A 98,398-nucleotide genomic window follows, 5' to 3' on the forward strand; every position below is an offset into this window, starting at 1 on the left:
CAGCTAAAAACTCAAGTTTTCTCAACTTGTTACCACCAAGCGCCAGCGGCGTGACATCGTCACGTTTAATGTAAATATCGCGCCCTACAAAGTCTGAAAGACGATTTAATCGTTCCAGCGGTGTGCTGTTTCCTACCAAATCAATACGGGAAAAGCTTTCTAATTGATGTTTCAAGACGGCAAGTGAAGATGAGTTAGGCAAAGATGAAGGCACGGTGATCCCCCGAAGCTAAGTTTTAGGCTGATGCATTTCAAAGAAAAAGTATTGTTCTATTATATCAGTTTGCGACACAAAAAAAGCAGGCATCAAAGATACCTGCTTGGTTTAGGAATAACTTTATCTGTAAATCTTACAGGCAATCAAGCCTGTTCGGTATAAATACCGTCTGAAGGCATTTCACTTTGCCAGGCAAGGAACTGGTCATATTTCCTTAAGGCAATCCGGTAGTTATCGGTAACGGCTAAAGGAACATCTTCAACAATTCGCTGGTGTATATTTTTGTCAGCAATTTTATCCTGAGGATAATCACTGGCGGTCAAAATTTCATCCAGCCTGCGCAGGCGAACGACATATTCACGCACCGTGCTGTGGTTCATGTCTGTCTGTTCGAAAAGATACTGCTTAAAGGCGACAATTTCGAAATAGTGATAAGTGCTATTAAAGGAAATCTCACTACAAAAGCGGCACAAGGCCAATAAATCCTTAGAAAGATCGCCCCATAGCTCATCGTCGATAGGTTGATCCATTTTGGAAATCGCGTTTTTGTTAATAATCTGACCACGAAAAACCAAAGCCATTCTGTCCAGCTCTTTTCCACATTGGGAACAGTTCGTCTGGGTATGCTTGTAATCTTTAAGATATCGGCTTAAAGGCCGTTTTTTAGATCCCGCTGGCATAATTCACTTCCAAAAATAGTGAAAACTTCGGATGGCCTCTTTGTGCCTTTTGTTCAAAGATTTTCAATCTTTACACCACAGCTTAAACCAGTAGGTAAGTATCGGACAAGCGATGTTTATGCCTAGGCAAACGTTTACGCTGCCAAACTTCCCAAAAAGTTGTGCTTATATTGAAATTTTAACTAAAGTAATCCCGAAACTTATTATTAACATTTTAGTTACTTTGTAAATTTGTGAACATAATCACTTACCAATTGATTGCAAAATGTTAACCGCATAGAATGACCCGCATTCGTTGAGGTTTATTAAAATTAGGGGTTATCGTGCATTTGTGGTGGGAAGCAATTAAAACTATTTACTGGGGTGGATTAGCAATCGGCGCAATTTTCACCTTGCTGGTGAGCCGTGACACAATCAAAATTCGTTTGCTAACCTCAGGAATTATCGGGTTAACCTGGCCAATGAGCCTGCCGGTAGTGATGTTGTTCTCTCTGTTCTAAATGCAGGTCACAGGCTAGTGGGTTATTTTTTAGCGGCTATTCTGATGCGCATAGAGCCGCTAATTATTACGAATAAGTAAGGTCAACACTTCATAGTGGGCAGTATGTGGAAACATATCGAACAACTGTACACGTTCAATACGATAGTTTTTTAGCTCGGCTAAATCCTTGGCCATTGTCTGAGCATTGCAACTTGAGTACAGCAATCTTGGCGGTGCCATCTCATCGAGATAGCGGCACAATTCACTGCCAATTCCCCTGCGCGGTGGATTAACCAGCACCAACTCCGGCACGGCGTCATGCCCAGTGGCAAAACCGGTAGAGTCCAGCGCTTTAAACTCAACTTGCTTTAAACCCAGACGCTCGGCCGAAATTTTGGCACACACAATCGCCTCGGCGCTGATTTCAATGCCCGTGAGCCTGGTTTCAGGTTTGGCGCAGTGTAATCCAAAGCCACCAACGCCACAGAACAGATCCCACATGCTGGCAATCTCCCTTTCCGCCACCCAATCTCTTGCAGTAGCGTACAGCGCAGCAGCAACCTGTGGATTAGTCTGGAAAAAACTTTGCGGACGGATAAACAACGGCACCTGATTGAAGTGTTCTTCCAGCGCCTGCTGACTGGTGAGAGGGATTTCACGATCCCCCTCCAGAATCGCCATGTGTATCGGCTGAATATTTGCCGATATTACCTGCAACGCGGGCACCTGCTCCATCAACCACGGCAGCGCCGCGCGCAGTTGGGCCAGCTTGGTTTCAGAACGGAGTACGAAGCGCAGCATCAGCCCGCCGTTGTACTGGCTTTCGGTCAGCAGCAGGTGTTTGAGTTCGCCACGTTTGCGCGCTACGTTGTAAGGCGTTAATCCTGCACGGGCGATAAAGGTTTTAAGATGCTGAAATACGTCACTGAAGCTCGAGGGATATAACGGGCAATCGCATAAATCTACCGGCGTGCCATCACGATGCAGCATGCCCAGCAGTGGACGCTCTACGCTGCCGCTCACCACCATTTTGGCTTTGTTACGAAATGCCTGCTGCTTGCCTGCGACCGGCTCGCGCCATTCGCCCACAGTAAAATCGGCAAGCAGATCGGCAAGATTTTGCTGTTTTTCACTGAGCTGGGTGGCATAGGGTTTTTCCAGCCACTGGCAGGACCGGCAGGTTCCGGCGGTGTATTGCGCGCAATGCATAAATAAGGACCGTTATCGCGATAGCTTGATCGGGCAGTTAAAAAGTTGGCGCGGATTGTAACACCGCGCGCAATCAAAGGCTCATTTATCGCATGGGAAATCTTAAGCGGGAATATTTAATGCCGCGCGGCACGCTGTAAGTCTTTAACCCGCTGCTTTTCGGCGCGATGCATAAACCACCAGGCAATCACGCCGATAATCCCCACCACCAGCAGAATCAGGGTAGCCAGCGCGTTTATTTCCGGATTAGTGCCCAAACGCACGCTGGCGAAAACCAGCATCGGCAAGGTGGTCGAACCCGGCCCGGCAACAAAGCTGGCAATAACCAAATCATCCAGCGACAGGGTGAATGCCAGCAGCCAGCCGGATACCAACGCCGGAGCGATCATCGGGATGGTGATGATAAAAAACACTTTTAGCGGCGTCGCGCCGAGGTCCAGTGCCGCCTCTTCGATTGAACGGTCCAGTTCGCGCAATCGCGCCGAGACCACCACTGCGACGTAGGCACTGCAAAAGGTGACGTGCGCCAGCCAGATGGTGAACATCCCGCGCTCGCTCGGCCAGCCTAACGTGTGGCCCATGGCCACAAACAGCAGTAACAGGGCCAGCCCGGTTATCACATCAGGCATCACCAATGGCGCAGTGAGCATAAATGCAAAGCCGGTAGAGCCTTTGAAACGGCCATAGCGCACCATCACCACGGCCGCCAACGTCCCCACTACCACCGCCATGCTGGCTGCCGCGGTGGCAATGGTCAGGCTCATGCTCACCGCGCCAATCATCGCGGAATCGTGAAACAATGCGCTATACCACTGCGTTGACCAACCCGCCCAGACAGTCACCAGTTTTGAGCTGTTAAAAGAGTAGATCACCAGAATTAGCATCGGGGCATACAGGAAGGCAAAACCCAGCACCAAAATAAGGATTCGCCACGGTGAGCGCACCACGGGTAACGGATTCATGGTTTATCCCCCAGTTCTTTATTCTGATATTTGTGGAACCAAAGGATCGGCATAATCAGCAGCAATAACATCACCACGGCCACCGCCGAAGCCACAGGCCAGTCGCGATTGTTAAAGAACTCCTGCCACAAAATGCGGCCAATCATGATGCTGTCCGGGCCGCCAAGCAGTTCTGGGATCACGTACTCGCCCACCGCCGGAATAAATACCAGCATTGATCCGGCAATGATCCCGCTCTTGGTCAACGGCACAATCACCTTGATAAAGGTTTTAAAGGGTTTCGCACCGAGATCCAGAGAAGCTTCAACCAGCGAGTAATCCAGGCGGGTTAAGGCGGTGTAAATTGGCAGCACCATAAACGGCAAATATGAATAAACGATGCCGATATAAACCGCCAGATTGGTATGCAAGATAACCAGCGGCTGATCGATAACGCCCAGCCACATCAGAAAATTATTCAACACGCCGTTGTCTTTGAGAATCGCCATCCAGGCATAAACGCGGATCAAAAAGGAAGTCCACGAAGGCAAAATCACTAGCAGCAACAGGATGTTACGCGTCGCCGGTGAGCTGTGCGCCACCGCCCACGCCAGCGGATAACCAATCAGCAGACACAGCAGCGTCGAGATAGCGGCCACTTCCAGCGATTGCAGATACGACTCGATATACAGCGCGTCACTGCCGAGTTGAATATAATTGCCAAAATTCAACGCAATATCCAACACGCCATCGGTCCAGGTCATCAGGTCGGTATAAGGCGGAATGGCCCGCGCCATATCGGCAAAACTGATTTTTAGCACAATCAGAAACGGCAAGACGAAGAGCAGAATAAACCACACCAGCGGCAGCATGATCACCAGTTTTCTGCCGTGTGACTGGCGCATTTTTCTCAAAAACAGGTGAATTTTGCCGGGAGGTTTAGCCTCGGGGGTTTGTGTTACCAGGGTCATCGTTATCTCCTCGACTTAAATGGTCAACACCACGCAGCTGTCGGCTTCCCAACACAGGCTGACTTCATCTCCCCACGTCGGCATGCCTTTGCGAAAGCGATGGCCGTTTTGCAATTGAGCGGTGATTAACTGGCCGCTGAGCAGTTTAACGTGGTAAATCGACAGGTCACCCAGGTAGGCAATGTTTACTACCTCTCCCACCGCAAAGTTGCAGCCGTCGGCTGGAACCTCATCACAAAGCATGATTTTTTCAGGGCGCAGCGCCACAAACGCAGGCACGCCGTCGATCACCGAGGCGTCAGAAGAAACTTTTAACGGATGCACCAACCCTGGACTGCGGATCAGCAGTGCATCGTCCTGACGGGATTCAAGCAGTCCTTCAAATACGTTCATCGAACCAATAAACTCGGCGCTAAAACGGCTGTTCGGATGCTCATAAATTTCTTCCGGCTCGCCGATCTGCACAAATTTCCCTCGATTCATAATCGCAATACGACCCGCCATGGTCATCGCCTCTTCCTGATCGTGGGTCACCATGACGCAGGTCGCACCCACGCGCTCGAGGATATCCACCACCTCAAGCTGCATGCGGTCACGGAGCTTTTTATCCAACGCCCCCATCGGTTCGTCAAGCAGCAACAGTTTTGGTCGCTTGGCCAGGCTGCGTGCCAACGCCACGCGCTGACGCTGCCCGCCAGAGAGCTGGTGCGGTTTGCGCCTGGCATACTCTTGCATGTGTACCAGAGTGAGCATTTCAGCGACCCGCGCTTTAATTTCGGCAGAAGGCAGTTTGTCCTGCTTGAGTCCGAAGGCAATATTTTGCTCAACCGTCATGTGCGGAAAGAGCGCATAGGACTGAAACATCATATTGATTGGTCGCTGATAAGGCGGCACCTGCGACAAATCCTGTCCGTCGAGGACGATTTGCCCTTTCGTGGGCTGCTCAAAACCGGCCAGCATGCGCAACAGGGTCGATTTCCCGCATCCTGACGCGCCAAGCAACGCAAATATCTCGCCTTTATAGATGGTTAGATTGACATCATCAACGGCAAGCTGGCCGTCGAATGACTTGGACAAATTGCGAATTTCCAACAGAGGGGAAAAAGCTTTTTGCACTTTTTCACCTTTAAACTGCGGCTGAGGTTGTGGAATTACATCATTCACTCAGAAATATCTCCGTCAGAAGCGGGTTAAAAAAATCAAGAAAAAGCCAGGCGGCCCCGTGAACCCACTGGAGCCGCCTATTCGTGCTGTCGGCTAAAAGATACATTTGCCTTAATGAACATTTTTCTTAATAAACAACAGCGTCTTTAGATTAAGTGTTATTTACCACTTTGTACCTTGGTCCATGAACGGGTGATCAGGCGGTCAATTTTCGGGTCCTGCACTTTCAGGCCGAACAGTTTGGCGCGAACCTCGGCGGAAGGATAAATACCTGGATTATTGCGAATCTCAGGTTTTACCAGCGGAGTCGCGGCCGCATTACCGCTGGCATAAAACACCGCGTTGCTTATCCCCGCCATCACTTCCGGCCTCATCAGATAATTAAGGAACTGGTAGGCTTCATCGGTGTTTTTGGCATCAGCAGGCATTGCAAACACGTCGAAGAAGGCCAAAGCCCCTTCTTTCGGAATGCTATAGGCAATATTGACTCCATTTTTTGCTTCTTTGGCGCGGTTGGATGCCTGGATAACATCGCCCGCCCAGCCTACGGCCACGCAGATATCCCCGTTGGCAAGATCGTTGATGTACTGCGAAGAATGGAAATAACGAATGCTTGGGCGCAGTTTTAACAACAGATCAGTGGCGGCGGTATAATCCTCGGGTTTGGTGCTGTTCGGGTCAAGATGCAGGTAATTCAACACTGTGGCATAAATTTCAGCCGGTGCATCGAGGAAGGAAACGCCGCAGCCCTTGAGTTTGGCGAGGTTATCGGGATTAAGCACCAGATCCCAGCTGTTAACCGGCGCATCTTTACCCAGCGCGGCCTTCACTTTGTCGACGTTATAGCCGATACCGGTAGTCGCCCAGAGATAGGGAATGGCATATTTGTTGCCCGGATCGTGCTGGGCAACCATTTTCAACAGCTCGGGATCGAGATTTTTGTAATTGGGCAGCTTGCTCTTGTCCAGCGGTTTGAACACGCCGGCGGAGATTTGGCGTTCGAGGAAACTGGCCGAAGGAACCACCAGATCAAAACCGGTGCTGCCTGCCATCAGTTTGCCCTCCAGCACCTCGTTGGAGTCAAACACGTCATACACTACTTTGATGCCCGTTTCTTTCTGGAAATTGGCCACCGTGTCAGGTGCAATGTAATCAGACCAGTTATAAATATGCAGTGTTTTATCATCTGCAGATGCAGCAACTGACGCGGCCATAGCCACACCGGCGATAACGCCCGACAACCACTTTTTACGCAGGGTAAACATCCGTTATTACCTCCAACAGGGGATAAAATTAAACTTGCCTCTGGTCACCGCGCTATAAACCCACTTTGTAAGCAAGCAGGTCTAAAGACCAGTAAGTAATTAGATTAGTAAACATATTACTAATCTGGATAAATTTCTTGCCAACCCTGGCATCGGAGGGAACTGCATAAAAATGCATTCTGCAAACTACGCCACCGTTGAAATAACCATTTGGTTTTTCACAACATCCTTTACTCTTTGCAGAAGAGTCAGCATAACTCTGTGCGCTAAATCACACCATAGCTGGGATGAAAAAACACCATTCATCGAATATTTATGCATTTTTGTCTATAGACTGCGCCATTCACGCTCATGCAAAGTGAAATAAATGGCAACAATGACTCATGTTCAGAATAAAATTTTTTGAAAAACAACAAAAACAGCGCAGCCATCGGAATGGCAACGCTGTCTAAAGTCATGCTAGAGGGAACAGCTGCGCAAGGCGCGAGGGAAAATTAGTGCAGTAGCGGGATGTTCAGGCTTACCGGTGGCGCGCTTTCGTCTTCATCGCCAAGAAATAGCAGATCATTGGCGTGCGCTTCAAGAATAATCATCGACATTTGCTCTTCTCCCTGTTGCAGGAAATGGGCAAATTGCTCAACAGTAATGCCGACTGCAACACTTATCGACTGGCAAACAATCAGCTTTGGCAGATTGTCATCCTGAATATCCACAAAAGCTTTAACAGTCAGCGAGCTGGCGTTAATCTGGCTGAGATCGGCAACCAATGGGATAAGCGCGGTGGGTTTCACTTCGGCCAGCGCCGAAAACAAAATCACGCCATCAACCAGATCGACCTTCGCGTCAAATACGCCGTCGAAATTCTGCATGTGCGGCAAGTGAAGAGCCTGACAAGAATCACACTCGAAAAAAGAAATGCCCAGCTGATCCAGCCAGCGTCTTAGCAACGCCAAATCAGGGACGGTGAGTGAATCCATATAATCAGCCTCAGTGAGTCAATAAAGCACGATGACGAATCGTAATAATGTCGGAACTTGAAAATCAGTTTACGCAGGATTTTTACGTAATCGGTCATTTTAAGTGAATGTTCAAGGGCGACAGCTTACGGAAAATTACCTGCCAGCGCCACGATCAATCCTGACATTAACAGTTATTCGCTCAAATTATGGGTACAACTGCCACAAAAAAACCGATCTGCCGAATTATTCGGCACATCGGTACTAAATATGTTGTGCCAGTGAATTACCCGCCAGATTTCAGCCTGAAGCCGGGTTTGGCGCGTTGCTCGATATAATCAATCATCATGCCGGCAATATCCATTCCGGTGGTGGTTTCAATGCCCTCCAATCCCGGGGATGCATTGACCTCCATGACCAGCGGCCCACGATTGGCTCGAAGGATATCCACCCCGGCAACGTCAAGGCCCAGCGTCATGGCTGCCTTGATGGCAATATCTTTTTCTTGCGCGGTGATTTTGACATTACGCGCCGTGCCACCGCGATGCAGATTGGAACGAAATTCGCCAGGTTTGGCCTGACGTTCAATTGCCGCCACCACCTTTTTACCCACGACCAGACAGCGAATATCGCGGCCTTCGGCTTCGCGAATATACTCCTGCACCAGAATATGGGCGTTAAGACCGCGAAAGGCATCGATCACGCTTTCTGCGGCCTGTCGCGTTTCGGCGAGCACCACGCCAATACCCTGCGTTCCTTCAACCAATTTCACCACCAGCGGCGCACCGCCGACCAGGGCAATCAGGTCAGAAGTGTCATCCGGCGAATGGGCAAAGCCGGTGATCGGAAGATCAATACCTTCACGAGCCAAAATCTGCATCGAACGCAGTTTGTCACGCGCCCGGGTGATGGCTACCGATTCGTTAAGCGGAAAACTGCCCAGCATCTCAAACTGCCGCAGAACGGCGGTGCCATAAAAGGTAATGGCTGGCCCAATCCTTGGGATAACCGCCTGATACTTTTCCAGCTGACGGCCGCGATAATGCACACTCGGCGCGGCACAGTTGATGTTCATATAGCAAGAAAGAGGGTCGATCACCTCGATTTCGTGACCGCGCGCCTCCCCGGCTTCCTTGAGGCGTTTACACGAATAAAGGCTTCCATCGCGGGAAAGTACGGCAATTTTCATCAGACACTCCGTTGTCTATTAACGCGTTGCCCAACCTTGTTTATGCAAGGCTTCGAGCATAAACGGACGTTGCTCTTTTTTCAGCGTGCGCATAATCAGGTCACTCCAGTTATCCTTGCGGGCGTTGCTGTCGCGTTGAGAAAAATAGAATTCAAGTTCGGCATCATATTCTGCGAGCTGAGTTTTATCTAACGGCTGATAGCTGTTTTCATGCACCAGCATACTCTGTGGCATACGCGGCTTGAAGGCATTGGTCTGCGCCGGATAGCCAACACAAAAGCCAAACAGCGGCATCACAAATTTTGGCAGATTAAGCAATGCGACAACGTCTTCGATACGGTTGCGGATCCCGCCGATAAATACGCCGCCCAGACCCAATGATTCAGCGGCAGCCATCGCGTTTTGCGCCATCAGTGCGGTGTCAACGCAGCCAAGCAGCAATTGCTCGGCCAGCCCCAACTCAGCTTCACGATTAATTTGCTGATTACGATTAAAATCAGCGCAAAACACCCAGAACTCCGCAGCGGTAGCGACATATTTTTGGCCGCCAGTATACTCAACCAGCTTCTCGCGCAGTGCCGGGTCAGTGATGCGGATAATGGATGAACACTGAAGAAAACTTGACGTGGACGCAGCCTGAGCCGCGCCAATAATTGCCTCTCTTTGCTCATCGCCGAGCGCCTGATCGGTAAAAGAGCGTACCGAGCTGTGGGCTCGAAGGAGGTCAATAGTTGGCGTCATAATGTGGATCCTTGGTTTTGAACGAATGATAAATAATTGAAAATCAACACGGGCAAACGTGCCCTTAAGGCAGCAATGATTCATGTTCGTCAGGCCCATTGCAAGCGCCGCCGCACTAAATGACTGCCCTCTTTTGCTTGAATGACGGGTTTACATTCATTGTCGTATTTTTTCTAAACATAATGGCGCAGATAGGCACAGCACATCAAAGCGACAGGTAATTCCTACTTTTTTTTCTCTGCCGAGACAGGCATAGTAACTTCATGTTGTGAGAGCACTGCGCTAAATTATAAATAATTTCTGCGATTTACATCTCAAATTTGTCAAGTCCTGACTTTCAGGCATTTAAAAATCTAAGGAGTCTCCATGTTTGCAGTAATTTTCGGGCGTCCTGGCTGTCCTTATTGTGTACGTGCAAAAGAGTTGGCGGAAAAACTGACTGAAGAACGTGACGATTTCAATTTCCGTTATGTTGATATTCACGCGGAAGGCATTTCTAAAGCAGATCTGGAAAAGACTGTGGGCAAGCCGGTAGAAACTGTTCCACAGATTTTCCTCGACCAGAAACACATTGGCGGCTGCACCGATTTTGAAGCTTACGCCAAAGAGCATCTGGCGCTGTTTCAGCAATAATCCCATTGCGGGCCAATTGCGGTTCAGAATTAAAAAGCACTCTGAAAAGAGTGCTTTTTTTGTGTTTGCCAAGTCATATCCGCCGCTTTTGCCTGCGCGACTGCTTGCCCCAGACTTGATACAACAGCACAAACATTACGCCCAGCATCGACCAGAATACGGCGCTAATCAGGTAGGCAATCTCTTGCCAGTTGCTGCGAATTTCCAACAGGAAATAATGGCGAATTAATAAACACAAGGGAACGCTAATAATCGCGCCCAACAATAGAGCAATAAAATTCTCACCACGGCTTAATAAACAGGCAATCATTCCAGGCAGCAAATAAAGCAGCATGCATAAATCACTCTGTGGAATAATTCTATTAACAGTTACGACATGACCTTTTAACGAAATAAAAACAATTATAAATAAAATAGCATTTATAGTGCCGTATAAAAGGGGTAAATACCGTTTCATGTCTTCTCTCCATAGTTAATGAACACCTGCACCTTCGGGCCTTGAGTTACAGCAGATAGCAAAAACGTAGACATACAGCCACTGTCCATTTGGCTATACAGTTGTTTTTGTTCTTAAACACTTGCTAACACTGGCTGTAATCCGCAGCAAGGACTAGAATACCGCCCGTCATTTCTGATAAACAGTATCGGATAAACAGTTTCAGCAATTGAGTGCGATCCATTAGCTGCGTGGTTTTCATCAGTAGCATGAATGAATTTATCTCTTGCTGTTATATATTTCAATAAATTGCTGGTAACCAATAAGTAATACTCTGTGAATATAAATGTCGCTAGTTTGTTAAATGGTAACTACATCCTTTTACTTTTTGTGGTACTGGCGCTCGGCCTGTGTCTGGGGAAAGTACGACTAGGATCGGTACAATTAGGTAATTCCATTGGAGTTTTAGTCGTTTCCCTGCTGCTCGGGCAACAGCATTTCAGCATCAATACCGAGGCACTCAATCTCGGCTTTATGCTGTTTATTTTTTGTGTGGGTGTCGAAGCCGGGCCTAACTTTTTTTCAATTTTCTTCCGCGATGGCAAAAATTATCTGATGCTGGCGCTGGTCATGGTGGGTACCGCCATGCTGCTGGCCTTTGGGCTGGGGCGGCTTTTTGGCTGGGATATCGGGCTAACCGCCGGTATGCTGGCAGGCTCGATGACCTCAACACCGGTGCTGGTCGGCGCGGGGGATACGCTGCGTAATACTCTGGGCAGCACCAAGATTCTTGGGCCGGAGCTCGATAACCTCAGCCTGGGTTATGCCCTAACCTATCTTATTGGTCTGGTAAGTCTCATTTTCGGCGCGCGTTATCTGCCGAAACTACAGCATCAGGATCTGTCCACCAGTGCCCAGCAAATTGCCCGCGAGCGCGGCCTCGACACTGACAGTCAGCGTAAAGTTTATTTGCCGGTGATCCGCGCCTACCGCGTAGGTCAAGAGCTGGTTGCCTGGGCCGACGGTAAAAACTTGCGCGAATTGGGGATTTATCGCCAAACTGGCTGTTATATCGAGCGTATTCGCCGTAACGGCATTCTCGCCACGCCAGACGGCGATGCGGTGCTGCAATACGGTGACGAAATCGCGTTGGTGGGATATCCCGATGCTCATTCACGTCTTGATCCGAGCTTCCGAAATGGCAAGGAAGTGTTCGATCGCGATCTTCTCGACATGCGCATAGTCACTGAAGAAGTGGTGGTAAAAAATAATAACACGGTCGGTAAACGGTTAAGCCAAATCAATCTGACTGACTATGGATGCTTCCTCAACCGCGTTATCCGCAGCCAAATCGAAATGCCGATTGACGATAGCATCGTGCTTAACAAAGGTGATGTGTTGCAGATTAGCGGCGACGCGCGACGCGTTAAAAGCCTGGCTGAACGCATCGGCTTTATCTCAATCCACAGCCAGGTGACAGATTTGCTGGCCTTTTGCGCCTTCTTTATTGTCGGGTTGATGATTGGTTTAATCACCTTCCAGTTTAAAACCATCACGTTTGGTATTGGTAACGCGGCAGGATTGCTGTTTGCCGGCATCATGCTCGGCTTCCTGCGAGCCAACCACCCTACTTTCGGCTATATCCCGCAGGGTGCGTTAAATATGGTGAAAGAATTTGGCCTGATGGTGTTTATGGCCGGAGTTGGGCTAAGTGCCGGAGCCGGTATTAATCACGGTCTTGGTGCAGTAGGTGGCCAGATGCTGCTTTCCGGTCTGATAGTCAGCCTGGTGCCGGTTATTATCTGCTTTATCTTTGGTGCTTATGTACTGCGCATGAACCGCGCGTTGCTTTTTGGTGCCATCATGGGAGCACGCACCTGTGCTCCTGCAATGGAAATCATCAGCGACACCGCACGCAGCAATATTCCAGCACTGGGTTACGCGGGGACTTACGCTATCGCTAACGTGTTACTAACCTTAGCAGGGACCTTTATCGTCATCATCTGGCCGGGCAGTTAATGTAACCCATTGACTCGTTTGATAGATTTAGAAAATCAACAAATAATTGTGTTTTTTTTGAACTATCGCGAACTTTCTATCAGAGAAGCAGTCTTAACTATTGCCACTGCTTTTCTTAGAAGTCCCCATATTGGAGAGCCCGTTAACCCCGCCTCTATTAGGTTCAAGGTTACCGGGTTTTTTCTTGCCTGAAATAAAAGAAAGTCATTGAGCAGTAGAATGGTTTATAACGAGCAATAAAAAACCCACATCTCTGTGGGCTGATTAAAAAATGTCGCTCTTTTTTCTCGATTAACGAGGTATCTGCCATTTGTGACCTTCAATCGGCGGATTGTCAGGATCATTTACGTAGCTCGCTTTAAGCTCATCGATGTAACTTAAAAGTCGTGCCTTAACTTCTTCATCTTCCTCGGCATTAACCTTTTTGGTGACGTTGGTCAGAACTTTCCCTGCGGCAATCACACCAAGACGGTTAAGGATTTCTGATAAAAACAAAACTGTTATTTGGTCGCGGCAAGACTGTTCGAAATCTTTAGTGGTAGTCATGTTATATCCCTTTATAAAAGGTTTTAACCTAAAATATTGATTTTTCTGCTGTGTTTAGCGCCTAGACAGGCAGTAAATTTCAAAATCAAAGGATCCCTACATTTGCTCAATCCAGGTCTCCATTTTTTAATGGTAATCATACTTAATTAAAACTTACCAATACTTAGCATACTAAGGTAAAAACATATTCGATTACAAGGGGTTGGCAAACTATCTTAATCCAGCGTAAATCTTGAAAGTTGGCTCGCAGTGCACAGGAAAGTTAAAAGAGTTCGCCACATAGCAAAGTTCATGCGCTTTATGATGCAAATCCGTTGCCAATTCGATATTCGTCTCTGGCTTTACGGTCACTTCCGGCTTCAACACAATGCGAGTAAATCTACCCTTTTCTCCTTCTACCATGGTTCCCTCTGCGTGATCAACATAAGCCTCAACAATAATTCCAGCTTCGGCACACAGGTGCAAATACCACAATTTATGGCATGCTGATGCCGACGCCACCAGCAAATCTTCAGGATTCCAACGCGTTGCATCCCCGAGGAAGGCGGGATCGGACGATCCTTGGATATCGCTTTTTGAATCCGCACTGATCACATAATCTCGTGCATAAGCTTTGTAAGAAGAGGTGCCAGTGCCTTTATTGCCAATCCACTCGATTGAAACCTGATAATGATGTTCACGCGCTTTCATTTTTTAAACCTCAGAAATAAGGGGCAACAATATTTTCGTCATTAAACGCACGTATCACGGCAGGCCGGGAGACAACCAGATTAAGAAGCTTATTTAAACAGGGTCTGACTCGCGCAGGATAGGCCAAGTCGCTGGTCCAGCGAGAAAGCATCAAGAGCATTAAATCGACAGCGCTGCAATGTTTATCCAAAAAATAAGGACCTGTCGCAAAAGATTGGTTTTCTACCAACTGATTTTCAATTAAATCTAGCATGCCGGAGATATTTTCATAGGCACGCATTTTGACCCCAGCCTTGTCACTTTCGCTGTAATGCTGCGGGTTGAAATAAATCATCAGCTCAGCTTGTAGATTACTTGTCAGGAAAAATAACCATTTATAGAAGAGGCCGCGCTCTGTGGTTCCCAATGCAGGAGCGAAGTTTTTTTCTGGGTGTTTATCTGAGAGATAAAGGCAGATTGCAGCAGTTTCAGTGATTTTTACATCCAAATCTATCAATAGCGGGATTTGGCCCATAGGATTTAGCGCCAGATATTGCGCAGTTTTATGTTGATTATTTTTTACATCGATAGGGACTAACTGATAGGGGACATCGAGTTCTTCCAAAAGCATATGCGGGGTCAGGCTAGCTTTACCTCGGCAATAATAGAGCTGATACATTCAGACTATATTCTCCCATGCTTGCGAACTTAGCCAAACAACTCTGTGAACTGCGGTTATTGATTTCAGCATAACCTGCCCTTGCGAGCAAGCTAGAAGCTATTTATAGGACACCTTTGTGCGTTCCGCAAAAGTTCGAAAGTCGGAATGTGCTAACGAGCCCCAATCACTACAACTCGAATAGCGATTGCCATCCGCCGCAGGTAATTTGAGTCGTCCCCTTTAGTGAATAAAGATTTAATACCGGCTGAGGTATCAAGGAGATGCAACGCCAAATCCTGAGCGCTGATCCCATGCTGCTGCCAATGAGTGTCTATGCCAGCCCGAGTAAGCGCATTCGCCAATATTTCCTGCACTTTGGCCTGAAAACGAGTGATCAGATGCCGCTCTTTAGAATGCGCGACAGCCATTAATTCGGCGATATTAGCCGCCGATGAAACAGCGCCTTGCTTTCCACAGAGAACATCAAAAATCTCGGATAAAATATCCTCGATTGCACCGTTTTGATTATCAGCAACATTCTGTATCGCAATCAACAAATCGTGGGTCATAATTTCTAAGGCCGCACGAAAAAGCTGTTCTTTATTACGAAAATAAAGATGAAGCGTCTGCCTTGATACTTTGGCCGCTGTTGCGATGTCCTCCATCGAGCATTTTTTATAGCCAAATTGGTAAAAGACTTTAATGGCTTCGGTGAGAATAGCTTTCGAAAGCGGTTGAAAGTAGGGTTCATTAGCTTGGTACATGAGTTAGTTCTTATTGGCGTAGCCAAGCAGATAAAACGACTGGCGCTCAACGTTAGAGGACCACGAAGCTTTAGAAGGAAAGGTATTTTACTTTACAGTCTCGATTACCTTTGTCAATTTTGTTTATTTTATATTCAAGCCATCAGGGCAGAGCGTTGTACACTGCCCTGATTAACTTGGTTATTCGCGTATTTCGGCGTTTACTTCTGTGTCGGCTGAATTGGATTTATTGCTGGAGTAGATAAAGAATAGCGCAATCCCCAAACAAATTACCGCACCTAAACGCGTCAGCGAGAAGTGAATAGTCTCATTGCCTAACCAGCCAAAATTATCAATCAGCATACTCATCGCCAACTGACCGAAAATTACTGCTACGGTGGCTACCGCCGCACCAATGCGCTGTACCGCCAGCACCATAATGACAATATAAGGCACGCCGCAAAACGCCCCCAATAGCTGCCATTTGGGCACATCCAGCAGGGTCAGATCATGCTTCGGTTCAAAGAAGAAAATTAGCAATGCCGTAACCAAGGCTCCTGTTGAAAAAGTCAAAAAAGCGCTGCCAAAGACGCCAACCTTGCTGCCCAGCTGGCCATTGATTGCTGCCTGAATACTTAAAAATGCACCACCGACCACGGCGAGAAGGATCATTAAAACAGTCATGGATTCACCTTAACCTTTGGCCACAAGAACAAGCGCAGCAACAATAAATACCAACGCGATAATGCGTTTATTATCAATTTTTCGGTGAGCAGTACCAAAAAGCCCATAGTGATCAATTACCAGACTTTTAAACACCTGACCGGCGAGAATACCAATCATGGTCATGGCAATACCGATGGCAGGAACGGCGACTGTCAAAATAACCACATACACCGGGCCGAGAATTCCTCCTATTAGTTGCCAGGCTGGCTGGGCGAAAAACGATGGACTATTGCGTGGACTGAAAAATAGCATCAGCAAAAAGGTCAGTGCTGCCCCAATACCAAAGATGCTGAAAGTCGCCCACAGATCCCCGACTTCACTCCCCAGTGGTCCTAATAATCCGGCTTCAACGGATAACCCCATCCCGCCTGCCACGACGAGTAATATAAATAAAAGCTGCATTAAACAGTCTCCAATAATGTAAGTGGAGAATGATAAAGGAATAGAGGTTAGTGAAAAACAGCATAATATAGGAAACACTTGTGCAGAAATTGAGATAGTAGTGAAATTTGTTGGGGATTTTGATAAGCGATAAATTTTTTCTTAGCCGAGTAAGTCAAACTGACAGCGTTAACTTCAATTTTTGCGCGCCACAATCCTGCGAATAATTTTCCCGGATGACTGACTCACCACTTTCTCATCCATTAGCAGCTGCGCCCCTACCAAACCATTGATTACGATACGTTCGTCAAAAGCAGCATACAGTCTTCCCTGTTCGTCACGGCGATCTTCTTCCTCCGTCACCCGCCAGCTAAGGTATAAAATACCCTGACTTTTTAACAGATTAAGCAGTTTGTGCACTGAAGGCTCAATAAGGTCTATTGGCAGATGCATGATGACTGTTTCACAAAGCACATTTTCAAAACTTTCTTCCACCACGCCGGTTAATTCCGGCAGTGCTGAATAAAAAAGTGTTAATTCAGGATGGTGTCTATGGGCTTCAAGTAATAGTCCTTTGGAAGCATCGACGCCAACTGTCGGATAACCGTTGGCGTTTAGCCAGGCAGCATCACGCCCACTGCCGCACCCAGCGTCAATAGTGGGGCCTTGAGTAAAGAATGTCTTAATGGTCTCATGCAAATCATTGCCGATGGCTGTGATTCCCATTCTTCCGCGTAATCAGCAGTTTGCTTATTGTAAGTGGCAAGCGTTCTGCTATCCATTTGATACTCGCTCTTTTTAAAAGGTACGGGTTTATCTGCACTCTGCGGGATAATTCACACCGCGTTTCTCAATTGCTTCAGTTTGACTCGCTGGCTAAAAAAATACTCCACTGCGCGTCAACTAAACAGTTTTCACCCAAGCAGAATGTTAACGAATTGTTTCATTCAGTGGTTTTCGTTAAGCCAAGGAAGGAATTAATTTATTGACGGCATAATGTCTGGCTGACATATTGATTACATGAATATTTTTAGCGCACTGACTTACACAACCATCACAACGACTACCTTTTACGGTGGGTCGCAGGTTGTTGTGCGCTGGTAAACAACAACCTCAACCCCGCCAACCATGGCAGGGGTTAAGTTAGCTCCTGACATTTGCGGCTCAATCAGGAGAACACCATGCAACCTCACTCTCAAGTAAAAAAAGCCCTGCTAGTTATCGATATGCAGCTGGGCCAATGTTCAGTAGAACCGCTGCCATACCTGCGCGATAATCTGCTGAACAATATCAATCAACTTATTAGCCATTTTCACCAGATTGACCAGCCGGTGTTTTTTATCCGCCATGCGGGTCCAGCCGGATCACCTTTTGCCGCAGGTGAAGCCATTTGGAATGTCATTCCCGAATTGAATATCGACCCGTCACGAGATATTTATATCGATAAGTCGCGCGCCAGCTGTTTTGACGGTACTTCCTTGGCAAATCAGCTCGAGAAAAAAGATGTCCAGGAAGTCGTCATTGTTGGTCTTAAAACTCAATATTGTGTTGATACTGCCTGTCGCTCAGCTCTGGCCTTAGGCTTTAAGCCGATTCTTATCTCTGATGCACACAGCTGCGTTAATACCCAACAACTTGCCGCAGCGGATATCATTGCTCATCACAATGCCTGCCTTAATGGTCCAATCGCACGCGTAATGCCGACTGTGGAATTCTGTCAGCTTTCGATTTAAGAATTAAAATTGAATAATTAAAATGTTAATAAATGGACAAGCTTAAACTTGTCCATGTTTAGCCCTTTGATTTTTCACCAACTGATTGTTTATAATTAAGAATATTCCTGAATATTGGCGATATTAGCAGCAACATTCTACTCCCTTAAGTTTTTCTTAATTTTTATCCTGTATTTTCAAGGGTGTTGGCTAACTATATGAAGGTTAAATAAGGCGCAATTTAAGAGTTTTATACACTTTACTGATGCCCTCGGAAGTCTTAACGTTGAACTGAGTTAATTTTTAACGGTCAGCTTTTTAGTAAGCTTGTAGTTAATCTTTTAGTTAATAATTTCCGGCGCCTATTTTGCCGACAATAAGATGAGGATATATATGGAGCAGCTCAATCACCAGCTGTTTACCTGGATTAATGCGACGCCCAACTCGCCAAAATGGCTGTTGGATATCGCCTTGTTCCTGGCAAAAGATATGATTTTAATCGTGCCCGCGTTAATCGTGGGACTTTACCTGTGGGGGCAACACCACAACATCAACCCCCAACGCACTCTGGTGACCAAAATCGGCATTGCATTAGTGTTTGCCATGGCTTTTGCAAGAGCAATATCGGAGCTATTTCCTCATGCTCGTCCGTTTATGGAAGGCTATGGTTATACCTTTATGCATCATTCGTCCGATAGTTCCTTCCCGAGCGATCACGGCACAGCAATCTTTACCTTTGCCCTCGCCTTCCTGTTCTGGCATCGCGTCTGGTCGGGAACTGTGCTGCTGGTGATCGGTTTGGGTATTGCCTGGTCTCGCGTTTACGTAGGTGTTCACTGGCCGATGGATATGCTCGGCGGCTTCCTGGTTGGCATTCTGGGCTGCCTGTTTTCACAGCTGGTCTGGAACCTGTTCGGTACACAAATCAGCAGCTTGCTGGATAAGTTGTACCGCTTTAGTTTTGCACTGCCGATTCGTAAAGGCTGGGTTCGCGGATAAGCAGGCCTGATAGAAAGTAAAAAGGCGAGGATATGGTCCTCGCCTTTTTTGCATTCTGCGTTTTAATAAACGTTATGAAGCTGACTTACCAAACACGCTGGCAATTAAACCGCTGACTTTCATCATCACAAAGTCCCAAATGCGGCTAATGAAACCGCCCTCGGGAACATCTGCCTTGGCCACCAGCGGACGCTGCTCGATAACTTTGCCATCAAGTGAGAAGTTGATGGTACCTACAACCTGATTCTTGGTGATAGGGGCTTCAAGCTGAGGGCTGTTCAAGGTGAAGCTGGCTTTGAGATTTTTAAGCTGCCCTTTCGGGAAGGTCAATGAGGCATCTTCAGCTACGCCCAGAGGTACCGTTTTCTCTGCGCCAAACCAGGCCCGTTGAGTAGTAAATGCATCCGCGGCTTTGATTGGAGTAATAGTTTCATAGAAACGGAAACCCCAGGTCAGCAATGATTCGCTTTCGCTAAAACGCACGCGATCGCTAGGGGCTCCCATAACAACCGCGATCAAGCGCATGCCGGTTGAATCCACGGCGGAAGAAACCAGATTATAGCCTGCACCCGAGGTGTAACCGGTTTTGATGCCGTCGACGTTTAAGTTCGTGCTCCACAGCAGGCGATTACGGTTAACCTGACGAATGCGGTTAAAGGTGAACTCTTTTTCCTTGTTCATCGCGTATTCTTCAGGCGTATCGTGGATAAGCGCCTTGGATAACAACGCCATGTCTCTCGCCGAGGTGTACTGGCCGTCAGAGTCCAAACCGTGAACCGTTTTAAACTGAGTATTGGTCAGGTTCAACTGCTGTGAATAACGGTTCATCAGGCCGACAAAGGCATCCTGACTGCCGGCAACGTAATCGGCCAGCGCAATGCTGGCATCGTTGCCCGATTGAATCACCACTCCCTGATTCAGTTCGGATACCGGAACCTGATCCCCTGGTTTGAGGAACATCAAAGAAGAGCCGCGCAGCACCGGATTGCCGGTCGCCCAGGCATCTTTACCAATGGTGACCACGTCTGTGGAGTGAATTTTGCCTGATTTAAGCGCCTGCCCTACCACGTAGCTAACCATGATTTTACTCAGGCTGGCGGGGTCCAATCGTGCATCTGGCTGCGACTCGGCAATGATCTTGCCGCTGCCATAATCCATCAGCACCCATGATTTTGCGTTAATTTGAGGGCCAACTGGTGCGGCCGAAGTTGTTGTGGAAGGGGCCGCGATTTCGACAGATTTTGCCGGAGCAGTGTCGGCATGCGCAGCAGGAAACGTCAGCAACAAAGCCGTGCCGCTGAACGTACAAAGAAGGTTCCGTTTGGATAAGAAAGAGATTGTCATAGGTTATTAGCGCTTTTGTCCGGGTAACTGAATTTTGTTTATCTTTCAATCAGGTCATGAACTCTACCGGTATAAAAATTACCGTTTTATTCGCAGATAAGAAACTCCCCCAATGTAAAGTTTCTTTGAATAGTAGTCATAATTGCACTTTTGTCTGCTCCTGAAAGCGTAATTATGCGAATTCGGTCGAAAAATCTCGTCTGCACTACAATGAAGAGCGTTAGCTTAGCGAGAGAGTAGCCCATAAATCTAAATAATTTATCAACATATTAGCGAAATCATATAAATATCAGGGTTGGCAGAATTTCACTCCCTTGAAAATGTCGATAAAAATTTTCTTAATTTGCCTTACCCTTCACAAAATTTTCCGCTAACCTAAAATGACATCGTCCTCTATCGCGGGAAGTGGGTTATGGATTTAGCGCTGTTCGATCTCGATAAAACGCTGATTAGTGATGACAGCGCCAGCCTGTGGCTACATTGGCTGGTTTCTCAGGGCTATACCCCGACGGCCAGTTTGCAGTATCACCAACAGCAAATGCACCCTGTCACCCACTATTCTGATACCCCTCCCGACCCCGACATCATTGCCTCTTATTTAAAACTGACTCTGGCACCGATGAGTGGCTACCACTGCCACACCGTGGCCGGTTGGGTCGAGCGATTTGTGCATCGGGATATCATGCCGCGAATCTATCCTCAAGCCCGTCAGCAGATGGCCTGGCATCGGGAAAGAGGCGATGTGATTGCTCTGGTTTCTGCCTCGGGCGATCATCTGGTGGCTCCCATTGCCAGAAGACTTGGCTTCGAGCAGGTATTTGCCTTGCAGGCCGAGATAAATAGTCATCCACGCTGCTTTACCGGCAAAACCACTGGCGATCTCACTTTTCATGAGGGCAGCGTTCGACGCCTTGAAGCCTGGTTATCTCAGAGCGGAACGCCGGCATTTAAAAAAACCTACGCCTATAGTGACTCGATATTTGACCTACCACTGTTGGAGTTTGTTGATAAACCCACCGTGGTCAATGGCTGTAAGGCGTTGCGTGAACACGCCGAAATCAACGGTTGGCCTGACCTCAGCTGGCTGCGTCACCCCGTGCGGCAGACCGCCACCTCATAGTTCATCGTCACTCAATCTACTGATTTACAAACCAAAATCTCGCTCAAAGGCCGCAGCTTCTCTGGCCAGTAGTTCACAGCTGAAATCGATAAATTGGCTGAGTGCGGCCGAACGATGACGCCCAGCCTGAGTCTGTAGCTGTAAGGTGCGATGGCTAAGTTGCTCAATATTAATGGATTTCATTACCAGCCCGTCAGCGCGAGCATTGAACATCACCGAAAAATGGCTGCATGCCACAATCGCCCCCGGCGTATTGAGCATGAAATCATACAGCGTACTAAAACGATTACAGCTCAGTGCTGGCTCAAGGAAAATGCCATTCATACGACACGAGAGGTCAAACAGCTGCCCGATGGTGCTGCTCGGCTCATTCAACGCCAGCGGATAAGCGCGCAAATCATCTAAGCTAACCTCCTGAATAGCAAGCGGATGATGGCTAAGCATCGCCAGTCTGACCGTCGCCGGATGCGAGGCCAGCACTTCAACACCGCGCTCCGGCGTCAGGCTAAACTGCAAGGCCAGATCACAATCGCCGCTGCGGATCATCTCCGAAACCTGCAACGCCGTGCCGACATTGAGATAAAACATCACCCCAGGATTGATTGCCCTGAAACGCGCAAACATTTGCGGCAACAGGCTATACGCAGGACCGTCTGTACAGGCCATGCGGATCACCGTCCGGCGCACCGCTTTTAGTCCCTGAATTTCTGCAATCGCAAAATCCATGTCCATCATGCTTTTACGTACATGATTTTCAAGAATTTGTCCGGCATCGTTCAGCACCATTCCCCGCGCGTGCCGCTCAAACAGCGTGGCGCCAATCCGGGTTTCGAGTTGTTGTATTTGCCGACTGATAGCAGAAACGGCAACAAACAGCTGTTTGCTGGCGGCGCTCAGCGATCCGGTATTGGCGACCGCCAGGAAATAGCGAATTTCGTTACTGTGCATTTTTGCCCCTGAATCGTGCATGCCCCTATTTTGTGCATGTCAGCGTTATAATTAAAGCAACGCTTTATTGCAATTATTATTATTGTGGCAACGCTGTGTTTTCTATTAGATAGAACGAGTAGTCAAACAACATAAAAATAATTAACACAACCTCGAGACATTTTATGACAGTGGAAAAAGCAGTTAAACAAGCCATGAGCTGGTTCGATAGCGGCGAATTCAAAGCCGTTTTGGCACGACGCGTCGCGCTGGCGACAGAAAGCCAGTCTACCGAACGCGATGAAGCTATCCAGCGTTACTATCAACAAGAAATCAACCCGGCGCTGCTGGCAATGGGCTTTGAACTGCAATTCATTGATAATCCTCATGCAGTTAATCGCCCTTTCCTTATTGCCACCCGTATTGAAGACCCGGCTTTGCCTACGGTGTTGAGTTATGGCCACGGCGACGTGGTATTTGGCGATGACGAAAACTGGAGCGAGGGGCTGGACCCATGGGTGCTGTTTGAAGACGGCGACCGCTGGTATGGCCGTGGCAGCGCCGACAATAAAGGGCAACACAGCGTCAACCTGGCCGCCATTGAGCAGGTTTTTGCGGCTCGCGGCGGCAGTCTGGGTTTCAACTGCAAACTGTTGTATGAGATGGGTGAAGAAATTAGCTCACCAGGATTGGCCGAGATTTGCCAGACCTATCAGCAGGCCCTGAGCGCCGATGTGTTTCTCGCCTCCGATGGCCCACGCCTGAGCGCCGAACGCCCTACGCTATTCCTCGGCTCGCGCGGCGCGGTGAATTTCCGCCTGTCGGTCAATGCCCGCGACAAAGACTATCACTCCGGTAACTGGGGCGGCCTGTTGCCTAATCCGGGCACTTTGTTAGCTAACGCGATCGCCTGTCTGGTCAATCAACAGGGTCAATTACAGGTCGCAGCGCTCAAGCCACCTGCTGTAAGTGCAGCCATTCGCCAGATTCTCAGCGATATTGAGGTTGGCACTACGCCTGGCGATCCGCAAATCGATGTTGACTGGGGCGAGGCCGGTCTCACCCCTGCCGAGCGACTGTTCGCCTGGAACCAGATGGAAGTGCTGTCGTTCCTGACGGGTAACCCTGCACGCCCGATGAATGCTATCCCGGGCAAAGCCACAGCAGTGTGTCAGCTGCGACACGTGGTAGGAACTGACTGGCAAAACCTGCAACAGCACGTGCGCCAACATCTTGATCAGCATGGATTCCACCGTGTTGAGGTCGAGTTTTTGCGCGGTTCTCCGGCTACCCGTTTTGATCCCACCGACCCATTGGTGAGCTGGGCGCTGGAGGTAATGCAACACAGCAGCGGTAAAAAACCGGCGCTGTTGCCTAATCTTGGTGGCTCGCTGCCCAACGAAGTATTTGCCGATATTCTGGGACTGCCAACGCTGTGGGTGCCGCATTCCTATCCTGCCTGCGGTCAGCACGCCGTCGATGAACACATGCTGATTTCCATTGCCCGCGAAGGTCTGCAAATCATGACTCGCCTGTTCTGGGATTTGGGCGAGCGCGGCAACTCGCTGCTTAAAGCTCATCATGAGCACGCGGCTAAAACAGGCGGTGAAGCATGAGCCAGCTCTCCTCTGCAACCACGTCCAGCGGAGCCGCCAGCGCAGTCAAGCCGAGCCTGACCAAAACGCTGTTTGTAACCTGTATCGGCAACGCGCTGGAATGGTTCGATATCGCCGTTTATGGTTTTTTTGCCGCCTACATTGCTCGCGCCTATTTCCCGACGACTGACCAGACCGTTTCACTGCTGCTGGCGTTTGGCAGCTTCGGCGTTTCGTTTCTTATCCGCCCGCTGGGCGCTATCGTACTCGGCGCTTTTGCCGACAGGGCAGGTCGCAAGGCCTCGCTGCTGGCCTCTATCAGCCTGATGATGGTGGGCAGTTTGCTGATTGTTATCACGCCCTCCTACGCCACCATCGGTCTGGCCGCTCCACTGCTTATTTTGCTGGCACGCCTGATTCAGGGCTTCTCGGCGGGCGGTGAGTTCGGCAGCTCCACCGCGTTTTTGGTGGAACATTTCCCGGAGCGCAAAGCCTATATTGCCAGCTGGCAGTTTGCCACCCAAGGTGCCAGTACCCTGCTAGCCTCGGCGTTTGGCCTCGGGCTGTCGCAGTGGCTGTCAGAGTCACAGATTCAGGATTGGGGATGGCGCATTCCTTTCGCCTTCGGCCTGTTGATTGGTCCGGTGGGTTTGTATATTCGTCGCAACATTGAAGAAGCCGAGAGCTTTGTCAAAGCAGACAAAACGGCCAAGCCGTTAAATACTCTGTTTGGCCAGCAAAAAACGCTGCTGTGCATGGCAATTGGCCTGATGGTGGTCTCCACAGCGGTCAATTATATGCTGAACTATGTTCCGACTTACGCCACTAAAACGCTGCATTTTTCAGGTCAAGTGGCTTTCACCGCCACGCTGCTGGCTGGGGTCATCCTCACCGTCGCAACGCCGCTGATGGGGCTGTGGGCTGAAAAAGTGGGTCGATTGCCGCTGATGTGGGGAGCGCTCATCCTGCTGCTGGTGACCATTTATCCGGGTTTTTGGCTGATGATTCACTACAACACCGCCTTCGCACTGGTGGCTTTGGTGTGCTGGATGGCATTACTGAAGTCGGTATATTTCTCGGCGGTACCCTCGATGATGGCGGACCTGTTCCCGGTTACCACCCGCGCCAGCGGCATGGCGATCGGTTATAACATCGCAGTAACGGTGTTTGGCGGCTTCGCGCCGTTTGTCTGTACCCTGCTGATTACCGCTACCGGCAGTAAGCTGGCACCGAGCTATTACCTGATGATGGTAGCTTTGCTTAGTCTGTGGGCGCTTATCAAGTCACAGCAATCCCGCCGTTAATATCACGCCCTCGCCGATGACAACCGGCGAGGGGTTTTATGCTTACTTCGGCGATATCTTTAACAGCTTGCCGTTGCTTTCATCAGTCAATACATACAGATAGCCATCCGGCCCAACCTGTACCTCACGGATACGCAGCCCCAAACCTTCGAGCATCCTGTTCTCTCCCATGACTTTTTTGTCTTTCACATCCAGCTGGATAAGCGTGGTTTCTTTCAATGCGCCAACAAACAGCGAGTTCTGCCACTGTGGGAATTTGCTGCTGTTATAGAAGGCCATGCCGCTGACCGCAGGCGAGATACGCCAGTAGTAAACAGGATCTTCCATGCCTGGCAAATGTGAGCCTTTGGCTTCCGGGATTGGCATGCCGGAATAGTCGATGCCGAAAGTTGCGACCGGCCAGCCGTAGTTTTTGCCCGCTGCCAGGATATTAACCTCATCACCCCCACGCGGACCGTGCTCGGTTTCCCACAGATCTTTGGTCCAGGGATTGTAGGCTAAAGCCTGTGGATTTCGGTTGCCGTAAGTAAAGATCTCGGGGCGCGCGCCCTTTAATTTCACGAAAGGATTATCGGCAGGAATGCCGCCCTCTGGCGTCAGGCGAATCACCTTGCCGCGCAGCGAGTCGAGCTGCTGCGCTTGAATGCGCTGATTATTATCGCCGAGTGACATTAGAATATTGCCATTCGGATCAAACACTAACCGCCCGCCGAGGTTGACACCGCTTTCCAGCGCCGGTTGTTCAACGAAAATCGTTTTAAAATTTTCAAGATGCAGCCCGTCAGCGGAAAGCGTGCCATAACCTAGTTCGGCGTGCGGCTCTCCCTTGTCATCCTTGGCTGCAAAGCTTAAATAAACGCGCCGACTTTTCGCAAAATCCGGTGCCAGCCGCACATCCCACAACCCGGCCTGCGCTTCTAACCACACTGCGGGTACGCCGGTAATCGCCGCAGACAACGGTTTGCCCGGCTGCCAAAGGCGCAGATTACCGCTGCGCTCGGTGATTAGCGCGCCCTGATTATCAGGCAGAAAGGCCAGCGACCACGGATGATTGAGCCCGGTTAGCTCAGTATGAACATTTACTGCAACTTTTGGCACTGGCTTACTGGCAGGCTGAGCAATAGCCAGCGTGGGTATTGCCAGCGCGCCCGCCAGCAGCAGGAGTTGCCAGGGACTTTTGGATTGCTTGAGCGATGACGGCATAAGTGGAGGTCCTTTTCTGTCCAATAAAGTCTCATTTTAGACCAGTACTTTCCGCTAAATGTATAGGTTCTGTAAAGGTGCCAATCCCTAACTGCCTGAAAATTGAAGGCTCGCGAATAGATTGCGGACGTTTTTAGTCTGCCCGCTCATCTTCACGATACGTGGGCTTTTATATTAGAGCCCCTTAGCGTCCGGCAAAAGAGACTAAAGCTTCACCGTCAAGGCGGTAGCGCACCCACTCATCCATTGGCTTGGCCCCTATGCCGAGATAAAAATCAATCGCCGGTTTATTCCAGTCGAGCACGCTCCACTCGAGGCGAGCACAGCGGCGTTCAACCGCCAGTTGTGCAATTTTCTGTATCATCGCCTTGCCCGCCCCCAGCCCACGAGAATCCGGCGAGACGTACAAGTCTTCCAAATAGATACCGTTGCGGCCCATCCAGGTGGAATAGCTGGTAAAGAACACCGCGTAACCCACTGCTTTACCTGCGACTTCACAAATCAGCGCTTCCGTCACACTGCCTTCGCCAAACAGCGTTTCGAGGATCTCCCGAGGGTTGGTTTTAACTTCTACCAACGCTTTTTCATATACGGCAAGTTCAACAATCATGTCGAAGATGGCCTGTGCATCATCGGCCACGGCGGAGCGGATTTTAAAACTCGTCATTGTTTCTGTCCCTGTTTCTGTTTACTTGAATGCCAATAGCATAAACTCTGTTCACTGTTGAAATAAGTGCAATATCATCAATGGAAGTTGAATATTATGCATTCTACCCTGCGCCGACTCGATCTTAATTTGCTGCTGGCATTCGATGCTGTTTACCGCCATCAGTCCGTTACTCTTGCCGCGGATGAATTGGCGATGAGCACCTCGGCGCTGTGCCACGCCCTGACCCGCTTACGAGGCGCGTTAAACGATCCGCTATTTTTCCGTGAGGGGAATCAAATGCGGCCCAGTGTTTATGCCAGTCAACTTGCACAACCCGTGGCAGAATCACTGCGGCAGCTAAACGATCACCTGAAACCTAAACCTCTGTTTGACCCCCTGCAGAGCAAAGTTTGCTTTAAGGTGGCCATTACCGATTACACAGCATTCTGTATTTTCCCGATTCTGATGGCGCATTTGCAGCACAGCGCGCCCGGCGTACAGTTTGAATTACAATATTCAGCACAAAAACTGGCCATCAATGAATTACTCGCCGGTCATCTTGATTTTGCTCTTGGGTTCAGCGATCCCGACGAGAAAGGGCCTGATGAAATTCATGAAATTAGCTGGCTGGAAGACAACTATATTGCCTTGAGTGGCAAAAATACTGAAACACTGTCAATGCAGGACTATCTCGCCGCACGGCATTTAGTGGTCACGCCCTGGAATGAAACTATGGGGGTCATTGACTATCAACTGCAGAAAATGGGGCTTGCGCGGCACATCGCCATGAAAACTCCGTCTATGCTCAGTGCTCCGTTTATCATTGCACAAAGCGATTTATTGATGACTATTCCCCGTTTCGCAGCACAAAAGTTTACTGACTTGCTTGAGGTAAGAATTCATCCGATTCCTTTTTATGTGCCGACATACCGGGTAAAAATATACAGTCATCGTTTTAGCGGTAAGCGTGAAGCCAATCAGTGGCTACAAAATGTTTTGACGCTGCTCTCTCCCTCGTTGACCCGGCCGTGATAAATTTTTAGAAACTCTCAATGTGATGCAGATCACACTAGCGACAAAGAAAATTTAATTGTATGATGAATGAATATTTAGACTAGGGTAAAGGCCATGAGAACTGCACTATCACTACCGATTCAATATATACGGGCATTTGTGCTGATATATGCCTGCTTATATGCTGGGAACGCGATTTCCGCCCTGCTACCACTGACCATTCCTGGCAGCATTATCGGCATGCTTATCCTGTTCACCCTGCTTTCAACGCAAATCCTGCCTTATCAATGGATCAAGCCAGGCTGTAGCGTGTTAATCCGCTACATGGCTCTGCTGTTTGTGCCTATTGGCGTTGGAGTGATGAACTATTACGATCAGCTGCGCACCCAGTTTGGTCCATTGCTGGTTTCATGTGTAGTCAGCACGTTGATTGTTTTAGTGGTGGTGGCATTTTCTTCTCACCTCATTCACGGCGAGCGACCGGTAGCGGGTAAAGCGGAGGATGAACAATGAGTCAGATCTGGTGGTCCCTGCCGTTAACCCTGCTGGTTTACTTCGCCACCCGTAGGCTGGCAATCAAGCTACGTATGCCGCTGCTTAACCCTTTGCTGATGTCGATGGTAATCATTATTCCTTTACTGCTGGTCACTCACATTCCGTATGCGCGCTATTTTGCCGGCAGTAAGATTCTGAATGACCTGTTACAACCGGCGGTGGTTGCACTGGCTTTTCCACTGTACGAACAGCTGCACCAGATCCGCGCGCGCTGGAAATCCATCATCAGCATCTGCTTTATCGGCAGTGTGGTAGCGATGACCACAGGCACGGCGATCGCTTTATGGATGGGCGCAACGCCGCAAATTGCCGCCTCGGTCCTGCCTAAATCAGTGACAACGCCCATTGCCATGGCCGCCGCGCAGTCGATTAACGGGATTCCGGCGATAAGCGCGGTATGTGTGATTTTCGTTGGTATTCTCGGTGCGGTGTTTGGCCATAGCATTCTGAATTTACTAAAGATAACCACCAAAGCCTCACGAGGGTTGGCAATGGGCAACGCCTCGCACGCTTTGGGAACCGCTCGCTGTGCCGAGGTCGATTATCAGGAAGGCGCGTACAGCTCTCTGGCGCTGGTGATTTGCGGCATTATTACTTCGCTGCTGGCCCCGTTCCTGTTTCCTATCCTGTTAAAACTGTTTGGTTAATCCTTTATTTACTGCGGCAGGGATTGCCGCACCATTTTCAGTCATTGGGACCCGCCGACACCCGCCCTGATGGATCATTTTAGTTCAACGCTTTAACCTCGCCCATTCTCACGCCGCGCTCCACCAGCCAACCGCTCCCTGTTTTCATAAATTTTAATATTGATAAAATTTTGGCCTCTTTATTGCTTGGTAGATTGCCCTGTATATACAAGCTACTTTCTCCAGCCAATAAGGATTATTGCCATGCAGCCTACCTCCTCGCCAGAATCTCAAGATTCAGTTGATGCTTTGCTCAAGCAAACTTGGGCACTGATCGATGAAAAGAAAGGCATCTTCTGGGACCTCAGCGATCGTATCTGGGAAACGCCTGAGGTTAACTATACCGAATTCAAATCTTCAAAAGCGCATTTGGAACTGTTGAAACAGCAGGGATTTCGCGTCACCGAAGGCGTGGCAGACTTACCCACGGCGATGATGGGGGAAGCAGGCGCAGGCGGTCCGATAATTGCCATTCTGGGGGAATATGATGCCTTGCCGGGGCTGAGCCAGCAGGCCGATGTTGCTGAACCTTTGCCTCTGCAAGACGGCGCCAACGGTCACGGCTGCGGCCACAATATGCTGGGTTCTTCTGCGCTGCTGGCAGCGACCGCAGTAAAAGATTATCTCGAAGCCAGCGGGCTACCGGGCCGAGTCCGTTATTACGGCTGCCCGGCGGAGGAAGGCGGCTCCGCCAAAGGATTTATGGTGCGCGCCGGGTTGTTTGACGACGTTGATGTCGCCATCTGCTGGCACCCTGGCGCGTTTAACGGCGTGATGGATGCCAACTCGCTGGCCTGTAACGAGCTTAATTATCACTTTTCTGGCCGTGCTGCCCACGCAGCGGCGACACCGCATCTCGGTCGCAGCGCGCTGGATGCCGTGGAGCTGATGAACGTCGGCATCAACTATTTACGCGAACATATGCCGACCAGCGCGCGCATTCACTATGCGATTACCGACAGCGGCGGTTTCTCGCCCAACGTGGTGCAAGCCAAAGCCACGGTGCGTTATCTGGTGCGCACCCGCACCCTGCCTGAGCTGACCGAACTGCTTAAACGCGTCGATAAAGTCGCTCAGGGCGCTGCGCTGATGACCGAAACGACCATGAAGAGCAACGTCCTCTCCGGTGATGCCAATCTGATCGGCAACCGCGTGCTGGAAGAGCTGATGCAGTCTCATCTTGAACAGCTGGGTGGACCGGGTTTCGACGATGCCGATCGCGCTTACGCCGCGCGTTTTCAGCAGACTATGTCGCAAGAGGAAATCAGCAGCGCCTTCCAGCGCATGGGGCAAGAATATAAGCCGGGTGAGTTGCTGTGCGACTACGTCGTGCCGCTGGATCGTCCTGAAAGCTCGATGATTGGCTCTACAGACGTCGGTTCTGTCAGCTGGGTCGTGCCGACCGTGCAATGTCGCAGCGCAACCTACACCATTGGCACGCCGGGCCACTCGTGGCAGCTGGTAGCCCAGGGTAAATCCTCACTGGCGCACAAAGGACTGACCCACTCTGCCAAACTGATGGCCAGCACTGCCCTGAATCTGTTTACCCGGCCGGATCTGATTATCGCTGCGAAAGCCGAGCACGATCGCCGACTGGCCGGCACGCCGTTTGTAAATCCTATTCCTGATGATGTACAGCCGCCGTTCCCCGGTAGCCATTGATTGCGCCCCGACTGACAAGGAATAAGAAATGGGTAATCTGGGATTTTTTGAGACGCTGAGCTTTGGCCCCGGAGGTTGGGGGCCGATGCTGTTATCCGGTGCGCTAATGACCGTTGCCCTTTCGCTGTCCGGCTTTTTACTGGCTGCGGTGATTGGCGGAGTATTTTCGTGGGCAAAAATCAGTGGCAATCGGCCAGTGCGTTATTTCGCCGATGCCTACACCACGGTAGTTCGCGGCATCCCCGACCTGCTGATTATCTATCTGCTGTACTTTGGCGGCAGTCAGATCCTGACCAGCCTCGGCAAGCTGTTTGGTGAAGGGCAGTTTATTAGCTTCCCCGGTTTTCTGGCCGGTATGTTAGCCGTGGGAATTGCCGCCGGAGCGCAGCAGACGGAAGTATTTCGCGGCGCTTTCTATGCCATCGCGCCCGGGGAGCTCGAAGCTGCCAAAGCCTTTGGCATGAGTCCGTGGGTGCGCATTCACCGCATCATTATTCCCCTGCTGCTGCGTCACGCGCTGCCAGGCATGGGCAATGTCTGGCAGTTGGTGCTAAAAGCCGCAGCGCTGGTGTCGGTGACCGGTCTGGCCGAACTGATGAACAAAGCGCAAACCGGCGCCGGGTCTACCGGTAAGCCGTTTGACTTTTACTGTGCCGCCGCGCTGCTGTATCTGGTGATCTCGGCCTTTTCCGGCTGGTCGCTGCGTCGAGCGGAAGTACATTATTCTCGCGGGGTTAAACGCTGATGGATTTTCCATTCCTGTGGGACACCTTGCTACAACTGCTGCCCGGTATTCCCCTGACGCTGCAACTGACTTTTTACTCGATAGTGATGGGCTTTTGTCTGGCACTGCTACTGGCTTTTGCCCGCCTCTCGCCCTATCGCTGGCTCAGCGAGCCCGCGCGCTGCTACGTGTTCTGTTTTCGCGGCACGCCATTGCTGGTACAGCTATTTTTGATTTACTACGGGCTGGGTCAATTCGAAAGCGTTCGCCACAGTTTTTTATGGCCAATACTGCGTGAGCCCTACGGCTGCGCGCTGCTATCACTGTCTTTGTGTACTGCGGCCTACGGCAGCGAAATTCTGCGCGGCGGCCTGCTTGCTGTTCCGCACGGAGCCATCGAAGCGGCCCGGGCCTGTGGTATGTCGCGCCTGTTAATGGTGAGGCGAATTATTTTTCCCATTGCCATCCGTCAAGCGTTACCGGCCTACGGCAACGAGCTGATTTCTATGGTTCAGTCCACGTCGCTGTGCTCAATCATCACCCTGATGGATATCACCGGCATTGCCGCGCAGATAATTTCCGACACCTATCGCGCGCTGGAAGTGTTTTTGGTGACTGGCCTGATTTATCTGCTGATCAATTTGGTGATAAGCCGCCTGGTGATGCTGGTCGAGTACCGCCTCACTCCCCATTTACGCGCTCCGGTGACCCGCACGGTAAAAAAGCCGTTGGGTGAGGTGCATTAATCAATCCATTTTTTCGTGCCCAATGGCACAACATCCAGCGGTTATTTAATCAATGCTATAAAAAGAGGTTATAAAACATGAAATTGGCAAGACTGGTCAGTGCATTGTGTTTAGCGGCAACGCTGTCTGTGAGTTTTAGCAGCCACGCGGAAGAAGGAAAAAAATGGACCGTAGTAAAAATTGCCACCGAGGGGGCTTTCCGCCCGTTTAACTTCACTAAACCTGACGGCACACTGGACGGCTTCGAAATCGATTTATACAAGGTTTTGTGCCAGAAAATGAACGTCAAATGTGAAATTGTGGTGCAGCCGTTTGCCGGGATCATTCCAGCCCTCAACGCCGGTAAGTTTGACGCCATTATTGACGGCCTATCAGCCACTGACGCCCGTAAAAAAATCATCGATTTCTCGATCCCCTACAGCAATGCAGGACAGACTTTTGCGGTGCTGAAAGACAGCCCGCTGGCCAAAATGCCAGACCTCGGCAAGCGTTTCTCATTGACCACCGATGAAGCCGGAGCCGAAGCCGAAGTGGCAAAAATCGCACCGCTGCTGAAAGGGAAAATTGTCGGTGTGCAAGGCTCGTCAATTGGCGAACAGTTCCTGCAAAAATATATGAAAGGTATAGTGACGATCCGCCAGTATAAAACCACTGAGGAGCACGATCTGGACCTTAAATCAGGCCGCGTAGATATGGTCTTTGCCTCGGCAACCTATTTGACCGGCGCGAAAGCCAAGCCCGGGAACGAGGATATCCAGCTGGCTGGACCGCAGTTTATTGGCGGGCTGCTCGGCTCGGGTTCCGCAGTGGGTATCCGCAAGAGCGATCCTGAGTTGAAGAAGATGTTTGACGACGCCATCATGCAAACCAAGCAAGACGGCACGCTGAAAAAGCTGGCTCTGAAATGGTTCGGTACAGATACCGTTCCACATTAACCTGCCTTAAACCCTCTCCCCATGGCGAGGGTTTACCTTTGTTCCTGGACCTTTATTCGGCCTGCATGAGAAGTCGCGAGTCGTGGAGCTAGCATCCCGGTGCCGAAACTGTTCCAATCGACTTTCTAGAAATAAACTCTGCGCCAAAGGCCGGCATCGGGCCAGGCTCTTCGCCACGCAATTCACAGATCATTCTACGCGCCGCTTCTCTACCCATCTCGTAAACGGGCTGATCAATCACTGACAGCGGCGGCGTAACAATCTCGGTCCACGGGAAATTATCAAACATCACAAATGAAACATCCTGCGGCACCCGCAGCCCGCGATGACCCAACTCGCGTAACAGACTCATGGCGATCACACTGTCCGAGGCGATAATTGCGCTCGGCGGAACTGTTTCATTAAACAACTGCTCGATAATCCCCGCTATCGCCCGTTCGCTGCTGGCAGAACCGCGAATTAGCTCAGGAATAAACGGTAACGCCTGCTCGGCAAAAGCCAGCTCCATGCCCGCAACCCGCTGTGCTACCGGCGTCAGGCCCAGCTCGTCGGAACAGGCAAAAGGCTTGCTGAAGGTCATGCTGGTAAGATAGGCAATACGGCGATGCCCTGCCGCCAGCAGCGCCAGCGTGGCCTGTTTCGCCGAGGCGGTAAAATCAATGACGATGGCCTCAACGTCAAGATCAGGCACCGAACGGTCAAACAGTTTTAACACTCTGCCGTCGGCAACGATCTGCGCCAGATGCTGATTGTCATTGGGAAGCGAGGAGCAAGGCGCAATGATCACACCATCGACCTGCTTATCGAGCATGACTCGCACCGCATCCTGCTCGACCGCCAGCGTTTCGTCGCTGTTGCTCAGCAGCAGGTGAAACCCCGCCTGCCTTGCCACGTCGGAGATGCCGCGCAGCGCCAGCCCAAAGTGCGGATTTTCGATATCACCGACAATCACCCCCAGCGTATTGGACTTGCCAGTATTCATGCTGCGCGCCAGCTCGTTGGGCCGATAAGCCAGCTTTTCTGCCGCAGCCATCACTCGAGTCAATACTTCTTCACTGACCGAACCGTATCCCCCCAGCGCCCTTGCCGCCTGGGCTTTGGAGACCTGAGCTTCGCGGGCGACGTCCGCCACTGTCGGCGCTTTACTGCGCAAGTTGCCTGTTGTCATAAGTTATTCGTATCACACCTTTGGTTAAGGGCAATTGACTGTCGGATAAAGCCGTTGCTAGTATCATCATAACTGATTTGAGACCGGTCTCACAATGATTGAACTCACTAATCAGCACCTGCATTGAGACCGGTATCTAAAAAAATATAAAGAACCGGGAATCAATAGTCGTTGATGTTAAATACAACAAAAACGGACTCACCATGAAATCGCAAAAGACCCTGATTAAGCTGGCTACTGCACTGATCGTTTCAGTTTCACTCTTTTCTCTTTCGGCCCCGTTCGCCTTGGCAGCGGGCAAGCAGGACAACCCTTACGGGCTTATCGAACCCGGCGAACTGCGAGTGGCCAGCCTGGGTGACGCCAAGCCTTACACCTTCACCGACGCCTCGGGCAATTTCACCGGTTTTGATGTCGAATTTTTTACCGATGTTGCTCACCGAATCGGCATTAACAAGGTCAGTTTTATCGGGCAGGATTTCGCTGGCATTTTACCCTCGGTGGCAAACGGTCGCTATGACGCGGGAGTCGCGGCGATTGGTATCACTCCGGCGCGTTCAAAAGTGGTCGATTTCTCCGACGGCTATCTGGCAGGTTATCTCACCGTGCTGACCCGCAAAGATTCCGGCGTGACTGATGTGAAAACGCTGGCGAAACATCGTCTGGCGGTGGTTCAGGGCACATTGCAGGAAAATTACGCGGTGGAGCATTTTACTCAAACCGATCTGGTCCGCTTCCCTGATAACAACGCGGCGATATCAGCGCTGAATAACGGCACGGTTGACGCCGACTTTCTGGATTACGAGGCGGCAAAAGACTACGCCGCGCGTTATGGTTTAGTACACGCAGCCGATATTCCTTCTTTTGATGCACCGGCAGGTTTCGCTATTGCCAAAGGTAATCCGGTATTCAAGGCCGCATTGGACAAGGCGATTAAGGCCTCGATGCAGGACGGCACCTGGAAAAAGCTTTACCAGAAATGGTTCCCTGGCTCACCGATGCCAAAACAATACCTGCCGCATGAGGGTTAATCCCCCCTGTTTCCCGCAGTCTCTTTTCATCCGCTGGTGAGGGCAACCTCACCCCGTTAAAGAGCGAGTCTCTGTATGAGCCTGTTCGAAATGCTTCACCGGACGTTCTTCGATTTCAGCTCGATGGCCGAAGTGCTTCCTCAGCTGTTAAAAGTCGGGCTGATGAATACGCTGATTATCTCGGTGGCGGCGACGCTGCTGGGGACGAGCATCGGGCTGATTCTGGCGCTGATGGGGATCTCCCCCTCACGCTGGTTGCGAGTTCCTTCGCGCATTTATACCGATCTGTTTCGCGGCCTGCCATCGATCCTGACTATCTTACTGATTGGTCAGGGACTGGCTCGTTACAGCTATGAGCTGTTTGGCCCTTCGCCCTACCCGCTGGGGATTTTTGCCCTCAGCCTGATTGCCAGTGCTTACATGGGGGAAATTTTCCGCGCCGGGATCCAAAGCGTGGAGAAAGGCCAGCTTGAAGCCTGTCGCGCGCTGGGCATGAGCTATGGTCGCGCTATGCGGCTGGTGATTGTGCCGCAGGGTATTCGCCGGGTGCTACCGGCGCTGGTGAACCAGTTTATTGCGATTATCAAGGACTCGTCGCTGGTTTATCTGCTCGGCCTGATGGTCAACGAACGCGAGCTTTTTCGCGTCGGCCAGGACGCCGCCGTGCTTACCGGTAATCTGTCGCCGCTGATGCTGGCGGGCCTGTTCTACCTGATGATCACTGTGCCGATGACTCATCTGGTCAACTACGTCGATGAGCGTTTTCGCACCGGTCGGCGCAAAATGACGCGCCCGGTCAGCAGTCTGAAAGAGGTCGATGAGCTGCAACAACTGAATTCACGCACCGCTGCCAGTAATAGCAGCACGCCTTTAACCAGCGAACGGGGGCAATAGTCATGACCTTAGCCACTCCCTCGACTGAAGCAGTGCCGACCTTTCACGGTGCCAGTGTGGAAATAAGCAATCTGACGCTGGCCTTTGGCGATATTCAGGTGCTGCGTAATGTTTCACTTAAGGTTGCGCCCGGCACCACCACCTGCATCATCGGGCCTTCTGGTTCCGGCAAGTCAACCCTGCTACGCGGCATTAATCGCCTGCACGAACCGCAGTCCGGCGACGTAATTGTCTCTGGCCGTTCGGTGTTGAAAGACTCGCCCGACGCTCTGCGGCTGCGAATCGGCATGGTGTTCCAGCATTTTAATCTGTTCCCGGATCATACCGCGCTGGAAAACGTTGCGATGGCGCCGTGGAAAATCAAGAAACTGCCCAAGGCACAAGCCTACCGGTTAGCGGCAGAACGGCTGAAAGAAGTCGGACTGGAGCAGCGTGCAGATCATCGCCCCCGCTATCTTTCCGGCGGGCAGCAACAGCGCGTGGCCATTGCCCGTGCGCTGGCGATGGACCCGGAGGTGATGCTGTTCGATGAGGCAACCTCGGCGCTGGACCCTGAACTGGTGAAAGGCGTGCTGAACCTGATGGCCGACCTGTGCCGCCGTGGCATGACAATGATTGTCGTCACGCACGAAATGGGGTTTGCCCGCAAGGTGGCCGATCAGGTGATTTTTATGGATGAAGGCGAAATTGTCGAATCCGGTACTCCGGAGCAAATTTTTGATAACCCGCAGTCTGCGCGGTTGCAGCGCTTCTTATCCGAAGTGCTATGAATTTTAATCACGCCGCTGAAACCGTGTGAGTCATTAAATCAGTTATTAAACAGAAGGTTAATAAATTATGTCATTGGACAACGAGAAAAAAGGCACCGTGGTGCTGGGTGGCGGAATTATTGGTATTTCCACTGCTGTGCATTTGCTTCGCCGTGGGCAACAGGTGACGCTGATTACCGAGGCCGAGCTGGTTTCAGGCGCATCGGGACGATCCCTTTCCTGGCTCAACTCCGCGGCCGATCGCACGCTGGAGTATCACGCGCTGCGCATGGCCGGAATCGACCGCTATCGTACTCTTTTTGCCCAGGACCCTTCCCGCGACTGGCTGCGTTTTGACGGCGGCCTCTTTTGGGGTGAAAACAAGCAGCAAGAGACGCTGGCTCGCTACAATTACGAGACCGCGCACGGTTATGATTCACATCTGACCGGAAAAAATTCGGTTGAAAAAATCGACCCGCAGGTCGCGGCTTCTGCCGTTGCTGAAACCGCGCTATTTAATCCGGGTGAAGGATGGGTCAGTCTGCCGCATCTGGCTAATTTCCTGATGCAGGAGTTTTATCGTCTCGATGGCCAACTGATTGAACATGCAGGAAAATCTTCTGTAGTCACTGATGCCGGCGGCAAAGCGATTGGCATTAAAACCAACAACGGCGAGACCTTTAGCGGCGAAACTGTGCTGGTCGCCTGTGGCCCGCAAACCCCTGACGTCGTTGCTCCGCTGGGTGTCACCATTCCCAACGATTCCCCGCTGTCGATGCTGGTACTGACCAGGCCGCTGGAGAAAACCATTAAAGTGGTGATGAACACTCCCCGCGTGGCCATCCGGCCTAATCCGGGTAAAACTCTGGCGCTGGACCATGACTGGTACGAATCTTCAATTACCCGCGACGCCAACGGCGAATATTCCATTCCTGAAACCGTGGTCAATCAACTGGTCGCCGAAGCGGTCAACGTGTTGAATGGCGCAGAGCAATTGCAGGCGGCAAGCTGGAAGATTGGCCTGAAACCTATTCCTGGCGATGGTGAACCAGTGCTCGGCGAACTGGCCGGCGTGCCGGGCTGCTTTGTCGCTTTCACCCACTCTGGGGCCACGCTGGCGCTTATCATTGGCGAACTGCTGGCCAGCGAAATCGCCACCGGCCAAAAACACCCACTGCTCTCGACTTTCCGCCCAGAAAGGTTTGATGCCTGATTGGGATACAGCGGGCATAGCCAATCAATTGGCCCGTTTGTCGGCGGGCCAATGTTTATTCAACATGTTTTTATCAGATAAGTCGTTGTTATGCTGGTTGTAAATGGCTGGAAATAAATTGCTGAAAACGCGGGGATCCGTTATCGCCAAACAGTTCTTGAGGAGTGCCTTTACAGTCAATTTCGCCCTGATGCAGAAACACGACCTGATTAGACACGCTGCGGGCAAAGCTCATTTCGTGAGTCACCACCAGCATAGTGCGCCCTTCCTCGGCCAGACTGCGCATCACCTTTAACACCTCGCCAACCAGCTCAGGGTCCAGCGCCGAAGTCGGTTCGTCGAACAGCATAACGTCTGGGTCCATCGCCAACGCGCGCGCAATCGCCACGCGCTGTTTCTGGCCGCCGGAAAGCTGTGACGGATAAAAGTCTTTGCGCTCAAATAACCCAACGCGTGCCAATAAAGCTTCAGCTTTCTCGATGCACTCTTTGCGACTTTTCTTCTGCACGTAGCGCGGGCCTTCCATCACGTTATCCAGTACCGTCATGTGCGACCACAAATTAAAATCCTGAAAAACCATCCCCAGCCGCGAGCGGATCTGTTCGACCTGTTTATGGCTGGCGGCCAGCTGATTGCCTTTACTGTCGCGCTTCATCACGATGGTTTCACCGCCGACCGCAACGGTGCCCGAATCCGGAGTTTCCAATAAATTAATACAGCGCAAAAAGGTACTTTTACCGGAGCCGCTGGCACCTAAAATGGAAATCACATCGCCCTGACGTGCATCCAGCGAAATACCTTTCAGCACCTCGTACTCGCCAAAAGATTTGCGGATGTCGATCATCGAAAGCGTGATAGGTGGGATCATGGGCGCGTTGCTCCTGTTAAACACTCCATTAAGTCACAGAAACAAGCAATAACGGGGCCAATATCCTCGCGCTTTGTAATTAAACGCGAGGAGTTTTAAACGTTCACTTTAATTAAGCGGCATGCGGATTGGATCAGGGTAAATATATTCGAACCCGAGCTCTTTCACGATGCGGCTGCCGTCCACCAGTTTGCCCCTTGAATCTTCAGGTTCAGTGGCAAAAGTCGGTTCTGGAAGGCCCAACTGGCGGGCCAGCAGCGGGTAAAATTGCTGTTTTGCCGGATGTGCGGGGGCACAAAGATTAAAGGTATGGCCGCCGCGCGGCAGATTCAGCAGCAGCTGGATGGCCGCCACGACATCATCCTGATGCACCAGATTGACGCCGTGATTTGCCCCTTTAACGCCCGTTTTACCGGCCAGGAATCGCCCTGGATGACGATCGGCGCCGACCAGTCCTGCCAGTCGCAACACATCAACCGAGGTATTGGGCAAATTGTGGAACCACTCTTCCAGCTCTTTAAGCACGACCCCTGCCGAAGTCACAGGTTCCAGCGGTGAGTTTTCACGCACGGTTCCTTTGCCTTCGCCATATACCGAAGTCGAGCTGGTAAACACGATGCGCGCAATATTGTGCGCCAACGCGCTGTCCACCAGCATTTGTACTGACTGGAAATAGAGCTCGCTGCCCTCGGGCGTGCGCCTGGCGGGGAGAGTGATAATTAGCGCATCGACATTTAACAACACTTCCAGATCGTCGGGATCGCACTCCAGAGTCACGCCCGGCGCGAAGTTGAGCTGATAGCATTCGATGCCGCTCATTCGCGCAGCTTCAACGCCGTCGAGAGTCGTTTTACTGCCGACCACTTTATATCCTTTGGCGCTTAGAGCAACTGCCAGCGGCATACCTAGCCAGCCTAAACCAATTATCGATACCTTCTTCATGCTGCTCTCCAATGTGTTTCTCTGTTTACCACTGACTAAAAACCAACCGCAGCGGTAACCCTGACTGTATTTTATCAGGCTTTGCCAATCAGTTTAGCAGGCTACCGCGGCCTTCTGCCTTAAACAACGGCCTAATATGTAATGATTTTTAAGCGATTACTGTCATTCGCCCAAAAGGTCCTTACCGGTCTTCTATACAATTCATTCGCAAAGCTCATTATATACTGAAAGATATTAGATTTATTTATCAGGATAAAAAAAGGTTGCGCAGCTGGGCACGGTGGTTTAGGTTAATTGGCAACTGATTTAGAAACCTATGGCTGAAAGCAGCGGTAGGAATAAAAACCATTACAGAGAAACATAAAATGCTGAACATTCTGATTAACCACCATCATCACCATCATCCTGACTAGTCTTTCAGGCAGATTGGTGCTGGGAGACTTTTAAGATCTTCCAGTGGCGCAGAATGCAGCAGTGAGCCCTCGGAAGATTTCTTCCGGGGGCTTTTTTTTACCCTTAAGATTTTAAAAACGAATTAAATCAAAACTTTAAAGACAGAGGTCATCATGTTAGACAAGAACCGTTTACGTATCGCCATGCAAAAATCCGGTCGCCTTAGCGACGACTCCCGAGAGCTGCTGGCGCGCTGCGGAATTAAAATCAACCTGCAAGAGCAGCGCCTGATTGCCTTTGCCGAGAATATGGAAATCGATATTCTGCGCGTTCGCGATGACGATATCCCGGGTCTGGTGATGGACGGCGTGGTCGACCTCGGTATCATCGGTGAAAACGTGCTGGAAGAAGAGCTGCTGGCCCGTCGCGCTCAGGGTGAAGATCCGCGTTATTTCACGCTGCGCCGTCTGGATTTCGGCGGCTGTCGCCTGTCGCTGGCCACCCCGCTGGACTTCGATTATCAAGGCCCGCAGAGCCTCGGCAACAAACGTATCGCCACTTCTTATCCGCACATCCTCAAGCAGTATTTCGACAACAAGAAACTCGACTTCAAGTCTTGCCTGCTGAACGGTTCAGTCGAAGTGGCACCGCGTGCCGGTCTGGCCGATGCGATTTGCGACCTGGTGTCTACCGGCGCAACGTTAGAAGCCAACGGCCTGAAAGAAGATGAAGTCATTTATCGTTCCAAGGCGTGCCTGATTCAGCGCGACGGCGAAATGCCGCAGTCCAAACAGCTGTTGATCGACAAACTGATGACCCGTATCCAGGGTGTGATTCAGGCTCGCGAATCCAAATACATCATGCTACATGCACCAAGCGCACAGCTGGACGAGATAATCGCCCTGCTGCCTGGAGCCGAGCGCCCTACCATTTTGCCACTGGCCAACGACAAGCAGCGCGTTGCCATGCACATGGTGAGCAGCGAAACCCTGTTCTGGGAAACCATGGAAAAACTGAAAGCGCTGGGTGCCAGTTCAATTCTGGTGCTGCCAATTGAAAAGATGATGGAGTAACAAGATGCAAGCCAACGGTTTCTCTACCCCCATTGACTGGCAACAGTGCGACGAACAGCAGCGCCGCGAGTTACTGACTCGCCCTGCTATCGCCGCATCGGGCAGCATCACCGAGACAGTGACTGAGATTCTGACTCGCGTGCGTAATGAAGGTGATACTGCGCTGCGCGAATACTGTGCGCGTTTCGACAAGACCGATGTCAGCGATATTCGCGTGACCGCCGAGCAAATTGAGCAGGCTTCAGCGCGTTTGGGCGACAACGTCAAGCAGGCAATGGCCGTGGCGGTGCGTAATATCGAGACTTTCCACGTCGCGCAGAAACTGCCGATTGTCGATATTGAAACCCAGCCGGGTGTGCGCTGCCAGCAGATTACTCGCCCTATTGCGTCGGTTGGCCTGTATATTCCAGGCGGTTCAGCTCCGCTGCCGTCAACCGTATTGATGCTGGCGACCCCTGCACGCATCGCGGGCTGTAATAAAGTGATTCTGTGCTCGCCGCCGCCGATTGCCGACGAGATCCTCTATGCGGCAAAACTGTGCGGTGTGACCGAGGTTTACCAGCTCGGCGGCGCGCAGGCGATTGCCGCCATGGCGTTTGGTACCGAAAGTGTACCCAAAGTGGCTAAAATCTTTGGACCGGGCAACGCCTTTGTGACCGAGGCCAAGCGTCAGGTCAGTCAAAACCTGAACGGTGCGGCGATTGATATGCCAGCTGGCCCGTCCGAGGTGTTGGTGATTGCCGATTCCGGCGCGACGCCAGATTTCGTGGCTTCTGATCTGCTTTCTCAGGCAGAACACGGCCCGGATTCGCAGGTTGTGTTACTGACGCCCGATATTGAAATCGCCAAAGCGGTGGCCGTCGCGGTAGAAAACCAGCTAAAAACACTGTCACGTAGCGAGATTGCCCGTAAAGCGCTGGAAAGCAGCCGCCTGATCGTCGCTAAAGATTTGGCGCAGTGTATCGAAATCAGCAACGCCTACGGCCCCGAGCACTTGATTTTGCAAACCCGTGAGCCAGAAGCGCTGGTCGACAGCATCACCAGCGCCGGTTCGGTGTTCCTGGGTGACTGGTCGCCGGAATCTGCCGGTGATTATGCCTCGGGGACCAATCACGTGTTACCGACCTATGGCTATACCGCGACCTGTTCCAGCCTGGGTCTGGCGGATTTCCAGAAACGTATGACCGTTCAGCAATTGACCCCTGCCGGCCTGCTGGCCTTGGCACCGACTATTGAAACTCTGGCCCAGGCCGAGCAGCTGACCGCGCACAAAAATGCGGTTACCCTGCGCGTTGCCGCCCTGATGGAGCGTAAGTAATGAGTGAGACTTCGAACAAAAGCGTTTCTGTGGTCGCGCTGGCACGTGAAAACGTCCAGCAGCTGACGCCTTATCAGTCGGCTCGTCGTCTTGGCGGCAAAGGTGACGTGTGGCTTAACGCCAACGAGTATGCGCTGGCCCCTGATTTTCAACTCACCGCGCAAACGTTCAACCGCTATCCTGAATGCCAGCCGGTAGAAGTGATCCGTCGCTATGCCGCCTATGCTGGCGTGCAGCCCGAACAGGTTCTGGTGTGTCGCGGAGCCGATGAAAGCATCGAACTGCTGATCCGCGCTTTCTGCGAGCCGGGCAAAGACGCCATCCTTTATTGCCCGCCGACTTATGGCATGTACAGCGTCAGCGCCGAAACTTTTGGCGTGGAAGGCCGTACCGTGATGGCCAAAGAGGACTGGCAGCTGGATTTACCGGCTATCGAACAGGCACTGGACGGCGTTAAGCTGGTGTATGTTTGCAGCCCGAACAATCCGACCGGCAATTTAATCAATCCGCAAGACATCCGTTCGCTGCTGGAAACGACTCGCGGCAAAGCCATTGTTGCGGTTGACGAAGCCTATATCGAGTTTTGCCCGCAGGCGACCGTGGCAGGCTGGTTAAAAGATTATCCGCATCTGGCTATTTTGCGCACGCTGTCAAAAGCCTTTGCGCTGGCCGGTTTGCGCTGTGGCTTTACCCTTGCCAATCCAGAGCTGATTGAAGTGCTGATGAAAGTCATTGCGCCCTACCCGCTGTCAACGCCGGTGGCAGATATCGCCGCGCAGGCGTTGAGTGAGCAAGGTCTCGCCGCGATGCGCCAGCGCGTTGGTGAAGTGACCAGTATTCGTCAGTGGTTAACGCAGGAGCTGGATGCCTGTGACTGTGTCGAGCAGGTATTTACCAGCGAGAGCAACTATTTACTGGTGCGCTTTACCGCGTCGAGCAGCGTGTTTAAAACGTTGTGGGATCAGGGTATTATCCTGCGTGATCAGAACAAGCAACCGAGCCTTTCCGGCTGCTTGCGTATTACCATTGGCACCCGTCAGGAATGCCAGCGCGTCATTGACGCATTACGTCCATTACCGGGCGCCACTTCATCTGTTCTTCAAAACAGCAGCGCCAGCAAGGAGCCTATGTGAGCCAGACCCCTGTAAGTCAAAAAATCCTTTTTATCGATCGTGATGGCACGCTGATTTCTGAGCCGCCGGAAGACTTTCAGGTCGACAGGCTGGATAAACTCGCGTTTGAGCCAGCAGTGATCCCTGCTCTGCTTGCTCTGCAGACCGCCGGTTTTAAATTGGTGATGATAACTAATCAAGACGGTCTGGGCACTTCAAGTTTCCCGCAGGAAACCTTTGACCCGCCGCACAACCTGATGATGCAAGTGCTGACCTCTCAGGGCGTGGTGTTTGACGATGTGCTGATCTGCCCGCACTTGCCTGCCGACAACTGCGACTGCCGCAAGCCGAAAACTCGGCTGGTGCAAAACTATCTTGACAGTGGCGTGCTTGATGTCACTAACAGCTACGTGATTGGCGATCGCGATACCGACATTCAGCTGGCGCAGAACATGGGTATTGCCGGTCTGCGTTATCAGCGCGACACGCTGGGCTGGGCGAAGATTGCCGAGCAGCTGACCAGGCGCGACCGTCATGCCAAAGTAAACCGCGTGACCCGCGAGACGGCTATCGACGTTGACGTTTGGCTCGACCGCGAAGGCGGCAGTAAAATCAAGACCGGCGTCGGCTTCTTCGATCACATGCTGGATCAAATTGCCACTCATGGCGGTTTTCGCATGAACATCGAAGTTAAAGGTGATTTGTATATCGACGATCATCACACGGTAGAAGACACCGGCCTGGCTCTGGGTGAAGCGCTGAACAATGCGTTGGGTGACAAGCGCGGCATCGGACGTTTCGGTTTCGTATTGCCAATGGACGAATGTCTGGCACGCTGCGCGCTGGATATCTCCGGCCGCCCGCATCTGGAATATAAAGCAGAGTTCAGCTATCAACGCGTGGGCGACCTAAGCACCGAAATGGTTGAGCACTTCTTCAGCTCGCTGTCTTACGCCATGGGTTGCACGCTGCATTTGAAAACCAAAGGCAAAAACGATCACCACCGCGTCGAGAGCCTGTTCAAAGCCTTTGGCCGCACTCTGCGTCAGGCCATCCGCGTTGATGGCAACACCCTGCCGAGCTCGAAGGGAGTGCTCTAATGGACGTCGTTATTCTTGATACCGGCTGCGCCAACCTGTTTTCGGTCAAGGCAGCGGTCAAGCGTTTAGGCTATGAACCGGTAGTAAGCCGCGATTCTGACCTGGTGCTCAAAGCCGATAAATTGTTTCTGCCGGGCGTCGGCACGGCGCAGGCGGCAATGGATAAAATCACCGAACGCGACTTGGTTGAATTGATCAAGGCCTGCACTCAGCCGGTGCTGGGTATTTGCCTCGGCATGCAGCTGCTGGCCTCATCCAGTGAGGAAAGCGGCGGTATCAATATGTTGGATATTATTGAGACGCCCGTCGCCAAAATGGCCGATCGCGGACTGCCATTACCGCACATGGGCTGGAATCAGGTCGCGGCCAAAGCCGGTCATCATCTATTTCGTGGCATCGACGAAAACGCCTATTTCTATTTTGTACACAGCTACGCTATGCCGGTATGTGAAAACACTATCGCACAGACGCTTTACGGCGACTCGTTCAGCGCGGCGGTACAGAAAGATAACTTCTTCGGCGTGCAGTTCCACCCTGAGCGTTCAGGTGCCGCAGGCGCACAGTTGTTGAAAAACTTTTTGGAGATGTAAGCAGCATGATTATCCCCGCTTTGGATTTAATCGAGGGCAGCGTGGTGCGTTTGCATCAGGGCGACTACGGACAGCAGCGTGATTACGGCAATTCGCCTTTGCCACGTTTGCAAGATTATCAGGCGCAGGGTGCCGAAGTGCTGCACCTTGTTGATTTGACCGGAGCCAAAGATCCGGCTGCGCGCCAGATCCCTCTGCTTAAACAGCTGGTTGCGGGTGTTAGCGTGCCGGTGCAGGTGGGTGGCGGCATTCGTACCGAGCAGGACGTAGAAGCATTGTTGGACGCGGGCGTTTCCCGTGTCGTGGTCGGTTCTACGGCCATCAAAAACCCGGAATTGGTGCAGCAATGGTTTACCCGCTTTGGTGCCGATGCGCTGGTTCTGGCCCTGGACGTACGCATCGACGACGCCGGCAACAAGCACGTGGCGGTCAGCGGCTGGCAGGAAAATTCAGATTCCACGCTGGAACAGGTTGTTGAACAGTTTCTGCCGTTTGGCCTGAAACACGTACTGTGCACCGACATTTCCCGCGATGGCACTTTAGCGGGTTCCAACGTCGAACTTTATCGCGAAGTTTGCCAACGTTTCCCACAGGTCGCGTTTCAGGCTTCCGGCGGTATCGGCAGTCTGGATGATATTGCCGCCCTGCGCGGCAGCGGCGTAAAAGGGGTGATCGTCGGTCGTGCGCTGCTCGACGGCAAATTTAACGTATCGGAGGCAATCTCATGCTGGCAAAACGGATAATCCCCTGCCTTGACGTCAAAAACGGTCAGGTAGTCAAAGGCGTGCAGTTCCGTAACCACGAAATCATTGGTGATATCGTGCCGCTGGCCAAGCGTTACGCCGAAGAAGGCGCCGACGAGCTGGTGTTCTACGATATCACTGCCTCGTCCGATGGTCGCGTGGTCGATAAAAGTTGGATCTCACGCGTTGCCGAAGTCATTGATATTCCATTTTGCGTGGCGGGCGGAATTAAAAGCATTGAAGACGCGGGCCGGATTTTAGAGTTCGGCGCGGACAAGATTTCCATCAACTCCCCTGCGCTGGCCGACCCGACGCTGATTAGCCGTCTTGCCGATCGCTACGGCGTACAGTGTATTGTGGTGGGTATCGATACCTGGCACGACGCCGAAACCGGCAGCTATCACGTTCATCAGTTTACCGGCGACGAAGCACGCACCAAAGTGACGACCTGGCAGACAGTTGATTGGGTTAAAGAAGTGCAACAACGCGGCGCGGGTGAAATCGTGTTGAACATGATGAATCAGGACGGCGTGCGCAACGGATACGATCTGCGACAGCTAAATCTGGTCCGCGAAGTGTGCAACGTTCCGCTAATCGCCTCGGGCGGTGCCGGAACTCGCGAGCACTTTTTAGATGCCTTTAAATTGGCAGGAGTAGACGGCGCGCTGGCAGCTTCCGTATTCCATAAACAAATTATTAATATCGGTGAGCTGAAACGCTACCTTGCCGAACAAGGCGTGGAGATCCGCTTGTGAGCATTCCAGAATTTGATGAAGTAAAAACGCTGAAAGAACCTTTGATGCTGACGGCCGAACAGCTGGCTCAGCTTGACTGGGAAAAGACCGATAACATGATGCCGGCCATTGTGCAGCATGCCGTTTCAGGCGAAGTGTTGATGATGGGATACATGAATCAGCAGGCGCTTGATGTGACGCAAAGCAGCGGCAAGGTGACATTTTTCTCTCGCACCAAGCAGCGCCTGTGGACCAAGGGTGAAAGCTCCGGCAACTTCCTGAACGTGGTGAGTATTACACCGGACTGTGACAACGATTCGCTGCTGATTCTGGTTAATCCAATCGGCCCGACTTGCCATAAAGGCAATAATAGCTGCTTCCACCCTGCGAGCAGCGACTGGGGTTTCCTGTATCAGCTCGAGCAGTTGCTGGCTTCGCGCAAAAGCGCCAGCCCGGACAGCTCTTACACTGCCAGCCTGTATGCCAGCGGCACCAAGCGTATCGCGCAGAAAGTTGGGGAAGAAGGCGTTGAAACCGCGCTGGCCGCCACGGTCAATGACCGTTTCGAACTGAAAAACGAAGCTTCGGACCTGGTCTATCACCTGCTGGTGTTGCTACAGGATCAAGATTTAGATTTCAGTACGGTGATCCAGAATCTGCGTCAAAGACATACGAAATAACGTAGTGTGGAAGTGAAAAAATGCCGAGCATCAAGCTCGGTATTCCAATTGAGTCTTCATCGAAAATGGCGAGGCATCTTCAAGCTCAACCAACGTCATCGGGTTGTTATTTTTTTATGATGTACCTTGGTCTGCCCTTGGTTTCAATATAGATCCTGCCAATATACTCCCCAAGAACGCCAATGCCGATCAGTTGAATGCCTCCGAGGAAAAGTATGGAGGCCATGATCGAAGCGTAGCCTTTAACAGGGTTACCGAATGCCAAAGTGTACAAAATTAGCCAGCCGCCATAGACAAACGAAAACGCAGCGACAAACATTCCGAGACAAGTCCACACCCGCAAAGGGAATGTAGAAAAGCTTGTTATCCCCTCTAGAGCAAGGTTCCACAACTTCCATCCATTGAATTTTGAAGTTCCAGCGACTCTCACCGCTCGACTATATTCAATAATTTCAGTGCGGCCGCCGACCCAACTGAGAATCCCTTTCATAAAAAGATTACGCTCAGGCAACTGCTTGATATTCTCAACCAACTCACGAGAAAGTAAGCGGAAATCACCGACATTTTCTTCAATTTTAGGGTTGCTGATTTTATTGTGTAACTTATAAAACATCAGAGCAGAGTTTCTTTTAAGATGACCATCGCTGGTACGATCTGCCCTTTTTGCCAGAACCATATCGGCACCGGCTTGCCACTTTTCAATCATCCGAGGAATAACTTCAATCGGGTCTTGCAGATCGACATCAATGGGGATATCTGCATCGCCAGTTGCATGTTCAAGCCCGGCCAGCAAGGCAGGCTCCTTGCCAAAGTTTCTGCTGAAACTGATAGCCTGAACATTTTTATCAGCAAGCGCGAGGGTGTTGATCATCGCTTCGGTCGCATCTTTGCTACCATCATTGATAAAAACAATCTCTACTTCATGCTCCTTCAGTTCCTCGGATTCACGTACTGCTTGATAGAAAATTTGGATCGTCGCTTCTTCGTTGAAAACAGGCACTACAAGAGAAATTTTCATTTTGCTTTAGCCCTGAAGACTACAAAGTTTGAATAGAGGAAACCAATGACTAAGCTGGTGATTGTGAAACCTACCAGCGTGATGTATGGATTAAACTGCATTTCATCCGCGATGAATCCAAAAGCCAGGGCTACACATCCCATGAATCCAACATAAATAAAATAGCGAAAAGTTGTATGCTCGGCATTGAAAGTCCATTTAGCGTTAACAAAAAAGCTAAAAGTGACTGCGATGCAAAATCCAGCAAGGTTACTAATTGCCTGTGAGGCATGCAAATAGTTGTACACAATGGCAAAAGTTAACCAATGCAACAATGTGTTAAACCCTCCCACCACACAATATTTGAATAGTAGTTTTAGCATATGAAGCAATCCATCTTTAATAAAAATAAATAATTCTTAACAAGGTTGATTATTTTCACCTTGAGTAAAGAAAGCCACTTGGGAGCGAACTCCCTCTGTTGCTGATTACTCAATTTCGATTTTCTTTATGCCAAATGCTAATTTTCTGGCATCGCCATCAGAATAGACATCCGAAGCTTTAATTGCATCTGGGAATTCGAATTCAAGTAGTACACTTTTACTTGTACTGTCTGACATGGTCGGTAATACGAAAGACATATTACTTTCCGTAGGCTGAGAGTTTGTAACATTGGCAAGTATGACGCCATTTACTTTTATAATGACACGTTGCACAGGAGTTTTAGGTGATATGAATGGGTTATATGTTATTTTTATTTTTTGATTACCACCCTGTATAGGCAGAAGAAGGGAAGCTTTATTGCTCGCATTCCATACCCCCCAGCCTTCTTGAATTGACCAGCCGTTAGTTAATAAATTAAAACCCTTACCAAGTGATGTAAAATCAAATATCTTAGATTTTTTTATACTAGAAGGATTATAAATCTTCTCACAGGCTAAGCAATTTTTAGCATTGGGTACTAGAACATAAACCCCATCGACTTTTGCATAAACATCACCTTCACGGACGCTAATCATATCGAGCAGATTCTGATCCATCACATATATTGTGTCCGCGGGATAATTTCCATCTAACAATCCTCTCATTACATCCTGATTCATTGACTCGGATTTAAGCACATCAAATCTTGCCATGTAAACATCATTAGTTTTTTTATGTGCATTTAAAGTAATAAAGGATAAATCCTTCCAATCTTTAGAAGAATTATTAAAAGGCACCCACCTTATTTTGTCATACATTTTAGCATTTACTGCCCAAAAATCACTTTTTAGGTTAGGCGTCCAGCTTGATTTTTTAATATCTGAAAATTGATTTTTAATTGCACTCCAGCCGTTATGAGTATCATAAATTTGTAGCGCAGTACAAAGTAGCAAGATAATAACAGCGTTATTTTTGCTGAAATTTCTCACTGTCAAACTAATAATAAAAATCACAAACAGATAAGTTACAGGCCAGAAGAAGCGACCGGATGCACGGAAAACCGAAGCGATTTTAAGAATAAACGATGGGAGCGGATAATGAATAACATAAGGCCCCAATGCTACTTTATTACTAAATGAAAATAATATAAAAAACACAACTGGCAATATTAAAAATAATTTATTTTTAAGTTTTCCTGAGGAAAAATAACGCGTTATATTTATCACATTCAATGATGCAAGTAAAATAAGTCCCACACCAAGATAGTTGAAACCCTCTCTTTCACCATCAGAGAAATTATGCGTGCTAAGATACACAGACCAACCATTTGCCAGAAATGGTGTTAAGACATTAGCGCGCCAATCTCCGAACCCTGCCCCCTCAGCACCATTGGCAACGGTAAAATACCCACTCATTATGCGAACAATAGCAATAGCGATAAAAATAGGTAATACCTTAAATGTTATTATTCTCCAAAAATTTTCTTTTTTATCTGAAGCTATTTTTATTATTGCACCTATCCAGAACACGCATACCATCAAGGTTAAATATAAATGCACAAGCATTGAACAACATATTAGCAGTCCCCAAAGGAAAGTTTTGTCTCTCTTTTTTTCATCTAAGGTCACTAGTATGGCTGCAAGGATGAAAAAATGAGCCATCAGATTTAAATGTCCCACTCGATTTATCCATGCAGGGATAAACATCAAGAGTAAAGTCCCAGCCAATTTTATTAATGTATTTCCCGAATACCTTGCTACTATTTTCCAGGAAAAAACAGCTTGTAGTATCGAGCAAATAAGAATCCAGATCCCAAAGTATTGAAACTCTACTGGTAACCATCTAGAAATAGATTTAAAAATAATAGCTAAAAGTGGATTTGAGTCGGTATAAACTATTGCGTTACTTACCTCCAATCCAAAATTTGGGGATAAACCAACAATCGGGAAATTCCAAGGGGCTTCTCTAAAAAACTCCCACCCTAAATAACTTTGAGCCCAATCACCTCGTCCTAACCAATTAATATGGATCGGATTTAGCATCTCATTACCAAAAACAATAAAATAAAATGCTATCCCAATTAATAACGAAATAATAAAACCGAAGCATGCATCCTTATCGTTGATTTTTTTCAAAATATTACCGCCCTTGAAATTTATAATAATAATTTATAGGTTTGTAACAAACAATACATAGATTTACCAATGGTGTCCAAAGGTAAATGTCAATAAGACAATTATTATTTAATTTAGGGAGGAAATTAGTAAAAAAAAACCAGGCTAAAATCAGCCTGGTTTTTATACTAAGTGGAAATATCTATCCACTAAAGCCTATAAATAAATTTATTCCATCCACTCGGTATGGAACACGCCTTCTTTATCGATGCGTTTGTAAGTATGTGCACCGAAGTAGTCACGCTGTGCCTGGATCAGGTTAGCTGGCAGGAACTCACTGCGATAGCTATCGTAGTAGTTGATTGCAGCAGAGAACGTTGGCGTCGGGATACCGTTCTGAACGGCATAAGACACCACGTCACGCAGCGCTTGCTGGTATTCGTCAGCGATATTTTTGAAGTAAGGAGCCAGCAGCAGGTTAGCAATTGACGCGTTTTCTTCATAAGCATCGGTGATTTTCTGCAGGAACTGAGCACGGATGATGCAGCCCGCACGGAAGATCTTGGCGATTTCGCCGTAATGCAGATCCCAGTTGTTCTCGTCAGATGCCGCTTTCAGCTGTGAGAAGCCTTGAGCGTAAGAAACGATTTTACCCAGGTACAGAGCACGACGTACTTTCTCGATGAAGTCTGCTTTCTCGCCTTCATAGGCCTTCACTTTAGGACCAGTCAGCACTTTAGAAGCGGCAACACGCTGATCTTTCAGAGAAGAAAGGTAACGAGCAAATACGGACTCGGTGATCAGAGACAGTGGCTCGCCGAGGTCCAGAGAACTCTGGCTGGTCCACTTACCGGTGCCTTTGTTGGCAGCTTCGTCAAGGATCACATCAACCAGGTATTTGCCGTCTTCGTCTTTCTTGGTGAAGATGTCTTTGGTGATGTCGATCAGGTAGCTGCTCAGCTCGCCCTTGTTCCATTCAACGAAGGTGCTGGCCAGCTCTTCATTGCTCAGGTTCAGGGACTGTTTCAGCAGAGAATAAGCTTCAGCGATCAGCTGCATGTCGCCGTATTCGATACCGTTGTGAACCATTTTAACGTAGTGGCCAGCACCGTCAGCACCGATGTAAGCTACGCAAGCGTCGCCGTCGTCAGCGCGAGCAGCGATCTGCTCAAGGATTGGTGCAACCAGTTCATACGCTTCTTTCTGACCGCCAGGCATGATTGAAGGGCCTTTCAGTGCGCCTTCTTCGCCACCGGAAACACCGGTACCGATAAAGTTGAAGCCTTGGTCAGACAGTTCTTTGTTACGACGAATGGTGTCTTTGTAGAAGGTGTTGCCGCCATCAATGAGGATGTCACCTTTATCAAGGTGTGGTGTGAGGGAGGCGATAGTTTTATCTGTCGCTTCACCTGCTTTCACCATCAGCAGAATACGGCGTGGTTTTTCCAGTGACTCAACAAACGCTTCGACGGTGTGGTGTGGAACGAGATTTTTACCCGGATTCTCAGCGATAACTTCATCAGTCTTGTCGCTTGAACGGTTAAAAATAGCAACGGAATAACCACGGCTTTCAATGTTAAGCGCCAGGTTACGACCCATTACCGCCATACCAACGACGCCGATCTGTTGTTTGGACATTAGCAACTCCTGTCAGAAATAGTTGATAGCCCGGTGAGGCTCAAACCCCTGTTCTTAGTAGGTTTATTTTCACCGCGCCATACAAATGAACCCAAGCATTGTACATCAGAATGACTGAGGGTGTACCTATCGCAGCCATAACTATCGCAACCAAATATTTTGTAGGTGCAATACAGCGTAGTACAGCCTCAATCACTATGCCGAGCACTCATTACTTTACCGGTAACACGAGAAAATTGCAGGTCAAAAAGAGCGATGAAACGATTAAACAACAATTTATTAACCTAATTAATCATCCTCTAATATCGCATTCAGTAGATTCAAAACTTCCAGGAAGTACTGAAAAGTCAATAACTTCACCTAAACAGGCGGCATCATGCTTTAGAAATTAACTTTTCATAAATCTTAGTATATTGCTCCACCATTTTCTCTGCGGTGAATAATTGTTCAAACCGCTCATTGGCTGCAATACCAAATTGACACGACTGCTCGGGATTCGACCATATTCTGTCCATTGCACGCCTCAAGGCGAGCGGGTCCTCAGGCGGTACAACCAATCCGGTGACTTCGTTGATGTTAATATAAGTCGTTCCAGTGCCAATTTCGCAAGAGATTGCAGGCTTGGAATACAGCGAAGCCTCGATAAGCGAAATACCGAAAGCCTCAGAACGCAGGTGTGACGGAAATACCAGACAGGTTGAAAGCTCAAGCAGTGCGGTTTTATCTTCATCCTGTAATGCGCCCAGGAAATGAATATTATCCACACCATATTTTTTGGCCTGGTCTTTTAATTCACTCTCGATTGGTCCGCTGCCGATAAGGACGATGGGATAATCTGAATTCTTTGCCGCTTCGATGAGCGTATGTAGCCCTTTATAATAGCGGAAAGTTCCAACAAACAGGAAAAATCCGTTTGGGAACCTTTGACGCCACTTTTCTTTTATTTCGGCAGATGCGTTATTATAAAATTTCTTATCCAAACCGTAAGGAATAACATAAACTTTATCTTTAAACTTTTGCAGCACGCTGCTGCTTTCAACATAATTAGGTGAAGCTGCAACAATACAGTCAGCATCCCCTAAGAATTTATTCATTAATGGAATATAAAGATTTAACAAAAACTTCTGTTTGACAATATCAGAGTGATAACTTACTACAGTAGGCTTATTGATCCCTGCGCCATAATGCAACAAATCCATAAACGGATAAGGGAAATGGTAGTGAATAATATCTGCATCTGCAGCAAGCTTTTTAAACTCACCAAAAGCTTTGAGGGAGAATGGAGTTGAAGCCACTTCGATTTGGGTTTTAACCCGATAGCTAGAATGATTTTCAATGGATGTCGGATTAATTCCAATCTCATTACTGGTAAGAGTAAATACTGTTGAAATAGTTCCGCGTTGAGCTCCCCCTTCAGAAAGCTGGTAGATAACCTGTTCAATGCCACCAAAAGAATCTGGGTAATAGGTTTTGTAGCAATGTAGAACTTTAATCATAAATTTCTGATACCTGAGTGTAGGCTTGAATGGTTTTTTCGGCACAGTGTTCCCATGAGAATGCTTTAGCCCGTTCAATACCTGCTGATATCATGCGTTGCTCAACATTGAAGTCTTGAATAATGAGATTAATAGATTCAGCGTAGCCCTGAACATCATAGGGTTCGTGCATTAAAGCCGCTTGACCAACGACTTCAGGTAACGAACTTGCATTGGAACAAATAACGGGAATACCTGAGGCCATTGCTTCAAGCACCGGCAATCCAAACCCTTCATAAATTGATGGGAACAAAAAGCCTTTGGCAGCAGAATAGAGCAGAGGTAAATCTTCAGAGGCCGTGTAGCCAAGATATTTTAACCATCCCTCGTCGTTGCCCTTCTTGAAAAGCCTGAAAAGCTCTTCGTTCTCCCAGCCTTTATAACCGCTAATCACCAAAGGAAAATTAGTTTTTGTTATCAGGTCGAGGCGATCATAAGCCTGCAATAAAGTCAGAATGTTTTTACGCGGCTCAATAGTACCGGTATATAAAAAGAATTGTTTATAACTAAGTTGGTATTTAGATAATACCGGTTGTACTTCGGACTCGAGTCTTGGAGCGAAAAACCCACTACTGGCCAAAGGAGCAACAACCACGTTATTTAAATCGGTATCAAAGTATTCAATTAATTCTTTTTTAGTATATTCGGAATCAGTAACTAATACTTTGGCACGAGCTACAGTTTTCTTCAATTCTTTCTGCATTAAATGCACACGACCAGCAGGATGAAATTCTGGCCAGTGAAATACAGAAAGATCGTGAAACGTTGCTACACTCTTACCGATATTGGGTGGAATATAATAATTGGGACTGTGGAAAATATGCTCTTCCTGTTTACTTAATACATATGATTTTGCGTAAGGATAAGTGATACGATAAATCTCACTGACAATACGACTTTTCTGCAAATGCCTTTTCAATCCTTGCCCTGTGTTACCTGTCTCGCTGGCAATCGGTAACGTTTTGGTGATAGATAAGCCGTGAAGATATGATAAGTCCACACTCTGGCTGTTTTCAAGCTGTTTTGCCAGCTCGAACGCATAGCGCCCGATGCCGGTTAAAGGGAACTTTACGCAGTCAGTGGAAAGGATTATTTTAAGCATTAGTTATTAAGCATCCAGAGCAGTGTATCTTTCAATTCGATTTTTTCAGGCAAGACTTTACATGTCGACTGTAAATGATGAGTATCACCACATAGTTCTTTAATTTCATTCTTTCTGACGAATAGCGGATTAACCTGCACTTCAATCTTGTGCCCGGTGATCTCTTCGCACAAAGAAATGATAGCCCGCAGCGAATACATTTCACCAGAAGCAACGTTAAATGTTCCACCAAATGCCTGAGACTTTATCAGGGCATGATAAACAGCAGTAACGTAACGAACATCTGAGAAATCACGCCATACGTCGATATTACCTAACTCAATAGTCGGTGAACGTCTTTTAAAATGATCCACTATTTTAGGGATCAGGAAATTAGTCGCCTGCCCTTCACCGGTATAATTGAAAGGTCGAGTAATAATAATCGGCAGCTTGTCAGAATACATTTTCGCAACGTATTCCATAGCAATTTTACTGACCGCATAATCATTGGCCGGGTTAAGCTCGGTGTCTTCACGTAAACGCCCTTCTGCCGCATTGCCGTATACGTTGGCACTGCTGGCGATAAGCACCGCTTCTGGATGATGGGAACATTCAACCAGTGCCTGAAGCAGGTTTCGCGTTCCACAGACATTAACATTATAAAACGCATTAATATCGGCATGGCCTACAAACGCTATTGCAGCCAGGTGCACAACAACATCAGGTTTGATTTTTTCAATGGTGGACTTAGTCGCTTCAGAATTGGTCAGATCTACCGTTTCATAATTGACTAATGATTGGGATGGCTGCGTACCAAGTCCGAAGACCTGATATCCGGCAGCCGATAGCTCGGCTGCCATGAAATGGCCTGTAAATCCCTTAATCCCAGTGATTAAAGCTATTTTGCCATTTGTAGTCATTAGAAGGAGAAACCTTGTTTATTACGACGCAGATCTTCTTCAACCATCATCTTGCACAGCTGTTCAAGAGTAGTTTTCGGTTCCCAACCCAGAACTTCTTTAGCTTTAGCTGGGTCGCCAATCAGCAGCTCAACTTCTGCAGGGCGATAGAACTTAGGATTAACTTTAACCAGCGTTTTATCGGTCGCAGTATCGATACCCACTTCGTTTTCGTCTTTACCTTCAAAGCGCAGATCAATACCCACTGCTTTAAATGCCATTGAGACGAAGTCGCGAACGGTTTCAGTACGGTTGGTAGCCAGCACGAAAGTATCAGGCGCATCGGCTTGCAGCATACGCCACATGCCTTCAACATATTCTTTAGCGAAGCCCCAGTCGCGCTTGGCATCCATGTTACCTAATTCCAGCACGTCTAGTTTGCCAAGATGGATTTTTGCTACTGAGTCAGTAATTTTACGAGTTACAAACTCTTGACCGCGCAGTGGTGATTCATGGTTGAACAGAATGCCGCTGGAAGCAAAAATGTTGTAGCTTTCGCGATAGTTGATGGTCATCCAGTGAGCGTAAAGCTTAGCCACACCATACGGGCTGCGAGGATAGAAAGGAGTATCTTCTTTCTGAGGAATTGCCTGCACTTGACCAAACATCTCAGAAGTAGAAGCCTGATAGAAACGCACTTTCGGATTAACGATGCGAATAGCTTCCAACAGGTTTACCGCGCCAAGGCCGGTGATTTCGGCAGTGGTGATTGGTTGTTCAAATGACACACCTACAAAGCTCTGCGCTGCAAGGTTATACACCTCGGTAGCACCGGTATTTTGCAGCAAACGAATGCTGGCCGATAAATCGGTCAGGTCATATTCGGTCAAATGCAGATTAGGATTACCTTTAATTCCCAACTCTTCAATACGCCAGAAGTTTACAGAGCTGGTACGACGGTAAGTACCGTAAACGGTATAGCCTTTTTCAAGCAGAAGTTCAGCCAAATACGCGCCATCTTGTCCGGTAACACCAGTAATAATCGCTACTTTATTAGTCATCTTGAAATCCATCTAGTTTACAAATGTTATAGTTTATTGATTGTCAATCAAAAGTACATTAATAATGTTATTGCGTTTTTCCGTTTTACTCTATTAAGAATAAATTCTCTATAGGCCAAACGATAATTTTCAACAGGCGCAGTGGCTTAAAAAAATTTTATATATCAGTAAAGTTTTGTTATCACAGTAGACTCTTAATTAATAAATAATCGAACTGCAGATATTTAAATCACTGAGATATTATGGTAGCCACCGAACCATAGGGCTGGAATACCCAAATTGGCTGACCAAGTCAGGGCGAAAAACTGTGACATCTCACGCCCCAGGAAAGTGTTTTACAACTATAAAGGCAGCTGCTTCAACAGTTGCTCAGTACTCTCTCGCCAGCTCAACCAGCTGATAGCTGAAGATTTCGGGACGTTACCCTGTTTAGAATCCTCAATCCAGGTAATGAGCACATCGCTTAACACTTTAGCCTCTGTCCCCTTGAAGTAGGTTGCGTGCTCGGCAGCAATTTCCTTAAATACGGGAATATCACGAATAATGAGTGGCAAATCTTTCTGTGCCGCCTCAATCAAAGGCAGGCCAAAACCTTCAGCAAAAGAAGGAACCAACAGTGCACTCGACTGGTCATACAGCATTTCAAGGAATTCGTCACTGATACCGTTTAGCCAGAACAGCTGCTTGTTTAGCTGTGGGTGCTTACGTATCTTTTCGGCTAATTCCTCCACCGCCCAGCCCTGCTTGCCTACGATGACCAGATTGCACTTAACTCCTTTAGCCCACAGCAGCTCACAGGCCTCTAAAGCTTGCTGATGACCTTTGCGAGGCTCAATAGTGCTCACAATCAGAAAACTTTCACGCTGTTGTATAGCCGACAGAACCTGCGCTGCATTTTCGGGCATGCCCTTGCTCGGCATGCTGGCGTCAAGATCGGCCCCCAAATGGAAGCTTTTCACTGTTAAATAAGGATTTATAGCGATGATTTCACGCTGCTTGTCGAGCCATTCGCGAACTTCATCAGCCACGCTTTCTGAAATACAGACCAGACCATCGGCGTGCTGAGCCAAAGAGGCAAGCCACGCAGGAAAGACCCGCTGAATGCTCTCTGCTGCCCACTTAGGCTGTGAGATCGGAATAATATCGTAGACCACAAAGTGAACTTGGGCACCGGTGCGGCGAATTTTATCCAACTGCGAATTTAAATAAGGGAAAAGATGCGCGGTTAGGTCAAGCACCAGCATCACATCGCCCTTAGTAAATAGCACGGCCTCATCTTCGCCGCGTGTCGAACCAAATTTTGAATTCTGATAGGCGTTAGCGTAATGATAGTTGTTGCCCATTTTGCAATAAACGGGGCGGACTTCGTATCCCGGTAAGCTCATCCTCAACAGGCAGGATAATACGCTTCTGACAACCCGCTGAATGCCTGTAGCCGCATCGTGCTCAACCAACACGGAAACGTCAACCAGTAGTTTCTTTTTATGACCGACAAAGCTATTTTGTGCCAAGGCCCAGGCCGTGCCTAAACGGTCTTCATCATCGAGAGCGTCAATAGCCCGAAAAGCGTGAATGGACTGCGCAAGCAAGGCATCATTGTCTACCGACGGCTTTTCAACATTGTCCGCCAAGGCTTTTTCAAACGCTGCCAAAGACAATTCGGCACTGCGTTGCCAAGAGAATTTTGTTGCCTGAATAGCCGCGTGGGCGACTAACTCACTATGGAAAGACTCATCCGTTAGCCCACGCTCCATCAGGGCAGCCATTTCGCCTGTGTTTCTGGGGTTAAACATCGCCCCTTCCCAACCTATTACCTCGGGTAAACTGGTTAAGTTAGAGGAAATAGTTGCGGCTCCGCAACTCATGGCCTCAAGCGGTGGTAATCCAAATCCCTCATGTATAGACGGGAATACAAACAGGCGACAAATATTATACAGGCCGATCAAGTCTTCATCTGAAAGGTAGCCGGTAAAGACAATCTGTCCAGTGGGTACGCTGTGTTTTTTTGCCACATCAAGCAGATAGCTTCGATTATGCGGCTTGATTTGACAGGCTAATACCAGGCTGTATTGTTCACGAACGGCACGAGGAAGTTTACCGTAGGCCTCAATCAGTGCATCGATGTTTTTACGTGGTTCAACCACGCCGATGGTCATCAGAAACTCACCCGGAATATGATATTTCTGGCGCAGGGATTGGCGTTCGGCGTCGCTTAAGTCCAAAACACAAAATTCATCATCAACCGCAGAAGAAATTGCCTGAATTTTCTCAGGTGCAACCTGAGTATACTTTTCCAACTCGTTGACCACGGAATTAGAAATAGACAGCACGCCGTAAGAGTTTTCAAACTCTTTTACTTTATCCATGTAAAACTCATGGAAGAGTTTATCACTAAGGTAGACCGCCGGATTCATTAGCGGGATCAGATCATAGCAAATAGAGAAGGTTTTCCAGCCACGATCTGTTTCAGATATTGACACAACGAAATTATCGCTAAAGCCTTCAAAGAAGGTAGTAACTAATACGATATCAGGATTGATATTTGCAATAGCATGATCGCGATTAATCTTTGCAGACTTCAAACGCTCATGGTTAGACTTGTCACTAAAATGCGTCGGCATATGCGCTGAAAACACATACATATCTGCAGGATCAATCAAATTACTGTATAAATTTTTAACGTCATTGATATTATTAATATCATACATGCCATTAATTAAAATAGAAACTTTATGCTCTTTCGAAATACGTATAATAGCTTTAGTTAAAGAAACACTGTAGCGCCCTATTCCACGAAAACGACTTTCAGATTGACAGCCTTGAAGGTCAATTAAAATATGCAAAGTATCTTACCTCAAGTTCTATTTATTTTAGCTTGGAAAATATGTCTTTGACTGCCGGAGGGATTAGCTCAGGATGTTGTAGTTGATGCTTTAAATCCTGATGAATCAGCACTTCATCTACCACGCTGGTGTGGGTGGTGTGCTGCGCTTTTAAATAAATTCGCCTGGCGACTTTTTCAAGTCCGGCCTTTCTAGTGACTGAAATAAGCTTCGTTCTGAACCCTGGATAGCGAGCAAGTCGATAATTTAATGCTACAAGAACGCGTTTAACAATTTGCTTAAATCTATTTACCGGACCGTGCTGCAAAACATATTTAACCTGCCGGCCCACAAATCTGTAAGGCTTGGTAATTTTCCAGGATCGGCTTAACACCATATGATGATGTGCAGTGCCAACATGGTGATAGTTGTTGGTCATTTGTTCTAATGCTGCCTGCAACTGCTCAATATCTTGTTTAAGCTTGGCATTTTCATACTCAAGATGAACTTTTGTGTTTAATACTTCATAATTTCGAGACTCTTTTATTTCCCATCTCTCATAATTTCGAGCTTCTTTTTCTGACCAGATCTCGTGATGCAATCTTTCACTTTCTAATGCTTCAGTGCTAATAGTCGTCTCTATATCAACAACCTGAGTTTTGAGAGTTGAGATCTCTTCTTGTAATACTTTTAGCTGAGAGTGAAAAGCCTGCTCGTTTTCGTCATAGGCTTTCGCTAGTTCGATTAGTGAAACGCCATAATCGACATCGAAGGCTGTATGGAACTGGCTTACAATCGATTCATCAGCACCCTTTTGCGCCACCACGCTGTAATCAGGGCTGACAGAGAGTAAAACGTCCGAAAGCGATACGTTCAGATGTTGTTGGCTAATATGCTTAGGCTCTTGCAGGCGCATAACCTTTGTGCGACTAAAACCGGCATACTCTGCTAAAAATTCTAATAGCTGATACGGAATTGGCTTATCGTGGGTTGGGTCTAAATGGAATGTATTAGTCCCCACCTGAATATTCTCGGCATTGGGCGTCTCTAAAATTAGCAGACCTCCTGGTTTTAGCACTCTTAACGCTTCATCAACCAGAATACGCACATTGTCAAAACCAATATGTTCAATTAGATGGAAGGACGAAATCAGCGCGATAGAATTATCTGGCAAGGCTTTAAGGCTAGATATTGCTTCAGCTTTTTCAGCCTTGAGGTTAAGCTCTATACAATAAGAAAGCATTCCTTCGTCAAGATCTACCCCACTAGCGTCAAAGCCTAAATGCGTGGCCATTTCTAGCCATTCACCCCGACCGCAGCCAAGGTCGAGTGCATTAGCCCCAGGATACACCTTTAAAAGGGGAGAAATTATTGGAATATAGGCTTCAAGTCGCTTTCCAATTAGCTCGCGAGACCCACGATATTTTTTTTCAAATGCGCTATAAAAACTATCTTTCATATGAACACTCTAACTCCGTTTCCAGCCACGACACCCCAATGAATGACAGCCTATCGATGTTGATCACATTGAATACCAGAGCCAGGTCTCGCCACTCATAGTTGTTATTAATATGCGTGTCTCGGTCATGCAATGCCGTGGCAATTGAGAAGTTACCTTCACCAAGGTTCATCGGGAATTTATAATTAAAGGTAACTTTCTGTCCTGCGAGCAGGTCATGAACCGTTTCTTTCATATGGTAGGAATTAGTGCCAAACACTATTTGCCCCAGACGATCCTTAATTTGAAAACCTAAAACCAACTCTTTTACTGGCCGATGAATTTCCACCTCGATTTGCAAGGTCACGAGATCGCCAACGCCAATATTTTCTGAAACTTTCCCTTTGCTGTTAATCAAAGAGATAGAACCAACCGTGGCATCCCCATTCCCGGAAATAGTCTGCACCTGACCATCTTCGGTTTTTTCCTGTCGGATAGTAACCGGCGATCCTGACTTCTCGGCCAACATTGCATTGTAGTAATCCATAATTTCTTCTGGATTACCCTGTTTCTCAATACGCCCCTTATTTAAGAGTATTGCGCGGTCGCAAATTGACTGAATCGCAGCTTTGTCATGGGAGACCAACAGCAAAGTCGTTCCCTGTTCGCGAAACTCGCGAATTCGCGCAAAGCTTTTATGCTGAAAATAGGCATCACCGACCGAAAGTGCTTCATCGATAATCAACACGTCTGGGCGAATAGCAGTAGCAATACTAAAAGCGAGACGCACCTGCATACCGCTTGAATAAACGCGCGCCGGCTGATCGATATAATCGCCGATTTCTGCAAACTCTTCGATCTCAGGCATCAGGTCACTGACCTGCTGTGCGGTCATTCCCAGCAACTGCCCAGACATATAGGCATTCTGCCTTCCGGTAAAATCAGGATGAAAACCCATACCAAGTTCGAGCATTGCGGCAACACGGCCTTCAATACGGATCTCACCGGTAGTGGGCTTAGCTGTACCGGTTATCAGTTTCAGCAGGGTACTCTTGCCTGCCCCATTGATACCAATTATACCCACGGCCTCGCCTGGTTTAACAACAAACGATATATCGTTGAGGATCCATTTGAGGTCGTGTTGTAGTTTTTTCGACAGCGAGAGCCACTCAATTAATCGCGCAGACTTTGAGGGATATTGCTTGTAGGCCTTACCGACTTTATCAACAGAAATAAAGCTCATTATAATTCATCCACCATATCAGCAGAATGCTTTCTAAATAGCCGCATTCCGAGCGCGCAAAATACAATCCCTAACAGCAGCACTGGCCATAGCGAGTACCAATCAGGCATTCTGTGATAGGTAAAAATTGACTGATAACCGGCCATAAGACGAGCTAATGGGTTATACATCAATACGTTATGCGCCCAATCAGGTAGTGAATTCAAAACATAAACAACCGGAGTAAACCAAAACCAAAACTGAAGGAGAACGGTGACAAACTGCCCGACGTCACGGAAAAATACGTTCATCACCCCGAAAATCATGCCTAATCCTACAGAGAAAAGTAGCTGAAGACACAACAATGGGATAAATGCTAGAAACAACATATTAGGGAAATTCCCAGTCAGTAGCAGGAAAATAATAAATAAGCTGAAAATAATTAAGAAATTAGCCACCGCCGATAAAACGACAATAATTGGGAGGCAAATTTTTGGAAAACTTAGTTTCTTAATCAGGTTAGCGTTAGCAATAAAAACGTTCTGGCTTTTGTCGACAATCTCAGTAAATAAAGTCCAGGTCAATACGCCGGAACATAGATAAATACTGTAGGTGAAGGGACCTGCCTCACCGGGCATTCTTGCGCGCATTACCTGTGAGAAGACCAGCGTATAAACCAGGATCATCGCTAAAGGCTGTAAAACCAGCCACAGAGCACCTAACATGCTTGTCTGATAGCGAGACTGAAAGTCTCGCTTAACGCTGCTAGTGATAAAACCACGATAGCGATAAATTGCTAGTAGTAAATCTTTCACAAAGAATCCCCACCTAATAGCTGGATGATCTCTGCTGTTTTCTGATTCATCAGCTCAGTGTTCCCTTTTGATTCAACGTTCAATCGGATAACAGGCTCGGTATTGGAGCTTCTCAGGTTGAAGCGCCAATCAGCAAACTCGAGGCTGAGGCCATCGGTGAAATCGACATTCAGTGCGTCGGATTCGTAAGTATCGCGAATTCTTTGGATAACCAGCTTGGCATCTTCTACCTTGCGGTTGATTTCGCCAGATGCAGGGAATGCCGCCATGCGATCTTTCACCATGCTGCTCAGCGAGTTACCTTTTACCGAAACCAGTTCGGCCACCAGCAACCACGGGATCATGCCACTGTCGCAGTAGGCGAAATCACGGAAATAGTGGTGGGCGCTCATCTCGCCGCCATACACGGCGTCTTCACTGCGCATGCGTTCTTTGATAAACGCGTGGCCCGTTTTCGACATAATCGCCACGCCGCCAGACTGGCTCACAATATCCTGCGTATTCCAGGTCAGGCGCGGGTCGTGAATTATTTTTTGTCCAGGATTCTTTTCGAGGAAAGCCTGTCCCAATAAGCCGACAATATAATACCCTTCAATGAACTCACCAGCCGCGTCAAAGAAGAAGCAGCGGTCAAAGTCGCCGTCGAAAGCAATACCCATATCAGCATTATGTGCTTTTACTGCGTCAGCGGTATCGGCGCGACATTCTGGCAGCAGTGGATTAGGAATACCGTTAGGGAAATTACCATCGGGCTGATTATGAACTTTGATAAATGTCACTGGGACATTATCTTTTTTGAAGCGGCGTTCAATCTCATCGATAACATGTCCTGCTGCGCCATTTCCTGAGTTGATCACCAACTTCAGAGGTTTAAGCGCTGAAGGATTAATATAACCCAGCAGGTGATCAACATATTGCTCAAGAATATCGATTTTCTGATAAGTACCGCGTTTGGAGGAATCTACTGCAGCAAATTCGTTTTGCTCGGCCAATCGCTTAATATCAAGCAGCCCGGTATCACCGCTGATAGGCTGGGAATTCTTACGCACCAGTTTCATGCCGTTATAATCCATTGGATTATGACTTGCAGTAACTTCAATACCGCCGTCCATATCTAAATGGAAGGTGGAAAAATAAACTTCTTCAGTACCACTGACACCGATATCATAAACGTCGGTTCCGGCATCCATAAGGCCATTGCCGAGCGCTAATTTCAGCTCTTCGCTGGTTAAGCGGACATCACCACCTAAAACAACTTTTTTCGGCTTGAGGTATTCACCAAATGCACGACCAATACGGTAAGCGATATCTGTATTTAACTCTTCGCCCAGTTTTCCACGGATATCATAAGCTTTGAAACAAGTTAACGTAGTCATGTAAACCTCAAGAATTAATTACGACCGTAGTGATCTTTAATGCGAATAACGTCATCGTTGCCAAGGTAAGAACCAGAGCGAACTTCAAGAATTTCCAATGGGATTTTGCCTGGGTTTTCCAGAGTATGAACTGACCCAATCGGAATAAACGTTGACTGATTTTCCGTCAACAGGAAAGTATTGTCACTGATAGTGACCTGTGCGGTACCGGCCAGAATAATCCAGTGTTCTGCGCGGTGATGATGCATCTGAGTGGATAATTTACCGCCAGGATTAACCGTTACGCGATTTACATTGAAACGATTCTCGGCAACCACTAAATCGCTTTTACCCCAAGGGCGGTAAATATCGCGATGATGCTTATATTCGCTTCTCAGATTAGTTTTAAGATATTCCACAACTTTCTTAACATCTTGAACTTTTGACTTATCAACAACCAGAAGCGCATCTTTAGTATTTACAATTACCAGATTTTGCACACCAACGGCCGCAACCATTTTCTCATCGGTATTAATATAACAATCATGGGTGTTGTGCAGGAATACGTCGCCCGTGAGCGCATTGTTTTGCTCATCTTTTTCGTTGACTTCCCACAAGGCTGACCAGGAACCAACATCACTCCAGCCTGCATCCAATGGCACAACCATCGCGTTACGTGTTTTTTCCATCACGGCATAGTCGACTGAATCATCAGGACAAAGTGAAAAGGCTTCTTTATCTACGGTGATGAAGTCCATCCCGTCTGGCAGATCATGCAGTGATTTTTTGCAGGCTTCATAGATATCTGGACGGAATTTCTCTAACTCTTCGAGGTATTTCTTGGCGCGGAACATAAACATGCCGCTGTTCCAGTAATATTCACCGGAAGCGATATAGGTTTCAGCAGTAGCGCTGTCAGGCTTTTCAACAAAGCATTTAACCTGATAGCCTTCATCAAGTTCTCCAATGCTTTCGCCACGTTGAATATAACCGTATCCGGTTTCAGGGCCGGTAGGCACAATACCAAAGGTTACCAGACTGTTTTTACTGGCAAATGGAATCGCCTTTTCAACAACTTCGTGAAACTTTTCAACATTATTAATGACGTGATCGGCAGCCAGTACCAGCATGACCGGGTCATCACCATCTTTTATCGCGTTCAGCGCCGCGAGAGCTATAGCAGGAGCAGTATTGCGTCCAACAGGTTCAAGAATAATGTTATTAGACAGTTTTTTGATCTGTCTTAATTGTTCTGCTACCAGAAAACGATGCTCGTCATTGCAGATCACAACTGGCTCGCGTACTTCAAGATCGTCCAAACGAAGTACAGTCTCTTGCAGCATAGAATTTTTGCTGTGCAACCTTAAAAACTGCTTAGGATAAAGCTCTCTGGACATTGGCCAAAGACGACTGCCGGTACCACCTGCCATGATCACTGGGAGTAACATTTTCTTTCCTTAAGATATCTTACTTTGCAACAGTTTTTTTAATTAGAACAATTAGTTAGCATTGAGTCACTTGACCTTGATGAATGCTACCGCCCTTGGCTTGTAGCAACCAAAGTACTGTTCGTTTTAAGGGTCATTAAGCTTTATTTGAGGGTTGCGTGTCCTGCAGTATTAATCAGGAGCTATTTGCCGCCCAGTATAGCTATTGTTAGTAAAAAGTTCTAATCGAGTGCGCAAAATGCTGGCATGAACAAAAATATATTTCTTCCAGATTATTCTCGTAAGTTGATATTGCCAATATTTTCAACTTTGAATGAATAATAATTAAGCTATTTCATAAAATAAACATCAGAAAAATAATTCCAATGATCTCTATTGATAACTTAAGGTTGTTAAAAACACAAAAAACACCGATCAACGGTGCTTTTTTTTTAATCAATTTTTAAAAGTAAAAATCAATCAATCTTAAGTGTTTTCAGCCATTCTTTAAATTGAGCGCCTGAAGCATTATGACGCAGGCTATATTCTACGAAAGCTTTCATATAACCCAATTTGTCGCCGCAGTCGTGCGAACGGCCGGTCATGGTAAAGGCTTCAACGGTTTCTTTCTTCATCAGCAATGCAATTGCATCAGTCAGCTGAATTTCGTTACCCGCACCATAAGGGGTTACTGCCAGCAGAGGCCAGATGTCTTCGTTAAACACATAACGGCCAACAACCGCCAAATTTGATGGCGCGTCTTTGCGGTCCGGCTTTTCGACAATAGCTTTCATTGGAATGCTTTTGCCAGGTTCACCTTCAACACCGTTGCAGTCAACCACGCCATATTTAGAAACGTCTTCTTCTGGTACTTCTTCAACCATTACCTGGCTGTTACCCGTTTCTTCAAAACGCTTAACCATCGCAGCGAGGTTGTCTCTGCGCAGGTCGCAAGAAACTTCGTCCATCAGAACGTCTGGCAAAATAACGGCAAAAGGCGCATCGCCAATCAGCGGACGCGCGCAAAGCACTGCATGCCCGAGGCCTTTAGACTGGCCCTGACGCACGTTCATGATGGTTACGCCTTTCGGGCAGATAGACTGGATCTCTTCCAGCAGCTGGCGCTTGACGCGCGACTCAAGCATGCTTTCAAGCTCGAAAGAGGTGTCAAAATGGTTTTCAATTGCATTTTTGGACGAGTGAGTGACCAGAATGATTTCTTTGATGCCAGCGGCAGCGCATTCATTAACGATGTACTGAATCAGAGGCTTATCAACAATTGGCAGCATTTCTTTCGGAATGGCCTTTGTCGCAGGCAACATACGTGTGCCTAAACCGGCAACAGGGATAACAGCTTTTAACATTGTAAGAGATACTCCTCAACACCATAAGATTAAAATTCAGCCAGCGGTTTTACAGAATTTATCTACCGCTCTACCCACTGAAGATACTTAAGCAATAGCTATTAGCTTTAAAAATCACTTAAGCAAAGTATAGACTCTCGCCATGCTTTTGCAGGCTCAATCAACAATCCCAAATCTGTATAAGATGTTGTCTTTATACCGTGAATCTTTCAGTAGCTTACGTCTAAGCCGTGCAAACGGAAACCACACATCACGAGTTTAGTATGACCTTAAGTCAATCATAAAAAAATAAGATTGTTACCCGTAAATTGACTTTTTTTAATATAAAACAATAAAAAACGTATTGCCGGGCCACACGGGTTCTGGGTATGTCGAGCAAATCAACGAATTGTCGAAAAAGTCAACAACAGAGATTTTTGTCAGCCACAAAGCGTAAATGAATTCGTATCAAGCCGGATTTAGAGCACTTTTCTGAAAATTCAGGCAATCAGCGTGAATTACCTAGCTCTCTGATTTTAAATTTGAAATTTCCCGCCCCAACAACCATTATTCATGGTGCGGACTCCTCCGCTTGCACAAAGGTATGAAAGCAATATGGAATGGATCGCCGATCCGTCGATTTGGGCCGGGCTGGCTACCCTGGTGGTTCTCGAGATTGTACTGGGTATCGATAATCTGATTTTTATCGCTATTCTTGCCGACAAGCTTCCCCGGCATCAGCGTGACCGCGCCCGTGTTACTGGATTGCTTTTTGCGCTGGTGATGCGCCTCCTGCTGCTGGCCGCAATTTCATGGTTTTCCTCCCTCACGCGGCCATTAATCACTCTCTTCGGCCATTCTTTCAGCGCACGCGACATTATCATGTTGGCGGGTGGGATATTTTTGCTGTTCAAGGCAACAACCGAGCTTAATGAACGATTAGAAGGTAAAGACGAGGAAAATAGCCAACAGGGAAGCCGCGCACGCTTCTGGCCGGTGGTTGCACAGATAGTGGTGTTAGATGCGGTATTCTCGCTCGACTCGGTGATTACTGCAGTCGGCATGGTCGATCACCTGCCAGTGATGATGGCCGCCGTGTGTATTGCCATCGGCCTGATGCTGCTTGCCAGCCGCCCACTCACGCGATTTGTTAACGACCACCCTACCATTGTTATTCTGTGTTTAAGTTTCTTGCTGATGATTGGCTTCAGTCTGGTGGCAGACGGCTTTGGATATATCATCCCTAAAGGTTATCTGTATGCCGCTATCGGTTTCTCGGTGATGATAGAAATGCTGAATCAGCTGGCACAGTTTAACCGTCGGCGCTTTCTCTCATCTCGCCGTTCACTGCGCGAGCGAACTGCCGAAACTGTGTTGCGAGTGCTGCGCGGCAAGCATGACGACGCCGAACTGGATGCTCACTCTTCAAATATGGTTGCCGATATCAATCCAGAAGAAGACGCGATTTTCAACCAGCAGGAACGCCATATGATTGAACGGGTGCTGGGATTGGCGCAGCGCTCGGTGAGCAGCGTAATGACCTCGCGCCATGACGTGGATAATGTCGAACTTAACGACCCACCCGAGGCGCTGTTACAACAGATTGCTCACAACCAGCACACGCGGATGCTGGTCACCGAGGACAGTTCGACTGATGCGCCGCTTGGCGTCGTTCACGTTGTCGATTTGCTCAAACAACAGCTATTGCACAACTCGATGGATATAAAAGCCGTTATCAAACAGCCGCTTATTTTCCCTGAACAACTTTCCCTGCTGGCCGCACTCGAGCAGTTCAAGCAGGCAAAAACGCACTTTGCGTTTGTGGTTGATGAGTTTGGTTCAGTGGAGGGCATCGTCACATTGACTGACGTGATGGAAACGATCGCCGGAAGCATGCCTGAGTCTTCGGCCACTCTCGATGCTCGTCATGACATTGTTCAATTAGAAGACGGCAGCTGGATTGCCAATGGTTATATGCCGCTTGACGATCTAGTGATGTATCTGCCTCTGCCAGTCGATGATAAGCGTGAATATCATACGATCGCTGGTTTATTGATGGAGTACGCGCAGAATATTCCCCAGGAAGGCACTCAGCTACATATCGACAATTACCTGTTTGAACCCCTCGAGGTGAACAGTCATCGTATTTTGAAAGTGAAAATCACCCCAATTAAAGAAGTCGAGCAGGATTACGAAGTGTGACGAGGTTGGATATTTGCAGCCACTGCGCGACAGGTTTGTGAGCATTGAGCGAGTTCCGGCGAGTCGCCGAGAGGGTAAACTTGCTGACCGGATACAGCATTGCTCCGGTCAGCGTCTACAGTACGAATATTAAATCAGTTTTGAAGTGCTACTTTTCATTGGTTCGTTTGTCGATCCAACTCTGAATCGCACTACGCGCACTTTGCTGCAGCTGCTGGCGCAGGACCTGATCCGCATTCAGCTCATAGTTAAGCTGTTTCCATGGCCCAAATACGCGCAGCGGTATGTCTGTTTTCTGCAACGTTGCAATCAGCGGATTATCGCCCTTCCAACCGCCAGTGACGCGAACCAGCAAATTCATATCCGCCTGCTGAGCCGCAAAGCTGACTTTGCCGTCACCCTTGACCGTCATCATCGGCGATTCAGCACTGAGACCCTCGAGGCTGAGCTCACCATTACGTAGCCTGCCCTGTGCCTGCAGTTTCTGAATCTGGCTGTACATCTCATAGCGCTCCATACCCTGCACGCGATTACTGCTTCGCGCCACGGCCTGTTGCACTAACTGTTGAATATTCAAGCCGTTGAGATGTGCATCGTCCATCGACATGTCCGCCTGACCCTGCCAGTTGCTGTTAAAATCCTCCAGCGTCAGGCCTTTGCCACTCAGCTTGCCGTGCATCGAGAAGCTGCCGGTCAATGCCTGAGGAAGATTATAGGCGCGCAACAAATCACCGAGCTGAATATTGGTAAGCTCTGGTGAGAGGCTTACCTGCAGCTGCTGTCGGGTCGAGTCAAGGCTGCCTGGAATCGAGAACGAGCCCTGCCCCATGTTGCCGGTCAAGGCAGAAAGTTGCACATCGCCCTGACGATCGGTCGCCTGCAAATCGAGATTTTGAATAGCTAATCCGCGATAAGTCACGGCTACGGCTTTCAGCGCAAGCTGGGCATTAAAGCCATTGAGTACGCTGAGGCTATTGGGCTGTTGCGCGACATCGCGGGCAATAACCGGTGCAGACATCACCGCCTGTGCCTGCTGCTGCGTGCTGTTGGTGACCTGAGGTTGCCAGCCGGAAATCTCGTCGAGATTCATTTTATCGGCCTGCAAATTGAGTTGATAGTCCGGCACGTCGCCAAGCACGGCCCGACCACTGCCAGTAAGCTGATTATCATTGGCCGATAACGACAGGTTATTCAGCGTCATGGTTTGGGTATTTTGCTGATATTCGGCCTGTAAACTGGCCTGGCCACTGACGCCCTTCGCCGGAATATCCGCACCGCTAATCTGATAGGTCAGCTTGCTGATATTGGCCGAATACTGACGAGGATAATTTTGCATATCCAGAGTGGCGGCAACGTTTAATGTTAGATCGCGCTGATCGCGATTGATGCGACTCGAAAGCTGAATGGTCGCCTGTCGATGATTGCTCTGGTCCATCTCAAGATTGATGTCGCGCACATTGATCTGATCGCTTTTCGCTCGCTGCCAGATAAGCAGACTGTCTGCGACGCTGAGATGGCCGATATCAAATTTCCAGCCGTTGTCCGCCTCATTGACACTCTGGTTGTCTGAACCGGCAGGCGCAATCGGCGCGTCAGGCTGGTTGGCCTCACTGTCAGGAGTCAGGCGGATCACCGCGCTTTTGAGCATGACTTGTTTAATAGAAAGCTGATGCGACAGCAAAGGCCAAAGATGGACATCAAGACGCATGTTCTCGGCACTCACCACCGGTTCTTTCGCTCCCGGCGCGGTAAGTGAAGTTTGCCCAGCCAAAATACTCAGCTGAGGCCAGACATGCCAGCGTAGGCTGCCGTCGATTGCCAGCTTGTAACCGCTTCTTTGCTCAACACGATTGACCATATAGTTGCGAAAATCATTCGGGTTTATCAAAAAAACCAGCGAGGTCATGCCGGCAATGACTACCACCAGCAAAATAACCAACGTTGTCACTAATCTTCTCATGCCATCCTCTTATATGTTGCCTGCCCCCGCATCCTGCCAGGACCTGTCAGTCTTTATCTATACGGCTGGCAACCGCACTCTGCTGGTCTCGATATTTGGCGTCCAGACGACTATTGTACGGGCGTGCTGCCGGACCTGACAGCGGCTCGAAGCTCAGTGCGCCAATCAGCATTCCAGGGCGCAGCGCCAGAGGCAGTTTACCTGAATTATAGAATTCAAGCACAATGCGCCCCTGCCAACCCGGATCTATACGATGCGCAGTAACGTGAACCATTAACCCTAGTCGCGCCAGCGAAGAACGTCCATCCAGCCAGCCTACCAGATTGTCTGGTAATGTAACGGTCTCAAGCGTAACCGCCAGGGCAAGTTCGCCCGGATGTAAAAAGAAAGCTTCACCTTCAGGCAATACAATCTCGTCGCTCATCACGCGATCCAAAGCCGCACCGACTTCGTGCTTGGGGCCGCTTAAATCGATAAAACCGGCGTTGTGCCCGAGAAATACGCGAAACCCGTTTCCTAGTCGCACATCTACTGTCGCGCCGCTGATTCTTTCTACCGGTGGGCGCGGCACAATGCTTAATCGGCCGTCATCCAACCAGGCCTCGATGTCACGATCGCAAAGTCTCATCTTATTTATTCCTTTCACCCGGCGTTATTGAAGTTGTCTCTGAATCGGCTGCAATTCATAACCCAAATCGCTGACCCGTGTCAGCTCATCGGAACGAACGCTTTTGCCGCCCTGATTCAGCTTCAATCACGCAGGTAACGACTCATTAGTGAATTAAAATTATTCAAAGAACTGGCTGATTTTCGCCTTGAGAATATCAATCGCAATGCGATTTTTACCGCCGCGTGGCACGATAATATCTGCGTATTGCTTAGAAGGTTCAATGAATTGCAGGAACATTGGGCGTACCGTTTTTTGGTACTGTGCCATCACCGAATCCATGGAACGTCCGCGCTCATTGACGTCGCGCTTCATGCGACGCATCAGGCAGATATCCAGCGGTGTATCGACGAAGATAGAAAAATTCAGTTCCTGACGCAGACGCACGTCAGTCAGAAGAAGGATCCCTTCAAGGATAATGACTTTTTTAGGTGCTAAGGTCACGGTCTCGTTAAGGCGTGTATGCTCGATGAAGCTATAGCTCGGCAGTTCGATGGCTTTCCCTGCTTTCATCGACTGCAAGTGCTCGAGCAGCAGATTATGGTCCATCGCATTCGGATGGTCATAGTTGGTCTTGACACGCTCTTCCATGGTCAGATGACTCTGATCCCGATAATAGCAATCTTCCGGTATAACACCGATATGTTCGTCACCGACCTGATCGCGCAACTCACGATACAAAGTGCTGGCAATAAGGCTTTTTCCAGAGGCAGATGCGCCAGCGATACCCACGATGACACACTGATGGAACTTGTCAGACATAAAATTAACGACCTGATTTGGAGTTTGAAGGGCAAGCAGCCTGAAGCCGCTTTGATCGCGCCAATTATAGGTACAACCTGTTGACGAAGCCAGCCTTAAAGCCACTAAGCGGCTGGCTTGATTAAATTAATCGACCAGAAGGTGATAATTACACCGCTCGGAAGGCGATTTCGGTCGGGATGGCGTCTCCTTTCCAATAAAGCTGTGCCGCAACCTTAGAGGCCAACTGGCGGTAGAGGGCAGTAAACTCGCTTTGCGGGTTGGCAATCACCGTTGGCTTACCGCCGTCGAGATCCTCACGCAGGGAAATATGCAGCGGTATCTGCGCCAACAGCTCACAGCGGTATTTCTCTGCCAGTTTCTGCGCGCCGCCAGTGCCGAAGATCGCTTCGTGATGACCACACTGGCTGCAAATATGCATGCTCATATTTTCGACAATACCCAGCACCGGGACGTTAACCTTCTCAAACATCACGATACCTTTCATCGCGTCAAGCAGGGCGATATCCTGTGGCGTCGTCACCACCAGCGCACCGGTCACCGGCACGCTTTGCGCCAGCGTCAGCTGAATATCACCGGTACCCGGCGGCATATCGAGAATGAGATAATCCAGATCCGGCCACAGAGTGTCCTGCAACATTTGCAGCAGCGCCTTGCTGGCCATCGGGCCGCGCCATACCATGGCATTTTCATCGGTGACAAGGTAACCGATCGAATTGGTAGCCAGACCGTGAGCCATGATAGGCGCCATGTGCTGACCGTCGGGAGAGGTCGGGCGCTCATCTTCAGTGCCCAGCATATTGGGCACCGAAGGCCCGTAGATATCGGCATCAAGCAGGCCGACCTTCGCACCCTCCGCGGCCAGCGCCAGCGCCAGATTAACCGCCGTGGTCGACTTGCCTACCCCGCCCTTGCCGGAACTGATAGCCAGAATATTGCGCACACCTTTAATACCAGGCCTGTCGTTGGCGCGGCGTAAAGTGGCAATGTCATGGGCAAGCTTCCAGTCCACCGAACGGGCGCCGGTGACGCGCAGCAGCTCCGAGGTAGTCAGAAGCTTTAACTGCTCGAAGCCTGACTTCCAGGCGAAAGGCAGAATCAGCTCGATATGCAGGACGTTATCCAGCAGCACGCACTGGTGCAAGGCCTTAATGGCGGTCAGACTTTGTTGTAATGTAGGGTGGGTAAAGGTCGCCAACACCACATTAACTGCAGCGTGAAGCTCGGCGGGAGTAACGTTCTCAGGGGATTGTGATTTCATCCCGGCTCCTTGAAATACTTATTTATTATGGAATTGGGTCGCGGAATCATGTTGTATAAACTCCGCTATCTGACTGTTATAAAACTAGCATACCAGAATCTCGATTCCTTTAGGTGATTGAGCCAACACCTTGCAAGAGAACTGTCAGCGCATATTGACTTAAGTTACTGTGCGCAAACGTAGGAGCTATCTTACCTGCCGGTTGTAGGATGGCGGGTATTTCGGTTACCATCGATCCCCCAATCTCAATAAAAGAAAGCAAGCTCTTACTATGGCTCAAGTCGCGAAAAAAATTTTGGTAACCTGTGCACTTCCTTATGCTAACGGTTCTATTCACCTCGGACACATGCTCGAGCACATCCAGGCAGATATCTGGGTCCGTTACCAGCGAATGCGCGGCAACCAAACTCATTTCATCTGCGCCGACGATGCGCACGGCACCCCAATCATGCTGAAAGCTCAGCAGATGGGCATTGCGCCGGAGCAAATGATTGAGGAGATGAGCCAGGAGCATCAGAAAGATTTCGCCGGTTTTGGTATCAGCTACGACAACTATCACTCAACGCACAGCGATGAAAACCGTGAATTGTCTACCCTGATTTATGGCCGTCTTAAAGAAAATGGCTTTATCAAAAATCGCACTATTTCTCAGCTTTACGATCCTGAGAAAGGCATGTTCCTGCCCGACCGTTTCGTGAAAGGCACGTGTCCGAAATGTAAATCACCGGACCAATACGGCGATAACTGTGAAGTTTGCGGCGCAACCTACAGCCCGACCGAGCTGATTGACCCAAAATCTGCAGTCTCCGGTGCGACGCCGGTAATGCGTGATTCCGAGCATTACTTTTTCGACCTGCCAGAGTTCAGCGCCATGCTGCAAGCGTGGACCCGTTCCGGTGCGCTGCAGGAGCAGGTGGCCAACAAAATGCAGGAGTGGTTCGAGTCTGGCCTGCAACAGTGGGACATCAGCCGCGATGCGCCCTATTTCGGTTTCGAAATTCCTGATGCGCCGGGCAAATATTTCTATGTCTGGCTGGACGCGCCAATCGGCTATATGGGTTCGTTTAAAAACCTGTGCGATCGTCGCCCGGATTTAGACTTTGACGAATTCTGGAAAAAAGATTCCACCACCGAGCTGTATCACTTTATCGGCAAGGATATCGTTTACTTCCATAGCCTGTTCTGGCCAGCAATGCTGGAAGGCAGCAACTTCCGCAAGCCGACCAATCTGTTTGTTCACGGTTACGTGACGGTCAACGGTGCCAAGATGTCAAAATCTCGCGGCACCTTTATCAAGGCCAGCACTTATCTGAACCACCTTGATGCTGACTGCCTGCGTTATTATTACGCGGCCAAACTGTCTTCGCGCATTGATGATATCGACCTCAATCTCGAAGATTTCGTGCAGCGGGTTAATGCCGATATCGTTAACAAAGTGGTTAACCTGGCGTCACGTAATGCAGGTTTCCTCAGCAAGCGCTTTGACGGCATGCTGTCAGACCAACTGGCGGACGTTGCCCTGTTCAAAACCTTCACCGATGCGGCTACCAGCATTGCAGAGGCCTACAGCAGCCGCGAGTCAGGCCGTGCAATTCGTGAAATCATGGCACTGGCAGACCTGGCCAACCGTTATGTTGACGAGCAGGCGCCTTGGGTTGTGGCTAAAACAGAAGGTCGTGAAGCCGATTTGCAGGCTATTTGTTCAATGGGTATCAACCTGTTCCGCGTATTAATGACTTACCTCAAACCGGTTCTGCCTTCGCTGGCCGAGCGCACCGAGGCATTCCTTAATTGCGAACTGAGCTGGGACTCTATCGCACAGCCGCTGCTCGGCCACAAAGTGAACCCGTTCAAGGCCCTGTTTAACCGAATTGAAATGGATAAAGTGACCGCCATGGTTGACGCTTCCAAAGAAGATATTGCCGCAGCTAAACCAGCGGTAACCGGTCCATTGGCTGAAGACCCGATTCAGGACACCATCACCTTTGACGATTTTGCCAAAGTTGACATGCGCATTGCGCTGATCGAAAGCGCTGACTTTGTTGAAGGCTCTGACAAACTGCTGCGCCTGCAGCTGGATTTGGGCGGAGAGAAGCGCCAAATTTTCTCTGGCATTCGCTCCGCCTACCCGGATCCGAAACTGCTGGAAGGCCGTTTGACTATCATGGTCGCCAATCTTGCGCCGCGTAAGATGCGTTTCGGCGTATCCGAAGGCATGGTAATGGCTGCGGGCCCTGGTGGAAAAGACATCTTCCTGCTTAGCCCAGACAGCGGCGCACAGCCGGGTATGCAGGTTAAATAAGCCTCGCGCCAATTAACTCATACTATTCACCTCGAAAGGATGCTCCGGCATCCTTTTTTAATGCCGATTTTTACACACCGCATAATCCGTAACATCCTTGATACAGATAAGCAGTTTGTGCGGCCTCGGCTTTTAAACAGCGCGAAACCTTACATTTCACTGCGTTATCATGGTAATCATTAGCCATAATCCTTCGAAAAAATCTCCAGACTGCTGAATTACATTAGGGGTAATCCATGTTTAATTTCGACTTTTACAACCCGACTCGCGTACTGTTTGGAGTCGACCGCATCGCCGACATTGGTAAACATATTCCTGAAAATGCCCGTGTGTTAATCACTTACGGTGGCGGCAGTGCCAAAAAATACGGCACGCTGGACGAAGTGCAGGCGGCATTAGGTGACCGTGTCACATTTGAGTTTGGCGGCATTGAAGTGAATCCACATTTCGATACTTTAATGAAAGCCGTCGATATTATTAAAGAAAATAAAATCGATTTTCTGCTGGCGGTTGGCGGTGGTTCAGTGGTGGACGGCACCAAGTTTATTGCCGCCGCAGCGCTGTATGAAGGCGATATTTGGCCATTATGGTCGCAGCGCCAACCATTGGCTGACGCCCTTCCCCTCGGCTGTGTGATGACTTTGCCCGCCACCGGCTCTGAAACCAATCATGTTGCGGTAGTGACTCATACCGCATTAGGTCAGAAATCCGGTTACAGCGATCCGCTGCTGTTTCCGCAATTTGCCGTCCTCGACCCGACTAAAACCTACACATTGCCAGTCACACAGGTTGCCAACGGCGTCGTCGATGCATTCATCCACGTTATCGAACAGTATCTGACGTATCCGGTTTACGGTAAGGTGCAGGACCGTTTTGCCGAGGGTTTGTTACTGACGCTGATTGAAGAAGGCCCTAAAGCGCTGACCGATCCTGAAAATTATGACGTCCGTTCCGCCATTACCTGGTCGGCCACGCTGGCGTTAAACGGCCTGATTGCCGTGGGGGTTCCGCAAGACTGGGCAACGCACCGCATCGGCCACCAGCTGACCGCACTTTACGGCATCGACCACGCCCAGACACTGGCAATCCTGCTGCCAAGCCTGCTACAGGTGCAGCGCGAGAGTAAAAAGGACAAGCTGCTGCAATACGCAGAGCGCGTGTGGAATATTATTGCAGGCAGTGACGATAGCCGAATTGATGCTGCGATTGATAAAACCCGTGAATTTTTCGAATTGATGGGGCTGAAAACTCAGCTCAGCGCCTATGGGCAGCCAAAAAGTGCCATTGACGAAATTCTGTCAAATCTGCAACGCTTTAACATGCTGCCAATGGGCGAGCGTTCAGATATCGATTTGGAAAGGGCTAAAGAGATTCTGATGCTAAGTTACTAACGTCCAGCGGCGGTCCTGAATAATCACTTCGGCAAGTTTAAAGTATTTTCCAACGATACTTGCTTGCCATCATTTAAAGACAAATATATCTGCACTCTGTCACCCTGCTGGAGATTAAAGCTTATTCGCGTCAACGCGACATCCGTGTTGGCCGCTATAGTGACCGCAGATTGCTGAACGCTGGTGCTGGTTCCAGAAATCCCGGTTTTAAGCATTTTCAGTCGATAGTCGCACTGACACTCGTTTTGCAGATGCACCATGGGGGTAATCACATAAAGCTGACCATTATGTTGATTATCAAACCATAATGGTTGAGAAATCGCCGCGGCAAGAAGTATTGAAATCATAATGGCCTCCATAAAAAAACAGGGCATCGCCCTGTTTTTTATTTCGTTAAAAACGATTACTGCTGTGAGGCATAAGCCCGGTTAGCCGTACCAACCTGAACTATATTAGCTAAACTGCCACTGGCACTCTGAGTAGCATTTGCATAGTTGGCTGTACCACTTTGGCTAATCAGCAGTTTGCTCTTATCGCCACTCTGAAGAGCATCGGCACGGTTAAAATTACCTGCCTGATGGATATCTAACAGACTTCTATCGCCCACCTGGTTGGAGCTTGCCACGTTAGCATTGCCGTGTTGATTAACAGTTGTCAGGGAATTTTGCGCCGACGTTTGTGTCGCATTCGCCAGGTTCAAAGAACCTTCCTGATAAATTTGCAATTCCTCATGCCAGTTAGTGGTTTGGAATACCGGCGTACTTGGCCCACCGCCGTAACCAAAACCTGATGCCATCGAACTTCCGCTGAATACCAGTGCTGATACTGCCATTATTTTCCACAGTTTCATGATGCTACCCCATAGATTTGAGATCGGATGGTTAATGTAAAGACCTGACTATTCATTAATGCTGCGTCACTTTTATTGCCATTCCGGACGCATTTTGTACGACTGCCGCTGAGCGGTCCGTACCACTTTGGCTTATTTGCGCCACGTTTCTCCGCCCTTTTTGCGCGATTAACGCGGTGTTGCCAAAACCTTGTTGCTCAATGGAAGCTGAACTTCCACTAGAATCTTGTGAGATAGAAGCGTTATTTCCATTGCCATATTGGTTGATATCAGCATTATTAGCGCTTCCGCGCTGACTTATTACAGCCGTATTTTCATTACCGTGCTGATTTATAAAGGCTCTGTTATTGCTGCCAGCGGCAAGCTGATCAAATGAAAGATTACTCATTTCAGTTTGATTCACAAACGACTCTGAATATGCCATATCATTTTGTTGCCCGACAGCATGGATAGATACAAAGCCTGCTAATAAAATTAGGCAAAATGAAGTAATACGTGCCGATTTAAAATAAATACTGTTCATTTACTCCCCCAGACCTAAGTGATTTCGGGTTAGTGATTACAGTATGCACGGTGGCAAGAATAATAAACTCATCGGTTAGTTGTATTTTTAATACCTCTTCATTTCAAAGTATGAGGAACGGCCTAATCCGAAGTTATTTTTTTAAGATAAAACCCTGCTTTTAAAAGAGTAAATTTAAGAAAAATACCATGCCTACACAAGACAATTAAAACACCAGCTCCGTGTCATTATTTTTATTTAAAACGCCTTGTGATCCTCATCATAAATACTTACTTAGGAATAATCCGACAGCATTAATTTAATTAAAGTCGCTATTAAACCTCCGAGAGCCCTTCTTACTAAACCCCTGGTTTCCATAGCTTCACCAAACAGATTAAAATTCAATAATTTCAGACATAAAGCACTGGTCACACTGTTCCATAAACTTGTATCAATTTTCGTAAAAATTAAAATAAACACTTGCCCCACTAAAAATACTTGTCTTTTTCTTATAAATACCCAGGAATCCACCCCTTGATTTCATTGCTGCACCCGCTAAATTAATTAGACGGTAAGTAATGAAACAGCCGTGGCCAGACAATAAAATCACGCGTCACACCAGGGAATTAAATTCTTTTAATGCGTGCTTTGTTATGACCCGCCGCGGGTCGTCAAGCAGTCCGCTTTCAAGGCAGAGTTAATTATGATTACAGAAAACACAGATGCTAATACCGTCATGCTGCTGGTTACAAAACCCTGTTTACAAGCCACGGCACTCCTGCATCACTTGAACCATAAACTGACTATCAATACCAAACTACATAATATTAATCGACCTTTCGATGCTCCGCTTAACGATCAGGCACTTATAATATTTGATATATTACAGGCCGATAAAAAACTGATTACCCGTTGGCAAACTGCGGCGGGTCGTTATCGCAATAATCTTAAAATTTTATTGCTCAATGCCCCTGAAGATTATCCTTTTCACGAAATTGAAAACTGGCCAAAAATAAGTGCCGTGTTTCATCCCTCGACAACTCAAGAGCAGTTAATCGATGGCATTGAAAGCGTTATTCGCGGCGAGTGCTATTTCGCGCAGCGATTTGCCAGCTACCTGATAAACCAATCAGGACAATATCGCTATATCAATCATGAGCATTCGGGGATAACGCAGAGAGAAAGCGAAATCCTGAATAAATTACGAATGGGTGCATCGAATGTTGAAATCGCAAAGCTATTATTTATCAGCGAAAACACCGTCAAAACCCACTTATATAATTTATTTAGAAAAATAGCCGTTAAAAACCGCACTCAGGCGGTGTCCTGGGCTAATGATAATCTTAAGCGTTAGCATCATGAAAACGTTAATCCGAGTTGTATTTTTATTTTTTATTATTAGTAGCTTCAGTTTACAGGCAGCAGAAAGTCCAATAGGTAAAGATATCAAGGACCCTGGGCTAATCACCGACCACACCGTCAGTTCTGTAGGACATGACTTCTATCGCATGTTTGCTGACCGGTGGGAAAGAAACTATCCCGAGACGATAACCATCAGCGAGAGGCCAAGCGCGCGATGGGGTAGCTGGATCACCATAAAAGTCGGGCAAGACCTGCTGTACCAGACCTTGCTGTTCCCGACCCGACGTAACTTTGGCAAAGAGGTCGACACCGCTCTGCAAGGAGTTGGTGAAGCCCTTTCCCGGCGACAAATAGATAAAAAACTTCTGGGCACCGGTGATTTATCTGGTGATGAATTCTAAGGAGAATATCGTGAAAACTCTTTTAATTATTTTATCAGCAATGCTGTTTTCGCCTCTGTCATGGGGCGGAAATATGGTTTTCCAGTTTATTAATCCTAACTTTGGCGGCAATCCCAATAACGGTTCTTTTTTACTTAATGAGGCCAACGCACAAAACTCCTATAAAGATCCCGATGCCTACGATTTTAACTCCTCAACACCCAGCGCTCTCGATAACTTTAGCGCGGCGATTCAATCGCAGTTGCTCAGCAGCCTGATGGGCAATATTGCTCAGGGTAAACCTGGGCGGCTTGTCACGCAGGACTTTATCGTCGATGTGCAGAATACAGATGGCCAATTGAATTTGAACGTTACCGATCGCTCTACCGGTAAGGTGTCAACGATTCAGGTCCAGGGGCTGAGTGCGTCCAATTGACGCCATTGAGGGGTAATCAGACTATGCGTACTTCACTTCTTTTAATTGCCGTTTTAATGCTCAGTGGTTGTTTAACCGCACCGCCAAAACAGGCGGCAAAACCGACTCTGCTCCCACGTGCCGAAAGTTATAAAGACTTAACACATCTGCCACCGGCCAAAGGGCGGATTTTTGTTTCGGTTTATAACATTCAGGATGAGACCGGCCAGTTTAAGCCTTATCCCGTCAGTAACTTCTCAACCGCGGTTCCGCAAAGCGCCACTGCCATGCTGGTAACCGCCCTTAAGGACTCGAAGTGGTTTATTCCACTGGAGCGTCAGGGACTGCAAAATCTGTTGAATGAGCGGAAGATTATTCGAGCCGCGCAGGAAAACGGCAGTGTCGCAGTTAATAATGCCCGGCCACTTTCTTCACTGGTGGCGGCAAATATCCTGATTGAAGGTTCAATTATCGGCTACGAAAGTAACGTGAAATCAGGCGGTGCCGGGGCCAGATATTTTGGTATTGGTGCCAGCACGCAATATGAACTCGATCAAATCGCGGTGAACCTGCGTGCGGTGGATATTAATACCGGCGAGGTGTTGTCATCGGTAAATACCAGTAAAACCATCTTGTCCTATGAATTCCAGGCAGGGGTATTCCGTTTTATCGATTATCAAAGACTGCTTGAGGGGGAAGTTGGCTACACCACTAATGAACCCGTGATGCTGTGCCTGATGTCCGCGATAGAAACCGGCGTCATTTATATGATTAACGACGGTATCGACAGAAATCTGTGGCAGCTGCAGAACCCTTCAGATATTAACTCACCAATACTAGAGCACTATAAAAATATGGAAGTTCCAATGTCTTGATCCCTGCTTGCCTCCAGACTTGTGTGCCGAGAAGTCTGGAGGCCTTGTTAATGACGCAACGTCATATATCGAAATCACGACATGATTAATCCGCCATCGATATTAATGGTTTGCCCGGTTAAATAACGCGCATCATCAGAGGCAAGAAACGCCACCAGGCCAGCAACATCATCAGGTTGCCCTGCGCGTTTAAGCGGAATTCCTTTAACCCATTCGGCCATCAGCTCACCTTTGCCATAACGCTTTTCATCGGTACTCAGTATTTCCCCCCATACCCGATCGTTATAATCCCACATTTCACTTTCAATAATGCCCGGACAGAAAGCATTGACCGTGATGTTATGAGGAGCCAGCTCCAGCGCCAGACTTTGCGTAATGCCGATAACGCCCATCTTGCTTGCCGCGTAGTGCGGGGTATAAATAAAGCCCTTACGACCCTGCCCCGATGAAGTATTAATCAGGCTACCCGACTTTTGTTTGACCATGATTTTTGCCGCCTCGCGACAACACAACCAAACGCCGGTGGTATTGACTGCCAATACCTTTTCAAAATCCGCTTTCGGCATACTGTCGAAACTATCGATAGTAATCACCCCGGCATTCTGAATTGACACATCTACCGAGCCGAATTTTTCCAGCGCCTGCTTATAAAGGCTCTGCACCTGAGTTTCATCCGTAATATCTATTTGCAACGGTAAAATCTCAGTGCCGTATTTATTGTGCAACGTTGCCGCCGTCTCAAATATGCGTTCTGCATTGGAAACCATCACCAGATTAGCCCCGTCACGAGCAAAACGCTCGGCAATACCGGCACCAATACCGCGACACGCGCCAGTGATCACCACCGTTTTACCACTGAAATTTCTATTCATTATCAGATCTCCCTAGTCAATCGTTTTCGATTGCGACAACGTGCTGGCAACGGCGGCTTTCCAGCCCAGCCATTGTTGTTGCAGCGCCAAGTGCCGCTCAGTGTCTGGTGAAAAAACATCATGCTGCGGCAGCAATGCCCACAGCTGACTATGGTCAAGATTATCGAGGGCCTTTCGTGCCAAAAGCCCTGCGCCAAGAGCAGAAAGCTCCGGCGTATTGCTGCGCAGCACCTTGCAGCCCAACAAGTCGGCCTGAAACTGCATCAGCCACGGATTGCGCGTCGGGCCGCCGTCAACCATTAACGAACTCAAATGAAAATCAGGATGCTGACGCATGGCGTCTATCACATCAGCAATCTGGTAGGCGATAGACTCCAACGCGGCGCGAATCAAATGCGCACGGTCAACGCCGCGACTCAATCCGCTAATCACACCGCGCGCCTTATCGTCCCACCATGGCGCACCGGCACCGGTGAGCGCAGGCACAAAATACACGCCCAACGTTGACTCCACGCTGGCGGGCAACTCAGTCAGCGCGCGGGCCAGCGTTTCGCCTTTACCATCGGTTAAGCCAGTAATTTGCGCCATCCACGCCACGGCGTCACCGGTATGCGGAATATTGCCCTCAAGCCCGTAAATCAGCCGTTGACCGTCATGCCAGGCCACTGTAGTCGCTAGCTGGACAATGCTGCTTTCTGGCTGCGGTATCGGAGCCATCACTGACGAACCGGTGCCGTAAGTGGCTTTCACCGCGCCGGCCTCACCCAGTCCGTGGCCATATAGGGCGGCATGGGAATCACCAATCATCGCCAGAATCGGCAAACCATCCGGCACTCCCGCCACGCCCTTTGTTTCGCCAAACCACCCACTCGACGGGCAAATTTCCGGCAATGCCTGACGCGGGATGCCAAACAGTCTGAGCATCTCGTCATCCCAATCGCCACTGTGCAGATTCAAAAGCTGAGTACGTGCCGCATTTGAGGTATCACAACGAAAAGCAGATCCGGCAGTGAGGTGCCAAAGCAGCCAGGCATCGACGGTGCCAAGACAGACCTCCCCCGCCGCCGCCCTTGCGAATCCATTGGGGATACTGTCGAGTAACCAGCGCATTTTCGATCCCGAAAACAGCGGTGCGATGGGTAAACCCGTAACGTCACGAATGATAGATTCCTGATGGTCGCGTCGCAGCTGTTCGCAAAAAGCCGCACTGCGTGAACATTGCCAGGTAATTGCTGGCCCAATAGGCTCGCCGTCTGCGCGGACCCATCCCATTGCAGTTTCGCGCTGATTACTTATCGCCAGCGCCGCGATTCGCCCAACCCCAACGTTTTCAATCACCTCACGCAGCACGGTTAAGGTGGCGTCAATCAATACTTCCCCACGCTGCTCTACCCAACCGGCCTGCGGCGTTTGCACCTGCAGTGGCCGCGAAGACTGGGCAATCACCCTTCCCTGCGCGTCAATTGCCACCGCCTTGGCGTTGCTGGTCCCTTCATCGAGGGCAATAATCAGGTCTTTGCCTGCTGATTGCGCCTCAGCCATGGCTCACCTCAGAGAGCGGTTGCGCCGCCTGCTGCTTTTTTTCGTGGCGACGCATCAGAGTGACTTTGCTTTGCAAACGTTGCTGGAACTGATCGATAACCACGGCGTTGACGATAACTAGCCCCTTGATTACCATTTGCCAGAACTCACTGACACCGAGCATCACTAATCCATCGGCGAGGAAGACAATCACAAAAGCACCAATGATCGAACCAAACACCCGTCCACGCCCGCCCGCCAAGGCTGTACCGCCGAGAACAGTTGCACCGATTGCGTCCATCTCGAACATATTGCCGGTCATTGGATGCGCAGTTTGCAGCTGCGAAGCCACTACCAGCCCCACCAGAGCGGCGCAAAAACCCGAGAAAGCGTAAACGAAAATTTTGACTTTCGAGATCGGTACACCGGCCAAACGCGCAGCAGACTCGTTACCGCCGATAGCATAGATATAGCGGCCCAGCGGAGTTTTCTTGGTGATATAAATACCCAGCAATACCACCAGCACCATCAACCAGATAGGATTATAAATACCTAAAAAGGTGCCTGACCCCAGCAACGCAAAACCGGTATTACCCAGCGCCTCAACGCCGTTAAGATTAGGGAAGGTTTTGCCGTCGGTGGTCAGCAGCGCTGCGCCACGGGCTACGTACATCATGCCCAGAGTACAGATAAACGGTGCTACGCCAAGCTTGGTAATCACCAACCCATTGATAGTGCCTATCAGCACCCCGGCAATGGCTACTACAATCATCACTTCGAAAACGTTCAGAAATAGCAGGTTGTCGCCCCACAGCGGAATACCGAATGAAAGCAGTGCGCCACCGATCATTCCGCAAATTCCCGCCACCGCGCCTACTGACAGGTCGATACCGCCGGTCAAGATTACCAGTGTCATTCCTACCGCCAGCAGGCCGGTAATGGCAACGTGTTGAGTCATAATCAGCAGATTAGAGGGAGTAATAAAGTTAGGCACCATTGCAGAGAAGAATGCGACCACAATCAACAGAGCGATAAAAGTTCTCGCTTTGAGTAAGTACATGTAAACAAGATATTTTTGACTTTGCATAGCCTATCCTCAACCTTAATCGTGGGGAGTCGATGCGCGGATCAGCTTTTCGCGATCCACATCGGCACGCCGCAGGTCGGCAGTAATTTTGCCGTCCGCCATGACAATCACCCGGTCCGCCAGCTGCATCACTTCATCGAGTTCCGATGAGGAAAACATCACGGCCAGGCCCTGCTGCGCCATCGCGCCAATCAAATGATAAACATCGGTTTTCGCTCCGACATCGATACCCCGTGTCGGCTCGTCAAGAAAGACCACCTGCGGGCTGGTCATCAGCGCTTTGGCAATCACCACCTTCTGCTGATTGCCACCGCTCATTGAGGTCACCGGCAAGTCTGCGTCGCTGACCTTGATCGACAGTTTGCCAATCATCTGTACAACAGCTTCATTTTCAGGAATCTCACGAATCGGCAGCAGGGTTTTCAGAAAGCTTTTGCTGCACAGGCGGGACAAGGTCATATTGATTTTTATTGAAAGAAGTTGAATCAGTCCCTCGGCCTGACGGTCTTCCGGCACGAGTGCCATACCGTGTTCGAGCCGATAGGCAAAAGGCTTGTGCTCCATGCGTTTGCCCTTGAGAACAATTTCGCCGGAGTCCTGTTTCATCAGGCCAATCAGCGTCTTAAACAGTTCAGTACGGCCAGCTCCCAGCAGTCCATAGACACCGACCACCTCGCCCTTATGCAGTGTCAGGCTGACGTCGTTAAGAGAATAACCCCCGTTCTGGTGCAGCATGGTCAGCCCATTGACCTGTAAAACTGCCTCCCCTTTTTCCGCGCACTGGTAGTCAAAATGTTTCTCTTTTTCGCCAACCATGCTCGAAATAATCCACGGGATACTCACTTTGCCGACCTCTTGCTCGGCCACAAACTTGCCGTCACGAAATACCGTGATGTGGTCACCGATCGCCATGAGTTCCTCTAGGCGGTGTGAAATATAGATGATGGTGACGCCGCGCCGTTTAAGCTGTTCGATCACATTAAACAACACTTTGACTTCGGACTGACTCAGCGCCGAGGTCGGTTCATCCATAATTAACACTCGGGTATCTTTCGAAAGTGCGCGGGCAATTTCCACCAACTGCTGATGACCAATCGCCAACTCGGCTAATGGCGTCAACGGATCGACATTCAGTTCCAGACGTTCCAGCAACGACTTCGCAAGCTGGTACTGATACTCAACGTTAATTCTCCCGCGCTGGAAAAATTCGTTGCCAATAAAAATGTTGTCCATCACCGACATATTAGGGAACAGGTTAAGCTCTTGAAAAATAATACTGATACCGTGTTTCTCGGCATCGTGGGTCGAACTCAGGGCTACTGGCTTGCCGTCAAGCAAGATCTCACCGCTGGAAGGGACTTCAACCCCGGCCAGCATTTTCATCATTGTTGATTTACCGGCCCCGTTTTCGCCGATAAGCACATTGACCTTGTTGCGATAAACGCGGTAATTAACATTATCGAGTGCGGTAACGCCCGGATAAACCCGTGATACGCCCAGAGTTTCGATAATCACCGGATCTCCCTGAAGCAGGGGATTGGCAAAAGGCTCCGGCTGTACGCCGCTGCTGCGTTGTTCAAACATGGCGACTCCTCACTTGTCAGCCGTAATACGCGCCGGCGTCAGCATAATTGGAGGCTGCGGCGTATCGAAGGCGCTGAATACGCCAACGACGGTAATCTTGTCGCCCACCTTAAAGCCTGGTTTTCCCAATGCCGCGATTGCCCGTTGATTTATTGCTTTACCAAAATCACCAAACATATTCTGGTCGTTAAAATCGGCATAACTTAGTCCCCGATAACTGTCACGCAGCTCAGTGCCACGGAAAGTTGGGCCGATTTGCACTTTAACTTCACCGACTTTCGGATCATCGCTTTTGACTACCACTTGACCATTGCGAGATTCGGTATTCACTTCACTAACGGTTCCACTGATGCTGGCGCTAAACACGCACGGATTTTCATCCTGACTGCGATAACCAAACTGCTGACAGGCACTGTCGAAGTCTTTGGCCTGATCGATCTGGTTAAGTAACCCGGCCAACGGTTTGGCAGAGCTGATAATCTGTGGGGCAATTTTCTGGTCAAACAGCATCGCCGCCTGCGCCATATGGGGATTCGGGGGATTCTTCAGTTCCGCCAGCTTTTTTTCTGAAACGATCCGGCAGCTGCAAAGCATTAACGACGCCATCACGATCCACATCAAGCGACTAGACATTACGCTTCTCCTCTAAGCCCCGGCGCGCGGGGCTTATTTGCTCATTAAGCGTCTGCGCATGCGCGCGTTGGCAATTATTTCTGGTAATTAAAGTTGTTAACTTTGTCAGCGTTGTCTTTCTTGATAAGAATGCCGCGGAACAGGATGCGCTCTTTACCGGTGTAGCTGCCTTTTAGAATATATTGGTCAAGAATTTCAACGCCCTGTGAAGCAATGGCCTGTGCCTGTAGCATCACGGTTGCGTATAGCGCACCGGATTTCACCGCGTCACGTTCATCATTGCTGCCGTCGATGCCCACCACCGTTACGTCAGTGCGATTTGCCGCTTTCAGTGCCGCAATAGCCCCCAGAGCCACCGGACCATTGCCATTGATCACGCCTTTGATATCCGGATGTGCCTGCAGGATGCTGTCCATAATGCGTTTACCGTCAATCAAAGTGCCTTTGGCATCTTGGCGAGCCACCATTTTCATATCAGGGTATTGATCGATAACGTTGTGGAAGGATTTCGAACGAGTAACACAGTTGTTGTCGGCGAGGTTACAGGTCATTTCGGCATAGTTGCCCTTTTCACCCATTTTCTCGACAAATTCGTTGGCCGCATCGGAACCGGCCTGGAAGTTGTTGTGTGAAATCTGCGCCAGTGCAATACCGTCTACCGGGATTTCACGGTTAATCAGCACCACCGGAACACCCGCGTCTTTGGCCTGTTTTACCGCCGCTACGCTGGCCTGTGAATCGGCGTTATCCAAAATAATGCCCTGAACTTTACGGCCAATAACCAGACTTATCAGTTCGCCCTGACGTTTAACATCTTCGCCGTGAGACAGTACCAGCGTTTTATAACCCATTGACTCGGCCTTGGCCTGAGCCCCTTTCGCTTCGGCGGCGTAATAAGGGTTATCCAGCGAGTTAACCAAAATGGCCAATGTGCCTTTTTCAACCGCAAAGGCCGACGGGACCACAAGCGTAGCAAGAACAGTGAACAGGGCAAGATGTCTTTTCATGGTGATGTTCTCTCAATGTTATTGTTTTTTATGAGCTTTGGCGTTTTATTTTGTAGGGTTAACGCCGTTCTTTTCTGCTATTGATGCCTGCCGCCGCTTACCAGATGGTAAAACCGCCATCAATCATCAAGTCCGCGCCGGTAATCATGTCGCTGCCGTTGCTTGCAAAGAACAGGACAGCAGCGGCAATTTCGTCGGTATAGGCAAAACGTCCAAGGGGGATGAGTTTTTTCATCTCTTCGCCTTTTTCGCCGCGCCAGGCTTTCTCGCCCATTGGGGTCAACACTACGGTGGGTGAAAGCGTATTCACGTTAATGCGGTGCGGTGCCCACTCTTTGGCCATCACTTTGGTCATCCCCAGCAAACCGGCTTTCGCCGAGGTGTAAGCCAAGTGATTATCGATAGCGATAGAAGCGGCTTGTGAAGCGATATTGATGATCTTACCGCCTTTGGCACGGGCAATCATGCTGCGCGCCGCTGCCTGTGAGCAGAGAAACGGTCCGGTCAGATTGACCGCCAGATTCTTCTGCCACTGTTCGAAAGAAGTCTCTACCGCTGGCTCAAGATGCACGTAACCGGCGCAGTTGACTAAAATATCAATCTGCCCGCACTGGCTTTCAACTTGCTGGAATACTTCGCGGACCTGAGCGGGATCGGTTACGTCGCACTCGAAATAGCTGACTTTTTCGGTGCCAAGTTCTTCAACTACCGTTTCTTTCACCGCACTTTCGAATGCCGGGTACAGCAGCGCCAAATGCGCACCTTTCTCAAGCATCATGCGATTACTGGCCATCGCAATACCGCCAAGTCCGCCAGTAACCACTACCACTTTGCCCGTCAGCGACAGGCTGGTATCAACGCCGTAGCGTAAATTCACATCGTATTGATTAGTGCTCATTCGCAGCCTCCCGTGCGGCGGCGATCGTCGGCCCCTTGAGTGCGGTGACTAGCCCTGCGGTATCGATCGAAAATTGGCGACGTAGCGCGGCGCGGCTGCTGCTATGGGTAAATTCGTAGGCCGGAATGCCAAAGGCCTGCAGCGGCTGAGTCAAACGGTATTTCAGGATTAACTCACCAATAATGGTCCCAAGGCCACCGCTGAGTGCGTGTTCTTCCATAGTGATCACTTTTTTATGCGATTTAATCAGCTCAACCACCGCCAGCTCGTCCAGCGGCCACAGCGAAGGCAGGGAAACTACCGTCGGATTACAGCCATGATCCCTTGCGGCAAGGGCTTCGTGAGCCAAAGTGCCGAGGGTAAATACCACCACATCATTGCCTTGCGCCAGCACATCAGGCTCGCCGGGAATAAAGTGATAGTCATCGTGAAGCACCGGCAGCTTGTCGCTGTCCATGCGGATATAAACCGGCCCTTTATGCTGAATCGCGTGTCTGATAATTGCCTGTGCCTGGCTGGCATCGGCGGGTGCGAATACCTGTAAATTACCCAGCGTGCGGGCGATGGCGATATCATTGGTACAGTGATGCGTTGCCCCTAACGGCCCATAGGCAAAACCGGCATTCAGGCCGAGCATTTTCACATTGGTTTCGGAGTAACAGACATCGTTTTTCATTTGCTCGTTTGAACGGGCAAAAAGGAAAGGAGCCGCATTGGCGGTAAAGACTACTTGCCCACTGAGGGCTACTCCGGCAGCCATACCGACCATATTTTGCTCGGCAATCCCGACATTGATAACTCGTTCGGGGTAAGCTTTTTCAAAAGGTCCGATTTTCGAAGTGGAAGTCGAATCGGCAACCATCACCGAGATGTTTCCCCCCTGTTCCTGCTGTTCTATCAGCGTTGAGACCACGGCATCGCGTAAGTCTTGCATAATCACTCCTCCAGCTCTGCCAGCCCTTGGGCCAACTGTTGATCGTTTGGCACCGCGTGATGCCAGGACGGAACGTTAGCCATAAATGAAATCCCATGCCCTTTTTCGGTGTTGGCGAGGATCACTCGAGGTTTGCCCTGTGTAGGCTGAGTAACAGCCGCGTGAATTGACTCGGGGTCATGGCCGTCGCACTCCAGCACTTCGAAACCGAAAGCGCGCCATTTGTCGGCCAACGGCTCCAGCGGCATGATGTCTTCGGTTTTGCCGGCTAATTGCAGGCGATTTCGGTCCACAATTGCGACCAGATTATCGAGTTTAAATTTGCTGGCCGACATCGCCGCCTCCCAGTTGGAGCCTTCTGCCAGCTCGCCGTCACCGAGTAAAACGAAAGCTCGGCGATGGGCGCGACCACTGATTTTATTACCCAGCGCCAAGCCGACGGCAATGGGTAAACCGTGGCCCAGTCCGCCAGAGTTTATTTCAATCAGATCCGGTAATTTTTGATGTACAGGATGACCGGCCAACAGTGTGTCATCCCCCATAAACTGGTCGAGCACCGCGGGATCAAGCAGGCCCATGGCGGCCGCACTGCAATACAACCCGCCTGCGCCGTGACCTTTGGAGAGAATAAAACGGTCCTGATCAGGACGCGCCTGACCCCGGTCCATCACTGACATGTAGAGGGTGCAGATAATATCGACTTCAGAAAGATCGGCCCCGGTGTGGCCCTTACCCGCGTGGTGATTCATTTGCAAAACGTATCGGCGCGCCTGTCTGGCGACGTTTTTTATTTCCTGAAACGTTTTCGATTCCTGAGCGTCCATCTTTACCTCGTCTTGATCTTGCCGTTCATTCTCACCTGCCCCCATGAACAGTGTCGCTAACGGCGCAACTCATTTTCGAATAAAACTATATATTATCGTTTTTAGCTAAAATGAGTGTTAGATCAAATTTCATACAAAAAACAATAACGCAAAATAAATCATATTTATCAATTAAATATAAAAAAACATTTCCACAACAAAGCTTTCAAGCTGATGTAATTGTTACTTTTGCCACAAAAATGGTCAAAATGACTTTCATATGAAAATGTAAAATTAAAAAGTTCCTATCTCGCTTTACACCGCAGGCAGGGTTAGAATTTTTATTAAGTCTCGAGCTGTGCCGCAAAACGCCAGCCAGAATGAGTTAAAAATATGAGTTTTAATGCCTTTTGGTGTTTAAGATGTTGGCATTTGACGGTAAAGGAGTATTTCAATTGAAAAGTAAAAACGAACAATTGGCCGACATGCAGCATCGTCGCAATAAAATACTGGAAATGATCAGGGAAGATGGCACCGTCACAGTGAAAATGCTCACCGATGCTTTTGAACTTACAGAAGCCACCATCCGTACCGATTTGCGTATGTTGCAAAAACAGGGGCATGTGCAACGTTTCCACGGCGGAGCAACCCTGATGGACGGCAAGCAGAATACCCACGCCATGCTGCTTGAAAGGCAGACCCAGCTCAGGGAAAAAGAGGCGATTGGCCGTTTGGCCGCGAGTTTTATTGAGGCTGGCGATACCCTGATATTAGATTCAGGCACCACCACTACGGCGATAGCCAATCATCTCGGGCATATCAAAAAGCTGTCAGTGATTACCACGGCGGTGAATATTGCCTTGCAGCTTGGCGGTGAGCCAGGGGTGAATATTCTTCTTACCGGAGGGACCTTTAAATTCCCGACCCTGTCAACGTCGGGTGAAAAGGCCGCCAGCTTTTTTGAGAACGTGTTGGCCGAAAAACTGTTCCTGGCTACTGCCTGTATCTCGCCGCGTGCCGGGCTGAGTTTCCCCAGCGAAACAGATATCAAAGTTAAAAGCGCGATGATTCAGTCTGCCAACGTGGTGTACGTAGTGGCCGACTCCAGCAAAATAGACAAGGTTTCGATGTTTGCCCTACCGTGCGAATGGTCGAAAATCCATTATCTGATTACCGATAGCGGAATAAGCGCAGATGCCCGGTCAGCTTTCGAAGCATTAGGGGTAAAAGTGCTGATAGCGGAGTAGTTTTACCCCGCCACACTCTGCGCCAAACCTGCTCCATTTAGCTGGCTATTTCGGCCAATTTGGCCACACTTTGCGACTGTCATCGCGATGACCATACAGTTTGTCAATGTCGCGGCAGCTCAGCCCAATATCTTTTAGCTGGCTGCTGCTAAGCCCGCGCAGGATTTTTACCGTCTGACGCTGCTCTCTCCACCCGCCAAAAGTGTTAACAAGCCTCGCCCACAAGCTGTACTTGACCGTTTCGACCGCTGTTACCTTTCTGATAAATTGATCGCTTTCACTGATTCTTTTCATTGTTATGTCTCCTGTTGACCTCAGACACAGGATCTCTCAATCACAAATTTCGATACAGATTCAGTAATCAAATATTTTAACCATACAGATATCGCAATATGTACAGATTTAGGTGTAGATTAGGTCTATCTGTACCGCAATCAGGTGAGCAACATGAATCGTTACGAGCATTTAGCCAATGTTTTAGGGGATCGAATTGAACAGGGCCTTTATCCCGCCGGGCATCGATTACCCTCGGTGAGGATTTTAAGCGATGAACATGGGGTTAGCGTAAGCACCGTGCAGCAGGCTTATCGAATGCTGGAAGACCGTTTACTGGTTGAAGCCCGCCCCAAGTCGGGCTATTTCGTTTCGATAACCAAACGAAAAGCAGAGCTTCCCGTTGCCTGCCGCACGCCGCAGCGGCCGGTGGATATCTCGCAGTGGGACCAGGTGCTGGCGCAGATTAGCAGCCGCACAGTGCCGGGCATGATTGCGCTGGGCGGCGGAACGCCCGATGTTGCCCTTCCGAGCCTGAAACCGTTAAGCCGCGCGCTGGCCCGAGTCGCCCAGCGCAGCGACAACAGTGCACTGTTTTACGACACCATCGAAGGTTCTGTCGAGCTGCGCAGTCAGATAGCGCGCTTGATGATCGACAGTGGCAGTCACATTGATGCACAAAATCTGTTAATCACCACCGGCTGTCACGAGGCATTATCGATTGCCATTCGATCGGTATGCGAAGTCGGCGATATCGTAGCGGTGGATTCGCCGAGCTTTCACGGCGCGATGCAAACTTTGAAAGGCTTTGGAATGAAAGCGCTGGAAATTCCTACTGATCCTGTTACCGGTATCAGCATCGAAGCGCTGGAGATGGCACTCGAACAGTGGCCAATCAAGGCGATTCAGCTAACGCCAACCTGCAATAATCCGTTGGGATACAACATGCCCGACGATCGTAAAAAAGCCCTTCTGCGGCTGGCGCAATGTTATGACATCGCCATTATCGAAGATGATGTCTACGGGGATTTGGCTTATCAATATCCGCGCCCCGCCACGATTTACTCTTTCGATGACGATGGCCGCGTATTGTTGTGCAGTTCGTTTTCGAAAACGTTAGCGCCGGGGTTGCGCATTGGCTGGATTGCGCCGGGTCGTTATCGCGATATTGCCATTCATATGAAATATATCGGCACTGGAGCCACCGCGACTCAGCCGCAGCTGGCGATTGCCGACTTTATTAAGCAGGGGCATTATCAATCGCATTTGCGCCGCGTTCGTCCTATTTATCAGCAAAAACTTTGTCTGATTAATGACTGGGTAATGAAATATTTTCCGCAGGGCGTTCGGGTCAGTCGGCCACAGGGTGGGTTTTTGCTGTGGGTAGAGCTTGATGAAAAGATTGATACCTTGCGTTTAAATCGCCTGCTGGAGCCGGAAAAAATCCAGATATCCGTCGGGTCTATTTTTTCCGCTTCGGGGAAATATCGTAACTGCCTGAGGATAAACTTTGCCAATCTCGACGAAGCCTGTCATCAACCGGCGATAAAACGCGTGGGTGAAATGGTGCATGAAATGATGAAAAGTTTATGATTGAACTGCCTGCTCGTTAGTTTATTTTTAATTCATCTTTAGCCAAATGACCCGGTATCACCTGAATATCATCGGCGGCCAACTCGCGGCCGTCCTGTGCACGAAGCTTCATAGCCGCTAGCGGCTGCCGTGTGAGTCTGTCCACCGCGTAGCTGCAAGTTTCATTTTCATTAAACATATACTGATGACCCCACTGCCCCAGCGCGATGAGAATCGGGTACAGATCCTTGCCCTTTGGCGTTAGCACGTATTCCTGATATGCCGAGCCGTCAGAGGCTGGACGAATATCCAGAACGCCCTCGGCGACCAGCGTTTTCAGCCGCGAACTAAGAATGTTTTTCGCTACCCCGAGGCTGCGTTGAAACTCGCTAAAACGTTTAATGCCTCCCAGCGCGTCGCGCACGATAAGCAACGTCCACCAGTCACCAATCAAATCTAAGGTACGCGCCACCGGGCAAATGCTGTCATTGAGACTGGTGCGTTTCATTTATCACTCCGTGCGGTGAAATTTAATCTGGTTGCATTATAAAACCCTTGGTGCTAAAAATCATCCAGTTTAATAATGAAACCACTTAGCTTTGAAAGCTATCGATAACCTAAAATAAAGGACACAACCATGAGCCAATCAACATCATCCAAACCGTTAGCCCTGATTACTGGTGCCTCTACTGGCATTGGTGCCACCTATGCCGACAGACTGGCAAAACGTGGTTATGACCTGATTCTGGTGGCTCGCGACGGCGTAAAATTAGAGCAATTAGCCGCTAAACTCAGTAGCGAAAATAGGGTTAAAGCCCGCGCATTCACGGCTGACCTGACCAACGCCACCAGCCTTGCGAGTCTCGAGCAACTGATTCTTGATACGCCACAGATTTCCCTGCTGGTAAATAACGCCGGTACTATTTTACCCGGCGGCTTTAAAAACTCTGCTGTCGACGCCATCGACGGGCTGATTCGCCTTAACGTTACCTCGCTGGCCCGTCTTTCCCGCGTTGCGCTGGATGGCCTAAAAACTCATGCCAACGGTGCGATTATCAATATTGCCTCGGTATTGGCTTTGGCCCCTGAAATTAGCGATCCGGTTTATACCGCCAGCAAGGCTTTCGTATTGACTTTCACTCAGTCATTACAGATTGAGCTGGCTGACAGCGGCGTGTATTTCCAGGTAGTTTTACCGGCGGCAACGCGCACCGATATCTGGGCCAAAGGCGGCAAAAAAATCGAAGATATTCCGGGCGTGATGGAGGTTGAAGAATTGGTTGATGCAGCGCTGGTCGGTTTCGATAACAAAGAAACGGTGACCATCCCTCCGCTACAGGACGAAAATAAATGGCTGGCACTCGATAATGCCCGCAAAGCGCTAACGCCGGAGTTTTTGCAAAGCCATGCCGCGCCGCGTTATCGCTAACAGCTTGATTATAGAGTGAATGCGGCTGCCGCGTTGCAAGTCACTGCGACAGTGGTTACATTGGATAAACGTATCAAGCCAGTTTTTTTAACATCCGTTTTGAAACTAACAAATGGCAGAGTGAAAAATGACTGAATTCGTTATTCCTGCACCGGAGGCCGCTTCTCTGGCAATCGATGGGCAAACCGCCCGTTTCCCGCTGCGCCGCGTTTATTGCGTTGGCCGTAATTATTCAGAACACGCCCGTGAAATGGGCCATGATCCAGACCGCGAGCCACCGTTTTTCTTTGGAAAACCCGCCGATGCGGTGGTGCCCGCGCAAGGGGAAATTCCTTACCCGCCGCTAACCGCCGATCTGCATCATGAAGTTGAACTGGTGGTGGCCATCAGCAAGGGCGGTAAAAATATTCCAGCCGAGACAGCGCTGGAACATATTTGGGGTTACACCGTGGGCGTAGATTTAACCCGCCGAGATTTACAGGCCACCGCTAAAAAAATGGGGCGTCCGTGGGATTTTGCCAAAGGTTTTGATGCTTCCGCGCCGACTTTACCTTTAATACCGGTGAGCAAAGTGGGTCATCCGGCAACAGGAAAAATCTGGCTGGATATTAATGGTGTAAGCCGTCAGGTGGGGGATTTAAGCGATCAGATTTGGCAAGTTGCTGACGTTATCAGCTATTTGTCGCAGGCTGTTGAATTAAAACCGGGAGACGTGATTTACACCGGTACGCCATCGGGAGTGGGTGCCATTCAGCCGGGTGATACTGTCAGTGGCGGCATTGAAGGTATTGGCAAGTTCAGCTTTACCCTAAGCGCCAAACCTTAGGCTATTTATTACTGCAAATAGTCAGCACATTTTTAAGCCGGCATGATATGCATTGATGCAGATGATGCCGGCTTGTTTATAATAGGCGGCTGTTTGATATTGAAGTGAATGGAAGTAAGGTTGTATATGGGTTAAAACAGAACATTACCGCAAATTGAATAACTACCTAGCACGTAGTTACTTCGGTTTGCGGTAATTTTTT

96 protein-coding genes and 1 other annotated feature (1 of these 97 only partly in view) are annotated in these 98,398 nt (G+C 49.1%); of the genes, 38 read left to right on the forward strand and 58 right to left on the reverse strand.

Going from position 1 to position 98,398, the window contains the following annotated elements; all coding sequences use genetic code 11:
• Together SPM24T3_RS08295 and fliZ are read right to left on the reverse strand one after the other, a co-directional pair.
• Positions 1 to 175: the 5' end (the start) of a D-cysteine desulfhydrase gene (locus tag SPM24T3_RS08295; protein ID WP_037378000.1), read on the reverse strand. It extends 806 nt beyond the left edge of the window; the window shows 175 of its 981 coding nt (coding positions 1-175); it begins with the start codon at positions 173 to 175; its stop codon lies beyond the left edge, outside the window.
• Positions 176 to 360: 185 nt separating this feature from the next.
• Entirely contained in the window at positions 361 to 897 is a 537-nt protein-coding gene (gene fliZ, locus SPM24T3_RS08300; protein ID WP_050956148.1) for a flagella biosynthesis regulatory protein FliZ, read from the reverse strand.
• Between the two features lie 323 nt (positions 898 to 1,220).
• On the opposite strand from fliZ, the gene SPM24T3_RS24605 reads away from it, so the two are divergent.
• Positions 1,221 to 1,397 carry a GhoT/OrtT family toxin gene (locus tag SPM24T3_RS24605; RefSeq protein ID WP_009636288.1) on the forward strand — a complete coding sequence of 59 codons (177 nt, stop codon included), beginning with the start codon at positions 1,221 to 1,223 and terminating at the stop codon, positions 1,395 to 1,397.
• A 59-nt stretch (positions 1,398 to 1,456) separates the two neighbouring features.
• On the opposite strand, the gene rlmC is transcribed toward SPM24T3_RS24605, so the two are convergent.
• From rlmC to nfsA, 8 genes are all read right to left on the reverse strand, one after another.
• Positions 1,457 to 2,587, reverse strand: a complete 1,131-nt coding sequence (gene rlmC / locus SPM24T3_RS08310) for a 23S rRNA (uracil(747)-C(5))-methyltransferase RlmC (protein WP_009636289.1) — start codon at positions 2,585 to 2,587, stop codon at positions 1,457 to 1,459.
• Positions 2,588 to 2,703: 116 nt separating this feature from the next.
• Positions 2,704 to 3,549, reverse strand: coding sequence for a putrescine ABC transporter permease PotI (gene potI, locus SPM24T3_RS08315; protein WP_009636290.1), 846 nt, complete (start codon positions 3,547 to 3,549; stop codon positions 2,704 to 2,706).
• Complete coding sequence (gene potH, locus SPM24T3_RS08320; protein ID WP_009636291.1) at positions 3,546 to 4,499, reverse strand: putrescine ABC transporter permease PotH; 954 nt, start codon at positions 4,497 to 4,499, stop codon at positions 3,546 to 3,548. The genes potI and potH overlap by 4 nt, the downstream gene beginning before the upstream one ends.
• A gap of 15 nt (positions 4,500 to 4,514) precedes the next feature.
• A complete protein-coding gene (potG, locus tag SPM24T3_RS08325) occupies positions 4,515 to 5,663 on the reverse strand; it encodes a putrescine ABC transporter ATP-binding subunit PotG (RefSeq protein WP_009636292.1) in 1,149 nt (382 codons plus the stop codon).
• A gap of 158 nt (positions 5,664 to 5,821) precedes the next feature.
• On the reverse strand, positions 5,822 to 6,928 hold the full coding sequence (potF, locus tag SPM24T3_RS08330) for a spermidine/putrescine ABC transporter substrate-binding protein PotF (RefSeq protein WP_009636293.1): 1,107 nt from the start codon (positions 6,926 to 6,928) through the stop codon (positions 5,822 to 5,824).
• 494 nt (positions 6,929 to 7,422) lie between these two features.
• Positions 7,423 to 7,905: a YbjN domain-containing protein gene (locus tag SPM24T3_RS08335; RefSeq protein WP_009636294.1), complete on the reverse strand. Its 483-nt coding sequence runs from the start codon at positions 7,903 to 7,905 to the stop codon at positions 7,423 to 7,425.
• A gap of 265 nt (positions 7,906 to 8,170) precedes the next feature.
• Positions 8,171 to 9,073 (reverse strand): 30S ribosomal protein S6--L-glutamate ligase, encoded by a 903-nt coding sequence (rimK, locus tag SPM24T3_RS08340; RefSeq protein ID WP_009636295.1) that lies wholly within the window; start codon positions 9,071 to 9,073, stop codon positions 8,171 to 8,173.
• An 18-nt stretch (positions 9,074 to 9,091) separates the two neighbouring features.
• Positions 9,092 to 9,814 carry an oxygen-insensitive NADPH nitroreductase gene (nfsA, locus tag SPM24T3_RS08345; protein ID WP_009636296.1) on the reverse strand — a complete coding sequence of 241 codons (723 nt, stop codon included), beginning with the start codon at positions 9,812 to 9,814 and terminating at the stop codon, positions 9,092 to 9,094.
• Between the two features lie 366 nt (positions 9,815 to 10,180).
• On the opposite strand from nfsA, the gene SPM24T3_RS08350 reads away from it, so the two are divergent.
• On the forward strand, positions 10,181 to 10,447 hold the full coding sequence (locus SPM24T3_RS08350; protein WP_009636297.1) for a GrxA family glutaredoxin: 267 nt from the start codon (positions 10,181 to 10,183) through the stop codon (positions 10,445 to 10,447).
• Positions 10,448 to 10,520: 73 nt separating this feature from the next.
• Here the strand turns inward: SPM24T3_RS08350 and ybjM are convergent, their stop codons facing one another.
• Positions 10,521 to 10,904 carry an inner membrane protein YbjM gene (ybjM, locus tag SPM24T3_RS08355; RefSeq protein ID WP_009636298.1) on the reverse strand — a complete coding sequence of 128 codons (384 nt, stop codon included), beginning with the start codon at positions 10,902 to 10,904 and terminating at the stop codon, positions 10,521 to 10,523.
• 315 nt (positions 10,905 to 11,219) lie between these two features.
• Here ybjM and SPM24T3_RS08360 point away from each other — a divergent pair, with 315 nt between their 5' ends.
• Entirely contained in the window at positions 11,220 to 12,902 is a 1,683-nt protein-coding gene (locus SPM24T3_RS08360; RefSeq protein WP_009636299.1) for an aspartate:alanine antiporter, read from the forward strand.
• A gap of 291 nt (positions 12,903 to 13,193) precedes the next feature.
• Here the strand turns inward: SPM24T3_RS08360 and SPM24T3_RS08365 are convergent, their stop codons facing one another.
• The 7 genes from SPM24T3_RS08365 to SPM24T3_RS08395 form a co-directional block, all read right to left on the reverse strand.
• Positions 13,194 to 13,448, reverse strand: coding sequence for a hypothetical protein (locus SPM24T3_RS08365; RefSeq protein ID WP_009636300.1), 255 nt, complete (start codon positions 13,446 to 13,448; stop codon positions 13,194 to 13,196).
• A gap of 210 nt (positions 13,449 to 13,658) precedes the next feature.
• On the reverse strand, positions 13,659 to 14,138 hold the full coding sequence (locus SPM24T3_RS08370; protein ID WP_009636301.1) for an OsmC family protein: 480 nt from the start codon (positions 14,136 to 14,138) through the stop codon (positions 13,659 to 13,661).
• Between the two features lie 10 nt (positions 14,139 to 14,148).
• The gene (locus SPM24T3_RS08375; RefSeq protein WP_009636302.1) at positions 14,149 to 14,796 is read right to left on the reverse strand and encodes a glutathione S-transferase family protein; all 648 of its coding nucleotides are present in this window, start codon (positions 14,794 to 14,796) and stop codon (positions 14,149 to 14,151) included.
• Positions 14,797 to 14,948: 152 nt separating this feature from the next.
• Positions 14,949 to 15,542 carry a TetR/AcrR family transcriptional regulator gene (locus SPM24T3_RS08380; protein WP_009636303.1) on the reverse strand — a complete coding sequence of 198 codons (594 nt, stop codon included), beginning with the start codon at positions 15,540 to 15,542 and terminating at the stop codon, positions 14,949 to 14,951.
• A gap of 180 nt (positions 15,543 to 15,722) precedes the next feature.
• The gene (locus SPM24T3_RS08385) at positions 15,723 to 16,205 is read right to left on the reverse strand and encodes a DMT family transporter (protein ID WP_009636304.1); all 483 of its coding nucleotides are present in this window, start codon (positions 16,203 to 16,205) and stop codon (positions 15,723 to 15,725) included.
• Between the two features lie 9 nt (positions 16,206 to 16,214).
• On the reverse strand, positions 16,215 to 16,649 hold the full coding sequence (locus SPM24T3_RS08390) for a DMT family transporter (protein ID WP_009636305.1): 435 nt from the start codon (positions 16,647 to 16,649) through the stop codon (positions 16,215 to 16,217).
• 174 nt (positions 16,650 to 16,823) lie between these two features.
• Entirely contained in the window at positions 16,824 to 17,354 is a 531-nt protein-coding gene (locus SPM24T3_RS08395; RefSeq protein ID WP_009636306.1) for a bifunctional 2-polyprenyl-6-hydroxyphenol methylase/3-demethylubiquinol 3-O-methyltransferase UbiG, read from the reverse strand.
• Between the two features lie 455 nt (positions 17,355 to 17,809).
• On the opposite strand from SPM24T3_RS08395, the gene SPM24T3_RS08400 reads away from it, so the two are divergent.
• Both SPM24T3_RS08400 and ybjG read left to right on the forward strand, forming a co-directional pair.
• Complete coding sequence (locus tag SPM24T3_RS08400) at positions 17,810 to 18,361, forward strand: cysteine hydrolase family protein (RefSeq protein ID WP_009636307.1); 552 nt, start codon at positions 17,810 to 17,812, stop codon at positions 18,359 to 18,361.
• Positions 18,362 to 18,733: 372 nt separating this feature from the next.
• The gene (ybjG, locus tag SPM24T3_RS08405) at positions 18,734 to 19,339 is read left to right on the forward strand and encodes an undecaprenyl-diphosphate phosphatase (RefSeq protein WP_009636308.1); all 606 of its coding nucleotides are present in this window, start codon (positions 18,734 to 18,736) and stop codon (positions 19,337 to 19,339) included.
• Positions 19,340 to 19,411: 72 nt separating this feature from the next.
• On the opposite strand, the gene SPM24T3_RS08410 is transcribed toward ybjG, so the two are convergent.
• The gene (locus tag SPM24T3_RS08410; RefSeq protein ID WP_050956149.1) at positions 19,412 to 20,683 is read right to left on the reverse strand and encodes a serine hydrolase; all 1,272 of its coding nucleotides are present in this window, start codon (positions 20,681 to 20,683) and stop codon (positions 19,412 to 19,414) included.
• A gap of 412 nt (positions 20,684 to 21,095) precedes the next feature.
• Between SPM24T3_RS08410 and SPM24T3_RS08415 the strand changes: the two genes are divergently transcribed.
• Positions 21,096 to 21,803, forward strand: coding sequence for an HAD family phosphatase (locus SPM24T3_RS08415; RefSeq protein WP_009636310.1), 708 nt, complete (start codon positions 21,096 to 21,098; stop codon positions 21,801 to 21,803).
• Positions 21,804 to 21,827: 24 nt separating this feature from the next.
• On the opposite strand, the gene SPM24T3_RS08420 is transcribed toward SPM24T3_RS08415, so the two are convergent.
• The gene (locus SPM24T3_RS08420; RefSeq protein WP_009636311.1) at positions 21,828 to 22,751 is read right to left on the reverse strand and encodes a LysR family transcriptional regulator; all 924 of its coding nucleotides are present in this window, start codon (positions 22,749 to 22,751) and stop codon (positions 21,828 to 21,830) included.
• Positions 22,752 to 22,915: 164 nt separating this feature from the next.
• Between SPM24T3_RS08420 and SPM24T3_RS08425 the strand changes: the two genes are divergently transcribed.
• Both SPM24T3_RS08425 and SPM24T3_RS08430 read left to right on the forward strand, forming a co-directional pair.
• A complete protein-coding gene (locus SPM24T3_RS08425) occupies positions 22,916 to 24,346 on the forward strand; it encodes a M20 family metallopeptidase (RefSeq protein ID WP_009636312.1) in 1,431 nt (476 codons plus the stop codon).
• Complete coding sequence (locus SPM24T3_RS08430) at positions 24,343 to 25,629, forward strand: MFS transporter (RefSeq protein WP_009636313.1); 1,287 nt, start codon at positions 24,343 to 24,345, stop codon at positions 25,627 to 25,629. The genes SPM24T3_RS08425 and SPM24T3_RS08430 overlap by 4 nt, the downstream gene beginning before the upstream one ends.
• Before the next feature lie 42 nt (positions 25,630 to 25,671).
• Here the strand turns inward: SPM24T3_RS08430 and SPM24T3_RS08435 are convergent, their stop codons facing one another.
• Positions 25,672 to 26,832, reverse strand: coding sequence for a PQQ-dependent sugar dehydrogenase (locus SPM24T3_RS08435; protein WP_009636314.1), 1,161 nt, complete (start codon positions 26,830 to 26,832; stop codon positions 25,672 to 25,674).
• 184 nt (positions 26,833 to 27,016) lie between these two features.
• Positions 27,017 to 27,499: a GNAT family N-acetyltransferase gene (locus tag SPM24T3_RS08440; RefSeq protein ID WP_009636315.1), complete on the reverse strand. Its 483-nt coding sequence runs from the start codon at positions 27,497 to 27,499 to the stop codon at positions 27,017 to 27,019.
• Positions 27,500 to 27,595: 96 nt separating this feature from the next.
• On the opposite strand from SPM24T3_RS08440, the gene SPM24T3_RS08445 reads away from it, so the two are divergent.
• The 7 genes from SPM24T3_RS08445 to SPM24T3_RS08475 all read left to right on the forward strand — a co-directional run bounded on the left by SPM24T3_RS08445 (position 27,596) and on the right by SPM24T3_RS08475 (position 33,803).
• Positions 27,596 to 28,513, forward strand: coding sequence for a LysR family transcriptional regulator (locus tag SPM24T3_RS08445; protein WP_009636316.1), 918 nt, complete (start codon positions 27,596 to 27,598; stop codon positions 28,511 to 28,513).
• A 96-nt stretch (positions 28,514 to 28,609) separates the two neighbouring features.
• A complete protein-coding gene (locus tag SPM24T3_RS08450; RefSeq protein WP_009636317.1) occupies positions 28,610 to 29,008 on the forward strand; it encodes a CidA/LrgA family protein in 399 nt (132 codons plus the stop codon).
• Positions 29,005 to 29,697: a CidB/LrgB family autolysis modulator gene (locus SPM24T3_RS08455; RefSeq protein ID WP_009636318.1), complete on the forward strand. Its 693-nt coding sequence runs from the start codon at positions 29,005 to 29,007 to the stop codon at positions 29,695 to 29,697. Before SPM24T3_RS08450 ends, SPM24T3_RS08455 begins: the two co-directional genes overlap by 4 nt.
• A gap of 243 nt (positions 29,698 to 29,940) precedes the next feature.
• Complete coding sequence (locus SPM24T3_RS08460; protein WP_009636319.1) at positions 29,941 to 31,398, forward strand: M20 family metallopeptidase; 1,458 nt, start codon at positions 29,941 to 29,943, stop codon at positions 31,396 to 31,398.
• 28 nt (positions 31,399 to 31,426) lie between these two features.
• Positions 31,427 to 32,143: an ABC transporter permease gene (locus tag SPM24T3_RS08465; protein ID WP_009636320.1), complete on the forward strand. Its 717-nt coding sequence runs from the start codon at positions 31,427 to 31,429 to the stop codon at positions 32,141 to 32,143.
• Positions 32,143 to 32,868 (forward strand): ABC transporter permease, encoded by a 726-nt coding sequence (locus SPM24T3_RS08470; RefSeq protein WP_009636322.1) that lies wholly within the window; start codon positions 32,143 to 32,145, stop codon positions 32,866 to 32,868. Before SPM24T3_RS08465 ends, SPM24T3_RS08470 begins: the two co-directional genes overlap by 1 nt.
• Positions 32,869 to 32,945: 77 nt before the next feature.
• Positions 32,946 to 33,803 (forward strand): transporter substrate-binding domain-containing protein, encoded by an 858-nt coding sequence (locus SPM24T3_RS08475; protein WP_009636323.1) that lies wholly within the window; start codon positions 32,946 to 32,948, stop codon positions 33,801 to 33,803.
• A gap of 88 nt (positions 33,804 to 33,891) precedes the next feature.
• Here the strand turns inward: SPM24T3_RS08475 and SPM24T3_RS08480 are convergent, their stop codons facing one another.
• Positions 33,892 to 34,971 (reverse strand): LacI family DNA-binding transcriptional regulator, encoded by a 1,080-nt coding sequence (locus SPM24T3_RS08480; RefSeq protein WP_009636324.1) that lies wholly within the window; start codon positions 34,969 to 34,971, stop codon positions 33,892 to 33,894.
• A gap of 203 nt (positions 34,972 to 35,174) precedes the next feature.
• On the opposite strand from SPM24T3_RS08480, the gene SPM24T3_RS08485 reads away from it, so the two are divergent.
• The 4 genes from SPM24T3_RS08485 (at position 35,175) to SPM24T3_RS08500 (ending at position 38,858) form a co-directional block, all read left to right on the forward strand.
• The gene (locus SPM24T3_RS08485) at positions 35,175 to 36,002 is read left to right on the forward strand and encodes an ABC transporter substrate-binding protein (protein WP_009636325.1); all 828 of its coding nucleotides are present in this window, start codon (positions 35,175 to 35,177) and stop codon (positions 36,000 to 36,002) included.
• 75 nt (positions 36,003 to 36,077) lie between these two features.
• Positions 36,078 to 36,896 (forward strand): amino acid ABC transporter permease, encoded by an 819-nt coding sequence (locus SPM24T3_RS08490; protein WP_009636326.1) that lies wholly within the window; start codon positions 36,078 to 36,080, stop codon positions 36,894 to 36,896.
• 2 nt (positions 36,897 to 36,898) lie between these two features.
• Positions 36,899 to 37,666 carry an amino acid ABC transporter ATP-binding protein gene (locus tag SPM24T3_RS08495; protein WP_009636327.1) on the forward strand — a complete coding sequence of 256 codons (768 nt, stop codon included), beginning with the start codon at positions 36,899 to 36,901 and terminating at the stop codon, positions 37,664 to 37,666.
• Between the two features lie 67 nt (positions 37,667 to 37,733).
• Entirely contained in the window at positions 37,734 to 38,858 is a 1,125-nt protein-coding gene (locus tag SPM24T3_RS08500; protein WP_009636328.1) for an FAD-binding oxidoreductase, read from the forward strand.
• Positions 38,859 to 38,946: 88 nt separating this feature from the next.
• On the opposite strand, the gene SPM24T3_RS08505 is transcribed toward SPM24T3_RS08500, so the two are convergent.
• Positions 38,947 to 39,726 carry an ABC transporter ATP-binding protein gene (locus tag SPM24T3_RS08505; RefSeq protein ID WP_009636329.1) on the reverse strand — a complete coding sequence of 260 codons (780 nt, stop codon included), beginning with the start codon at positions 39,724 to 39,726 and terminating at the stop codon, positions 38,947 to 38,949.
• A 108-nt stretch (positions 39,727 to 39,834) separates the two neighbouring features.
• Positions 39,835 to 40,668, reverse strand: coding sequence for an SDR family oxidoreductase (locus SPM24T3_RS08510; protein ID WP_009636330.1), 834 nt, complete (start codon positions 40,666 to 40,668; stop codon positions 39,835 to 39,837).
• Between the two features lie 388 nt (positions 40,669 to 41,056).
• Positions 41,057 to 41,180, forward strand: a sequence feature (His leader region).
• A 54-nt stretch (positions 41,181 to 41,234) separates the two neighbouring features.
• Here SPM24T3_RS08510 and hisG point away from each other — a divergent pair.
• The 8 genes from hisG to hisIE are packed head-to-tail and all read left to right on the forward strand — an operon-like array spanning position 41,235 to position 48,411.
• Positions 41,235 to 42,134, forward strand: coding sequence for an ATP phosphoribosyltransferase (hisG, locus tag SPM24T3_RS08515; protein WP_009636331.1), 900 nt, complete (start codon positions 41,235 to 41,237; stop codon positions 42,132 to 42,134).
• A gap of 4 nt (positions 42,135 to 42,138) precedes the next feature.
• The gene (hisD, locus tag SPM24T3_RS08520; protein WP_009636332.1) at positions 42,139 to 43,452 is read left to right on the forward strand and encodes a histidinol dehydrogenase; all 1,314 of its coding nucleotides are present in this window, start codon (positions 42,139 to 42,141) and stop codon (positions 43,450 to 43,452) included.
• On the forward strand, positions 43,452 to 44,585 hold the full coding sequence (gene hisC / locus SPM24T3_RS08525) for a histidinol-phosphate transaminase (protein ID WP_009636333.1): 1,134 nt from the start codon (positions 43,452 to 43,454) through the stop codon (positions 44,583 to 44,585). The genes hisD and hisC overlap by 1 nt, the downstream gene beginning before the upstream one ends.
• Complete coding sequence (gene hisB, locus SPM24T3_RS08530; protein WP_009636334.1) at positions 44,582 to 45,664, forward strand: bifunctional histidinol-phosphatase/imidazoleglycerol-phosphate dehydratase HisB; 1,083 nt, start codon at positions 44,582 to 44,584, stop codon at positions 45,662 to 45,664. The genes hisC and hisB overlap by 4 nt, the downstream gene beginning before the upstream one ends.
• Positions 45,664 to 46,254: an imidazole glycerol phosphate synthase subunit HisH gene (gene hisH, locus SPM24T3_RS08535; RefSeq protein ID WP_009636335.1), complete on the forward strand. Its 591-nt coding sequence runs from the start codon at positions 45,664 to 45,666 to the stop codon at positions 46,252 to 46,254. The genes hisB and hisH overlap by 1 nt, the downstream gene beginning before the upstream one ends.
• 5 nt (positions 46,255 to 46,259) lie before the next feature.
• Positions 46,260 to 46,997: a 1-(5-phosphoribosyl)-5-[(5-phosphoribosylamino)methylideneamino]imidazole-4-carboxamide isomerase gene (gene hisA / locus SPM24T3_RS08540; RefSeq protein ID WP_009636336.1), complete on the forward strand. Its 738-nt coding sequence runs from the start codon at positions 46,260 to 46,262 to the stop codon at positions 46,995 to 46,997.
• Entirely contained in the window at positions 46,979 to 47,752 is a 774-nt protein-coding gene (hisF, locus tag SPM24T3_RS08545) for an imidazole glycerol phosphate synthase subunit HisF (RefSeq protein WP_009636337.1), read from the forward strand. Before hisA ends, hisF begins: the two co-directional genes overlap by 19 nt.
• Positions 47,753 to 47,796: 44 nt before the next feature.
• The gene (gene hisIE, locus SPM24T3_RS08550) at positions 47,797 to 48,411 is read left to right on the forward strand and encodes a bifunctional phosphoribosyl-AMP cyclohydrolase/phosphoribosyl-ATP diphosphatase HisIE (RefSeq protein ID WP_009636338.1); all 615 of its coding nucleotides are present in this window, start codon (positions 47,797 to 47,799) and stop codon (positions 48,409 to 48,411) included.
• A 106-nt stretch (positions 48,412 to 48,517) separates the two neighbouring features.
• Here the strand turns inward: hisIE and SPM24T3_RS08555 are convergent, their stop codons facing one another.
• From SPM24T3_RS08555 to galU, 15 genes are all read right to left on the reverse strand, one after another.
• The gene (locus tag SPM24T3_RS08555; protein ID WP_009636339.1) at positions 48,518 to 49,429 is read right to left on the reverse strand and encodes a glycosyltransferase family 2 protein; all 912 of its coding nucleotides are present in this window, start codon (positions 49,427 to 49,429) and stop codon (positions 48,518 to 48,520) included.
• Positions 49,426 to 49,791, reverse strand: a complete 366-nt coding sequence (locus tag SPM24T3_RS08560; RefSeq protein ID WP_009636340.1) for a GtrA family protein — start codon at positions 49,789 to 49,791, stop codon at positions 49,426 to 49,428. The genes SPM24T3_RS08555 and SPM24T3_RS08560 overlap by 4 nt, the downstream gene beginning before the upstream one ends.
• Positions 49,792 to 49,896: 105 nt before the next feature.
• Positions 49,897 to 51,966, reverse strand: a complete 2,070-nt coding sequence (locus SPM24T3_RS08565) for a DUF6311 domain-containing protein (RefSeq protein ID WP_009636341.1) — start codon at positions 51,964 to 51,966, stop codon at positions 49,897 to 49,899.
• A gap of 207 nt (positions 51,967 to 52,173) precedes the next feature.
• Complete coding sequence (gene gndA, locus SPM24T3_RS08570; RefSeq protein ID WP_009636342.1) at positions 52,174 to 53,583, reverse strand: NADP-dependent phosphogluconate dehydrogenase; 1,410 nt, start codon at positions 53,581 to 53,583, stop codon at positions 52,174 to 52,176.
• Between the two features lie 374 nt (positions 53,584 to 53,957).
• On the reverse strand, positions 53,958 to 55,079 hold the full coding sequence (locus SPM24T3_RS08575) for a glycosyltransferase family 4 protein (RefSeq protein WP_009636343.1): 1,122 nt from the start codon (positions 55,077 to 55,079) through the stop codon (positions 53,958 to 53,960).
• The gene (locus tag SPM24T3_RS08580; protein ID WP_009636344.1) at positions 55,072 to 56,220 is read right to left on the reverse strand and encodes a glycosyltransferase family 1 protein; all 1,149 of its coding nucleotides are present in this window, start codon (positions 56,218 to 56,220) and stop codon (positions 55,072 to 55,074) included. The genes SPM24T3_RS08575 and SPM24T3_RS08580 overlap by 8 nt, the downstream gene beginning before the upstream one ends.
• The gene (locus SPM24T3_RS08585; RefSeq protein WP_009636345.1) at positions 56,220 to 57,119 is read right to left on the reverse strand and encodes a GDP-mannose 4,6-dehydratase; all 900 of its coding nucleotides are present in this window, start codon (positions 57,117 to 57,119) and stop codon (positions 56,220 to 56,222) included. The genes SPM24T3_RS08580 and SPM24T3_RS08585 overlap by 1 nt, the downstream gene beginning before the upstream one ends.
• Positions 57,119 to 58,159 carry a GDP-mannose 4,6-dehydratase gene (gene gmd, locus SPM24T3_RS08590; RefSeq protein ID WP_009636346.1) on the reverse strand — a complete coding sequence of 347 codons (1,041 nt, stop codon included), beginning with the start codon at positions 58,157 to 58,159 and terminating at the stop codon, positions 57,119 to 57,121. The genes SPM24T3_RS08585 and gmd overlap by 1 nt, the downstream gene beginning before the upstream one ends.
• Positions 58,160 to 58,500: 341 nt before the next feature.
• A complete protein-coding gene (locus SPM24T3_RS08595; RefSeq protein ID WP_009636347.1) occupies positions 58,501 to 61,002 on the reverse strand; it encodes a glycosyltransferase family 1 protein in 2,502 nt (833 codons plus the stop codon).
• Positions 61,003 to 61,024: 22 nt separating this feature from the next.
• Positions 61,025 to 62,440 carry a class I SAM-dependent methyltransferase gene (locus tag SPM24T3_RS08600; RefSeq protein ID WP_009636348.1) on the reverse strand — a complete coding sequence of 472 codons (1,416 nt, stop codon included), beginning with the start codon at positions 62,438 to 62,440 and terminating at the stop codon, positions 61,025 to 61,027.
• Positions 62,430 to 63,662 carry an ABC transporter ATP-binding protein gene (locus SPM24T3_RS08605; RefSeq protein ID WP_009636349.1) on the reverse strand — a complete coding sequence of 411 codons (1,233 nt, stop codon included), beginning with the start codon at positions 63,660 to 63,662 and terminating at the stop codon, positions 62,430 to 62,432. Before SPM24T3_RS08605 ends, SPM24T3_RS08600 begins: the two co-directional genes overlap by 11 nt.
• Positions 63,662 to 64,456 carry an ABC transporter permease gene (locus SPM24T3_RS08610; protein WP_009636350.1) on the reverse strand — a complete coding sequence of 265 codons (795 nt, stop codon included), beginning with the start codon at positions 64,454 to 64,456 and terminating at the stop codon, positions 63,662 to 63,664. The genes SPM24T3_RS08605 and SPM24T3_RS08610 overlap by 1 nt, the downstream gene beginning before the upstream one ends.
• Complete coding sequence (gene cpsG / locus SPM24T3_RS08615) at positions 64,453 to 65,832, reverse strand: phosphomannomutase CpsG (protein ID WP_009636351.1); 1,380 nt, start codon at positions 65,830 to 65,832, stop codon at positions 64,453 to 64,455. The genes SPM24T3_RS08610 and cpsG overlap by 4 nt, the downstream gene beginning before the upstream one ends.
• 14 nt (positions 65,833 to 65,846) lie before the next feature.
• Positions 65,847 to 67,259 carry a mannose-1-phosphate guanylyltransferase/mannose-6-phosphate isomerase gene (locus SPM24T3_RS08620; protein ID WP_009636352.1) on the reverse strand — a complete coding sequence of 471 codons (1,413 nt, stop codon included), beginning with the start codon at positions 67,257 to 67,259 and terminating at the stop codon, positions 65,847 to 65,849.
• A gap of 455 nt (positions 67,260 to 67,714) precedes the next feature.
• On the reverse strand, positions 67,715 to 68,602 hold the full coding sequence (gene galU / locus SPM24T3_RS08625; RefSeq protein ID WP_009636353.1) for a UTP--glucose-1-phosphate uridylyltransferase GalU: 888 nt from the start codon (positions 68,600 to 68,602) through the stop codon (positions 67,715 to 67,717).
• Between the two features lie 594 nt (positions 68,603 to 69,196).
• Here galU and SPM24T3_RS08630 point away from each other — a divergent pair.
• Complete coding sequence (locus SPM24T3_RS08630; RefSeq protein WP_009636354.1) at positions 69,197 to 70,783, forward strand: TerC family protein; 1,587 nt, start codon at positions 69,197 to 69,199, stop codon at positions 70,781 to 70,783.
• A gap of 148 nt (positions 70,784 to 70,931) precedes the next feature.
• On the opposite strand, the gene asmA is transcribed toward SPM24T3_RS08630, so the two are convergent.
• From asmA to apbC, 4 genes are all read right to left on the reverse strand, one after another.
• Positions 70,932 to 72,743, reverse strand: coding sequence for an outer membrane assembly protein AsmA (asmA, locus tag SPM24T3_RS08635; protein ID WP_037377971.1), 1,812 nt, complete (start codon positions 72,741 to 72,743; stop codon positions 70,932 to 70,934).
• 46 nt (positions 72,744 to 72,789) lie between these two features.
• On the reverse strand, positions 72,790 to 73,371 hold the full coding sequence (gene dcd, locus SPM24T3_RS08640; protein WP_009636356.1) for a dCTP deaminase: 582 nt from the start codon (positions 73,369 to 73,371) through the stop codon (positions 72,790 to 72,792).
• Between the two features lie 159 nt (positions 73,372 to 73,530).
• A complete protein-coding gene (udk, locus tag SPM24T3_RS08645) occupies positions 73,531 to 74,172 on the reverse strand; it encodes a uridine kinase (protein ID WP_009636357.1) in 642 nt (213 codons plus the stop codon).
• 148 nt (positions 74,173 to 74,320) lie between these two features.
• The gene (gene apbC / locus SPM24T3_RS08650; RefSeq protein WP_009636358.1) at positions 74,321 to 75,433 is read right to left on the reverse strand and encodes an iron-sulfur cluster carrier protein ApbC; all 1,113 of its coding nucleotides are present in this window, start codon (positions 75,431 to 75,433) and stop codon (positions 74,321 to 74,323) included.
• Positions 75,434 to 75,704: 271 nt separating this feature from the next.
• On the opposite strand from apbC, the gene metG reads away from it, so the two are divergent.
• Both metG and SPM24T3_RS08660 read left to right on the forward strand, forming a co-directional pair.
• Complete coding sequence (gene metG, locus SPM24T3_RS08655; RefSeq protein WP_009636359.1) at positions 75,705 to 77,735, forward strand: methionine--tRNA ligase; 2,031 nt, start codon at positions 75,705 to 75,707, stop codon at positions 77,733 to 77,735.
• Between the two features lie 236 nt (positions 77,736 to 77,971).
• Positions 77,972 to 79,126 carry an iron-containing alcohol dehydrogenase gene (locus tag SPM24T3_RS08660; protein WP_009636360.1) on the forward strand — a complete coding sequence of 385 codons (1,155 nt, stop codon included), beginning with the start codon at positions 77,972 to 77,974 and terminating at the stop codon, positions 79,124 to 79,126.
• A gap of 23 nt (positions 79,127 to 79,149) precedes the next feature.
• Here SPM24T3_RS08660 and csgC read toward each other — a convergent pair whose 3' ends face one another.
• The 3 genes from csgC to SPM24T3_RS08675 are packed head-to-tail and all read right to left on the reverse strand — an operon-like array spanning position 79,150 to position 80,499.
• A complete protein-coding gene (gene csgC / locus SPM24T3_RS08665) occupies positions 79,150 to 79,473 on the reverse strand; it encodes a curli assembly chaperone CsgC (RefSeq protein ID WP_009636361.1) in 324 nt (107 codons plus the stop codon).
• 56 nt (positions 79,474 to 79,529) lie between these two features.
• A complete protein-coding gene (csgA, locus tag SPM24T3_RS08670) occupies positions 79,530 to 79,976 on the reverse strand; it encodes a curli major subunit CsgA (RefSeq protein WP_009636362.1) in 447 nt (148 codons plus the stop codon).
• Between the two features lie 55 nt (positions 79,977 to 80,031).
• Complete coding sequence (locus SPM24T3_RS08675; protein ID WP_009636363.1) at positions 80,032 to 80,499, reverse strand: hypothetical protein; 468 nt, start codon at positions 80,497 to 80,499, stop codon at positions 80,032 to 80,034.
• 682 nt (positions 80,500 to 81,181) lie between these two features.
• Between SPM24T3_RS08675 and csgD the strand changes: the two genes are divergently transcribed.
• The 4 genes from csgD to csgG are packed head-to-tail and all read left to right on the forward strand — an operon-like array spanning position 81,182 to position 83,510.
• Positions 81,182 to 81,832, forward strand: coding sequence for a biofilm master transcriptional regulator CsgD (gene csgD, locus SPM24T3_RS08680; RefSeq protein ID WP_009636364.1), 651 nt, complete (start codon positions 81,182 to 81,184; stop codon positions 81,830 to 81,832).
• Positions 81,833 to 81,836: 4 nt separating this feature from the next.
• Positions 81,837 to 82,241 (forward strand): curli production assembly/transport protein CsgE, encoded by a 405-nt coding sequence (gene csgE, locus SPM24T3_RS08685; RefSeq protein ID WP_037378022.1) that lies wholly within the window; start codon positions 81,837 to 81,839, stop codon positions 82,239 to 82,241.
• On the forward strand, positions 82,231 to 82,656 hold the full coding sequence (csgF, locus tag SPM24T3_RS08690) for a curli production assembly/transport protein CsgF (RefSeq protein WP_037377975.1): 426 nt from the start codon (positions 82,231 to 82,233) through the stop codon (positions 82,654 to 82,656). Before csgE ends, csgF begins: the two co-directional genes overlap by 11 nt.
• 23 nt (positions 82,657 to 82,679) lie before the next feature.
• Complete coding sequence (gene csgG, locus SPM24T3_RS08695; RefSeq protein ID WP_009636368.1) at positions 82,680 to 83,510, forward strand: curli production assembly/transport protein CsgG; 831 nt, start codon at positions 82,680 to 82,682, stop codon at positions 83,508 to 83,510.
• A gap of 74 nt (positions 83,511 to 83,584) precedes the next feature.
• Here csgG and SPM24T3_RS08700 read toward each other — a convergent pair whose 3' ends face one another.
• From SPM24T3_RS08700 to SPM24T3_RS08740, 9 genes are all read right to left on the reverse strand, one after another.
• The gene (locus SPM24T3_RS08700) at positions 83,585 to 84,382 is read right to left on the reverse strand and encodes an SDR family oxidoreductase (RefSeq protein WP_009636369.1); all 798 of its coding nucleotides are present in this window, start codon (positions 84,380 to 84,382) and stop codon (positions 83,585 to 83,587) included.
• A 12-nt stretch (positions 84,383 to 84,394) separates the two neighbouring features.
• Positions 84,395 to 85,924, reverse strand: coding sequence for an FGGY family carbohydrate kinase (locus SPM24T3_RS08705; protein WP_009636370.1), 1,530 nt, complete (start codon positions 85,922 to 85,924; stop codon positions 84,395 to 84,397).
• The gene (locus SPM24T3_RS08710; RefSeq protein WP_009636371.1) at positions 85,917 to 86,990 is read right to left on the reverse strand and encodes an ABC transporter permease; all 1,074 of its coding nucleotides are present in this window, start codon (positions 86,988 to 86,990) and stop codon (positions 85,917 to 85,919) included. The genes SPM24T3_RS08705 and SPM24T3_RS08710 overlap by 8 nt, the downstream gene beginning before the upstream one ends.
• Before the next feature lie 15 nt (positions 86,991 to 87,005).
• Positions 87,006 to 88,574, reverse strand: a complete 1,569-nt coding sequence (locus SPM24T3_RS08715; RefSeq protein ID WP_009636372.1) for a sugar ABC transporter ATP-binding protein — start codon at positions 88,572 to 88,574, stop codon at positions 87,006 to 87,008.
• 9 nt (positions 88,575 to 88,583) lie between these two features.
• On the reverse strand, positions 88,584 to 89,207 hold the full coding sequence (locus SPM24T3_RS08720; RefSeq protein ID WP_009636373.1) for a DUF2291 family protein: 624 nt from the start codon (positions 89,205 to 89,207) through the stop codon (positions 88,584 to 88,586).
• 74 nt (positions 89,208 to 89,281) lie between these two features.
• A complete protein-coding gene (locus tag SPM24T3_RS08725) occupies positions 89,282 to 90,214 on the reverse strand; it encodes a D-ribose ABC transporter substrate-binding protein (protein WP_009636374.1) in 933 nt (310 codons plus the stop codon).
• 97 nt (positions 90,215 to 90,311) lie between these two features.
• Positions 90,312 to 91,112: a GolD/DthD family dehydrogenase gene (locus SPM24T3_RS08730; protein ID WP_009636375.1), complete on the reverse strand. Its 801-nt coding sequence runs from the start codon at positions 91,110 to 91,112 to the stop codon at positions 90,312 to 90,314.
• Positions 91,102 to 92,046, reverse strand: coding sequence for a transketolase family protein (locus SPM24T3_RS08735; RefSeq protein ID WP_009636376.1), 945 nt, complete (start codon positions 92,044 to 92,046; stop codon positions 91,102 to 91,104). Before SPM24T3_RS08735 ends, SPM24T3_RS08730 begins: the two co-directional genes overlap by 11 nt.
• Before the next feature lie 2 nt (positions 92,047 to 92,048).
• Complete coding sequence (locus tag SPM24T3_RS08740) at positions 92,049 to 92,870, reverse strand: transketolase (protein ID WP_009636377.1); 822 nt, start codon at positions 92,868 to 92,870, stop codon at positions 92,049 to 92,051.
• A gap of 434 nt (positions 92,871 to 93,304) precedes the next feature.
• Between SPM24T3_RS08740 and SPM24T3_RS08745 the strand changes: the two genes are divergently transcribed.
• A complete protein-coding gene (locus SPM24T3_RS08745; RefSeq protein WP_037378025.1) occupies positions 93,305 to 94,096 on the forward strand; it encodes a DeoR/GlpR family DNA-binding transcription regulator in 792 nt (263 codons plus the stop codon).
• A 45-nt stretch (positions 94,097 to 94,141) separates the two neighbouring features.
• Here SPM24T3_RS08745 and SPM24T3_RS08750 read toward each other — a convergent pair whose 3' ends face one another.
• Positions 94,142 to 94,390 carry a DUF1127 domain-containing protein gene (locus SPM24T3_RS08750; RefSeq protein WP_009636379.1) on the reverse strand — a complete coding sequence of 83 codons (249 nt, stop codon included), beginning with the start codon at positions 94,388 to 94,390 and terminating at the stop codon, positions 94,142 to 94,144.
• A 153-nt stretch (positions 94,391 to 94,543) separates the two neighbouring features.
• Between SPM24T3_RS08750 and SPM24T3_RS08755 the strand changes: the two genes are divergently transcribed.
• Positions 94,544 to 95,962 (forward strand): PLP-dependent aminotransferase family protein, encoded by a 1,419-nt coding sequence (locus SPM24T3_RS08755; protein ID WP_009636380.1) that lies wholly within the window; start codon positions 94,544 to 94,546, stop codon positions 95,960 to 95,962.
• A 16-nt stretch (positions 95,963 to 95,978) separates the two neighbouring features.
• On the opposite strand, the gene SPM24T3_RS08760 is transcribed toward SPM24T3_RS08755, so the two are convergent.
• Positions 95,979 to 96,449, reverse strand: coding sequence for a helix-turn-helix domain-containing protein (locus SPM24T3_RS08760; protein ID WP_009636381.1), 471 nt, complete (start codon positions 96,447 to 96,449; stop codon positions 95,979 to 95,981).
• 129 nt (positions 96,450 to 96,578) lie between these two features.
• Between SPM24T3_RS08760 and SPM24T3_RS08765 the strand changes: the two genes are divergently transcribed.
• Positions 96,579 to 97,370 carry an SDR family oxidoreductase gene (locus tag SPM24T3_RS08765; RefSeq protein ID WP_009636382.1) on the forward strand — a complete coding sequence of 264 codons (792 nt, stop codon included), beginning with the start codon at positions 96,579 to 96,581 and terminating at the stop codon, positions 97,368 to 97,370.
• Positions 97,371 to 97,497: 127 nt separating this feature from the next.
• Positions 97,498 to 98,196: a fumarylacetoacetate hydrolase family protein gene (locus tag SPM24T3_RS08770; protein WP_009636383.1), complete on the forward strand. Its 699-nt coding sequence runs from the start codon at positions 97,498 to 97,500 to the stop codon at positions 98,194 to 98,196.
• Positions 98,197 to 98,398 lie beyond the last annotated feature (202 nt).

This window comes from Serratia sp. M24T3, from assembly GCF_000257645.1.
Lineage (GTDB): Bacteria > Pseudomonadota > Gammaproteobacteria > Enterobacterales > Enterobacteriaceae > Rouxiella.

What these genes read in the sequence shown, in the direction of transcription:
- SPM24T3_RS08495 (WP_009636327.1), top strand. Translation starts at nt 36,899, where the DNA reads ATGACCTTAGCCACTCCCTCGACTGAAGCAGTGCCGACCTTTCACGGT.
- SPM24T3_RS08585 (WP_009636345.1), bottom strand. Translation starts at nt 57,119, where the DNA reads ATGACTACAAATGGCAAAATAGCTTTAATCACTGGGATTAAGGGATTT.
- SPM24T3_RS08715 (WP_009636372.1), bottom strand. Translation starts at nt 88,574, where the DNA reads ATGTTTGAACAACGCAGCAGCGGCGTACAGCCGGAGCCTTTTGCCAAT.
- SPM24T3_RS08555 (WP_009636339.1), bottom strand. Translation starts at nt 49,429, where the DNA reads ATGAAAATTTCTCTTGTAGTGCCTGTTTTCAACGAAGAAGCGACGATC.
- SPM24T3_RS08505 (WP_009636329.1), bottom strand. Translation starts at nt 39,726, where the DNA reads ATGATCCCACCTATCACGCTTTCGATGATCGACATCCGCAAATCTTTT.
- SPM24T3_RS08605 (WP_009636349.1), bottom strand. Translation starts at nt 63,662, where the DNA reads ATGAGCTTTATTTCTGTTGATAAAGTCGGTAAGGCCTACAAGCAATAT.
- csgD (WP_009636364.1), top strand. Translation starts at nt 81,182, where the DNA reads ATGATTACAGAAAACACAGATGCTAATACCGTCATGCTGCTGGTTACA.
- SPM24T3_RS08740 (WP_009636377.1), bottom strand. Translation starts at nt 92,870, where the DNA reads ATGGACGCTCAGGAATCGAAAACGTTTCAGGAAATAAAAAACGTCGCC.
- hisC (WP_009636333.1), top strand. Translation starts at nt 43,452, where the DNA reads ATGAGTGAGACTTCGAACAAAAGCGTTTCTGTGGTCGCGCTGGCACGT.
- SPM24T3_RS08700 (WP_009636369.1), bottom strand. Translation starts at nt 84,382, where the DNA reads ATGAATAGAAATTTCAGTGGTAAAACGGTGGTGATCACTGGCGCGTGT.
- hisG (WP_009636331.1), top strand. Translation starts at nt 41,235, where the DNA reads ATGTTAGACAAGAACCGTTTACGTATCGCCATGCAAAAATCCGGTCGC.
- SPM24T3_RS08675 (WP_009636363.1), bottom strand. Translation starts at nt 80,499, where the DNA reads ATGAACAGTATTTATTTTAAATCGGCACGTATTACTTCATTTTGCCTA.
- SPM24T3_RS08350 (WP_009636297.1), top strand. Translation starts at nt 10,181, where the DNA reads ATGTTTGCAGTAATTTTCGGGCGTCCTGGCTGTCCTTATTGTGTACGT.
- hisA (WP_009636336.1), top strand. Translation starts at nt 46,260, where the DNA reads ATGATTATCCCCGCTTTGGATTTAATCGAGGGCAGCGTGGTGCGTTTG.
- SPM24T3_RS08575 (WP_009636343.1), bottom strand. Translation starts at nt 55,079, where the DNA reads ATGATTAAAGTTCTACATTGCTACAAAACCTATTACCCAGATTCTTTT.
- hisF (WP_009636337.1), top strand. Translation starts at nt 46,979, where the DNA reads ATGCTGGCAAAACGGATAATCCCCTGCCTTGACGTCAAAAACGGTCAG.
- SPM24T3_RS08375 (WP_009636302.1), bottom strand. Translation starts at nt 14,796, where the DNA reads ATGTATCAGCTCTATTATTGCCGAGGTAAAGCTAGCCTGACCCCGCAT.
- hisIE (WP_009636338.1), top strand. Translation starts at nt 47,797, where the DNA reads ATGCTGACGGCCGAACAGCTGGCTCAGCTTGACTGGGAAAAGACCGAT.
- SPM24T3_RS08580 (WP_009636344.1), bottom strand. Translation starts at nt 56,220, where the DNA reads ATGCTTAAAATAATCCTTTCCACTGACTGCGTAAAGTTCCCTTTAACC.
- SPM24T3_RS08725 (WP_009636374.1), bottom strand. Translation starts at nt 90,214, where the DNA reads ATGAAAAGACATCTTGCCCTGTTCACTGTTCTTGCTACGCTTGTGGTC.
- SPM24T3_RS08490 (WP_009636326.1), top strand. Translation starts at nt 36,078, where the DNA reads ATGAGCCTGTTCGAAATGCTTCACCGGACGTTCTTCGATTTCAGCTCG.
- csgA (WP_009636362.1), bottom strand. Translation starts at nt 79,976, where the DNA reads ATGAAACTGTGGAAAATAATGGCAGTATCAGCACTGGTATTCAGCGGA.
- fliZ (WP_050956148.1), bottom strand. Translation starts at nt 897, where the DNA reads ATGCCAGCGGGATCTAAAAAACGGCCTTTAAGCCGATATCTTAAAGAT.
- SPM24T3_RS08410 (WP_050956149.1), bottom strand. Translation starts at nt 20,683, where the DNA reads ATGACAATCTCTTTCTTATCCAAACGGAACCTTCTTTGTACGTTCAGC.
- nfsA (WP_009636296.1), bottom strand. Translation starts at nt 9,814, where the DNA reads ATGACGCCAACTATTGACCTCCTTCGAGCCCACAGCTCGGTACGCTCT.
- SPM24T3_RS08465 (WP_009636320.1), top strand. Translation starts at nt 31,427, where the DNA reads ATGGGTAATCTGGGATTTTTTGAGACGCTGAGCTTTGGCCCCGGAGGT.
- SPM24T3_RS08480 (WP_009636324.1), bottom strand. Translation starts at nt 34,971, where the DNA reads ATGACAACAGGCAACTTGCGCAGTAAAGCGCCGACAGTGGCGGACGTC.
- gmd (WP_009636346.1), bottom strand. Translation starts at nt 58,159, where the DNA reads ATGACTAATAAAGTAGCGATTATTACTGGTGTTACCGGACAAGATGGC.
- asmA (WP_037377971.1), bottom strand. Translation starts at nt 72,743, where the DNA reads ATGAGAAGATTAGTGACAACGTTGGTTATTTTGCTGGTGGTAGTCATT.
- SPM24T3_RS08485 (WP_009636325.1), top strand. Translation starts at nt 35,175, where the DNA reads ATGAAATCGCAAAAGACCCTGATTAAGCTGGCTACTGCACTGATCGTT.
- dcd (WP_009636356.1), bottom strand. Translation starts at nt 73,371, where the DNA reads ATGAGACTTTGCGATCGTGACATCGAGGCCTGGTTGGATGACGGCCGA.
- gndA (WP_009636342.1), bottom strand. Translation starts at nt 53,583, where the DNA reads ATGTCCAAACAACAGATCGGCGTCGTTGGTATGGCGGTAATGGGTCGT.
- SPM24T3_RS08380 (WP_009636303.1), bottom strand. Translation starts at nt 15,542, where the DNA reads ATGTACCAAGCTAATGAACCCTACTTTCAACCGCTTTCGAAAGCTATT.
- csgE (WP_037378022.1), top strand. Translation starts at nt 81,837, where the DNA reads ATGAAAACGTTAATCCGAGTTGTATTTTTATTTTTTATTATTAGTAGC.
- SPM24T3_RS08475 (WP_009636323.1), top strand. Translation starts at nt 32,946, where the DNA reads ATGAAATTGGCAAGACTGGTCAGTGCATTGTGTTTAGCGGCAACGCTG.
- hisD (WP_009636332.1), top strand. Translation starts at nt 42,139, where the DNA reads ATGCAAGCCAACGGTTTCTCTACCCCCATTGACTGGCAACAGTGCGAC.
- SPM24T3_RS08420 (WP_009636311.1), bottom strand. Translation starts at nt 22,751, where the DNA reads ATGCACAGTAACGAAATTCGCTATTTCCTGGCGGTCGCCAATACCGGA.
- SPM24T3_RS08425 (WP_009636312.1), top strand. Translation starts at nt 22,916, where the DNA reads ATGACAGTGGAAAAAGCAGTTAAACAAGCCATGAGCTGGTTCGATAGC.
- rlmC (WP_009636289.1), bottom strand. Translation starts at nt 2,587, where the DNA reads ATGCATTGCGCGCAATACACCGCCGGAACCTGCCGGTCCTGCCAGTGG.
- SPM24T3_RS08450 (WP_009636317.1), top strand. Translation starts at nt 28,610, where the DNA reads ATGAGAACTGCACTATCACTACCGATTCAATATATACGGGCATTTGTG.
- SPM24T3_RS08435 (WP_009636314.1), bottom strand. Translation starts at nt 26,832, where the DNA reads ATGCCGTCATCGCTCAAGCAATCCAAAAGTCCCTGGCAACTCCTGCTG.
- SPM24T3_RS08390 (WP_009636305.1), bottom strand. Translation starts at nt 16,649, where the DNA reads ATGCAGCTTTTATTTATATTACTCGTCGTGGCAGGCGGGATGGGGTTA.
- apbC (WP_009636358.1), bottom strand. Translation starts at nt 75,433, where the DNA reads ATGAAATCACAATCCCCTGAGAACGTTACTCCCGCCGAGCTTCACGCT.
- SPM24T3_RS08755 (WP_009636380.1), top strand. Translation starts at nt 94,544, where the DNA reads ATGAATCGTTACGAGCATTTAGCCAATGTTTTAGGGGATCGAATTGAA.
- hisH (WP_009636335.1), top strand. Translation starts at nt 45,664, where the DNA reads ATGGACGTCGTTATTCTTGATACCGGCTGCGCCAACCTGTTTTCGGTC.
- SPM24T3_RS08370 (WP_009636301.1), bottom strand. Translation starts at nt 14,138, where the DNA reads ATGAAAGCGCGTGAACATCATTATCAGGTTTCAATCGAGTGGATTGGC.
- SPM24T3_RS08470 (WP_009636322.1), top strand. Translation starts at nt 32,143, where the DNA reads ATGGATTTTCCATTCCTGTGGGACACCTTGCTACAACTGCTGCCCGGT.
- rimK (WP_009636295.1), bottom strand. Translation starts at nt 9,073, where the DNA reads ATGAAAATTGCCGTACTTTCCCGCGATGGAAGCCTTTATTCGTGTAAA.
- udk (WP_009636357.1), bottom strand. Translation starts at nt 74,172, where the DNA reads ATGTCTGACAAGTTCCATCAGTGTGTCATCGTGGGTATCGCTGGCGCA.
- cpsG (WP_009636351.1), bottom strand. Translation starts at nt 65,832, where the DNA reads ATGACTACGTTAACTTGTTTCAAAGCTTATGATATCCGTGGAAAACTG.
- csgF (WP_037377975.1), top strand. Translation starts at nt 82,231, where the DNA reads ATGAATTCTAAGGAGAATATCGTGAAAACTCTTTTAATTATTTTATCA.
- SPM24T3_RS08765 (WP_009636382.1), top strand. Translation starts at nt 96,579, where the DNA reads ATGAGCCAATCAACATCATCCAAACCGTTAGCCCTGATTACTGGTGCC.
- galU (WP_009636353.1), bottom strand. Translation starts at nt 68,602, where the DNA reads ATGTTAAAAGCTGTTATCCCTGTTGCCGGTTTAGGCACACGTATGTTG.
- SPM24T3_RS08415 (WP_009636310.1), top strand. Translation starts at nt 21,096, where the DNA reads ATGGATTTAGCGCTGTTCGATCTCGATAAAACGCTGATTAGTGATGAC.
- ybjM (WP_009636298.1), bottom strand. Translation starts at nt 10,904, where the DNA reads ATGAAACGGTATTTACCCCTTTTATACGGCACTATAAATGCTATTTTA.
- SPM24T3_RS08510 (WP_009636330.1), bottom strand. Translation starts at nt 40,668, where the DNA reads ATGAAGAAGGTATCGATAATTGGTTTAGGCTGGCTAGGTATGCCGCTG.
- SPM24T3_RS08365 (WP_009636300.1), bottom strand. Translation starts at nt 13,448, where the DNA reads ATGACTACCACTAAAGATTTCGAACAGTCTTGCCGCGACCAAATAACA.
- SPM24T3_RS08560 (WP_009636340.1), bottom strand. Translation starts at nt 49,791, where the DNA reads ATGCTAAAACTACTATTCAAATATTGTGTGGTGGGAGGGTTTAACACA.
- SPM24T3_RS08620 (WP_009636352.1), bottom strand. Translation starts at nt 67,259, where the DNA reads ATGTTACTCCCAGTGATCATGGCAGGTGGTACCGGCAGTCGTCTTTGG.
- csgC (WP_009636361.1), bottom strand. Translation starts at nt 79,473, where the DNA reads ATGATTTCAATACTTCTTGCCGCGGCGATTTCTCAACCATTATGGTTT.
- SPM24T3_RS08735 (WP_009636376.1), bottom strand. Translation starts at nt 92,046, where the DNA reads ATGCAAGACTTACGCGATGCCGTGGTCTCAACGCTGATAGAACAGCAG.
- SPM24T3_RS08710 (WP_009636371.1), bottom strand. Translation starts at nt 86,990, where the DNA reads ATGCAAAGTCAAAAATATCTTGTTTACATGTACTTACTCAAAGCGAGA.
- SPM24T3_RS08430 (WP_009636313.1), top strand. Translation starts at nt 24,343, where the DNA reads ATGAGCCAGCTCTCCTCTGCAACCACGTCCAGCGGAGCCGCCAGCGCA.
- potH (WP_009636291.1), bottom strand. Translation starts at nt 4,499, where the DNA reads ATGACCCTGGTAACACAAACCCCCGAGGCTAAACCTCCCGGCAAAATT.
- SPM24T3_RS08720 (WP_009636373.1), bottom strand. Translation starts at nt 89,207, where the DNA reads ATGTCTAGTCGCTTGATGTGGATCGTGATGGCGTCGTTAATGCTTTGC.
- potF (WP_009636293.1), bottom strand. Translation starts at nt 6,928, where the DNA reads ATGTTTACCCTGCGTAAAAAGTGGTTGTCGGGCGTTATCGCCGGTGTG.
- ybjG (WP_009636308.1), top strand. Translation starts at nt 18,734, where the DNA reads ATGGAGCAGCTCAATCACCAGCTGTTTACCTGGATTAATGCGACGCCC.
- SPM24T3_RS08445 (WP_009636316.1), top strand. Translation starts at nt 27,596, where the DNA reads ATGCATTCTACCCTGCGCCGACTCGATCTTAATTTGCTGCTGGCATTC.
- SPM24T3_RS08760 (WP_009636381.1), bottom strand. Translation starts at nt 96,449, where the DNA reads ATGAAACGCACCAGTCTCAATGACAGCATTTGCCCGGTGGCGCGTACC.
- SPM24T3_RS08600 (WP_009636348.1), bottom strand. Translation starts at nt 62,440, where the DNA reads ATGAAAGATAGTTTTTATAGCGCATTTGAAAAAAAATATCGTGGGTCT.
- SPM24T3_RS08500 (WP_009636328.1), top strand. Translation starts at nt 37,734, where the DNA reads ATGTCATTGGACAACGAGAAAAAAGGCACCGTGGTGCTGGGTGGCGGA.
- SPM24T3_RS08660 (WP_009636360.1), top strand. Translation starts at nt 77,972, where the DNA reads ATGTTTAATTTCGACTTTTACAACCCGACTCGCGTACTGTTTGGAGTC.
- SPM24T3_RS08455 (WP_009636318.1), top strand. Translation starts at nt 29,005, where the DNA reads ATGAGTCAGATCTGGTGGTCCCTGCCGTTAACCCTGCTGGTTTACTTC.
- SPM24T3_RS08750 (WP_009636379.1), bottom strand. Translation starts at nt 94,390, where the DNA reads ATGAAAAGAATCAGTGAAAGCGATCAATTTATCAGAAAGGTAACAGCG.
- metG (WP_009636359.1), top strand. Translation starts at nt 75,705, where the DNA reads ATGGCTCAAGTCGCGAAAAAAATTTTGGTAACCTGTGCACTTCCTTAT.
- potI (WP_009636290.1), bottom strand. Translation starts at nt 3,549, where the DNA reads ATGAATCCGTTACCCGTGGTGCGCTCACCGTGGCGAATCCTTATTTTG.
- SPM24T3_RS08385 (WP_009636304.1), bottom strand. Translation starts at nt 16,205, where the DNA reads ATGACTGTTTTAATGATCCTTCTCGCCGTGGTCGGTGGTGCATTTTTA.
- SPM24T3_RS08440 (WP_009636315.1), bottom strand. Translation starts at nt 27,499, where the DNA reads ATGACGAGTTTTAAAATCCGCTCCGCCGTGGCCGATGATGCACAGGCC.
- SPM24T3_RS08400 (WP_009636307.1), top strand. Translation starts at nt 17,810, where the DNA reads ATGCAACCTCACTCTCAAGTAAAAAAAGCCCTGCTAGTTATCGATATG.
- SPM24T3_RS08770 (WP_009636383.1), top strand. Translation starts at nt 97,498, where the DNA reads ATGACTGAATTCGTTATTCCTGCACCGGAGGCCGCTTCTCTGGCAATC.
- SPM24T3_RS08335 (WP_009636294.1), bottom strand. Translation starts at nt 7,905, where the DNA reads ATGGATTCACTCACCGTCCCTGATTTGGCGTTGCTAAGACGCTGGCTG.
- SPM24T3_RS08630 (WP_009636354.1), top strand. Translation starts at nt 69,197, where the DNA reads ATGGAATGGATCGCCGATCCGTCGATTTGGGCCGGGCTGGCTACCCTG.
- SPM24T3_RS08460 (WP_009636319.1), top strand. Translation starts at nt 29,941, where the DNA reads ATGCAGCCTACCTCCTCGCCAGAATCTCAAGATTCAGTTGATGCTTTG.
- SPM24T3_RS08395 (WP_009636306.1), bottom strand. Translation starts at nt 17,354, where the DNA reads ATGGGAATCACAGCCATCGGCAATGATTTGCATGAGACCATTAAGACA.
- SPM24T3_RS08705 (WP_009636370.1), bottom strand. Translation starts at nt 85,924, where the DNA reads ATGGCTGAGGCGCAATCAGCAGGCAAAGACCTGATTATTGCCCTCGAT.
- SPM24T3_RS08730 (WP_009636375.1), bottom strand. Translation starts at nt 91,112, where the DNA reads ATGAGCACTAATCAATACGATGTGAATTTACGCTACGGCGTTGATACC.
- csgG (WP_009636368.1), top strand. Translation starts at nt 82,680, where the DNA reads ATGCGTACTTCACTTCTTTTAATTGCCGTTTTAATGCTCAGTGGTTGT.